At 45.5% G+C, this 84660-nt stretch carries 76 protein-coding genes and 2 pseudogenes; 38 read left to right on the forward strand and 40 right to left on the reverse strand.

Annotation, left to right across the window (positions count from 1 at the left end; translation table 11 throughout):
• The coding region (locus DSM107010_RS40915) for a hypothetical protein (protein WP_206751829.1) at positions 1 to 276 on the forward strand (276 nt) is incomplete at its 5' end.
• A 122-nt stretch (positions 277 to 398) separates the two neighbouring features.
• Here DSM107010_RS40915 and dacB read toward each other — a convergent pair.
• A complete protein-coding gene (gene dacB, locus DSM107010_RS16545; RefSeq protein WP_106169075.1) occupies positions 399 to 1949 on the reverse strand; it encodes a D-alanyl-D-alanine carboxypeptidase/D-alanyl-D-alanine endopeptidase in 1551 nt (516 codons plus the stop codon).
• A 102-nt stretch (positions 1950 to 2051) separates the two neighbouring features.
• Here dacB and DSM107010_RS16550 point away from each other — a divergent pair, with 102 nt between their 5' ends.
• Both DSM107010_RS16550 and DSM107010_RS16555 read left to right on the forward strand, forming a co-directional pair.
• Positions 2052 to 3131, forward strand: coding sequence for a hypothetical protein (locus tag DSM107010_RS16550; protein ID WP_015156701.1), 1080 nt, complete (start codon positions 2052 to 2054; stop codon positions 3129 to 3131).
• Between the two features lie 176 nt (positions 3132 to 3307).
• Positions 3308 to 3910: a hypothetical protein gene (locus tag DSM107010_RS16555; protein WP_015156700.1), complete on the forward strand. Its 603-nt coding sequence runs from the start codon at positions 3308 to 3310 to the stop codon at positions 3908 to 3910.
• Between the two features lie 64 nt (positions 3911 to 3974).
• Here the strand turns inward: DSM107010_RS16555 and ilvB are convergent, their stop codons facing one another.
• The 5 genes and pseudogenes from ilvB to DSM107010_RS16580 form a co-directional block, all read right to left on the reverse strand.
• On the reverse strand, positions 3975 to 5813 hold the full coding sequence (ilvB, locus tag DSM107010_RS16560) for a biosynthetic-type acetolactate synthase large subunit (RefSeq protein WP_041463457.1): 1839 nt from the start codon (positions 5811 to 5813) through the stop codon (positions 3975 to 3977).
• A 328-nt stretch (positions 5814 to 6141) separates the two neighbouring features.
• Positions 6142 to 6368 (reverse strand): annotated as a pseudogene (locus tag DSM107010_RS42970) (type II toxin-antitoxin system HicA family toxin).
• 4 nt (positions 6369 to 6372) lie between these two features.
• Positions 6373 to 6582: a type II toxin-antitoxin system HicB family antitoxin gene (locus DSM107010_RS16570; protein ID WP_106169073.1), complete on the reverse strand. Its 210-nt coding sequence runs from the start codon at positions 6580 to 6582 to the stop codon at positions 6373 to 6375.
• 61 nt (positions 6583 to 6643) lie between these two features.
• Positions 6644 to 7901, reverse strand: a pseudogene (locus DSM107010_RS42975) (MFS transporter).
• Between the two features lie 160 nt (positions 7902 to 8061).
• Complete coding sequence (locus DSM107010_RS16580) at positions 8062 to 8655, reverse strand: hypothetical protein (RefSeq protein WP_106169312.1); 594 nt, start codon at positions 8653 to 8655, stop codon at positions 8062 to 8064.
• A 117-nt stretch (positions 8656 to 8772) separates the two neighbouring features.
• On the opposite strand from DSM107010_RS16580, the gene DSM107010_RS16585 reads away from it, so the two are divergent.
• A complete protein-coding gene (locus DSM107010_RS16585) occupies positions 8773 to 11814 on the forward strand; it encodes a diguanylate cyclase (RefSeq protein WP_106169311.1) in 3042 nt (1013 codons plus the stop codon).
• 381 nt (positions 11815 to 12195) lie between these two features.
• Positions 12196 to 13365: a ferrochelatase gene (locus DSM107010_RS16590; RefSeq protein ID WP_041463455.1), complete on the forward strand. Its 1170-nt coding sequence runs from the start codon at positions 12196 to 12198 to the stop codon at positions 13363 to 13365.
• A gap of 34 nt (positions 13366 to 13399) precedes the next feature.
• Here DSM107010_RS16590 and DSM107010_RS16595 read toward each other — a convergent pair whose 3' ends face one another.
• Positions 13400 to 13945 carry an NADPH-dependent FMN reductase gene (locus tag DSM107010_RS16595; RefSeq protein ID WP_015156693.1) on the reverse strand — a complete coding sequence of 182 codons (546 nt, stop codon included), beginning with the start codon at positions 13943 to 13945 and terminating at the stop codon, positions 13400 to 13402.
• Positions 13946 to 14408: 463 nt separating this feature from the next.
• Between DSM107010_RS16595 and ftsH the strand changes: the two genes are divergently transcribed.
• The 13 genes from ftsH to DSM107010_RS16660 all read left to right on the forward strand — a co-directional run bounded on the left by ftsH (position 14409) and on the right by DSM107010_RS16660 (position 30193).
• On the forward strand, positions 14409 to 16328 hold the full coding sequence (gene ftsH, locus DSM107010_RS16600) for an ATP-dependent zinc metalloprotease FtsH (RefSeq protein WP_181245490.1): 1920 nt from the start codon (positions 14409 to 14411) through the stop codon (positions 16326 to 16328).
• A 164-nt stretch (positions 16329 to 16492) separates the two neighbouring features.
• The gene (locus DSM107010_RS16605; RefSeq protein WP_015156691.1) at positions 16493 to 16750 is read left to right on the forward strand and encodes a BrnA antitoxin family protein; all 258 of its coding nucleotides are present in this window, start codon (positions 16493 to 16495) and stop codon (positions 16748 to 16750) included.
• Positions 16751 to 16796: 46 nt separating this feature from the next.
• Entirely contained in the window at positions 16797 to 17777 is a 981-nt protein-coding gene (locus DSM107010_RS16610; protein WP_127023397.1) for an NAD(P)-dependent alcohol dehydrogenase, read from the forward strand.
• 12 nt (positions 17778 to 17789) lie between these two features.
• Entirely contained in the window at positions 17790 to 18281 is a 492-nt protein-coding gene (locus DSM107010_RS16615) for a P-loop nucleotide/nucleoside kinase family protein (protein WP_106168218.1), read from the forward strand.
• Positions 18282 to 18364: 83 nt separating this feature from the next.
• A complete protein-coding gene (locus DSM107010_RS16620; protein WP_106168219.1) occupies positions 18365 to 19537 on the forward strand; it encodes a n-acyl-d-glucosamine 2-epimerase in 1173 nt (390 codons plus the stop codon).
• Positions 19538 to 19820: 283 nt separating this feature from the next.
• A complete protein-coding gene (locus DSM107010_RS16625; RefSeq protein ID WP_106168220.1) occupies positions 19821 to 20168 on the forward strand; it encodes a hypothetical protein in 348 nt (115 codons plus the stop codon).
• A 322-nt stretch (positions 20169 to 20490) separates the two neighbouring features.
• Complete coding sequence (locus DSM107010_RS16630) at positions 20491 to 20856, forward strand: response regulator transcription factor (RefSeq protein WP_015156687.1); 366 nt, start codon at positions 20491 to 20493, stop codon at positions 20854 to 20856.
• 30 nt (positions 20857 to 20886) lie between these two features.
• Positions 20887 to 21381, forward strand: a complete 495-nt coding sequence (locus DSM107010_RS16635; RefSeq protein WP_106168221.1) for a chemotaxis protein CheW — start codon at positions 20887 to 20889, stop codon at positions 21379 to 21381.
• Positions 21378 to 24119, forward strand: coding sequence for a methyl-accepting chemotaxis protein (locus tag DSM107010_RS16640; protein WP_127023400.1), 2742 nt, complete (start codon positions 21378 to 21380; stop codon positions 24117 to 24119). Before DSM107010_RS16635 ends, DSM107010_RS16640 begins: the two co-directional genes overlap by 4 nt.
• Positions 24120 to 24121: 2 nt before the next feature.
• Positions 24122 to 26668, forward strand: coding sequence for a hybrid sensor histidine kinase/response regulator (locus DSM107010_RS16645; RefSeq protein WP_106168223.1), 2547 nt, complete (start codon positions 24122 to 24124; stop codon positions 26666 to 26668).
• A gap of 18 nt (positions 26669 to 26686) precedes the next feature.
• Positions 26687 to 27721: a response regulator gene (locus DSM107010_RS16650; RefSeq protein ID WP_106168224.1), complete on the forward strand. Its 1035-nt coding sequence runs from the start codon at positions 26687 to 26689 to the stop codon at positions 27719 to 27721.
• Positions 27722 to 27763: 42 nt separating this feature from the next.
• A complete protein-coding gene (locus DSM107010_RS16655; protein ID WP_015156682.1) occupies positions 27764 to 28444 on the forward strand; it encodes a hypothetical protein in 681 nt (226 codons plus the stop codon).
• Positions 28445 to 28642: 198 nt separating this feature from the next.
• The gene (locus DSM107010_RS16660) at positions 28643 to 30193 is read left to right on the forward strand and encodes an alkaline phosphatase D family protein (protein ID WP_127023403.1); all 1551 of its coding nucleotides are present in this window, start codon (positions 28643 to 28645) and stop codon (positions 30191 to 30193) included.
• Between the two features lie 38 nt (positions 30194 to 30231).
• Here DSM107010_RS16660 and DSM107010_RS38485 read toward each other — a convergent pair whose 3' ends face one another.
• The 4 genes from DSM107010_RS38485 to DSM107010_RS16675 form a co-directional block, all read right to left on the reverse strand.
• Complete coding sequence (locus DSM107010_RS38485) at positions 30232 to 30405, reverse strand: hypothetical protein (protein ID WP_158265857.1); 174 nt, start codon at positions 30403 to 30405, stop codon at positions 30232 to 30234.
• 8 nt (positions 30406 to 30413) lie between these two features.
• Positions 30414 to 30506 carry a cytochrome b6-f complex subunit PetN gene (gene petN, locus DSM107010_RS16665; protein WP_015156680.1) on the reverse strand — a complete coding sequence of 31 codons (93 nt, stop codon included), beginning with the start codon at positions 30504 to 30506 and terminating at the stop codon, positions 30414 to 30416.
• Positions 30507 to 30656: 150 nt separating this feature from the next.
• The gene (locus DSM107010_RS16670; protein ID WP_015156679.1) at positions 30657 to 32972 is read right to left on the reverse strand and encodes an amylo-alpha-1,6-glucosidase; all 2316 of its coding nucleotides are present in this window, start codon (positions 32970 to 32972) and stop codon (positions 30657 to 30659) included.
• A 447-nt stretch (positions 32973 to 33419) separates the two neighbouring features.
• The gene (locus DSM107010_RS16675; RefSeq protein WP_106169756.1) at positions 33420 to 34445 is read right to left on the reverse strand and encodes a glycosyltransferase family 4 protein; all 1026 of its coding nucleotides are present in this window, start codon (positions 34443 to 34445) and stop codon (positions 33420 to 33422) included.
• Between the two features lie 481 nt (positions 34446 to 34926).
• Here DSM107010_RS16675 and DSM107010_RS16680 point away from each other — a divergent pair, with 481 nt between their 5' ends.
• The 4 genes from DSM107010_RS16680 to DSM107010_RS16695 all read left to right on the forward strand — a co-directional run bounded on the left by DSM107010_RS16680 (position 34927) and on the right by DSM107010_RS16695 (position 40386).
• On the forward strand, positions 34927 to 36933 hold the full coding sequence (locus tag DSM107010_RS16680) for a DICT sensory domain-containing protein (protein ID WP_106544357.1): 2007 nt from the start codon (positions 34927 to 34929) through the stop codon (positions 36931 to 36933).
• A gap of 206 nt (positions 36934 to 37139) precedes the next feature.
• Entirely contained in the window at positions 37140 to 37568 is a 429-nt protein-coding gene (psaD, locus tag DSM107010_RS16685; protein ID WP_015156676.1) for a photosystem I reaction center subunit II, read from the forward strand.
• Between the two features lie 239 nt (positions 37569 to 37807).
• Positions 37808 to 39346, forward strand: a complete 1539-nt coding sequence (trpE, locus tag DSM107010_RS16690) for an anthranilate synthase component I (RefSeq protein WP_106168892.1) — start codon at positions 37808 to 37810, stop codon at positions 39344 to 39346.
• A gap of 167 nt (positions 39347 to 39513) precedes the next feature.
• The gene (locus DSM107010_RS16695; RefSeq protein WP_106168893.1) at positions 39514 to 40386 is read left to right on the forward strand and encodes an inositol monophosphatase family protein; all 873 of its coding nucleotides are present in this window, start codon (positions 39514 to 39516) and stop codon (positions 40384 to 40386) included.
• An 18-nt stretch (positions 40387 to 40404) separates the two neighbouring features.
• Here the strand turns inward: DSM107010_RS16695 and DSM107010_RS16700 are convergent, their stop codons facing one another.
• Together DSM107010_RS16700 and DSM107010_RS16705 are read right to left on the reverse strand one after the other, a co-directional pair.
• Entirely contained in the window at positions 40405 to 41409 is a 1005-nt protein-coding gene (locus DSM107010_RS16700) for a glycosyltransferase (protein WP_106168894.1), read from the reverse strand.
• A 344-nt stretch (positions 41410 to 41753) separates the two neighbouring features.
• Positions 41754 to 43106, reverse strand: coding sequence for a deoxyguanosinetriphosphate triphosphohydrolase (locus DSM107010_RS16705; RefSeq protein WP_181246448.1), 1353 nt, complete (start codon positions 43104 to 43106; stop codon positions 41754 to 41756).
• A 184-nt stretch (positions 43107 to 43290) separates the two neighbouring features.
• On the opposite strand from DSM107010_RS16705, the gene DSM107010_RS16710 reads away from it, so the two are divergent.
• A complete protein-coding gene (locus tag DSM107010_RS16710; RefSeq protein ID WP_127023406.1) occupies positions 43291 to 44721 on the forward strand; it encodes a S41 family peptidase in 1431 nt (476 codons plus the stop codon).
• Positions 44711 to 45130 (forward strand): hypothetical protein, encoded by a 420-nt coding sequence (locus DSM107010_RS16715; protein ID WP_127023409.1) that lies wholly within the window; start codon positions 44711 to 44713, stop codon positions 45128 to 45130. Before DSM107010_RS16710 ends, DSM107010_RS16715 begins: the two co-directional genes overlap by 11 nt.
• Here DSM107010_RS16715 and DSM107010_RS16720 read toward each other — a convergent pair.
• Positions 45117 to 45791, reverse strand: a complete 675-nt coding sequence (locus DSM107010_RS16720) for an SDR family oxidoreductase (RefSeq protein ID WP_106168591.1) — start codon at positions 45789 to 45791, stop codon at positions 45117 to 45119. The two genes, DSM107010_RS16715 and DSM107010_RS16720, sit on opposite strands and share 14 nt — an antisense overlap.
• A 330-nt stretch (positions 45792 to 46121) precedes the next feature.
• Between DSM107010_RS16720 and gntT the strand changes: the two genes are divergently transcribed.
• The gene (gene gntT / locus DSM107010_RS16725) at positions 46122 to 47486 is read left to right on the forward strand and encodes a guanitoxin biosynthesis MATE family efflux transporter GntT (protein WP_106168593.1); all 1365 of its coding nucleotides are present in this window, start codon (positions 46122 to 46124) and stop codon (positions 47484 to 47486) included.
• A 288-nt stretch (positions 47487 to 47774) separates the two neighbouring features.
• Here the strand turns inward: gntT and DSM107010_RS16735 are convergent, their stop codons facing one another.
• Positions 47775 to 48374, reverse strand: coding sequence for a cysteine hydrolase family protein (locus DSM107010_RS16735; protein WP_015156666.1), 600 nt, complete (start codon positions 48372 to 48374; stop codon positions 47775 to 47777).
• Positions 48375 to 48496: 122 nt separating this feature from the next.
• A complete protein-coding gene (locus DSM107010_RS16740; RefSeq protein WP_106168590.1) occupies positions 48497 to 49351 on the reverse strand; it encodes an ABC transporter permease in 855 nt (284 codons plus the stop codon).
• Positions 49352 to 49941: 590 nt separating this feature from the next.
• On the opposite strand from DSM107010_RS16740, the gene DSM107010_RS16745 reads away from it, so the two are divergent.
• The 3 genes from DSM107010_RS16745 (at position 49942) to DSM107010_RS16755 (ending at position 52699) form a co-directional block, all read left to right on the forward strand.
• Positions 49942 to 50769: an ABC transporter ATP-binding protein gene (locus DSM107010_RS16745; RefSeq protein WP_015156664.1), complete on the forward strand. Its 828-nt coding sequence runs from the start codon at positions 49942 to 49944 to the stop codon at positions 50767 to 50769.
• Positions 50770 to 50861: 92 nt separating this feature from the next.
• Positions 50862 to 51878, forward strand: a complete 1017-nt coding sequence (locus tag DSM107010_RS16750; protein ID WP_106168589.1) for an ABC transporter substrate-binding protein — start codon at positions 50862 to 50864, stop codon at positions 51876 to 51878.
• Positions 51879 to 51934: 56 nt separating this feature from the next.
• Positions 51935 to 52699 (forward strand): MBL fold metallo-hydrolase, encoded by a 765-nt coding sequence (locus DSM107010_RS16755; protein ID WP_106168592.1) that lies wholly within the window; start codon positions 51935 to 51937, stop codon positions 52697 to 52699.
• A 46-nt stretch (positions 52700 to 52745) separates the two neighbouring features.
• On the opposite strand, the gene DSM107010_RS16760 is transcribed toward DSM107010_RS16755, so the two are convergent.
• From DSM107010_RS16760 to DSM107010_RS16800, 11 genes are all read right to left on the reverse strand, one after another.
• Entirely contained in the window at positions 52746 to 53966 is a 1221-nt protein-coding gene (locus DSM107010_RS16760; protein WP_106168588.1) for a DNA adenine methylase, read from the reverse strand.
• On the reverse strand, positions 53963 to 54787 hold the full coding sequence (locus tag DSM107010_RS16765) for a hypothetical protein (RefSeq protein ID WP_199755579.1): 825 nt from the start codon (positions 54785 to 54787) through the stop codon (positions 53963 to 53965). The genes DSM107010_RS16760 and DSM107010_RS16765 overlap by 4 nt, the downstream gene beginning before the upstream one ends.
• Positions 54788 to 54808: 21 nt before the next feature.
• Positions 54809 to 54952: a hypothetical protein gene (locus tag DSM107010_RS38490; RefSeq protein WP_158631799.1), complete on the reverse strand. Its 144-nt coding sequence runs from the start codon at positions 54950 to 54952 to the stop codon at positions 54809 to 54811.
• Positions 54936 to 55079 (reverse strand): hypothetical protein, encoded by a 144-nt coding sequence (locus tag DSM107010_RS38495; RefSeq protein ID WP_158631800.1) that lies wholly within the window; start codon positions 55077 to 55079, stop codon positions 54936 to 54938. The genes DSM107010_RS38490 and DSM107010_RS38495 overlap by 17 nt, the downstream gene beginning before the upstream one ends.
• Before the next feature lie 12 nt (positions 55080 to 55091).
• Positions 55092 to 56168, reverse strand: coding sequence for a fatty acid desaturase family protein (locus DSM107010_RS16770; RefSeq protein WP_241994238.1), 1077 nt, complete (start codon positions 56166 to 56168; stop codon positions 55092 to 55094).
• Between the two features lie 114 nt (positions 56169 to 56282).
• Positions 56283 to 57767 carry a mannitol dehydrogenase family protein gene (locus tag DSM107010_RS16775; RefSeq protein WP_106169973.1) on the reverse strand — a complete coding sequence of 495 codons (1485 nt, stop codon included), beginning with the start codon at positions 57765 to 57767 and terminating at the stop codon, positions 56283 to 56285.
• Complete coding sequence (locus tag DSM107010_RS16780) at positions 57733 to 58878, reverse strand: ABC transporter ATP-binding protein (protein ID WP_015156659.1); 1146 nt, start codon at positions 58876 to 58878, stop codon at positions 57733 to 57735. The genes DSM107010_RS16775 and DSM107010_RS16780 overlap by 35 nt, the downstream gene beginning before the upstream one ends.
• A 45-nt stretch (positions 58879 to 58923) precedes the next feature.
• Positions 58924 to 59142 (reverse strand): hypothetical protein, encoded by a 219-nt coding sequence (locus DSM107010_RS16785; protein WP_127023412.1) that lies wholly within the window; start codon positions 59140 to 59142, stop codon positions 58924 to 58926.
• Entirely contained in the window at positions 59088 to 59909 is an 822-nt protein-coding gene (locus DSM107010_RS16790; RefSeq protein ID WP_015156658.1) for a carbohydrate ABC transporter permease, read from the reverse strand. Before DSM107010_RS16790 ends, DSM107010_RS16785 begins: the two co-directional genes overlap by 55 nt.
• Before the next feature lie 2 nt (positions 59910 to 59911).
• Positions 59912 to 60832 (reverse strand): carbohydrate ABC transporter permease, encoded by a 921-nt coding sequence (locus tag DSM107010_RS16795; protein ID WP_106170385.1) that lies wholly within the window; start codon positions 60830 to 60832, stop codon positions 59912 to 59914.
• A gap of 226 nt (positions 60833 to 61058) precedes the next feature.
• A complete protein-coding gene (locus DSM107010_RS16800; protein ID WP_084739185.1) occupies positions 61059 to 62357 on the reverse strand; it encodes an ABC transporter substrate-binding protein in 1299 nt (432 codons plus the stop codon).
• Positions 62358 to 62564: 207 nt separating this feature from the next.
• Here DSM107010_RS16800 and DSM107010_RS16805 point away from each other — a divergent pair, with 207 nt between their 5' ends.
• From DSM107010_RS16805 to DSM107010_RS16810, 3 genes are read left to right on the forward strand one after another with little or no spacing between them, the layout of a single operon-like run.
• A complete protein-coding gene (locus DSM107010_RS16805; RefSeq protein WP_015156655.1) occupies positions 62565 to 63368 on the forward strand; it encodes an SDR family NAD(P)-dependent oxidoreductase in 804 nt (267 codons plus the stop codon).
• Complete coding sequence (locus tag DSM107010_RS41320) at positions 63358 to 63804, forward strand: hypothetical protein (RefSeq protein ID WP_241994240.1); 447 nt, start codon at positions 63358 to 63360, stop codon at positions 63802 to 63804. The genes DSM107010_RS16805 and DSM107010_RS41320 overlap by 11 nt, the downstream gene beginning before the upstream one ends.
• A complete protein-coding gene (locus DSM107010_RS16810) occupies positions 63686 to 64606 on the forward strand; it encodes a sugar-binding transcriptional regulator (RefSeq protein WP_342669351.1) in 921 nt (306 codons plus the stop codon). Before DSM107010_RS41320 ends, DSM107010_RS16810 begins: the two co-directional genes overlap by 119 nt.
• 91 nt (positions 64607 to 64697) lie before the next feature.
• Here DSM107010_RS16810 and apcB read toward each other — a convergent pair whose 3' ends face one another.
• Positions 64698 to 65207, reverse strand: coding sequence for an allophycocyanin subunit beta (gene apcB, locus DSM107010_RS16815; RefSeq protein ID WP_015156653.1), 510 nt, complete (start codon positions 65205 to 65207; stop codon positions 64698 to 64700).
• Positions 65208 to 65576: 369 nt separating this feature from the next.
• On the opposite strand from apcB, the gene glnA reads away from it, so the two are divergent.
• From glnA to thiL, 5 genes are all read left to right on the forward strand, one after another.
• Positions 65577 to 66998, forward strand: a complete 1422-nt coding sequence (gene glnA, locus DSM107010_RS16820) for a type I glutamate--ammonia ligase (RefSeq protein WP_015156652.1) — start codon at positions 65577 to 65579, stop codon at positions 66996 to 66998.
• Positions 66999 to 67282: 284 nt separating this feature from the next.
• Positions 67283 to 68338, forward strand: a complete 1056-nt coding sequence (locus DSM107010_RS16825) for a class I SAM-dependent methyltransferase (protein ID WP_106169521.1) — start codon at positions 67283 to 67285, stop codon at positions 68336 to 68338.
• A 159-nt stretch (positions 68339 to 68497) separates the two neighbouring features.
• Positions 68498 to 68992, forward strand: coding sequence for a YbjN domain-containing protein (locus tag DSM107010_RS16830; protein ID WP_015156650.1), 495 nt, complete (start codon positions 68498 to 68500; stop codon positions 68990 to 68992).
• A 267-nt stretch (positions 68993 to 69259) separates the two neighbouring features.
• Positions 69260 to 69937, forward strand: coding sequence for a lipoate--protein ligase family protein (locus tag DSM107010_RS16840; protein ID WP_373425474.1), 678 nt, complete (start codon positions 69260 to 69262; stop codon positions 69935 to 69937).
• A 63-nt stretch (positions 69938 to 70000) separates the two neighbouring features.
• Entirely contained in the window at positions 70001 to 71044 is a 1044-nt protein-coding gene (gene thiL, locus DSM107010_RS16845; protein WP_127023415.1) for a thiamine-phosphate kinase, read from the forward strand.
• A gap of 66 nt (positions 71045 to 71110) precedes the next feature.
• On the opposite strand, the gene DSM107010_RS16850 is transcribed toward thiL, so the two are convergent.
• The 8 genes from DSM107010_RS16850 to DSM107010_RS16885 form a co-directional block, all read right to left on the reverse strand.
• Positions 71111 to 72124, reverse strand: coding sequence for a type I glyceraldehyde-3-phosphate dehydrogenase (locus DSM107010_RS16850; RefSeq protein ID WP_015156647.1), 1014 nt, complete (start codon positions 72122 to 72124; stop codon positions 71111 to 71113).
• A gap of 128 nt (positions 72125 to 72252) precedes the next feature.
• A complete protein-coding gene (nadD, locus tag DSM107010_RS16855) occupies positions 72253 to 72873 on the reverse strand; it encodes a nicotinate (nicotinamide) nucleotide adenylyltransferase (RefSeq protein WP_015156646.1) in 621 nt (206 codons plus the stop codon).
• A 73-nt stretch (positions 72874 to 72946) separates the two neighbouring features.
• Complete coding sequence (locus DSM107010_RS16860; protein WP_106167677.1) at positions 72947 to 73549, reverse strand: methyltransferase domain-containing protein; 603 nt, start codon at positions 73547 to 73549, stop codon at positions 72947 to 72949.
• Positions 73550 to 73625: 76 nt separating this feature from the next.
• Positions 73626 to 74348 carry a rhomboid family intramembrane serine protease gene (locus DSM107010_RS16865; protein WP_015156644.1) on the reverse strand — a complete coding sequence of 241 codons (723 nt, stop codon included), beginning with the start codon at positions 74346 to 74348 and terminating at the stop codon, positions 73626 to 73628.
• 221 nt (positions 74349 to 74569) lie between these two features.
• Complete coding sequence (locus tag DSM107010_RS16870; RefSeq protein ID WP_015156643.1) at positions 74570 to 76138, reverse strand: B12-binding domain-containing radical SAM protein; 1569 nt, start codon at positions 76136 to 76138, stop codon at positions 74570 to 74572.
• A gap of 329 nt (positions 76139 to 76467) precedes the next feature.
• Positions 76468 to 77868, reverse strand: coding sequence for an amidohydrolase family protein (locus tag DSM107010_RS16875; RefSeq protein WP_106167676.1), 1401 nt, complete (start codon positions 77866 to 77868; stop codon positions 76468 to 76470).
• Between the two features lie 35 nt (positions 77869 to 77903).
• Positions 77904 to 78245, reverse strand: a complete 342-nt coding sequence (locus DSM107010_RS16880) for a DUF962 domain-containing protein (RefSeq protein WP_041463443.1) — start codon at positions 78243 to 78245, stop codon at positions 77904 to 77906.
• Positions 78246 to 78719: 474 nt separating this feature from the next.
• Complete coding sequence (locus tag DSM107010_RS16885) at positions 78720 to 79202, reverse strand: adenosine-specific kinase (protein ID WP_106167675.1); 483 nt, start codon at positions 79200 to 79202, stop codon at positions 78720 to 78722.
• A 179-nt stretch (positions 79203 to 79381) separates the two neighbouring features.
• Between DSM107010_RS16885 and DSM107010_RS16890 the strand changes: the two genes are divergently transcribed.
• Both DSM107010_RS16890 and DSM107010_RS16895 read left to right on the forward strand, forming a co-directional pair.
• Positions 79382 to 80461, forward strand: coding sequence for an AAA family ATPase (locus DSM107010_RS16890; RefSeq protein ID WP_015156640.1), 1080 nt, complete (start codon positions 79382 to 79384; stop codon positions 80459 to 80461).
• Positions 80461 to 81072 carry a DUF3226 domain-containing protein gene (locus tag DSM107010_RS16895; RefSeq protein ID WP_106167674.1) on the forward strand — a complete coding sequence of 204 codons (612 nt, stop codon included), beginning with the start codon at positions 80461 to 80463 and terminating at the stop codon, positions 81070 to 81072. Before DSM107010_RS16890 ends, DSM107010_RS16895 begins: the two co-directional genes overlap by 1 nt.
• Positions 81073 to 81126: 54 nt before the next feature.
• On the opposite strand, the gene DSM107010_RS16900 is transcribed toward DSM107010_RS16895, so the two are convergent.
• The 4 genes from DSM107010_RS16900 to dxr form a co-directional block, all read right to left on the reverse strand.
• Positions 81127 to 81660, reverse strand: a complete 534-nt coding sequence (locus tag DSM107010_RS16900; protein ID WP_015156639.1) for a hypothetical protein — start codon at positions 81658 to 81660, stop codon at positions 81127 to 81129.
• Positions 81650 to 82924 carry an RNA-guided endonuclease IscB gene (gene iscB, locus DSM107010_RS16905; RefSeq protein WP_127023418.1) on the reverse strand — a complete coding sequence of 425 codons (1275 nt, stop codon included), beginning with the start codon at positions 82922 to 82924 and terminating at the stop codon, positions 81650 to 81652. The genes DSM107010_RS16900 and iscB overlap by 11 nt, the downstream gene beginning before the upstream one ends.
• A gap of 211 nt (positions 82925 to 83135) precedes the next feature.
• The gene (locus DSM107010_RS16910) at positions 83136 to 83363 is read right to left on the reverse strand and encodes a hypothetical protein (RefSeq protein WP_015156638.1); all 228 of its coding nucleotides are present in this window, start codon (positions 83361 to 83363) and stop codon (positions 83136 to 83138) included.
• 86 nt (positions 83364 to 83449) lie between these two features.
• Positions 83450 to 84646 carry a 1-deoxy-D-xylulose-5-phosphate reductoisomerase gene (gene dxr, locus DSM107010_RS16915; protein WP_015156637.1) on the reverse strand — a complete coding sequence of 399 codons (1197 nt, stop codon included), beginning with the start codon at positions 84644 to 84646 and terminating at the stop codon, positions 83450 to 83452.
• Between the last annotated feature and the right edge of the window lie 14 nt (positions 84647 to 84660).

The raw sequence follows: 84660 nt of genomic DNA on the forward strand, positions 1-84660 counted from the left end.
CCACATCAACGTATTTGCCGCTCACAAAGCCAAGTCAGGCTATCTTTGGGCTTAGAAAGTTTTAAAGTCCCACTAATTCCTATCCAAAGCCAAATTGGAGGAACTGGTGCGGCTGTCACTTTTGCTAAAAATGGCAATGGTATGGTGAGGGCTATGTATAGACTCAGCAGTGTAATCCGAATTAAAGGTGAGAGACGGAAAAGAGAAGTTGAGTTATTGACTAATGCGGTCACGATTCTACTACAATTAGTTTTTGCTCTTACTTATTATGAGTGAATTTTAAGATGTCGTGCGATCGCACGGGTATCAATCGATTAGTAATAAACTGAGCGAATATGAAAACGGTTCTCTCAGTCAAGGTAGAATTATCGAGTTTTGAATTAGGGTTTAAATTTAAACTAACAGCGCTGCAAACGAGTTAAAAACAACACGATGCGATCGATTGTCTGTCGCAAAACTGATGCAGGCTGGTCAGATTGATTGACAATAATACTAAAAACTAAAGGTTCGTAATTGGGAGGATTGATATATCCAGACAAGGCAACAACACCACTCATCGTCCCTGTTTTTGCTAAGACAATTCCTTGCGCAGTTGTACCCTGAAAGCGACTTTTCAGAGTGCCGCTCACGCCAGCTATCGGTAAAGAGGTACGATATACAGTAGCAAGGGGTGAATTTGCCATCACTCTGAGAGTTTGGGCGATCGCAACTGGACTAGCTAAATTTTGCCGCGATAACCCCGAGCCATCTGCCAGCACGTAACCAGTAGGATCGACACCCAAGGTAGTCAAAGTCTCTTTGACATTCTGCAAGCCAATTTCAGCCGTCGATCGTGTCGTAGGCGTTAGCTGTACCCTCACTCCCAGTATTCTCAATAAAGCTTCAGCATAGAGATTGTTACTCTGTTGATTTGTCTCCACTAATAACTCTGATAGCGGTGGCGAGACGACAAATGCTATCTCCCGCAGTCCGAGGGTAGACTGCCGCTCTTGTTGTTGCACTAGCTCGTTCCCAGGTGATAACGTAATTCCTGCTTGGGCAAGACTGCGCTGAAAGTGACGTAAAAAATGCGCTTTTGGATCGACCACCGCTAAATTTATTGATTCAGATGGTGCATCAATTCCCATCTGTCCGGTGACTTTGAGTATTGCTGCACCTGAGTCGCGGCTGACGTTAAGGGAAGATTTAGACGCGGGAACGGCGATCGCTTCATTTTCGATCTGCCATTGCATACCCTCTCTCAAGTCAGACCAATTGAGGCGTAGGGGTTGACCGACTTGTTGTGGTATCGCAGTTAACTTGACAGTATTTTGATTCAAAATCAAACTATTGACAGGTGCGCCATAGTCTGCTTGTATATCTTCCCATTGCCAGCTGGGGTTAACGATCGCACCTTGAAAATAATCATCTTCTGCCACTAACTGGCTGATGCGATGAAATTGCTGCTGTTTTACCTGTTTTGCTAATGCTTGCAACTGGATGTCGGTTAAGCTAGGGTCGCCGCGACCGATAACTCGTAAACCACCTGCGATCGTGGGATAAACAGAAGTGCGAATTTGAAATTGCGAACCCAGTCTTTGCAAAGCGGCAGCGGTTGTGAATAATTTGACGTTAGATGCTGGAATGAAATAGTTTTGAGCGTCCCGGCTGTATAGCAGATCGCCGCGATTCACGGTTTGGACTAGAATTCCCCAACGGGCGCGATTGAGTTGGGGGCGATCGATCGCCGTGGCGATCGCTGTTTCTAATTGAGCTGGACAAATGGCATTTGTTGCGTTACGTAAAGGCTGCTGGACAATTTTGAAGGATGCATTTAAAGATGCATGTGGTAAAGATGCGTGTGGAATCTTATTGGCTATGGCTGGCAACATCAAGTAGATCTGAGCGTTGGCAATTGTTAGCAGTAGGCTAACTGGTTTGACAATATCTCTAAGAGCAGATTTCATCATGTTTTTGCTGATACATATTGTACGATTTACTTAATCTCCGACCCGTATAATTACTGCCGACTGCGTGTAGACGATGAAATGCGTACAGACGATTAAAACTATATGACTAAAGTACAAATCGCTAAACAATCGCCTGACAAAAAGACTCTTAGCATACCAAATTTGGCTCAAAGCAGCGATCGCGAGAGTAAAACGTACTTTTTATTGGCGATCGCCCTGGTTATTGGAATTTGTAGCGCCATTATTGGCGGATTATTATTTGCCCAATATTTAAAATTATTCTCCACCACTCAAATTGACAAAGGCAGCCATCGCGATCTATTCTCCGTACCACCTGCAACAAAAGTTCCAGCAGCCAATTTAGTCCAAACCGCTTTTGGCAATCAAGTCCAAGTCACGATTATTGCCGTCAAAAGAATCCCTGGCAAGCCAGATGAAGTTAATGTGGAAATGCAGATTGAAAAACTCACAGATACGCCACTTATAGAAGGTACGATTAGCGTTGGTTCGACTATGGCAAGCAATTCTGAAACCAGCGAATTCTATCGAGCCACTGATTTCATGCGGCGATCTTCAGGTAGAATTTCACTCAGTAAACTGCGTCAGGATAAACCCATAGATGCTTATGTCGTCCTCGACGTACCGCAGGGAGTCACGACAATCGATCTGTTTGTCGATCAAACTACGCCGTTTAAAAATGTGCCGATCGCGACTGCAAATCAATTTACTAGAGTAGTTTCTCGCCCTGCAACTCCAAATACAACAGCAATGCAGGCGACTGGTAGCTTGATAATGCAACCAAACGGCTTGATTCGTAAAGCTTTGGATAATAAAGCGCAAGTTCAAGTCATTTCAGCACAACGCTTGAATAATCCCGAATTGGCAACTCGCAATGTTGTGAATGTCAAAATGCGGATTTGGCGGCTGGGTACAAAACAGCCAAATTTTCAGGACGTAATTACCGTCAGCGCCACTACAGCCCGTAACCCCGAAACTAGCGAGACTTACAGAGCCTTTGACTTTCTAAATCGAGCCACTAATCCAGTATTCTTATTTTATCTGCGTCCGCAAACTTATTCGGATGCTTATGTTTGGCTACAAGTACCAGAGGGGGTTAATACTCTCGATCTTTTTATCCCAGAGACGGGAACGTTTAGAAATGTGCCGATTAGTCAGAATTAGCGGGAGTCAGTAGGGGGGCACTGCTGTGCGCCCGTTACTAGGGAGTTGTGAGGCATAAACTAGGTTTTTACTATATCTATTAGCTGCGATCGCAGTACCAACAACTCTACTTGTGGGACATAATAGGCGATCGCATTTTAATTCAGCACTAGCACAAAGATTGACAACGATAGACTATGAGTAATTTTTTATCTGGTATAGCTGTTATACTCTCAATTTTGGCATTGGGTTTTAGTGGCTTCACTGCCTATCAAGTGTTTACGCTGCAAGAAAAAATCGCTGCTATTAGCAGTAACGCTAGCACTGGCACATCAGGAACTTCTCAACCAGAGACAACAACGCCAGTGTCGTCTGCTGCATCTGACACTACAGCAACTGCACCCGCCGCTACAAGTGGGATTCAACCGGGACAATTCGTCCAATCTGCTATTGGCAATAAAGCGAAATTAGAGTTATTAGCTGTCAAGCGAATCACAGATCCAGAGGCAAAAACTCGCGATGTAGTCAACGTACAAATGCGAATCCGTCGCCTTACTTCTGAAGTCAGCCCTAGCGACGCAATTAATGTAGCAGGCACGAAAGCCCGTAATCCCGATACTAGTGAAACTTACGAACCAGTAGACTATAAGCGATCGTCAGGCAGCGTTAATTTGTACTTTGTGCGGAAAAATGCCTCATCAGACGCTTACGTGTGGTTGAGAATACCGGAAGGTGTGACGGCGATCGATCTTTTTATTCCAGATACAGGTGCATTTAAAAACGTGCCAATTTCAAGCTGAAACTACTTTTTGATAATGGGCAATTGCAACTACCAACTACCCATTACCCATTCCCCTTACCAACTTAAATCTTCGTGCCACACTCAGGACAGAAGTTATTGCGCGAGAGATTTTGTGCGCCGCAATTGCTGCAATGGACGACCTCTACAGCTTTTTCAGCTTTAGGTTGTTTTGGTAAACCTACCATTTGAGCGTTGCTCTTACCAGGAGGAACCATTGGGTAGCAGTTCTCTTCGCGATTGACATGCACGTCCATCAAGACGGGACCATCGTGAGCTAGCATTTGGGCGATCGCCGTAGCTAATTCCTCTCGCGTAGAAACTACCATTCCTTTGATGCCGTAGGCTTTAGCCAGCAGCTCGAAATCTGGCATTGAAGGTTCCATATTCGAGGAAGAATAACGCTCTCCGTAGAATGCTTGTTGCCACTGACGTACCATTCCTTGCCAACCGTTATTGATAATTACGGTCTTGACATTAATGCCAAACTGTGCCAAAGTTCCCAGTTCTTGTAAATTCATTTGGAAACTCGCATCGCCACTAATGCAAATCACCTCTTCATCGGGCAATGCCACCTTCGCGCCCATAGCCGCCGGCATTCCAAAACCCATTGTTCCCAAACCTGCACTGGAGATCCAGCGACGGGGACCATTTTTCAAAAATTGCGCCGACCACATTTGATGCTGTCCGACATCGGTAGTATAGTAAGCATTCGGTGCTTGCTGGCTCAGTTCTACAATCACCTCTTGGGGTGAGAGGCGATCGGCGTGACGCGGCACGATTAGAGGATAATCTTCTTTCCAACTCTCGATTCGCTTGAGCCATGCTTGAGTTTGGTTAGGATTTTGACATCCCCCTGTTTCCTGACATCGCCGCAGCAACTCGACTAAAACTGTCCGCACGTCGCCGACAATTGGCACTTCTGGGGCGCGGTTTTTGCCAACTTCCGCTGGATCGATATCGATGTGGATGACTTTAGCGCGGGAAGCAAACTCATCTAATTTACCAGTCACGCGATCGTCAAATCTTGCCCCAACAGCAATTAATAAATCGCACTCACTCACGGCAAAATTGGCGTATGCCGTACCGTGCATTCCCAACATTCCCACAGCCAAGGAATTGTGTTCGTCAAAAATCCCTTTGCCCATCAAAGTTGTGGTGACGGGAATTTGGAACATTTCTGCCAGTTGTCGAATTTCTGCATGTGCGCCAGAGGCGATCGCGCCTCCTCCCACATATAGTAATGGGCGCTGGCTCTCCCGGATCAACTGCACTGCTTGCACGATTTGGCGGGGATTTCCCTTGACAGTAGGGCGATACCCAGTCAACCTCACCGTTCCTGGTTCTACAGGTACGTAGTCAAATTCTTCTAGCCCCACATCTTTCGGCACGTCAACCAAAACTGGTCCTGGTCTACCCGTACTAGCTATGTAGAAAGCTTCCGCCACAATCCTCGCCATATCAGCGGGATCGCGCACCACGTAGGAATGTTTGACGATTGGCAGGGTAATGCCATAAATATCAGTTTCCTGAAACCCATCCGTGCCAATTGCGGCGCGGGAGACTTGTCCCGTTATAATCACCATCGGAATCGAGTCCATATGGGCTGTAGCAATTCCTGTCACTAGGTTAGTTGCCCCAGGTCCAGAAGTGCCAAAACACACGCCTACTTTACCAGTAGCACGGGCATAGCCATCAGCTGCATGAGCTGCGCCTTGTTCGTGTCTGACCAAAATATGTTGAATCCCACCAGCAGCCTCCGCCCGATATAGCTCATCGTAAATTGGTAAAATTGCTCCGCCAGGATAGCCAAAAATATGTTCGACTCCGTGACGCTTGAGACTGTCAATTAGAGCATAAGCCCCAGTCGCCCGTTTGGGCGTAACTAGAGGCGTAGTAGAAATTGCCGATGAATTCAGATGACCGTTTTTGATGGAAACACTGTGGGTACGAGATGCTCGCACGGGAAACCTCACGCAGTACTTAGTTAACTAGGGGGATACCTGTATTTATATTTTGTATTTTAAATTGCCGATTAATTATTAAATTTACTCTAATGTCTAATATTGAGGATCTCATGACATAGATAAAAAGCGCTGAATCATAGGATAAGTTTTATCTATGCGGGAGTCGAGAGCCGGGGGAAAAGAGCTGGGGGAGCGAGGGGAGAGTCGCCTACTGGGGGAAAAATCACTAGTCACTTGTAACAAAGCATTAGCTATTGCTTCTACGCTATCGAAACTTTAATAATTCTTCAATAGTTAAATCAATATCGCTGGCAATCTGCCTTAGTAGCCTGAGTGATATATCGCGTCCTTGGTGAAACGGAACTGTTGTTCCTCGACCATCGTTAGTGTCTAAATTGCTTATGCGATCCTTATCTAGCGGATTTCAACAAATCCAAGGTTTTCCAGTGTCCGAATGACCTCTTGTGGTTTTAAAACGGGAACGTTGCTCATAAATCTACCGAACTGCAATTTGTTGAATTCCAACAAACTCGGTTTGGAAAATATGTTTTTCATCTTCCAGAAGCATTTCAATGACCTCACGTAGATTCTCTTGTAACTCATCGAGAGTTTCGCCTTGGGAATGCGCTCCAGGAAAACCAGGAACATATCCTACATAAAGTTGAGTATCCCTATCTCTCTCGACGATCGCAGTAAAGGTTGTCATAACCTATGTTCCCTATCTAAGCAGTAAAAGTTGTCATCTATCTATGCTCTCTACACCCCAATTAAATTGCATCTTTCAAAACTCTACGAGTATTTTGCCACGCCCAGATCCCGATCGCGGTGACGGCGACACTCATCCCGATCAGAACGCTGCGTAAGCCAAAGGCAATGGTTAGCCTTTCGGTAATCAGCAAAGGTGCGGATAAAGCAATATTGATCGCGTGGTTTTGAAAGCCGAATACCTTCCCGTGCATTTCCGGTGGAGTTTGCTGTTGAATTAGGGTTTGCATCGGTACGCCGATAAAACCAGCCCCAACACCCAGCAACACAGACAATCCCAAGGCAAGGAATAGACTGTGGGTAAATGTAAATATGCCCAAGACAAACGCCATCATCAAAAATCCGTACAAAGGTAGAGGCTTGTGATGCAAGCGATCGCCCCAATGACCCAAAATCGCTGCAGCGAATACCATACCTACCCCAGCCGCTGCCAGAAAAAAGCCGAATTGCTTTTCTTTCAAACCAAACTCTGCTGCTAGGCGAATTGCTAGCACGGTTAAAGCAGCAAATACGCAATACAAAGTTGTCATTTGCAACATGGCATTCAACACGAGCCGATTTCGCCGCAAATAGCTCAAACTCTCTTTAAACTCAGTCCAAGCATTTTTTTTCTGTCGTTCTTCTCTGGGGGACTGGCGTTCTTGAAAGCTTATCGACTGCATGATCCCCGCCGATAGTAGATATAATCCACCCACGACTAATTCTTGTCCTGAATTACCCAAAGAAGATTTCGCCCAGCTTAACAGCGGTTCCCCCACAGCAAAACCAACAATTAACGCGCCCATCATCGTGCTGCTGAAAAGAGCATTAGCAGACATGAGTTGTTCTCGCTTTAACTAGCAAGGGGATCGCTGTTTGTTCGGCGGGGGCAAAAAATTGCGTCACTGTAGAAATCGCAAAAGTCAGCAATAGCAAAATCAGAAATTGCCGTGGTAGAAGCGGGATCATCAGCGTCAATAGCCCTCGTACCACATCAGAACCAACCATGATCGGCTTTTTTGGCACGCGATCGACCAAGATACCCCCAGCAGAACCAAACAGAATCGCTGGTAGGGTAAACGCCATAAATAGGTCAGAACGCCTGGTATCCTCTATACCTGCGGCAAGGGGATAGTTTTCCAACAGGGCGATCGTCAGGACGAGAAAAACTTTATCTGCTAGCTGGGACAGTAGTTGCCCGATCCACAGCAGCATAAAATTTCGGTTGTGCAACAGGGCGCGAAACCCATTTGTGTTAGCAGGCGGTTCGGTGGGAAACATTTAGATTATGGAGCAGGGAGCGATCGAGCAGGGAGCAGGGAATTGTAGGGGGCGGGTTTACCCAAAGTCTGTAGTTAGTATCAGAGTTCGTTTGGAAAACCAGCCCGTACGGGAGTCGGGTAATAGGGAGACAAGGGATCGATTCTGGTTCCACCAGCCACTAGCCACTAGCCACTCCCTCGTTCTCATGTCGTTTTAAAAGCATAGACAAAAATTCAGCTGCCGTCAGGTAAGTGCGGTGTTGTGCGTGACTCTCATCTGAGTGTACCCACCAACCTGTAATTGTTGGCAGCGATCGCCATAGTACCAAATGCTCTACTGGCGGATCGGCATAAAAGCTATCGTTGCTCTCACCTAAGAGGGCGGAACTCCAGTGGGTAAAGTAATCGTGGCTGAGGCGATAGCAGGGAAAGTTGGTAAATAAAGGCACTCCCCATCCGTCTACCGCGATCGCCGCTCGTACATTGCCTCCCATGAGCTGCCATCCCCAGGCTGCACCAAGTGCGCCTACGACTCCAGCGCTAAAACCGAGGAAAATCAACGGCGGCGCTGTTTTTGAACTGCCGAGGCGATCGTGAAGAAACTGTAAAATGCCTACAGCAGATAGGGATAAATACGGATATGGCGGAGAATAAACCAGTAAATTTCCCGTTTCTTTTAGCTGCGATAGAGGGGTAAAACTTGACTCGAAGGCTGTGATTAACGCTTGAGTCAGATGCAAATCGTGGATTCCCGCACAAATAACGACTTTCATGACTTGAATTTAGAAAGTTTTAAGAAGTCTTTCAGTGTTCTTACTGTAGTTACTCCTGGCTTCTCGAAACGAAACTTTGAAGAATACAAACCTTGTTTTTAAGTATCTAGAGTTTAGATGATTACCGCCGCCCACCAACGGCTGAATGCCTCAGCAGAAAAGTTATCAAAAACAAAATCTTTTATTGGAAATTCAACGCTGCTAGAAGATGAAGCCGCCAGACTAGCAGCTCTCCATCGGTGTCAAATTCTCGATACACCGCCAGAACCAGAATTTGATGAAGTTGTGCAATTGGCAGCGTTAATTTGTGGTGTTCCCATTGCTAGCATTAGTTTTATCGATCTCGATCGCCAGTGGTTTAAGGCGTGTTTTGGTTGGCAGATCGAGTCCCTCTCGCGCGATCTGGCGTTGTGCGGACGAGCGCTACAACAAAAAGAAGTTTTCGTTGTCAGCGATGCTTCAACAGACTCTCAGTTTGCTACTCATCCCTTAGTTTGTTCTCAGCCCTACATTCGCTTTCATGCTAGCGTTCCCCTGATTGTTGCGGAAGGATACGCAATTGGGAGTTTGTGCGCGATCGACCGCACGGCGCGAGAACTTGATGTGCAGCAGATAGAAGCATTGCAGTCTTTAGGTCGTCAAGTTGTGAAGTTGTTGGCACAGAGAAGCGATCGCCTTGCATCGACACCGGCAGTCAATCGCCAACATTCAAGTAACAAGCGCTTTTTTACCCGCATGGCGCTTGGCTTGGGTTTAGCTTCAGCAACGTTAGTTGGAGTAGGAGCAGTTTCTCATCACACTCTGACGAGTCTAGGACGCAATCACGACAAGCAAATCCAGCACTATCGCGTCCTCGAAGACTTGAAAGAGATCCATGCCTCCATGCAGAAGGCAACGATCGCCAAACATCGCTATATCGCTACTGGACAACCTAGCTATTTAGAACCGTACTACGACGCGGCAAGAGATATTCAAACCAAAGTCATCCATCTTCAGCAGGAAACTGGCAACAATCCTCACCAACAGCGCCGTTTGTCAACTCTGCAACCTTTAATCGAGCAAAAAATTACGGAAATCGAACAAGCAACTTTTTTAAGAAAAACCAAAGGAGCCACAGCTGCTTCCCAAACTACCCTGTTAGAGAAATCGAAGCAGATCGCAGATAAAATTGAAGCGATCGTCCAAGACATGGAAAGCACGGAGTACACTCTGTTACAGAAGCAGTCGCAAGCAGAATTTACGCGCACTCGTCAATCCATGTTTGCCTTTGCTGCTGCTATTTGTTTGAATATGTTGCTCTTAACTGGAGTCTACGGTTTTACAGATCGCGAAATCAGAGAGCGCCAGCAGATGACCGAAGCGATCGCCCAGGAACGAGATTTTTCGGAAGCAATCCTCAATACCTCTGGCGCTTTAATTTTGGTTCTCGACCCGCAAGGGAAAATTCTTCGCTGTAACCGCACCTGCGAAGAAATGACCGCTCGCACGGCAACAGAAGTTAAAGGAAAGTTTTTTTGGGAATTATTTTCGCTCCCTGGTGAAGCTGAATCGCCCAAAACTCACTGGGAAAATTTACTTACCAGTCAATCGGCAAGCCAATATGAAGGTTACTGTCTCAACCGTGATGGTCACACTCGCCGCATTGCTTGGACAAATACGATCCTGCGCGATCGCCAAGGGTTAGTAGAGTACGCGATCGCCTGTGGGATGGACGTTACGACTCATGCCACTGCTGAAGAAAGCCTGCGTCACAGCGAACAGCATTTACGTAACATTATCAATAGCTTATTCTCCTTTGTTGCCGTTCTCTCGGCTGATGGCACGCTGATCGAAGCCAATCAAGCTTTATTAGATGCAGCCGATCTTCAGCCCAAAGATGTTTTGGGTAAATCCCTGATTCAAACTTACTGGTGGTCTTACTCTCCTACCGTACAAGCTCAGTTGCGATCGGCAATCGATCGCGTCAGTCAGGGTGAAAAAGTGCGTTATGAAGGCGAAGCAAAAGTAGGCGACGATCGCTTCATCACGATTGACTTTGCTTTCACACCGATGTACGATGCCAGCGGTAAAATTAGTTACATTATTGCCTCTGGTACTGATGTAACAGAACGCAAGCAAGCGGAAGCAGAAAGAGTGCAAGCTAACGAGCAACTGAGTAATTGGGTCAACGAACTCAAACAGCGCAACCACGAAATTACCTACCTCAGCTATACCGTTGATGTACTCCAAGCTTGTCTGACGCTGGAAGAAGCTTGCACTACCCTAGCTCAACTCGTGCAATCTCTATTCCCGCAAGCATCGGGGGGAATTTTTCTCAACCGCAACACGAAAAGTTTACTAGAACCAGTTGCTACCTGGGGAGTCCCCCTCTTAGCAAATCAGCAAGCTTTTAATCCCGATGATTGTTGGGCGCTCCGCTTGGGTAAACCTCATTGGGTTGATGATGCCGACGATGGTTTGCTCTGCAAACACGTACACCACAGCTTACCAGCTGAGTCCTTGTGCGTGCCTTTGATGGCACATCGAGAAACCTTCGGCGTGCTTTATCTCGGTTCGCTAGAGAAGGGCGTTCTTTCCCCTGCCAAAAGGCAATTGGCGATTGGAGTCGCAGAACATATCGCTCCGACTTTAGCTAATTTAAAACTCCGCGAGACTTTAAAAAACCAGAGCATTCGCGACTCGCTGACTGGTTTATTCAATCGACGTTATATGGAAGAAGCTTTAGAGCGGGAAATGCTACGTTGCGATCGCAAGCAACAGCCACTTTCCATCATCATGCTCGATGTCGATTACTTCAAGCGGATCAACGACACTCTCGGACACGATGCTGGCGATGCCGTGTTACGGGAATTAGGACGCTGCTTGCAAAGTTACGTCCGAGGTTCGGATATTGCTTGTCGTTACGGTGGAGAGGAATTTCTGCTCATTCTTCCCGAAGCCTCCCTTGGAGTAACGCAATTACGTGCCGAACAAATTCGCGCCGCTGTCAAACAACTGCATGTCGAATCTTCCGGTCAACCAGTTGGAGCAATAACTCTATCTTTAGGAGTCGCTAGCTTTCCCAAACACGGATTAGAGGGAGAAGCCATTCTCAAAGCTGCCGATACCGCTCTCTATCGCGCTAAACAGGAAGGACGCGATCGGGCGATCGTTGCTTGAATGAGGAGCGAGGAGTGAGGAGCGAGGAGTGAGGGAAAGAGAGTGGTGAGTGGTGCGCGATGAAAGGGTGTGGGGTGTGGGGAAATTTTGAATTTTGAATGCGTGAATTTTGAATGCGTGAATTTTGAATTTGTAGTTGCTCCCTCAGCTCTCTTCTCCCCCTTATCCCCCTTGTCCTCTCCCTTGTCCTCTCGCTCCTCGCTCCTCGCTCCTCACCCCTTCATAAAGATTTCCTCCATAGATAGACCAATCCCCCCATAGGGGATGCTAACCTAGTGTGAGTAAGAGTAGTACCAGCGATCGCGGGGTATGAGAATTTGTACTCTCCCTGCTACAAGCATCAAAGACTGGCAGAACATTTATTCAGGCGAGGCAAGGAAATTGGTAGCAACTCCAGAGAAACAACAACCTCAAGCGCCAGCTCCAAATTCTAACCAAGACAGAGTTGCCGTTTTACTAATGGGTTATGGTGAAGTTGAAAGCTATGCAGATTTCGCCAACTATAACGAACAAGCTTTAAATCTACTTACAGCTAAGTTTGCCCCCGTGCCAACGTGGATCTACCCGCCTTTAGCAAAGCTATTGGCAATGTTTGACTTGCACGAGTGGCAGCATCAACACAATCACTTTGTTTCGCCCCATAATGCGATTTTCGAGCAGCAACGGGCGGGGATCGAGCAAGAGCTACAAGCTAAATGGGGCGATCGCGTTCAAGTTTTTAAAGCCTTTAACTTTTGCGCTCCCTACCTTCCAGAGCAAGTTCTCACAGAAATCAAGGCACAAGGATTTGACAAACTACTGATTTATCCTCTACTGGTTGTCGATTCTATTTTTACTAGCGGTATTGCTGTCGAACAAGTCAATAATGCCTTAGCAAAGTTAGCTGATGGTGAAGAACACTGGCTGAAGGGACAACGCTATATTCCTTCTTTCTACAACGAACCTGCCTACATCAATTTGATGGCGCAGTTGGTAGAAGAAAAAATCGCCGCCGAGCTTGCGTCTGCTTACTTACCTTCCCAGATCGGCATCGTGTTAATGAATCATGGTTGTCCCCACAAAGCCAAGGGTTTCACGTCGGGGATTGCAGAAAGTGAAGCTCTATACGAACTAGTTAGAGAACAACTCATCCACCGCTATCCACTGATCTCTGTAGGCTGGCTCAACCACGATACTCCTCTCATTGAATGGACGCAGCCAAATGCATTTCAAGCAGCAAAAAATCTGATCGATTTGGGCGCAACGGCGATCGTCTTCATGCCAATTGGTTTTGCCACAGAAAATCATGAAACTCTACTAGACGTGGATCACATCATTCACAACTTGCGTCGCAAGCATTCCACAATTAGCTACGTGCAAATGCCTTGTGTAAATGCTCATTCTCGTTTTCTACAAATGGCAGCAGAATGGGCGAATCCTCAAATCGCAGCACTGTTATCAGAGCAGGCACTCTCAGTTAATCCTCAGTTAGCGGTTGTGTCCGCTCACCACCATCACCACGACCATCACGACGGACATCATCACCACGACGGACATCATCACCATCATTAATGTGTTAAGGGCGCACGGCTGTGCGCCCCTACTTTTAGGAAACACCACGCAATTTGCGCGTATTCTCAACTAAACTTTGGGCGAATTGGTCGAAGCGTTGCGACAATTTTTCATCCAATAGCTTGCCATCAGCACCAAAAGCTTTCCACGCTTGTCCGATCGCAATTTGTTCCGGTATTACCCAAGCGTGAACCCATCTCATAATTAACCGTAGATCGTTGAGAGCATTGCTATTTGGTTGACCGCCTAACACGCTGATTAGTCCTGCAACTTTACTATCTAGCTGGTCGAAACTCATCAAATCTAAAGCATTCTTCAGCACGCCGCTAATGCTACCGTGGTATTCCGGTGTAGCCAAAATTAAGCCATCAGCCTGCTGGACGGTATTCTGCAACCTCTCTACATCTGGGTAGCCTGGATACTCGTCGCCCCCATGACAAAAGGGTAACTGCATCTGCCTTAAATCTAAAATTTCTACCTCTGCTCCTAATGCTTCGACTCGCCTTGCTGCAATTTCTAATGCGAGTTGGCTGTAGGAATCTTTCCGCAAGCTGCCACCGATACCCACAATCTTAACCATATCTCAATCCTTGTTGACGATATTTTTTGACTATTGCGAAACAAAACTAGATAATCCTTTGTATCACTAGTTTGATGGCTTTACCAAATTTCCTACTTATTGATACTCATAATCATTACGAGTATGCTTAAATTAAATATAGCGGCTTTTACCAGGGGATGTCAAATTTGAGGAAATAGTAGTAAGTCATCGGTCATTGGTCATCAGTCATTGGCAAGAGGTTACCGATCGCTGACAACTTTGTACAGACGTTATTTGTACAGACGTTGCATGTAACGTCTCCACACTGATAACTGACAACTGATTCAGGAAGTTACACTAGAGATTGGAAGAATTGAGTTTATAGCTGGAGCTAAGGCAAAATCTCTTCAATCTGTTAAGTATGAAATAGAACGGTGGATCGTACCTACCGTCCTTTGCAAAACAGTTTATGGGTCAAGGCAGCGACAGAGGACATTTTAATATGAGAGGTTCGCGCAAACAGTCATTAGATCGGCGATCGCCAGCAGGTAGTAAAGCTATGAATATGGCGAAGCGAAGTCTATGGCATTTGGCAGCAAGCGGAATGATATTGCAGTCAATGCTTGTAGGTACTCCGGTACTGGCGCAAAGAGAAAATTCCAATACGCTGAATTACGGCGAATTGTTACGCAGCATCGATCGCGGAGATGTTACCAGAATAGAGCTTGACCCAGCGCAGAATATTGCTAAAGTTCAGCTCAAGGGACAAAAGGCGGACGAACCACCTAAAGAAGTATTGTTATTACAACAAAATCCAGAATTAATTAATAGAGCTAGAGATAGACAAGTCCCATTGGAAGTCAATTCTTCTGCTGATAGTAGGGCTGCAGTGGGTCTGCTAGCAAATTTACTCTGGATCGTGCCTCTGATGGCGTTGATGTTGCTATTGTTACGTCGTTCAGCTAATTCTTCTAACCAAGCCCTAAGTTTTGGCAAGTCTCGCGCTAGATTCCAGATGGAAGCTAAAACGGGCGTGAAATTTGACGATGTTGCAGGGATTGACGAAGCCAAAGAAGAGTTGCAAGAAGTCGTCACCTTCCTCAAACAGCCGGAGAAATTTACCGCAGTTGGGGCAAAAATTCCTAAAGGAGTTTTGTTAATTGGACCTCCAGGAACGGGGAAAACATTACTAGCAAAAGCGATCGCTGGGGAAGCAGCAGTCCCATTTTTCAGCATCTCCGGTAGCGAATTCGTCGAAATGTTTGTCGGTGTGGGCGCGTCGCGGGTGCGAGATTTATTTAAAAAAGCGAAAGAAAATGCCCCCTGCTTAATATTTATCGATGAAATTGACGCGGTAGGCAGACAAAGAGGTGCGGGAATTGGTGGTGGAAATGACGAGAGAGAGCAAACTCTTAACCAATTGCTAACAGAAATGGATGGGTTTGAAGGCAATACGGGAATTATCATCATTGCTGCGACGAACCGTCCTGACGTACTCGATGCAGCATTATTACGTCCCGGTCGCTTCGATCGCCAAGTTACGGTGGATCTGCCAGCATATAAAGGACGACTGGGAATTTTACAAGTCCACGCTCGTAATAAGAAAGTCGATGATTCCGTCTCTTTAGAAGCGATCGCCCAACGCACGCCTGGTTTTTCTGGTGCAGATTTAGCGAATTTACTCAACGAAGCGGCGATTCTGACGGCAAGGCGGCGCAAAGAGGCGATTACACCGTTGGAAATTATGGATGCGATCGACCGAATTACGATTGGGTTGTCGCTGACACCATTATTAGATAGTAAGAAAAAGCGGTTGTTGGCTTATCATGAAATCGGACACGCCTTATTAATTACGCTGCTGAAAAATTCCGATCCTTTAAATAAGGTGACAATTATTCCCCGTTCGGGTGGAATTGGTGGTTTTGCCCAAAGCGTACCCGACGAGGAAAATGTAGACAGTAGCTACTTGCGGAGTCGCGCTTGGATTTTAGACCGAATTGCGATCGCCCTGGGAGGATTAGCCGCTGAAGCCGAAGTATTTGGCGATTCAGAAGTCACTACGGGCGCTTCTGGAGACTTAAAAATGGTTGCTAACCTAGCGCGAGAAATGGTGACATTATACGGAATGTCAAATTTGGGTCCAGTCGCTTTAGAAAGCCCCGATAACGAAGTATTTTTAGGGGGAGGGTGGATGGAGCGATCGGAATATTCTGAAGAAATGGCAAGAAAAATCGACAATCAAGTTAGGGCGATCGCGACTGAAGCATTTACAAAAGCGCGGACGATTATTCGCGAAAATCGCGATTTAGTCGATCGCTTAGTGGATTTGTTAGTCGATAACGAGACAATTGAAGGCGAACAATTCCGGCAAATTGTCACCGAATACATGCAAGAAAAAGAGCAAAAATTATCCGTTGTTTAATGTTTACTTGTTAGTAGGGTGGGCAATGCCCACCCTACTTTTTTATGACTGAATAATGATGCTTTATTTAAAAAGTATGATGAATGCGATCGAATAACTGCTTGGGGCGCTGTTCCATTGGTAGTATGTACAGTTGTGCATACTATAGTTGAGGTGGCTTACCAATGGAAACAGAATATGATTTTAGTCGGGGTAAACGAGGGGCGATTGACCCAACACCACCTGGAAAAACTCGGATCACAATTCGGCTAGATGACGAGGTTTTAGCATGGTTTCGCGAACAAGCTCACAGTGCAGGCGGAGGAAATTATCAAACTATGATTAACGAAGCTTTGCGCCAGCATATTCAGCAGAGTCGCGAACCTTTAGAGGAAACCTTACGCAGAGTTGTTCGTGAAGAACTTGAACGTATTGAGCGTTAAGGTGCTTGTTGAGGGCTAACACTAAAGCTATCTTAGAGGAGCATTCATGAAAGCGATTGTCTGCACGGAATACGGATCGCCGGAGGTTATGCAGCTAAAGGAAGTAGAAAAACCTACTCCCAAGGACAATGAAGTATTGATAAGAATACATGCGACAACAGTAACCTCGGCGGATTTGCGCCTACGCAAGGCTGACCCATTCGCCGTACGATTTTTCTATGGTTTCATAAAACCTAAAAAGAACGCGATCCTGGGGAGCGAGCTAGCTGGAGAAATTGAAGCGGTTGGCAAAAATGTAACGCAATTCCAAGCAGGCGATCGCGTATTTGCTGGAGCGGGAATCAGTCTTGGCGCTAATGCCGAGTACATATGCTTACCTGAAGCAGGAGCGATCGCCATCAAGCCTACTAACATGACCTATGAGGAAGCCGCCGCCATTCCTTTTGGGGCAACAACCTCACTGATTTTTCTGAGAGATAAAGGGAAGATTCAGAGCGGACAAAAAGTTCTGATCTATGGGGCTTCTGGAGCGTTAGGTACGGCTGCCGTGCAGCTTGCCAAGTACTTTGGCACAGAAGTGACTGGGGTATGTAGTACGGCAAATTTAGAATTAGTGAAATCTTTGGGAGCCGATCGAGTTATCGATTATACTCAAGAAGATTTTACGAAAAGCGGTAAGACCTACGATATTATTTTTGACACGGTAGGCAAGAGTTCGTTTTCAGGTTGTCTGCGATCGCTCAAGAAAAAAGGCATTTATCTCAGAGCTGTCCACATAAATCTGTCCCCAATACTTCGAGGACTATGGACTTCAATAACAAGCAGCAAGAAAGTTATAGGTGGGATAGCAATTGAGCGTAAAGAAGATCTAATTTTCCTCAAAGAGCTGATTGAGGCGGGGAAGATAAAATCAGTTATCGATCGGCGTTATCCATTGGAACAAACTGCCGAGGCTCACGGGTATGTCGAACAAGGACGCAAGAAGGGGAATGTAGTCATAACTGTGAAGCACGATCGCCAAACCTAAGCAAGACTTAAAGTGAGTACCAAATCAACTCTATTTTTCTTCTGTGGAAAAATGGCTGCGGGAAAATCTACGTTAGCAAGGCAGATAGCCAAAGAATACAACGCAATTCTTTTCGTTGAAGATGAGCTACTTGCTCAACTTTATCCTGATGAAATTGTCGATATTCCCAGCTATATTAAATACTCGCCACGCCTTCGGACTGCGATTGCATCCCATATCAGCGATCTTCTCTCTAGAGAAATATCGGTCGTTCTAGATTTTTCAGCCAACACAATCAACCAACGCAAGTGGTTTCGCGGATTGTTTGAGAAAGCTAATGCAGCCCACAAGCTATACTTCATTAACGCAACTGATGACCTTTGCAAACGTCAATTAAAAGAGCGAAGTAAAAATCAATCGGAATCAGCTTTTGTCAGCGATACAGTTTTTGAGGAAATAACCAAATACTTTCAGCCTCCTTCTGAGGATGAGCAATTTAATATTGTCATCTACGATCGCTCTTGAAGATACGCGATCCAGCTCTTGTGAATTATCTATAGCAAGGTGATAATTAGTGGCGATCGCTCCCTCGTGCTATCCGAAGATTTATGCAGCAAGATTTTCAAGCATTAGCTGAACTGTACAAAAACGCTCTGCTCAACGACGTAATTCCTTTTTGGGAACGGCATTCAATCGACTGGGAGCAAGGCGGCTACTTTACCTGTCTCGATCGCGCGGGGAATGTTTACGATACCGACAAGTTTATTTGGTTGCAAAATCGCCAAGTCTGGATCTTTTCCATGTTGTATAACCAACTAGAAAAACGTCCAGAGTGGCTCAAAATTGCCGCAAACGGTGCAAATTTTCTAGCAAAACACGGACGAGATCCTGAAGGTAATTGGTACTTTGCTCTCGATCGCGCTGGTAATCCTCTGGTACAGCCATACAATATCTTTTCTGATTGCTTCGCGGCAATGGCATTTAGTAAATATGCCTTAGCTTCAGGAGAGGATTGGGCAAAAGATGTCGCCTTGCAAGCTTACAACAACGTTTTACGCCGCCAGAATAACCCCAAAGGCAAATATAACAAAGCTTATCCTGGGACGCGATTGCTCAAATCGCTAGCAGTACCGATGATCTTAGCCAACTTGTCCCTAGAAATGGACTGGCTGCTACCCAGCGATCGCCTAGAGGAAATTTTAGCTGTCACCGTGCGCGAAGTCATGACCGATTTTTTAGATCGCGATCGCGGCTTAATGTATGAAAACGTGACTCCAGATGGTTCCCATATTGACTGTTTTGATGGCAGACTCATTAACCCCGGTCATGGGATTGAAGCCATGTGGTTCATCATGGATATTGCACGCCGCCACAACGATCCGAAAACGATTAACCAAGCAGTTGACGTAATCCTCAACATTCTCAATTTTGCCTGGGATAACGAATACTGTGGCTTATACTATTTTATGGATGCTAACGGACATCCACCTCAGCAACTGGAATGGAATCAAAAACTGTGGTGGGTGCATTTAGAATCATTGGTAGCACTGGTAATGGGATATCGCCTGACGGGACGCGAAGCGTGTTGGGAGTGGTATCAAAAAATGCACGATTACACTTGGTCGCATTTTGCCGATCCTGAATATGGCGAATGGTTCGGTTACTTAGATCGCCAGGGACAAGTCTTATTAAACCTTAAAGGTGGCAAATGGAAAGGTTGTTTCCACGTTCCCAGAGCGCTCTATCTTTGTTGGCAGCAGTTTTCAGTTATCAGTGACTAGTGACTAGTGACTCCTGACCAGTGACCAGTTAATTCCGACTCTCGACTCTCGACTCTCCTCACAAATAACAGAGAAACTTAGTGAGTCTGGATACAGATTTTTATAGAGCGGTTTTAGTACCATAAGAAAAATTATAAGTTTAATCTAAAAAGCACAACTAAAATTGAAATGAGAGGTGGTGCGAATTAGGTTAGTGCGTGTCTGCAATATACGTACTTATTTGCCGACCTATGGAGTGTAGAAGTTTACTCAAACCTCGCGCTTGTTTTGACAAGCTAAAGCTATGCTCTACCTACGATTTTCTCTTATTGCAACTGCTATATTGCTAGTAACAGCCGCCTTGGGTCAACCAGTTTTAGCTCAAACAGAGGTCAACTCTGGTATCAATAACATCTCAACAGTTGAAAGTTTACAGAAACGAACGATCGCCCGAGGAAATGCAGAAATTTTAGGCACGATAGAACTAGAAACCACAACAAGGCGATCGCCTGCTCCCGCCAAACTGCCAGCCCCTAGAGCAATCCAAATCAAGCCAGTACAAAGAGATTTATTTACCCCTAGACCAGTTACACCAGCAGAAGCAGATGCAACAATTGACCGAGGGATTCAAGTCATTATCGATAACCCGTAAATGAGCGAGTCGGTAGTTTAGCGAGTAGTCAGTGACGGTTAGGGAGGGGTGAGTAATTAGTATAAATTCTTTCCTGCCCCCTACCCGAAACCTACCTATTCGCTACTTGCCTGTATACAATTTTACGGTTAAGATCTGCTGCTATCTCTAGACAAATTTACAAAATTTTGATAATTTCCTGTTTTAGGAGTGTAAGTTAACACCTGAACAAATATAAGCTAGTAAGTACAAAACCCAATTTTACTTCCACGGTGGAAAACTAGAAAAAGTCAACTATCAACAACTACAACCAGATATTTTTTACTTTAGCTGAAATTTATAGATGAAAACCGTTTTAGTTGTTGAAGACAGCCCGACCGATCGACGGTTGATAGTGGCTTTATTGCAACAAGTTGGCTTAAATGTGGTTTGTGTTGACTCGGCAGAATCTGCTTTGCACTGGTTGTCAGCCAACCACCGACCAGATCTGATCGTATTAGATATTGTTATGCCTGGGATCAGCGGACTCGATTTATGTCGCCAACTGCGTGCTAGTCCGACATTTGAAGATATATCAATTATTTTTTGTTCCTCGAAAGATCAGGAATTCGATCGGTTTTGGGCTTTACGTCAAGGAGGAGATGCTTATATTGCTAAACCTTTTGCACCACTCGATCTAGTCCAGACAGTTTGTAGTCATCTCAGTTAGTCACCGCATTCCACTGCCTAGTTGGCTCTAATGCTCACCGAATACTTTCACATTCAGCTATCGCCGGGAATCGAACTGTTATTACCGTTGGAACAGACGGTAGGTGTAGTAACCTTAACGCTAGAGCAAATTTGCCCCATCCCTGGCGTAGCATCAACATTGTTAGGGGTAGCAAACCAGCGCGGTAAGTTGTTGTGGATACTAGATTTAAGCGGGTTGTTGGGGCTAGTTAGTTCGGTCAGAAATGCTCATGCCAAGACCAACTTAACTCTTGTCGTGCTGAACGGGAGCGCTCATGTGTCAAGAGAGCAAGATTCGCGGCAAGTCGGCTGCGTGGTGTCGCTGCTCAAGGGAATTGTCTCGCTCGATCCGCAGCAGTTTCAACCCGTACCGGCAGAATTTCCGCCAGCTTTAAAGCTCTATGGCATTGGTGTTGCCCAGATCGAACGCCCCGTAACTGCCCTGAATGTGAATGCTATTTTTACGGCTCTATCCACCTGCGATCGCACCTCAGTACATCCATGACAGCATCTAGCAAAAGTTATCCAAATCTGCCCACGCCACAGCACATTGCGGCGCTAGCAGCAGAAGTCGAACGCGAACCAAAAGATTTGGTGAATAAAATTACGCTCGCGAATGCCTTAGAGCAGACGGGAGATGTTATCAAAGCTGCCGCATTTTACCGAGAAGCGATCGCGCAAGATCCCGATGGGATTTACGGCTCTGTGGCGCGAAAGGCGCTGGAAACTCTAGAAAGATCTGATGGGTGGCGAGAGGCGAATAGCTCGGAAACGGGCAAACCACTGTCAGAATCCAAATTAAGTTTGGGAGAGGGGCTGGAAAGCACTGTTAGCCCACAGCCACTCATGCTGAGAATGAGAGTAGCTGGCAGTAGAGTTACCAACGCCTGGCAACACTTCAACTTCCGCACCAAACTCGCCATTGTTTTAATAATTAGCACTGCTCTCCCAATTGTCGTCATCACCCAAGGAATTGTCACAGTCACCCGAGACACCTTACTGCAAAAAGCCAAGCAGTCATTACAAAGGGACGGGTCGTACTTCACTGAAGACTACGTGATGTGGAGTGTGGACGAGGCACAGACAGAGGCAGATACGATCGCTCGGCTCGTCGAAACTTTGAAGATCGATTTGAACAGTCAAAGCCAAGTCAGTGCGTATCGACAGCAATTGCAAACCTACATGGAGAGTTTGAAAGTTTCTGATGAAAGCGACTCGGTAGAAAAAAACTTGAGAATTGTCACCGATGCTCGGGGTAGAACGGTAGCCCAATACATTCAAACCTTATCCCCAGTATCGTTCAACCCCTCCGCCGAACAACTTCAACTCTCACCACAATATCAGCCCGTGTCCTTGCCCTTGGGGATAAATGTGGCAGATATTCCCATCGTTCAAAATGCCTTGCGCACGGGCAAAACGCTGCAAGGCATGGAGTTATGGAAGGGAGATTTTCTCAAACGTTTGGGGCAAGACAAACAAGCAAATATCAGGTTACAGTCGCCAGCTCAAGCAGCACAGCCTTCAACTGCGAGTCAATCCAGCATTGATGGTGGGAAAGCTGCTTTAGTGGGTGTCGTCGTCCACCCGATCGAAATCGACAATCGAGTCGTGGGTACTGTCATTGTCGCCTCAGTGGAAAACCGGAACTTTTTAAATAACGATAGTCTAAAACAACGGGTGGGCATTCCCATCTCAGCAGTCTATGCTCAAGACTGGCGAATTTCCTCTAACATTCCGGCTAGCGACGGCAAAACCCGAGATATCGGCACGCGATCTCCTCAAGCTATAGCCGCCACCGTTCTCGGTAAAGGACAAGAAGTTATTGCTAAAACAACAATTGCTGGTGCAGAATATCTGGGCATATACCTACCATTGTACGACCACCAGCAAGAACTCAATCCGACCAAAGCCAAGCCTGTAGGCATGACCTTTGTAGCTCGCCCAATGTCAGAATTAGACGAGCTGCTTGCCCAACAGCAAAAAACAGCTTATGGAATTGGAGCGGGAATGCTATTAATAGCAGCATTGATGGCAATTCCAATTGCTAGTACCTTTGCCCGCCCGCTCAGACGACTAGCAGAATTCGCTCAGGCAGTAGGTGAGGGCAAGCAGGGAGAGAGATTAGAAAATTCTCAGCGCGGCGACGAAATAGGCATTCTAGCGCGGCAATTAAATGCGATGACGGCAAACATTGAAGCGAACCTAGAGGCAATGCGCACCTCAGAAACCCGCCAGCGTCAGGAAAAAGAAAGGTTACAGCGGGGCATGATAAACTTGCTGTTAGAGACGGAAACAGTCAAACACGGCGACTTAACTGTCAGAGCTAAAGTCTCGCAGGGGGAAACAGGCGCAATTTCTGATGCATTTAATACAGTTATTGCCAGCTTGCGCGAGATAGTCTTGCAAGTTAAATCAGCCGCCGAACAGGTGCAAATTTCAGCCGTAGACAGCGAAGCTTCTGTAGAAAAACTTGCCTGTGAAGCCAACACCCAAGCCGAAACAGTGGCAGAAGCATTGACTTCGGTAGAAGAAATGGAACAGTCGATTCAAGCGATCGCCAGTTCCGCCCAAACCGCCGCCACCATCGCTCGTCAGGCACTAGATGCAGCCCAAGATAGCGATCGAACGATGGACGAGACTGTCAATAGCATGGAAACACTCCGCGCCAATGTTTGGGAGACAACTGTAAAAGCCAAACGGCTAGCGGAATCTTCTCAAGAAATTTCTAAAATCGTCAGCATTATCTCGACAATCTCTGAAAAAACCAACGTCCTCGCCTTCAACGCCGCAATCGAAGCAACGAGAGCTGGAGAAAATGGTAAAGGGTTTCGCCTCGTGGCTAATGAAGTCAGACGCTTAGCAGAAAGAGTCACAGACGCAACTAAAGAAATTGACCGATTGGTGCGAACTATCCAGCAAGGAACCAGCGATGTGTTAAAAACGATGGAAGTTAGCAACGCCTCTGTAGCAATAGGAACCCAACTGGTGACAAGAACGAAAACCAACTTGCAGGATATGGCACAGATCGGTCAAGAAATCGACCAATTGCTGCAATCAATTTCCGTGCGGACAGTTTCTCAAGCAGATAACTCCTGTATGGTCAATCAAACCATGCAAACAGTAGCAGCGATCGCCCAAACAACTTCGACCGAATCTGCTGCCGTGCTATCTACGCTACAGGAACTCCTTGAGGTCGCCCGCGAACTCCAACTTTCCGTGTCCCGATTTCGAGTAGAAGATTAACTATGGTGCTGGATGCTGCAAGCTTAGAGGCAATTACTCAAGAAATACGCACTTGTTTCCTGTACGAAGATGCCCCAGACCAATTGTCAGTCTTGGAACAGGGAATTCGCCAGTTGCAAGCAACAGATCCCGAGGTGAATTTGAGCGGGTTATACTCTACCATGCTGCGGGCAGCTCATTCCCTTAAAGGTGGAGCGGGAATCGCTCAATTTACCACCCTGAGCCGCCTATCCCATCACCTAGAAGACCTATTACAAGCCTTACAGCACGAACGGGTAGAGCAGCAGGAGTTAGCCTATGAGTTGATCTCCCTGAGCATCGAACAGATCGGTAGCTTGATTGTCACGGCGATCGGCAATCCCGAAGGAGTCGATCGCTTAGAAGCAACGACCTTACTACCTACAACAACAGCAATTGAAAATTTTTTGCAATCGCTGCCACCGAGTCCTAGAGCTGAGGCAACTGGAGACGAATTTTTGCTGCTCAACTCCCAAACCTTCAATCCGAGCGCACCGCATCCTCCTACTGATTCCCAACTCCTGAACGATTCCCTGGCGATCGCCTCCGGCATCCGCAGTTTAAATTTAAAAATACCCGTATCGCGACTAGAGCGGATCGATAACACCATCGGCGAGTTGTTTATCAGTTACGAACGGTTGTCTTTGTACCAAGAACAGCTGCATCAGGTCGATCTAACTTTAAAACAGCGGGCTGCCCAGCTCAACCCTCTTAGCGAAGACATGCAAGCTTTGTACAACCAACTTGCTGTACTTGGCAGGAAAAGCAGGGGAAAGAGAGCTGAGGGAGCCCAGGGAGCTGAGGGAGCAATTCAAAATTCAAAATTCAAAATTCAAAATTCAAAATTAATTCCAAATTCCGACTTTCGAGTTCCGAATTCTGCCCACGCACCACTCAATTACCAACTACTGACGACCGACTACCAAATACCCACATCTAATTCTTTACAAGAATTGCAAGAGCTGATCGTCCAGGTGCAAGAAGCTAGGGCGGATGTGGAATTTATTTCTCTAGAAATGCGGGAAGCTTTGGTAGAGTTACGCCAGCAACTCGACGACTTACGCGGAGATTTAACCGAGTCGCGCCTAGTCAAGTTTGGCAGCTTAGCAAACCAGTTTGCCGCTGCCCAACAATCATTTAGCCAACGCTACGGCAAATCCGTTCAGTTAGCGATCGAAGGACGGGAAACCACGATCGATCGGGCGATCCTCGAACAGTTGAAAATTCCCCTGTTGCATCTATTTCGCAATGCTTTCGACCACGGGATCGAATCTGCTTCAGAGCGGCAGGCAAGTGGTAAATCTCCCATAGCGCGGATGAGTCTGATTGCTGTAACTGAAGGTAATCAACTGATTATTACTCTTGCTGATGACGGGCGCGGGATTGACTTGACCGCAGTGCGACAACGAGCTGAAGCACTCGGACTGTGCGACTCAACTGCTGTACTCTCTTCAGAGCAAATTTTGGAATTTTTGTTTCGTTCTGGTTTTTCCACCTCCACCACAGTTACGACTTTATCAGGGCGCGGTTTAGGACTAGATATCGTTCGCCTGCAAGTCGAGCGCTTGCGTGGGACGATTGGCGTGGAAACTACAGCAGGGCAAGGAACTAAGTTTACCATTAGCATTCCCATGTCCTTAAATATTTTGCCGCTGCTATTGTGTAAATGCCAGCAGCAAACCTTGGCGTTTCCCGCTTCTCAGGTTAAAGAGGTTGTCGTCTTGTCGGAATACGGGACGGGATTGCAGCACGGCAGCACGATCGCTTGGCGCAATCTCCCAGCTCGACTGTACTATCTGCCACAGTTTTTACCTTACCAATGGCGGCGCGGGGCGATAACTTCGTTAAGCTTCGCTAACGCTACCGAACTAGACCAACGTTTGGGACTCGTGTTGGAGATTGAGGCAGAGACAGTCGTGCTGGCTGTAGATCAGATGTTGGGAGAGCGAGAATTAGTTCTCAAGCCTTTTGACGCTACAGTGAAAGTTCCGAATTACCTGCTCGGTTGTACGGTGCTGGGTACGGGGGAAATCGTTCCCGTTCTCTCACCCGATCGGTTTCAAGAACTGCTATCTCAGTTTTCGGTCGCACCAGCAACAATTCGTCAAGAAAGCAGCCGACAGGAGACATTTTCAGCTACAACTGAAGAGATTCCCAAAATTTTGATCGTAGATGACGCGATCGCATTTCGGCGAATTTTAGAGCGGATTCTCACGGCAGCAGGGTATAAAGTAGTACAGTGCCGTGATGGGCAAGAGGCTCTAGAAAAGCTCTCTTCCTCAGAGGAACGCTTCGACCTAGCCATTTCCGATCTGGAGATGCCCCGCGTAGATGGGTTATCCTTACTACGGGAAATCCGTGCTTCCTCCCAATGGCAAAAACTCCCAGTCATCGTATTGACCTCGCGGGAAAATCAGTGGCATCGGCAAACAGCGTTCGGTCTGGGTGCGACGGAGTATTTTACCAAGCCCTTTTGCACGGACGACTTACTGCAAGCGATCGCCAACCTCTTGCCAGTCACCACCCTTTAACTTGTCAATGTTTGCTGCATGATTCGGATTTTGCTGGTAGACGATCAAAAACTGATTCGCCAAGGGCTGAAAGCATTGCTAGAACTCGATCCTGAGATGGATATTATCGGCAGTGCTAGCGACGGTCAAGCGGCGATCGAACAAGTAGACATGCTCAACCCCGATATCGCGCTGATCGATATTCGGATGCCAGGAATGGACGGAGTGACAGCAACGCGCATCATTTCCGAACGCTTTCCAGCTACAAAAACGATCGTTCTTAGCGGCTACGACGACGAGGAATACTTAGCTGAAGCGTTGCGTTCTGGAGCCAAGGGTTATCTGTTGAAAGACACTCCTGCCGAAGAACTGGTCAACGTGATTCGTGCCGTACACAAAGGATACACTCAAATTGGTCCTGGGTTACTGGAGAAAATTAGCGGCAAAATTACAGGACGGAATATCGAGCGCATCCAAGCGATGCCAATTGCCAAAACGACTGTAGCTGCGGAGACTAAGGTGCTGTCGCTATGGCAGCGTCAGGTAGAACAACAATTAGATCGTTTCGATCCTGAGTCTTTATCAGAAACGATTCACCTTGCCATCAGTCAAAATTGGGTAGAAGAATTGCTAGCTTACGTTAAGCAACAGCTGTGGGAAAAACCACTCAATTTATCTGCCCTTTACCTAGCTGGCGTTTTATCGTCTCAGAGCCACTCACCAGACCGCAATGCAGCCCTAAGACATCTCGGTGTCGGCTTTCAAGCAGGAATTGACCAGAAATTGTCGTCTGATGATTTACTATTATTTTACCAAGCAGGCGTAGATGTCGATCCAGCTACTGCCTTTAACTGGTTGACCCATATCAATGCTCCTTGGAACCAGAACCAAGATTTATCTTTTTTACTTACAGAAGCTTTGCGCTTATTTGGCAATAGCTCCCAACCTTATCGCACTTTATTAGTCCTAAAACAAATCAGGGATCTTCGTGCCGTCAGTGAAAACTGCAATGCTTTGAACGAGAAAATCATTGCTCTTCGTCAAAGTTTGGCGCAACTGAAGAATTTTGGATAATTTATTTAAAGTCCAAATTAAAGCCTGAGTCAAAAAAATCTTATGAAAAATAATCTGACCGAACTATTGTCTGTGGAACAAGAACTAACAGAGCTGCGCGATCGCCTCAAACAATCATTTGCTGTCTTAGATTCACTCACACAAATTCCAGCTCAATTTGCCGCTCTAGGGCAATCATACCAACAATTACAAGCAAATCTAGAACAGGTCAAAGCAAATAAAGCAGACCTCATCAACTTAGAAACAGATGTTAACTTACGTCTAGCGGCGATCGAAACTGCAATTGATGTCCGTTGGCGAGAATTTAAAGGAGAATTAACACATTTACAAGACGAACTCGGTAGCGCGGATATTCATTTAAGTAACTATAATGCCGAACTCGCCAAGCAAGTCAGCGAATTACGGGAAGAGGTATCGAAGCGACTGAAGCATTTTTGGCAAGAATGGACGGCTGACGAGGCAACGCACGCGGCGATTAGCGAAATTGTCGATACTAAATTAAATGCAGAATTAGAAGATTTTATTCAAAAATTAGAGCAAGCTGGCTTTAGTCCCCAATATTTTGAAAAACAACAAAACCTTGAAACAGAATTGCGTCTGACGCAATCCTCTTTGCGCGACACCGAACGCCAGTTACAAATGATCCGCAACTTTACCACGATCACTGGCTTGACAGTAGCGATCGCCCTTGGCTTAACAATCGTACAATTACTGTCGCGCTGAATAGGGAGTAGGGAGTAGGGAGTAGGGAGCAGGGAAAGATAAGGGGGACAAGGGGGACAAGGGGGAACTCGGGGACCCCACGACCGAAGGGAGTGGGGATTAGGGGGCGAAGGGGGACAAGGGAGAATAACTATACATGACCAATGACCAGTGACCAGTTATCAGTGACCAGTGACCAGTGACCAGTGACCATAACCAATGACAAATAACAAATTGCAGCGGCGGGAGTTGCTGCTTGGTGCAGCGGCTTTGGCGGCTGGAACGATCGCGAGTCAGTGGCAGACAAAAACGGCGATCGCGAAACCGAAATTCTCCCAGTATCCGTTTAAGTTGGGCGTAGCTTCCGGCGATCCACTGCCAGAGAGTGTCGTCATTTGGACGCGCCTCGCACCCGATCCGCTTGAAGGTGGCGGGATGCCTGCCGAATCGGTTGTCGTCCAGTGGCAAGTGGCAACTGATGAAAATATGCGGCAAATCCTCCAGCAGGGAGAAGCGATCGCCACTCCAGAATTCGCCCATGCCGTCCACATTGAGGTAGAAGGGTTGCAACCCGGACGTTGGTATTGGTATCGATTTCAAGCAGGGGATGCCGAAAGTCCAATTGGACGCACGCGCACCACTGCCGCGCTGAATGAGGCACTCGGACAACTAACTTTTGCTTTTGCTTCCTGTCAAGATTGGCAGAACGGTTATTATACGGCGCATCAAAACTTAGCCAAGGAAGATGTGGAGCTAGTCGTCTTTCTAGGGGACTACATTTATGATGGCGGCTCCCGCACCGATAGCGTGCGATCGCACCGTACTCCCGCCGCTGTTAGTCTTGCCGATTACCGCAACCGCTACGCTTTATATAAAACCGACCCCAACCTCCAAGCGGCTCATGCTGCCTTTCCGTGGATCGTGACTTGGGACGATCATGAGGTACAAAATAACTATGCAGGCGATCGCTCTAGCTTCGGTGACTCGCCATCTGCTTTTGGGCGACGGCGGGCGGCTGCTTACCAAGCGTATTACGAGCATATGCCCTTACGACGCGATCGCGCACCCCAAGGCTCTCGGTTGCAGCTCTATCGGCGCTTTACGTTTGGTGACTTAGCTCAATTCAATATTTTAGATACGCGCCAGTACCGGACTCAGCAGCCCTGCGGCGGCGGATTTAAATCTCGCTGTCAGGAAGCTTTCGCTGCTAATGCAACGATGATGGGACACCAGCAAGAACAATGGTTATTTCGAGGCTTAACTCGCTCCGCAGCACGGTGGAATATTCTTGCTCAACAAACCGTACTCGCTCAATTCGATGTCGATCCGCGCTCTCGTTCGGAGTTATTCAACCTCGATCAGTGGGACGGCTATGTCGAAGCGCGTCAGCGATTGCTGAAATTTCTAGCGCAACGCCAACCTGCTAACCCCATCGTGATTACAGGCGACGTGCATTCCAGTTGGGTACACGACCTCAAACTTGACTTTAAAAATCCTAATTCCCCCACCGTTGGCACTGAGTTTGTCGGCACTTCTATCTCTTCCAATTTTCCCAAGCAGTTTATTCCGACGGCGACGATCGCGATGAGCAGAAACCCCCACACCAAATTTTTTAACGGAACTTATCGGGGGTACGTTCGATGCCACTTGACACGCGATCGCCTCGTCACCAACTATCGGATCGTTTCAACCATCCGCCAACCCGAAGCCAGTGTGAGAACGCTCGCTTCATTCGTCGTGGAGAATGGGAAATTAGGGGTGAGGAGCTAGGAGTAAGTGGTACGTGAGGAGAATTCGGAATTCAGAATTCACTTTCGTTGTTTCTTTGCCTTGCTAGAACGACGAAGTTCTTTGTTTTCCCGATCGCGACGACGGCGATCGCGCCATTCTACCAGTGTCAGGTAGCCGATACCACCAGTGACCGCCAGTAAAAGACCAAACGCCGCGATCGCCAGAATGTTGAAAACTGGTATTGTATCCACGGGATTTATTACAGTCCGTTACGACCCCAAACGACCATAGCAATAGACCAAGTAAAAGTTACCAGCAATCCAACCCAACCCAGTGTCAAAATAGCGTCCATAACAATCTGTTACAACAAATTCACAAAACAACTCTAGTGTTCATCATACTAGGAATCAGTTATCAGTTATCAGTGAATAGTGGCTAGTGGCTAGTGACTAGAAAAGATTCTAGTCACTAGCCACTAGCCACTCATCAACAACCAATTCTCTTACGCTTCGATCACCACACGCAGGTTACCGCGTTTTTTGACCACGCGACAGGCAGTCGTATTGCCAGCACGCTCGAATTCTAGGTCGAGTAAGGTAGGACCGACACGTAGATTGTGTATGGATAGGCGATTGATGGAGTCTGGTAAAGCCGGATCGATGATTCGCAAGCAATTATTTGGGGCATCAGGTACGAGATTAATAATTGTTTGCAATAACTGAAAAATGGTTCCCGTTGCCCAAGCTTGGGGAGAACAAGCCACGGGATACTGGACGGGAGCCCGATCGCCATTGCGTTCGTAGCCGCAGAATAGTTCTGGTGGACGCTGGTAGGGTTGCTGAAGTGTCATGTCGAATAACCCCTGAAATACGTCCAAGGCTTGATCCACTAGCCCGAGCGATCGCAGTCCCAGTACGATTAGAGAATTATCGTGAGGCCAAACCGAACCGAGATGGTAGCCCATCGGATTATAGGCGGGGGATAAACTGCTTAAAGTGCGAATTCCCCAACCGTTAAACATATCAGGCGCTCGGAGCCGTTCGGCAACGCTGTAGGCTTTTTCAGGTGTAAAAATGCCTAGATGCAGACAATGCCCGGGATTAGAGGTAATACTATCGACTGGTTTGCCTTCCCCATCCAACGCCAATGCGCAAAAATCCTGGTCGGACAGCCAAAAATCGCGATTAAATCGAACTTTCAGCTCTCTGGCTTCATCCTGCCACTTTTCGGCAAGATCGAGCCGCTTCTTCATCCGAGCAATTTCTGCCAGTCGCACTTTTGCGGCATAGACATAAGCCTGCACTTCGCATAGAGCGATCGCCCCTGTGGCTAGTTCTCCTTGACGATTAACTATACAATCGCCAGAATCCTTCCAACCTTGATTGGCTAAACCTCCGCGTGACTTGCGGAAGTAGGATAAATATCCTGTTGGTTTGAGGCGGCGATCGATCCAATCCATTGCTGCTAAAGCATTTGACCACAAACGATCTAGGGTTTCTAAGTCGTGAGTCCAGGCAAAGTATTCCGCATAGAGCATTAACCACAAAGGAGTAGCATCGATCGTACCGTAATAAGGCGTATGGGGGATTTCCTGGCAACGTGCCATTTCTCCCATGCGGATTTCATGTAGAATTTTGCCTGGTTCCTCTTCCCGCCATTCGTCTTCAATTTTGCCTTGATAAGCTGCGAGTAAAATCAAAGTTTCGCGGGCGATCGACGGATTTAACATTAAAGTTTGAGCCGCCGCGATCAGCGAATCTCGTCCGAATAGAGTAGAAAACCAAGGTACGCCAGCAGAAACAGTTTTATACTTGCCAAAAGATTGCCGTAGCAAATACATGTCTTGCTCAGCTCGCTCGACGACATGATTGAAATCAGCTTTGTCAGAGCGAATTTGCGTGCTTTGCTGACACCAGTGCAGTTCCTCTGAGTCTTCCGCTGCTCTGGCTTGGACTAATGTATTGGGAGCGTGAACGGTAGAAGCTGAGCGATCGTTAATTGCCATTGACAATCGATAACCGAGCTTTTTGGTTTCGTGGGAAGCCAAGTCTAGCTGCCAAATTGCCGTATAGCCTTTGAATAAATCTGGCTGAGTGTGTTGAAACTGCAACCGCGATTCCATGATGGAATTATCTAAACCCTGATAAGCAAGGGTGAGCGTTTCTGGAGGTTGGTAATCGGTAATTGGTAATTGGTAATTGGTAATTGCTCCCTTATCTCCCTTGTCCTCCTTGTCTCCTTTCTCTTTCTGTCTTCCATCTACTGCGGCAAGCCGTAGCAATTTACCGCGCTTTTCTCGATTGAAGCCGCGAATTTCAAATAAATCGACAAAATCGGCATCAAAACTCAGGCTAATAGAAACGCTGACGGCACTCGTGCTGTAGTTGGAAATTTCTATTTCTTCAAATAGTGCTCCATTCAAAACCAGTTCGCGACGAATGCCAAGGGTGTCAGCTTTCAATCGATTGTCTACTGTAGGATTAGTACATAAGACAGAAAGGGAAAACCCTTTATCGGCGGTACTGCTGAGTAAAACAGGCGATCGCCCCTCAATCTGTAATTCTAAGCGACTTAGAAATCGGCTATCGCAGCAAAATAACCCCATGCTAGCTGCACTATCATCGCTATAACAGCCGCCAGCAATATTTCCTAGCGTATCTGTCACCAAAAATAGATCGTCGTCTTTAATCGTCAAAGTCGGTTGTGGTCTTTCGCTCAACACGCAGGGCCATTCTGGAATTGGCAATTGTTCTGCGGGAACGAATACTCTACCACTTATTTCTACTCTGTCTTGCGTTGCTATCGTATCCAGTGTCATACCAAAGGCTTTTTGCTGTTATAGGTGTGCGACCCAGTTTTATTATTATCAAACTTCTTAGTAGACCGTGCGATCGCAATTTTTTTATTGGCTTTACCACCTTCAGCAACAACTTTTTCTCTACGACTTTTGCGCTTAAAGTTGCAGCTTATATCTGTAATTTCTATAAGCGTCAGCAATAATTAATTACACTAATTTGAACAATGTAAATTATTGTAAGCAGATCTTAAATAGAAATACAACTCATTAAAGATGTTTGCGATAAAGTTAAAAAATCTTAGCTTTCAATCCAGGGGTCAACTCATAAAGTAACAAAGGCAAACAGTTATCAGTGACTAGTGACTAGTGGCTGGTGGCTAGAATCGTTTCTAGTCACTAGTCGCCAGCCACCAGCCACTCATCATCAACTGTCAACCGTCCATCGTCTGCTCAATTTTGACTTTTCCCCTACCCCTTCCAAGTTTGATACGCCTTTTCATATGCGCTCGTCATCGCTTGGACGCTAAAGCGATCGATCGCATAGTCGCGACATGTTTGGCAATCTATTTTCATCGCATCGGGAATCACATCCACCATTTGTTCTAGAGAATGACAAACAAAGCCTGTTTTACCATGAGCAATCACTTCTGGTACGGAACCCAAACCCATGCCAATTACAGGCGTGCCTGTTGCCATTGACTCAATCATGACTAGACCAAACGGTTCTCGCCAGGTAATCGGAAACAAAGTTACTGTAGCTCCACCCAAAAGCTGAGCCTTCTCTTCATGAGATATTTCCCCAAGGTACTGAATTTGCTCACCGTCAATTAATGGCTCAACGCGATCGCGAAAATATTCTCGATCCACCGGATCGACTTTGCCAGCCATTTTTAATGGTAAACCAGCAGCGCGGGCTATTTTCATCGCTTCAATCGGACCTTTTTCAGGAGATATGCGACCGACGAAAGCCAGATAAGCTGGTTGACTAGGTTGAGCCTGAAACGGATAGATAGAGGTATCAATACCGTTATAGATAGTTTGAATGTAATTTAACCCTAGACGAGGTTCTCGTTGCGCTTCGCTAATACTGATGTATGGTTGCCAAGCAAAACGCCGAAACATCTTTTCATTATCAGGCGTAAAAATACCGTGAGTTGTATGTACCGTAGGCGTTTTAGCAAAACCAGTGTAAGGCAAGGCAGCGCAGCCAACATGAGAATGAATAATGTCAAAATGATGGGCGTTGCTAAAAACCTCAAACAGCATCATTTGCTCGTAAAGCCCTGGTTCCTTGACACTGGGATCGAGACGTAATGCTTTATTGTGGACTGACTTGAGCTGAGCTGTAGTAATCGAGTCACCAGAGGCAAACAGCGTGACTTCATGACCGCGCCGGACTAATTCGTCAGTTAGTAAACTAACGATTAATTCAATACCACCGTAGCGAAAGGGTGGGACTCGTTCCCACAGAGGAGCAATCTGAGCGATTTTCATTATTTTCTGGTAATTGAGCAGTAACTACAAATCGATCTGAAGAATGCTGCCAATTTCCTTTGGCAGCCTTCTGACTCGCAAACGACAGAAGATTTCTCTCGTCGCTTAATAAGTTTTAATAAAAGGCACAAACTCGCCTAGATGCAACCCTCTATAGGTTTATATACTTAGAATTTTTAGTTCTAAAGATTAACTTATACTATTTTTACTTGACTTTTACAACATCTATCTATCTAAGGATATTGTTGGTATTTGGTATTTGGTATTTGGTATTTTCTCCCCCATGCTCCTCAGCTCCCTCAGCTCCCGATCGCTCCCTCAGCTCTCTTCCCCCTGCTCCCTGATAACTGACTACTAGCTCCTAGTCCCCAGTATCGGTAGGATGGTTGATAGAGAACCCTCGATGCAAGCAAGCAGCGATCGCGCTTCCTAGTTCTCCTGGCAGGGTGGTACGCAGGTAACGCGATCGACAAACACAGTCATGAGCAATTTGACTTCTGTGCTAAGCGATCTGCTAGTAGCAGTACCCCAACTGCGACCCCAAGTTTATTTCAAAGCTTCTTTAACGGCTTTGTCCCATGCGATGGAAGACCAAGTGCTTGCTTCGACTTCAGACCAACCGTTGCTGATTGCTAGCTTTCAGCGGGAACGCTTCTATCGTCAAGAAGCCCACCGCTACAAACGCCTTGCTCGGCAAACGAATCAAGTCTACGTACTAGCAGCACCGGAGACAGATTTTACGAATGCTTCCGAATACTACGAAACGATCGCCTTCGATCCAACAGAATCATTAAGTCAAGAATGGCATCTCGTCGCGATCGGGCAAAATTATAGCACTTGCCTGATTTGTCGCGAACGCCCCAGCATAGTCCAGATTAAACCCTCACCTCATTTACCAGCGGTGGATATGGATCCCACCCGCCAGTTTGAAGGTATCTGGACTTCCGAGCGACAAATTAGCTGTATCGCAGCCGAGCTGTTACTTCAACGCATTTTACATTACAGACCAGAATTAGCCCCTAAAATCGAACTCGCGCGCGATCGCTTCGGTATATTTCCACAAAGGCGATCGTCAGCGAAAAAGTCTAAAACTGCTGCCCCCATTACTTTACCCTCGCTAGATCCTGCGGCGATCGATACCAATCCTTTCGTCCAGAGATTAGTAACGTACCTGCAAGCCGGACAGTACAAATTACTCAAAGCCTACCGCTCGATTGCTGCCCAAGAACGGAAAGAACGCCTCATCAACTCGATTACCGCTGCGATTCGCAAAGGTAGCGCCACCGGACTACCGTTACATCCCCAAGAAATCTTGAAAGTCGCAGTTCGCGAATTGGGAATTGCCCTGGCTGCCTGCCGTTGCTTGATTTATCGCGCCCAAGCTAACGATGATAGGGTGGCGATCGCCCACGAATATTTACAACCTGGCGTTTCCTCAGTAGTAGGAAAAGTCATGCCTTTACAAAAAAATCCCTTATTTCAAGAAATGACCTGTCAGCAAGGATCGATCTGTATTGTCGATACTCAAACTGACACCCGCGTGACTGATTCACCCCTGCTACAACAGCTCGTAAAACAGCTGGATATTCGTTCTTGGTTGTTAATGCCAGTGTTGTACCAAGGTAAGTTATTGGGAATAGTCGAATCTCATTATTGTGGTTCTCAACCACACCAGTGGACGGCAGATGAAACTTCTTTAGTCGAAGCAATCGCCACTCAGGTAGGCGCAGCATTGATTCAAGCCGAAGCTTACGCAAATCTAGAAGACCTCAACCAGCAATTAGAGGCGCTCGATCGCACCCGCAGCAACCTCATCGCGATTACTGGACACGAACTTCGTACCCCCCTCTCGACGATCCAAGTTTGTTTGGAAAGCCTTGCCACCGAGCCAGATATGCCCTTAGAATTGCGGCAAGTCATGCTCAGCACTGCTCTTACCGACTCCGAGCGGATGCGCAAATTAGTCCAAGATTTTCTTACCCTCTCCAACTTAGAAAGCGGACGGGTAGAATGGCATCCTGAAACTTTACCCTTAGATGAGTGCGTCGAGCTTGCCCTCAGCCGCGTCCGCACCCGTTCTAACCCAGAAGATTTACCGCAGATCGTCAGCACAATTCCAGTCCAACTTCCTCTGATTAGGGTTGATGGAGACTGGTTGGTAGAGTTAATCGCTAAACTGTTGGATAACGCCTGCAAGTTTACGCCTCCCACAGGACAGATCGCGATCGCAGCGCGTACCAATGGTGGCACAACGCTAGAAGTTACCGTTTCCGATACCGGACGCGGTATTGAACCCAATCGGCTCGAAATTGTTTTCGATCGCTTCTACCAAGAAGAAGGCGCGCTCCGTCGCACCGCAGGAGGTACGGGTTTAGGCTTAGCAATTTGTCGTCAAATTGTCAATAGCTGGAACGGGAAAATCTGGGCAGAATCAGCAGGAAAAGACAAAGGTAGTACGTTTCACTTCACTATTCCGACTGTGGAATAGTCATTGGTCATTGGTCATTGGTCTCTCCCTTGTCCCCCTTGTCCCCCTTGTCCCCCTTGTCCCCCTTGTCCCCCTTGTCCCCCTTGTCCCCCTGCTCCCTGCTCCCTGCTCCCTGCTCCCTGATAACTGTTACAGTTCCTTACATAGTGGCTAAATAGACGCTATCTCAGTGATAGGATGCCCTAAAAACCTTGAGAGAGAAATCTATGGCAGAAACACTTGAGGGACAAACACCTATATTTGGCGGCGGCACTGGTGGCTTGCTGACCAAAGCAGAAAGAGAAGAAAAATACGTTATCACTTGGACTAGCCCCAAGGAGCAAGTTTTTGAAATGCCTACAGGTGGTTCAGCCATCATGAGGCAGGGCAAAAATAAGCTAGAAATTGCTCGCAAAGAGTATGGTATCGCTTTGGGCGGGCAACAACTGCGGGCGAAATTCAAAATTAACGACTACAAAATCTATCGAGTTTATCCTAATGGGGAAACTCAGATGATCCATCCCGCTGATGGTGTCTTCCCAGAAAAAGTCAACCAAGGTCGTCCAAAAGTACGTTACGTCGATCGCAACATTGGCAGCAACCCCAGCCCAGCCAAGTTGAAGTTCAGTGGCGTACAGCCATACGACGCACCCTAATCGGGGCTAGGGACTGGAGACTAGGGGCTAGGGATATTACGATTTCTAGTTTTTAGTTTCTAGTCTCTGTTTTTTGTTGATAAAAAAGGCAATAATATAAAACTTTCTGAGTGGGGTGGGCATTGCCCACCCTACATTTACTTTTTTCAGTTTTCCGTGCAGAAGGTAGGCGATACTCGCCATACATTCTGGTTATCTAGTGTTTTGACTTCTAACTTTTGACTTTTGACTTGTTCATCATGATTTTTCCCAATTTTGCTCAATTTCAGCAGTTAGCGACACAAGGTAATTTCATTCCGGTTTACCAAGAATGGGTAGCGGATTTAGATACACCTGTATCTGCTTGGTATAAGGTGTGTGCGGGACAGCCTTATAGCTTCTTGTTGGAATCGGTCGAAGGAGGCGAAAATATTGGGCGCTATAGCTTCTTGGGGTGCGATCCGCTATGGACTTTAGCGGCAAAAGGCGATCGCACGATTCAAACTTATCGCGATGGTACGCAAGTCACGATTGAGGGCGATCCGTTTGCTGCCCTAGCATCGTGTTTAGAACCCTATCATCCGGTGAAGTTACCTCAACTTCCCCCTGGTATCGGTGGTTTGTTTGGGTTTTGGGGATATGAATTGATCCGTTGGATCGAACCCAGGGTTCCAGTTTATCCAGCAACAGAAAGCGACCTGCCGGATGGCTTGTGGATGCAGATAGACCAATTACTCATTTTCGATCAAGTCAAGCGCAAAATCTGGGCGATCGCCTATGCCGACGTGCGCGACAATGCCAATCCCCAGCAAGCATATCAACAAGCGGGCGATCGCGTGCGTCAAATGGTTGAGAAACTCCAACTGCCCCTATCGCATCGGGATACGGTTTTAGAATGGCAACCCCCAGAAAGAGACAAGGGAGACAAGGAGGACAAGGGGGACAAGGGGGAAAAAGAATATACAAGTAATGTAACGAGGGAACAGTTCTGTGCCAATGTCAATCGGGCAAAAGCATACATTAAAGCTGGCGATATTTTTCAAGTCGTCCTCTCCCAACGCCTCACGACAACCTATGAGGGCGATCCGTTTGCTTTATATCGTTCTCTGCGCCTGATTAACCCCTCGCCTTATATGGCTTATTTCCACTTCCAAGACTGGCAAATCATTGGGTCTAGTCCTGAAGTGATGGTGAAAGCAGAACGAGATCCAAATGGAACTATGGTGGCAACTTTGCGCCCGATTGCGGGGACTCGTCCGAGGGGAAAAACACCCCAGGAAGATGCAGCCTATGCAGAAGATCTGTTGAAAGATCCGAAAGAAATTGCCGAACACGTCATGTTAGTTGACTTGGGACGTAACGATTTGGGACGGGCGTGTAAAAGCGGTACGGTGAAAGTTGATGAATTAATGGCGATCGAGCGCTATTCTCATGTCATGCACATTGTTAGCAATGTCGTGGGAGAACTCGCACCAGATAAGATAGCATGGGATTTGCTTAAAGCTTGTTTTCCGGCTGGTACGGTCAGTGGTGCGCCAAAAATTCGGGCAATGGAAATTATTCACGAATTAGAAACGTGCCGTCGTGGGGTTTATTCTGGAGTTTACGGTTATTATGACTTTGAAGGGCAGTTGAATAGCGCGATCGCCATCCGTACTATGGTTGTGCGTGATGGTGCTGCTAGCGTCCAAGCTGGTGCTGGTATAGTAGCTGACTCTGACCCAGAAAAAGAGTACGAAGAAACTCTCAATAAAGCTAGGGGTCTTTTAGTCGCTATTCGTTGTTTGGAAAAAAATTAAATTTGTAGCAATTTGTGTTGACAGTCATTGGTAGGGGCGCACAGATGTGCGCCCCTACAACATATGTATTGTACCCAATTGAAAACGGTTGTGAAATTTGTGTTCTAGAGACGCTGCCAAGAGATTGAGGATTTGCTACTATTGCTCAGTCCTCTAGCAGTTGAATTATGTCAGAGTCACCGAGTCCGCGCGCGATCGTCGCAAGTTTATTTCCCCATCTTCAAGTAGCAGCAGCCTATGCAGATCGGATTCAATCTAAAATTACCGCACTTCCGGCGAAAGGAGAAGGAGATAATTTCTTTGCTGCGGCTTTGACCGATGCAGATTTGGCGATTCAGAATCTAGTGGAAGTGGCACTTCTGGCAAACTTTCCCCACATCCGATTTTACGGGGAAGAATACGAACAATCGCGCAATACAAAATATTTTCGCGCGATCGATCTGGGTGGTGAAGGCGATTATCTCGTGACGCTAGACCCTATAGACGGGACTCAGTTCTACCTTGACGGACATGCAAATTATCAAATTATTCTCAGCATTCTCAATTGCGACGACTTTGAAGCAGTCATAGCCATCTCTCCCGCCCAAAATACTTACTACTACGCGCTACGTGGCGAAGGCGCTTTCCAAGGAACTTTGACACAGGATTTAGCAGCCTGTAAACCATTACGAGTCGGACAGCCAAAACCAACTATTCTCTTAGGATGGGGGATGAGTGCGCTTCAATCGAGATTGAAACAACAGGACTACGAAGTCATAGATATAGCCACTGCCTACTCGCGGGAAATTCAAGTTTCCAACCTCAACGGTATTCTAACTGGTGAAATAGCTGGAGCAGCGATCGCCTCTGGTAAATTTATTGATGGTGCTGCACTCGCTTTTCTTGCCAGAGAAACTGGCTGTATTGTCACCACTCATGATGGTTCCGTTCCTCCTCCCTTGCACACCTGTAAGGACTACAGCCTACCTGGACTTATAGTCGCTACATCAGAATCGGTACACCAGCACTTATTAACAGCAGTGCAAAGTTTGGCAGCGTAAGCATGTAATGGCATTTTCCTATCGTGCTTGAAAATATTTTTTGCTCAACTTACTCATGAATCTTTTTAAGTTTAACTGAGCAATTCTTGTCGGGGTTAAATCTCGAATTGGATGAGCATAAGACGATCGCTTGTCGAAAAAGATATTAACATCCTGTAAAATGACCTGTAAACGTTTCAAAATATTCTCAGTCCTGTACTCAGTCAAAATAGCCTCAGAGAGAAAAGGTAATTGAGGACGATTTATAACTTCTAGAATTCGCTGCACGTCAAATTCTCGGGCATATCCAGCAATTTTATAACAGTTAAAACCAGGATCTAAGTAATCGGATAAACCACCATTGACACTGGAAAAAACTTGACAACCACATGCCATTGCTTCTAGAGGTTGCAGTCCAAACCCTTCAGTTACTCCCTGTTGCGCCCAATATTCTGCTGAATCATATAGGTAAACTTTAGCCCGATTAAATAGTTCTGCTAAATCTTCAACATAAGAATTCACGACGACTACGCGACAGCTTTGTTCTAAAGCAGGAATTAATTCTTGGATGAGATATTGAGAAGATTTTCGTGCTTGAACTAAAACGTCTATATCCCGCTGGCGATTAAAATTGTGAAATTCATCGCTAATTTGGTTGGGCAAATAATAAATTAGAGAATGTGGCGATCGCTGTCCCCAATACCCCATCGTATGACGACTGACAGTAATAATTGGAATATTGGCTGAAAGCCTAAATCCATAATTCGTACTATGGGCATGATAGATCGCATGATATTGTTTGAGCTGATGAGCGAGTTTGGCGACATCAAATCCCCAACTCAATACAAATACGATCTCGTCTGGATTCAGATCGCTTTGCAGCAAATCATCTAAAAACGGCGTATCCTTTTCTCGCTGACGATATGTTACCGCTTCTGCATCACAAATCTGTTTTGCCAGATTTAGAGTTTTTAACTCCGCCCACAGCCCACCACAGGCAAACTTCCCACCCGTTCCCGGTACTAAGAAATACAATTTTCTCATGCGATCGCCTCATCTGCTGCCTGTAAGTTAGCTCATCCAAACCAAATTCAACCTCATTCATACTCATCTGAGGCAAGCTATGTTTACATTTCTCAACTTAAAAGGGCTTTAACTGGTAGACAACAATCTTTTATCCTGAAGTAGTATGAGTGTTTGCTTGTAGGTGCAAAATGCCCGAACCCGATAAAAACGAAATCAAAATTGAACCTGGGACTTTGCTGTTGATTATCTCTGCTTTGCTGCTTATACCTTTACTTTTGGCTGGCTTTTTCTTTCAATAGTATGCGCGACTTATGCTAAGCAAGGATAAGTCAAGTCTGCTGACAAAGAGTCAAAATTGCAGCTTACTTCCCGCCCCGAGGCAGAGAAATGCCTTTGATTTTTTTATAAACTGATACGGCATAAGAATCAGTCATGCCAGAAATATAATCTGTGACTTTCAAAATTTTATTGTATAAATCTAAGTTTTCATCATCTGCTTTAAAATTAGGCAGTAATTTTTTAATTAAATAGCTCTTAGAAAGATCCTCTTGACTAATAGCAGTAATAAACTCTTCTAACAAACCTCCTAAAACTTCATAGCCTGCTACTTTAACTTCAATCACTTCGCAAGATTCGTAGACTTTTCTACGGGTAATATCGACAATTTCTTTAAGACTATCTGCCGAAGGAATGACTGATGTTAAAGGTGCGTCAAATTCTCCAGATAATATTTCAGACTCGAAGTCTAGAAAAATATGCTTAGCTTCAAGGATTAATTGGTGAATTGCTTTGGAGCGCAAATATTTAATATTATCTAATAAATCGCTACCTAAATATTCTAAATTGTCTTCTTTAAGTAGAGTTTTTAATAAGCTTTCTGCTTCTTCATAGGTGATATAACCCATACGAAAGCCATCTTCTAAATCAACAATATGATAACAAATATCGTCAGCCGCTTCTATCAAAAATACGAGTGGATGCCTGCACCACCAAGCAGACTTTGCATCGCGACGAATCAAGCCAACTTCAGTGGCAATTTGTTCGACTAAATTTTTTTCTGCCTGAAAAAAGCCGTGCTTAGCTGTACTTTTACCTTGATATTGTGGAAAAACCTCACCAGAGATCGAAGATTCTCTAGGATATTTCATAAAAGTTCCTAACGTTGCATAGGTAAGTTGCAAACCAATGCGATCGGCTTGTTTCTCTTTTTGAGTTATAATTCTGAATCCTTGGGCATTGCCTTCAAAGCAGGTGAGATCGGCTTGTTGTAGTAGATTTAACTGTTGTAATACTGACTGAGCGCGAACTGATTTAAACCACTCTTGAATCGCATCTTCACCAGTATGACCAAATGGCGGATTGCCAATATCGTGTGATAGACAAGCAGCAGCAATAATATCGCCAAAATCAGAGGCAATATAATCATGTAAATTTTTACTATGTCTTTTAATAATTTCTTCCCCGACAATTGTGCCGAGGGAACGTCCCACACAAGATGCTTCTAAACTATGAATGAGACGGTTGCGAACGTAATCGTTATTAAATAGAGGAAAGACTTGTGTTTTATCCTTTAATCTTCTAAAAGAAGAAGAGAAAACAATGCGATCGAAGTCTCTTTGAAATGATGTCCGATTTTGTGCTGGAATCTCTGCCTCGTAAGTTTCTAAAAAAGTTTCTCCCAGCCGTTTACGAGATAGTAATCTAGACCATGCCATTAAGGTAGCCATTCTATACCCCTTATCAGTGGATAAACCTACAATAAGTCTATTCCTCACTTATTGCTTGTGCTATCCCAGATAAGGAGCGATCGCGCTTAATTCACCTAACACAACGTGACAGTCGTAAGAGTGGCGATCGCACTAGACTAGAGATCCTGCTCGAAATTCTCAACCTTCCATAATGCAGAGATTCAAACTGTCTCAGTCAAATCGTTGGGCGATCGCCTGTTTAATTAGTATTTCTACTCTGTTTCTAGTCTGGTTTGTCTCACCAATACCATCGCTGCTAGCAAAACCGCAAGCACAGGTATTCGATCGCGTCTGGCAAACGGTTAATGAAAACTTTTTCGACCCTAAATTCAACGGCGTAGACTGGAAAGCAATGCGAGAGCAATATAAGTCTCAAGCAGTTCGAGCGAAATCGACACCAGAATTTGCTACCGTTGTCAATCAAATGCTGTCCCAGTTACGGACATCTCACACGCGCTATTACACCGCAGATGAGCCTGCATATTATCAACTTTTGGGTATTTTTGCCAAACGCAATCCTGACTTGCAGAAACAGTTAAAAAAATTCTTGCCGCAAGGTAAGATTGAATATCCTGGAATTGGCATTTTTACCAAAGAAATTCAAGGCAAAACTTTTATTAGTGGCATTTTAGAAGGAAGTCCGGCGGCGAAAGCCAAATTAAAAGTCGGCGATCGCATTATTAGCATAGATGGCAAACCTTTCCAACCAATTCAATCTTTTGCAAATGTTGGTAAGCCAGTTGCGATCGCAATTCAGCGAAATGCTGATACTCAAACTCAGCAAGAAATTGAGGTTACGCCGCAGATATATGATGCTACGACGATGTTTCTCAAGGCACAGCAAGCCAGTACCCAAATTATTCAAAAAGAAGGTAAAAAAATTGGGTACGTACATATTTGGTCGTATGCAGGTGACAAATACCAGCAGCAACTTGAAGAAGATTTAATGTACGGTCGCCTCAAAGATGCCGATGGATTAGTTTTAGACTTACGGGATGGATGGGGTGGCGCATCGCCCAATTATCTTAATATATATACTGCCAATGGTCCCAGCGTTACCATGACAGGACGCGATCGCCAATCGTCTACAGCAAACTACCAATGGAAAAAACCAGTCGTGATGCTTGTCAATGAAGGTAGTAGAAGCGGTAAAGAAATTCTAGCGTTTGGCTTCCAGCGCTATAAAATTGGCTCTGTCGTTGGTTCTCCTACAGCAGGCGCAGTAGTAGGAGGTCGTCCTTTTATCATGCCAAATGGCAGCGTTCTTTATTTAGCCGTCGCTGATGTGATAATTGATGGCAAATATAGACTAGAAGGCAAGCCCATCACTCCAGATATTACCGTTCCCTTTACTTTAGAATACGCCCAAAGCGCAGACCCGCAAAAAGAAAGGGCGATCGAAACAGTGACTAGTTATCAGGCACAGGGAGCAGGGACGAGCTGGGAGCAGGGAGACAAGGGAGACAAGGGGGACAAGGGGTACAAGGGGGAACTCGCTCTTCCCCACTCCCTTCGGTCGTGGGGATTAGGGGGCGAAGGGAGACAAGGGGGACAAGGGAGAATAACTATAAATGACCAATGACCAATTAGAAAGATTAGAATCGCTCAAGGCTGGAACCATAGCAGCTGTAACTTTAGCTTTAGCGTTCGTCGTTACTACCTTTGTAAATAACTTCTTGCTTACCCCCAGCGTTTTCAGTTTCTCCAGCCTTTTTGCAGGAGCGATCGCAGTCGTTTGTGGCTTTCTATTTGGCGTGACATATCGCTATATCATTCGAGAGGATAGCAATATTCAGTTAAAAACTGGAGCTGTTATGGCTTTTGGTTGCGTGCGCGGCTTAACTCAAATCGAAATGGCGCTGCAATCCTCCCAGACAGTCTTACCCGCGATCGCGACTGCTGGAGAAAGTATAGTCTGGTTTGCCCTTGCCGCGATCGCCCTGTCGTTGTCTATTCGCCTCGGCTGGGTGAAAGCTTTTAGTTCAAACTAAACTCCTCAAATTGAGTTGGAGTATAAAGCATTTCCCGATCTACGGCGGAAAGAATTTGATTATTCGCTTTTTCTGAATTTAAACAACGACAAATCAGTTGAGCTACATCAGCGCGATGAATCGTTCCCGCAATACGCGGATCTGCTGTTAGCAAACCATTACCCGTCGCTGGTTCCGATTTCAATCCCCCAGGACGAATGACTGTATAAGTCAAACCACTTGCTGCAAGATAGTTTTCTGCTTGTTCCTTCTCGACTAAAACATCTTTCAAAGTCGCTAAAGCTTGCGGAGGTATAGCTGCTACACTATTGCCGCTACCGATAGAAGATACCAAAATAAACTTTTGTGCGCCTGCTTGCACCGCTCCATCAATGAGATTCTTATTGCCTAAATAGTCGGCTCTGACTCCATCTTTAGGTAAACCGCCAATCGTGCTAATAACTGTAGAGATGGAATCTCCCAGCATTGCCCGTTCTACGTCTTCAACATTCAACGCATCGCCAAAAACTACCGAAATTCCCATCGCTTCTAATTCCGCTTGCGCCGCCGCTGTCCGCAACAATGCTTTTACCTGCAAACCTTGTTGTACCAGGCATTTAGCAATTTCCCGCCCCACACCGCGACTCGCACCAGCCAGAAAAATGTAAGAACTATCCGTCATGTTTCTAATTTCAATCTAGTATGCAAGCTACACAATTCATTGTGGACGATCGATTACACCTTTTGACGTATGATGTCTCAAATCTCTCCCGGCAAAGTCTTTGACTGATATAGCAATCCAATTTGATTGGTGAACGTTTCTCGTGTAGAGACGTTACATGTAACGTCTCTACACGGGCTGGCTAGTAATAGCGATGTAGAAATTGATTGAATCGTCTACTGTGGTATTTAGTTATAGAGACACTATAGTGAGTTTCACAATTTTGACTTTTAACTTTTAACTTGTGACTTGCTAAGCAGTAGGGGAAAGTATGCAGGGGGTTTAAAAGCATTGCCATCTCGTTCTAGCTTTCTGCGTCACTTTTTCCAACTGGCGATCGTCAACATTCTCTCAAACCTCATGGTTCCCTTAGCTGGGTTAGTGGATGTCGCCTTTTTGGGACATTTACCGGAAATTCGTTACCTAGCAGGAGTCGCTTTAGCAACTGTTCTATTTAATTACATCTACTGGACATTTGGCTTTTTACGGATGGGGACAACGGGAATGACTGCTCAAGCGATCGGGCGGGAAGATCGAGAAGGAGTCATACTTATAGGCTTACGTAACGGCTTAATAGCACTCTCGTTGGGATTATTGATTTTAGTTTTGCAACAGCCTTTGAGAATGCTAGGCTTTACCCTCCTGAGTGCAACACCAGAAGTCAAAGCATCCGGTCAAGCATATTACGATGCTCTCATTTGGGGCGCACCAGCGACCTTGCTCAACTTTGTACTCATTGGTTGGTTCTTGGGGCGATCGCAAAGTGGCAAGGTATTTTTGCTCTCGGCTGTCGGTAATCTATCTAATGTGGTGCTAAATTACTTATTTATTGTGCGCTGGGGATGGCAAAGTACTGGAGCAGGACTAGGAACGGCGATCGCTCAGTACCTCATGTTGCTAGTAGGGCTGATTTTAATCAATCGAGAAATCCCACTTGTAAAAATACATCAGCATCCAGCAAAAGCATCATTCGTCAGACAAATTCTCAATTCCAGCGATCTACGGGCAGCATTCGCGCTCAATGGCGAAATTCTAGTCCGCACCTTTGCTTTAGTTTCCACATTTGCCGTATTTACCAATCTTAGTTCGACCTTGGGAACGGAGATTTTATCTACCAATGCGGTATTGTTACAAGTGGTGACGCTGACAGCATACTTTATTGATGGACTTGCCTTCGCCACCGAAACCCTAGCCGGAGTTTTTCTAGGCAGAGGAGCGATCGCCCAATTAACCCAACTCATATGGGTATCTGGAACAGCAAGTTTGAGCGTAGGAATACTGTTTGCGATCGCCTTCATTCTCATCCCCACACCCTTATTCGGGTTATTGACTAACCATAGTGCAATTTTGGGACGAATTGGCAGTTATGTAGGCTGGTTGCTACCAGTTTTGGGGTTTGGGGCGATCGCCTACATGTTAGATGGTTACTTTCTCGGCTTAACGGCAGGTCGGATTTTGAGAATTTCGGTGCTTGCGGCTGCTTCGTTGGGATTTGCACCAATGGCTATCGCTGCGTGGTATTTCCGTAACACTCATCTACTCTGGTTGTCTCTGGCTTTATTTATGGTTGTCAGAGCTTTGAGTTTGGCAATATTTGTGCCGAGAACCCTCAAGACTAATTCTATCGATCGTTGCCAGAGATCCGATCCCCCCTAGCCCCCCTTAAAAAGGGGGGAACAAAGTCTCTTTTTACGGCGTTGTTTTTCTAACTCCTCGTACCAATTCTATTTATTCTTGCACTAAATCGGTCGCTCATAGCCCCCCTTGTTAAGGGGGGTTGGGGGGATCTTCCGTGGCGCAGTCAGATCAAAATGGTATCGCCTGCTTCTTGCCATCAAACAGAGAGAACAAAGCCCCCTTAAAAAGGGAGTTGGGGGAGCTTCAAAATCTTGGCATCACAACAGAGATGTATTGACGCAATCCCTGCATCCAAAAATACTCGTCTCAAGCTGCTGGAACTTTACCTGATATCGCTTCAACAAATGCAGCGTGTGAAATTCTCGCGCCTGTTTGCAAATATTCCATCGCCGTTAGCGCTGCCCAATGTGCGTCCCAATCGGAACCAGAACAGCAATCTTCAATAACGTGGAAGTGGTAATCGTGCTGATGAGCATCCGCTGCCGTGTAATGCACGCAAACGTTCGTCATCATACCAATTAATACTAAAGTATCTACCTTCAACCCCCGCAGCAGGATCTCTAAATCCGTACCAAAAAAACAGCTGTAGCGACGTTTGCTAATTGTAAATTCTCCGTCAATTGGAGCTAATTCACAATAATAATCAGTACTAGCCCAAGTTTCCAAACAGTGAATCGGTTCTGCACCATCTAACTCCCGTCCAAAATCCACCATTTCTTTACGATGGACTTCTTTACAGTGAATAATTGGTAGTTTTGCTTGACGCGCTGCTGCTAAAACTCGCTTTGCCTTGGGCAACAATTGAGCAATACCAACATAGGAAAGCGTGCAATCTCCTGTGAACGCTCCAGTTTGCAGATCGACACAAATTAAGGCAGTTTTATTTGGCTCTAGCTTGAGGTTCATCACTGATTGGTAATTGGTAATTTGTAGTTGGTAGTTGGTAGTTGGTAATTGGTCTTTTGTTACTGATAACTTTGTAAAGACTTTACATGTAACGTCTCTACATTGATAACTGATAACTGATTCTATCGGGTTTGATCTGCCCAAGGGGTAAGCTGTCTGGAGAGCCACTTCAAACTGTAGTCAATTAGCAGACCGATCGCGCCAATTAAAGCAATACAAAATAATACTTTCTCTGTTTGCAGAAATCGTTGAGCTTGAATAATTTTGAAACCTAAACCGCTTTGAGCTGCTACCAATTCGGCAATGACTAAAAAGTTCCAAGCTACAGAAATATTAACTCGTAGAGTATCTAGAACGCTAGGAAATGTTGCTGGCACAATCACTTTGAACAAGACATCGCGACGATTTGCCCCTAAAGTATAGGCAACATTAATCATCTCGTTGGGAATGAATTTGACCGCATCTGCTACCATGATGGCGTTGTACAGTACGACACCCAAGAAGACAATTAGTATCTTGGCTTCTTCACCTAAACCAACCCAAATCACAATTAGCGGTACAAATGCGGTGACAGGCATATATCTCACCGTACCGACAATGGGAGCGAATAGGCTTTCCATGCTGTAGAAAGTTCCCATTGCGATTCCCATTGGTACTCCAATAATTGCGGCAAATAGAAAACCGCCGAGAACCCGACCGCAGCTCACGAGGACATCCATAATGAGATTGTCCTGAGTCAACATATCTATACCAGCTTGGAGAACCGCTGTTGGTGTGGGGAGAAACATTGGCGGAACCCAACCCGCGTAACTCGCGATCGCCCATAATATTAACGGTACTGCGAGAGATGTTGCGGCGATCGCCATTGCCAGCCAACGGGGGAAACCTTGGCGGATGCTCCAAAACACGGAAGGTTCGAGATAGCGGTTTTGACGAGGCGAAGCTAGATCTGAATTACTGAAACTAGATTGAGCCACCAGTGGTATTACCTCCATCTATTAGCAAATACTTTAGAAACTTTCAGTAACTGGAGCAGCAGAGGATGTGAGTCGATCGCTGTGAAGAATTCCGTTATTTTGCTGAATTGTTGATCGGTTGTCTCAGTCTTCTGCTACTAAAAAGCATAGTGTAGAGAAAAGCAAGATTTGGGCAGCTTATTTTAATACTATTACAGTTGCTGAATTTATATGTTTGTATCTATTTATACTCAAATCAAGTATCATAATTGAAAGAAATTGGTGTAAACTAGTTTACTTCCATTTAGGTAATACTTTGTACCCTATTGACAACAATTTGCGCGGCGATCGCTCCTTTGTTTTTTTCTCTTGCAACTGCGATCGTACTGATAAAAATAGTTGATTGGCGATCGCGCTTTAAAGCTATATTGAGAAGTCGGAAGTCGTGAATCGTATGTTAGCAAACTATTACCTTTAAAGAGGCATCATTCATAGCCAAAAATCTGTATCTCAATTAACAATTTTACTGAATGGCTTGAGATTAACTGAATTAGAGCAACTTGACAAAAGTATAGATCGCGATAATTTTTAGATGTAGGAATGCGTAGCTTATGCTTGATACCCGCTTCAACGGTCAATTGCGGGAACAATCAACCCAATCGGGACGAGCCGATCTAAATCAACCTAAGTTGGAAGTCCGAGAAATCTGCAAATCCTATTCCAATCGTGGTAAGGAATTGGTAGTACTAGAAAAGATTAACTTCCAACTGGACCCTAGAGAATTTGTTTGTTTAGTTGGTGTATCTGGGTGTGGTAAATCTACTCTACTTAATATCGTAGCTGGACTCACAACTCCTTCCGCAGGTCAAGTATTAGTTGACGGTCAGGCTGTGACTGGTCGTCCTGGGAGCGATCGCGGTATGGTGTTTCAAGGCTACACGCTTTATCCTTGGCTAACAGTCTCGCAAAATATTGCATTTGGTTTGCAGTTGCGTAAAATGTCCAAAGCGGAGCAGCGAGAGCGGGTAGCATACTACTTGAACGTAGTTGGCTTAACTCAGTTTGCTAAAGCTTACCCAAAACAATTATCAGGTGGAATGAAACAACGAGTTGCGATCGCTCGTGCTTTAGCCAACGAACCAGAAGTACTATTGATGGATGAACCTTTCGGCGCTTTGGACGCTCAAACCAAAGAACAAATGCAGCAATTTTTGTTAGAACTTTGGGAGCAAACTCATACGACTGTATTGATGATTACTCACGATGTCGAAGAAGCAATCTTTCTTTCCCAGCGCATTTATGTCATGAGCAGTCATCCCGGTCGGCTGCAACTAGAAATACCTGTCAATTTGCCAGCCAATCGTCATTTAGAAATTAAACTCTCATCAGAATTTGTTGAGATAAAACGTCAAATTCTGCACGCTTTGCGCGGTGAGTAGGGGAGTCGGTAGGGGCGGGTTTCCAAACCCGCCCGTATGGGAGTCGGAAAGAAAGACTTATTCGTGTAACTTTCAGAAATAGAGTGTAAGTGATGGTTAAATTTCCTGCAAGACGTTTGATTGTGCTGGCTTTGATATCTTTGTTATGGGCTGTTGCTTGTTCTCCTCAAACTTCAACAACTTCATCTTCTTCCCCTTCATCTCCTACGCCTCAACCTCAAGTATTGATTTCTGGTATTAATCCTTGGCCTGGATATTCAGGTCACTATGTCGCACTCCAAAAAGACTTTTTTAGTCAAGAAGGCATCAAGGTGCAAGAAACTTTCTTTCAGAGTGCAACAGAAGGTATTACTGCATTTCTAGCTGGAAAAGTTGACGTAGGCTGGGTAACATCAGGAGATGCAGTACAAATGATTAGCAAAGATCCGTCAATTCGGATGTTCTATGTTGTCGATTATTCAAATGGATCGGATGGTATTTTAGGTCATAACATCAACAGTCCCAAAGACATGAAAGGAAAAACCGTTGCTAGAGAAAATATATTATTTGAGAAGGTTTTATTACGTAGCTACTTAGAGAAAGGCGGATTGACCGAACAAGATGCGATCGTAAGAGATTTAACTGCCGCAGATGCAGCAGCGGCATTTGCTGCCAAACGTGTCGATGCTGCCGTATCTTACGAACCCTGGTTGACTAAAGCAGCCAAGGAAAGTGGAGGAAAAATTATTTTTACCACTAAAGATACGAATTTAATTGCTGATGTATTAGTCGTAAGACAAAAACTGATTGAAAGCCGCAAAGCGGATCTTCAGGCTTATGTGCGGGTGATCGATAAGGGAGTTAAGTTAGTGAATTCTGGTGATGAAGAAGCAATCAAAATTGCTGCTCAAAAGTTAGGAGTCACCCCAGAGGAAGCAAAAGAACAAATTGCGGGGGTCAAGATTTTTGATTTGGACAGTAACAAGTCAATTGCATTTAATTTAAATCATCCCAATAATGCAATGAAAAATTTCGAGCTGACGGCAAGAGCTGCTTATGACTTTAAAATAGTTCCTAAACCTCTTGAGCTGAAATCTTTGTACGATGATTCTATAGTCAAATCAACTTAAACTTTATCATCCAAATTGTAAGGTGGGCATTGCCCACCTTACTACCACTCACCATGATGCACTCTAAAGCTGTCTGTCAAAGCTGGTTTTCGACGCAAAAAATTAGTGACAACCTCTACCTAATTAGCGAACCGCATTACTATTGGTGGAATCGGGCAAATCTCTGGTTAATTAAAGGTCGCGATCGCGATCTTTTAATCGATACTGGGTTAGGGGTAGCAAGTTTGCGGCAATATATTGCTAGTTTAATTGATAAACCATTACTGGCGATCGCCTCTCACATTCACTTCGATCATGCGGGTGGGATGCACGAATTCGACGAACGCGCCATTCATGCGGCGGAAGCCGAAGCACTGCAAAAAGGAGATGATTATGAGGCGTTGTGTACGCCAGCACAAGGCTGGGTATTAGAAGAACATTTCGACTTGCTACCTTACCCTGGATTTACAGTCGAAACATATACCTTAAATGCAGCAGAACCTACACAAATTCTCCAAGAAGGAGACGTATTAGATTTAGGCGATCGCGCTTTTGAGGTGTTGCATCTCCCTGGACATTCCCCTGGCTGTATTGCTTTATATGAACCCAAATCTCAAGATTTGTTCTCTGGAGATGTGATTTATGATGGCGAGTTGTTAGACGAACTTCATTGCAGTGATATCCCTACTTATATTGCTACCTACGAACGGTTAGAAAAACTGCCAATAGAGACAGTTTATCCCGGTCACTACACGTTTTTTGGCAAAGAGAGATATCAACAAATCATCGCCGAGTATTTAGCAGCAAGGCGCAAACCAGGTTGTCCTTCAGAAAAATTGTAGGTATCCGTATATTAAAAATATGCGATTCTCAACCATTTTAGTCTAATTACCAAGTTGCGGAGATGCAATATTCATACAGTGCCTTATTACAGTTTCGTTTCCTAAGAATTTCAGAGTGAATTTTCTGATAGCCAAGCATATGCATGGATTTAGAAATTAAAGCTGCTGTATCAACTGTATTGCCGAAGAAAGTAGAATTTCCAACAATATAATTTAACTCAGCTCCATCTTTGAGAACCTGCCTAATTGAAGCCAAATGTAGATGCATATCGTGAAAGTATTTTAATACATAAGTTGCTAAAAGATTTGCGTTTTTCCCATTAGAAAATTTGATTTTTTCTACAGTTGCAAAAAGTTCTTCTGGTAGGATATTTTCTTCCATTTTCCATAGGAGAAGACGACTAGTAGCAACCCCCCACGTTCCGCCAATTGTAGCCCAATCTATTTCACCTGCTTCTTTAGCTTCTGTAATAAACTTAGTCCAGTACATATATGGACGCAGTTCGCGAATATAACTAATTCGATTAGGATAAGGTGGCGAAGTTATCACCTTGTCTATTTGTACATTACTGAAACTATTTATCTTGCAAGCATCTATTTTAAATACCTTTGCATTACCTTGAATAGCTGTCTCTGCCGATTCTAATATGCAATCTAGAATTGTCAAAAAGAGTTTCTCAATGGATTCAATTGCAAAGTGATTTACTGTATCTTTAAATGACATCGAAACATGGTTGAAAGCTGCGGAAGAAGTTTCAATTACTAAGCGACAAAATACAATCCAAATAATCCCATTATTTTTATCTTCTTCAGGTTCGCCAAAATAGTTGACCAAAGCGGTTCTAAGAGCTGAAAGAAGTTTGAGTGTATAACCAGACCACCAACGTTCAATATTGAATATTTTGGGCAACCAATTATCTTCTTTTACAAGGTTTTTGTACTTTTGCAATGCTTTTTTTGCTAAGCTACGAACGCTATTTATGTACTCCTGAGAATAGTTTTGACACTTCACATTTCCTAACCAAACAAGAAATGGGTTGATGTCGAAGGCAAATGCTTGGTTTCCATACTCAGCGCTAACAAGTGCTGTCGTAGCTGTTCCAGAAAAAGGATCGAGAATACAAGCATCTTTTTCTACAGAAATTAAAAGCTTCTCAACAAGTTTTACTCCATACGCTGGAGTAAGTCGTAACCATCCATGCCGTCCAAGAATACGATTGTATTTGAAAGTATAATCAGATTTTTGACTAATAGTAGTTAACTTCATTTTGGACTTAGTAAAGCTTCTAACGTAATGTATATTTCCTGTTTTATTTCCTGGGAGTTTAGACGAAAGAAATCTGCTAGATCGTAGCCTAAAACTTCTCTACAGAAAACAAATAGTGATATTTGACTACTACCTACTGTAGTTCCAATAATTATTCCGCCTCGACTATTTCGATAACGTAATACTAAATCGGCATCAATTTGTGATGAGAAAATTGCAAAGATTGGCAGGTAGCCATTAGCCCAAGCAACAGCGATATTATCTAGATCGGCATTCTGCCTCTTACTATCTTTACTTTTATATCCTTGCCGCACTTCAAACACGACTCCCCTTGTTGGTGCGGGAACGCTAAGGAAGCTACTGTAATCTGCAATCCACTGAACAACTCTCGCTTTCACATCGGAATTTTGAATTTCGGCAAGTTCTAGTCGAGCGTCCAATGACAGTGTTTTATCTCTATCATTTTTTGTCTTAGCTGTGTAAGACCATAAAGCATATCTTGGATCTTCGTACCCTGTCCGATCGATTACTATCTGTCTAAATAGATTTTCACAACCCCTACCGATTTGCCGATAAACAGAAGTCATTCCACCAGCAGCTTTATGGGCAGCGTACATCAAATCTGAGTTAAGACCAATCCACGAGTAAAATGGATCTGCTCCATAAAGCGATAAAAACCTTGTCAAGTCTAGCCCTTCTTCCTTATTTCCTAGTCCTAACTTGGGCTTGTATCGCCTACATAGTTTTATCGGATCTAGAAATCTTTTGAGATAAAGGCTTTCGTCGGTCACGATCGCTTCAGAATTTTCTAATTGGGTCAATTAAGTATACAGCAAGTGAGCCTAACTGATATCTAGACTTTGCAAAACCAAAAATTCCTGCTTTACCGCCTCTGCAATACTTTCCGTAACCTGGGTTACCATCAAAGCACATTTTTCTACACTGGCGGCTTTGGCTGAAGACAGCACTTCAGGGGCGGAACCCACTCAGGATGGTGGGGGGGTAAACGTCATAGGGTGGAAAATCAGCAGGCGGATCGTTTGGAATTGACTCCAATCGCACTAAATGCTGATATTCCATCCAACTCAGAGTAGCGATCGCCACTGCATCCATGCTACTACTCCCTTAAACTGAGGCAATCGCACTTTCATCGCTACTAGCAGGAAGCTTTAACCAGTCTATCGGCTCCCGCGAAAATAGAAAAGATACTCCAACCGCCCCGACAAAGTTATCTAAATTCAGTCCCGTTTCCGTATCCACAACCGTTCCCTGACCGTGAAACAAGCGATGAATCCGAAAACGATGGTAGTTAGCGATGAGTTGAGGTAGCGTCACGTACTGACGGTAGTTGCGGGGGTATAATTCGGCATCTAATTTAGGCAAAAGATACCAAGGACAGCGAATAACTCGATGATGGGCGTTGTGATAGCCAAAGTTTAGCAGCAATACATTTAGCCAAGACCAACGCAGAGAAATGAGGTTAGAGAAAGTATTTGCTTCCTCATGTTCCAAACTGTATTGCGGTAAGGATTGACCTAGCTGAAACACAGTGTATGTGTGCTGAAAGCAATCAATAAATCTCAGGATGTTGATAAAGCAAATATAAGCGAAAAAGTAAAGAACAATAGCACGGGGAGAATAGATTGCTAAGGCTGTGAATAGACTACCTCGGAGTAATAGTAACAAACCGTTACGCACTCGTTCATCTCGGCGCTGTTGTCCCAAAAATGGAGAAAGGGCATTAAACCACCGCAACAAAAAGTTAATAGCGGGAAAATAAAGCCATTCCAGCGCCACAATTAGGCGTACTATCGGCTTTGGTGCAGTTTGGAGGAAATCTGGTAGGGAAAAAGCAGAAAAGTCAGCCCTGTTTTTATGATGGGCTAAATGGTTGCTGGCAACATCGCGATAACGACTGTAGCAAGAACCTGTCAGAAATAACATTACCTGCGCAAATGCGACATTCCAGCGCGGGTTACGAAAAATGTTGCCATGAATAAATTCATGGACGAAGTATGCTGCCCAAATTAGCGTATGGGTTAATAACACCGTACCCAAGAGGTTTAACCACCACAAATGCTGCACGATGCAGAAGATGGCAAAGCTGTATCCTACCAAGACGTAGGCTAACGCCGCACCGTTAATCCAGTAGTTGCGATCGTTGATATAGAAACTTGCATCTGGGGTAGCTGCCGTAGTCATATCACTAAATGGATTTCCGAATCTAGCCTCGGATTCAGCATACGGGTGTCCATGCATGAAATATGTTTTGAAAAATACAGTTAGTTGGAGAAAGAGAACAGTAGGAAACGATCGCTATCGAGCTAGCGTTCCTTTGGCTCCAAATTCATCCAAACTGTGTAAGTAATTTCCAACTGTCTCCACAAAACGCGGCGATCGCGATAAGTCGCCAAAAATCTCAGATATACCGAGTAAAGGTCGAGGATCGGAGCCGCCGGAACGAGCGCGTTGTGTCAAAATATCTGCCATAGGATCGTCGATCTCGATCGCGTTGCCTTGGTCATCCTGTCCCTTCAGGTAACGGAACCAAGCAGCAATCGTCAGACTCATATATTCGATCGCCCCATCCTGTTGTAGAGCGTCACGCAACGAACCCAGAATAAATTTTGGCATCTTAGCAGCACTATTGAGACACAAACGCGGTAGCCGATCCTGTATTTTAGGATTGGCAAATCGTTGAATTAACGTCTGTTTGTAAGCGTCTAGATCGATTCCCGGTACGGGTTGAAGCGTGGGTGTAACTTCTGCCATCAGGCGATCGACGGCTTGCCGAATTGCCGGATCTGCCATTACCTCATGCACGTAGGTATATCCTGCCAGAGTGCCGAGATAACCAATGAGTAAGTGACTGGCGTTGAGTAACCGAATTTTCATCATCTCATAAGGATGAACGTCATCGGTCATTTGTACGCCTACAGATTCTAAATCCGGTCTACCCGCACAAAAGTTATCCTCAACGACCCACTGAAGAAATGGTTCTGCCACAACTGGAAAGGCATCATCAATCTGAAATTGCTCCGCCACCATTTTGAGATCGGCTGCTGTTGTCGCGGGAGTAATGCGATCGACCATGCAGTTAGGAAAGGTGACGCGATCGCTAATCCAATTTCCTAACTCTGGATTTTGCATTTGAGCAAAGGCAGTTAACATTTTACGGGCAATATTGCCATTACCCTGTAGGTTGTCACATGATAACACCGTAAACGGTGGCAATCCTTGTTGGCGACGCTTATTCAGTGCTGCTGTCAAAAAGCCATAGACCCCAATTGGTTCGTGTGGATGTTGTAAATCGTGCTGAATTGTCGGATGGTGAGCATCAAATTCGCCGCTACCTTCAATGTAGTAATAGCCTGCTTCTGTAATCGTCAGCGTCACAATTCGACAGTGGGGATCTGCCAGTGCGTCAATAACGCGGGCGCGGTTATCTGGGGCAAAGAGATAGCGTGTAATCGAGCCAATAACACGCGCCCAATCGCCTTCAGTCGAGCGTTCCACCAAAGTATACAAACAATCCTGAGAATGCAAAGCATCGCGCATCCGGCGATCGAATTCCAGCAGTCCCACCCCGCAGATACCCCATTCGCGATCGCGAGATTGCTGCAAATAGTTATCAAGATATAGTGCTTGGTGCGCTCGATGGAATCCACCCACACCAATGTGGACGATGCCATTAACTAAGGAGTGGCGATCGTAATTGGGAACGCGGATGTTGTTCGGCAAACGAGATAAGGAAGCTTCATTCAGCTTAATTGTTGAGCCTGTGCTGATATTGCTGTTCATGGAATTCATCAGTAGTTAAATGGTGACGACGAACTTTAGGAATAGCTTCACCTTGCTGGTTAAATAAATGACAGAGATCGCCGTTAATCTGGAGCGGTGCGAGATCGTGCATCCGGCTGGGATTATCTCCGTCTGTTTGCACAATTAACGTGTCGCCACCCGCAATCTTGACGTAGAGAAAAGTTTCTCCACCCAACCGTTCTACAACAAGTACTTCGCCATTGAGCGTGGCGTTATGGCGATCGAGTCGCAAATGTTCGGGACGAATCCCCAGCGTGGCTCTATCTCCTACCGACAATCCAGGCTGGACGGGAATTGTTACTGTTGCCTCACCAGGCAGTGCAACTGTTGTCCCAGAATTATTTACAGCTGTCACCGTCACTGAGAGAAAATTCATTTTAGGCGAACCGATAAACCCAGCCACGAATAAATTGCGGGGATGGTGGTACAGTTCCAACGGCGATCCGACTTGCTCGACAATACCACCCTGCAACACCACAATTTTGTCAGCTAGTGTCATCGCCTCCACTTGATCGTGCGTCACGTATATCATCGTGGCTTGCAAAGTATCATGAAGGCTAGCAAGTTCGATCCGCATCTGTACGCGCAAGGCTGCATCCAAGTTTGACAGCGGCTCGTCGAACAAAAAGACTTTAGGTTTGCGCACCAAAGCCCGACCGATCGCTACCCGTTGGCGTTGTCCTCCCGATAGTTCTCTAGGCTTCCGATTTAATAGCGGTTCTAATTGAAGGATACGGGCAACTTCTTTCGCTCTTTCAAGACGCTGAGCCTTAGGAACACCCGCTAGGCGCAGACTAAACGCCATATTCTCTGCTACCGTCATGTGGGGATACAAGGCATAGGTTTGAAACACCATTGCCAACCCGCGTTTATCTGGTGGCACGTCATTTACTCTCACGCCATCAATGAGTAAATCGCCAGATGTGATTTCTTCCAGTCCAGCGATCGCCCGTAACAAAGTTGATTTGCCACAACCAGAAGGACCGACAAAGACAACAAATTCGCGATCGCCGATATCAAGATCGATACCTTTAATCACCTCAGTATCGGCATACCGTTTATGGATATTTCTTAAAGTAACTGTTGACATAATTTTGGGAATTGGTGATTGTTATGAGTGGCTAGTGGCTGGTGGCTAGTAGAACCAGCAGTAAATAGGGTGTGGGGGAGCCAGTGCGGTGCGGGGGGTTCCCCCGTTGTAGCAACTGGCGTTGTGGGGTGTGGGGTGTAGGAAATTTTGAATGCGTGAATTTTGAATTGCTCCCTTGTCCCCCTTGTCCCCCTTGTCCCCCTTGTCCCCTACTTCACTGCTCCAAACGTCAACCCCCGTACCAGTTGCCGTTGACTGAGCCAACCGAAGATCAGGATGGGGGCGATCGCCAGTGTTGATGCGGCGGAGAGTTTTGCCCAGAATAGCCCTTGGGGGCTGGAAAATGAGGCAATAAATGCTGTGAGTGGGGCTGCATCTGCTGTCGTCAGGTTTAAGCTCCAGAAGGCTTCGTTCCATGACAAAATAATTGAAAGCAGCGCGGTGGAGGCAATTCCAGGTAATGCTAGGGGTAGCAAGACATGGAGCAGTTCTTGGCGCGTGTTTGCCCCATCCATGCGATCGGCTTCGAGAATATCTTTGGGAACTTCTTTGAAGAAGCTGTAGATCATCCAGACAACGATCGGCAAGTTAATCAGGGTATAAATGATAATCAAACCGATGCGGGTATCTAGCAATCCCAAGTTGCGACACAGAATGTAGATCGGCACTAATACGCCTACGGGTGGCAGCATTTTGGTAGATAGCATCCACAGTAAGGTTCCTTTGGTGCGCTTAGTAGGGAAGAATGCCATTGCATAGGCAGCAGGTACGGCAAGCAGTAGCGCGAGTATTGTCGAACCGAGTGAGACGGCTATGCTGTTAAACGCATAGTTGAAATAATCTGCCCGATCTTGGATGGCAACATAGTTTTCCAATGTAGGCTGGAAAAACAATTGCGGTGGAGTTGAAACTGCTGCTACTTCAGTTTTGAAGCTGGTAATAAACATCCAGAAGATCGGGAAAAACAAGATGGCAGCAGCTAGCCATCCTAGAATTGTCCAGAGCCAGAGGCGAGAATTTTTACGTGCCATGATTATGTATCCAGATTACGAGCAACGCTACGCATCAAAAAGATTGCGACGATGTTGGCAAGGAGGACGGCAATTAATCCACCCGCTGAAGCACCACCGACATCAAATTCTAGTAAGGCTTTGAGGAAAATATAATAGGCAAGGTTAGTAGTTGCCAGTCCGGGTCCACCACCAGTAGTCACGAAGATTTCGGCAAAGATCGTCAGGAAGAAAATCGTCTCGATCGCAGCGACTACAGCAATAGCGCGACTCAAATGCGGTAGCATAACGAAACGAAATAAGGCGATCGCATTTGCCCCATCCATCCGCGCCGCCTCTAGTTGTTCGCGGTCTAAAGATTGAATGGCTGTGAGTAAAATTAGCAGTGCAAAGGGCAGCCACTCCCACGAAACAATGATGATAATCGCCAGCAAGGGAAAATCGGCAAACCAATCGATCGCCCCTAAGCCCAATCCTCTTGTGATTTGAGCAAACAGTCCGTTGACTGGATGCATCAACATATTCTTCCAGATCAAGGCGCTGACTGTAGGCATGACGAAGAATGGCGAGATCGCCAGTACCCGCGCAATCCCGCGACCGGGAAAGTCTTGGTCAAATAAGACCGCGAGTAACGTGCCTAGCGCGATCGTAATTGCTAACACCGAGGCGACCAGAATTAAAGTGGTGGCGATCGCCGTCCACAATGCCGGATCGGTGAGGATGAAGGTGAAATTTTCAATTCCGATGAATCGGCGGGCATCTGGATTCAGCAGGTTGTATCGCTGAAAGGAAAACCATAAGGTCATCGCCAGAGGCACAATCATCCACAGCAGCAGCACAATGACCGAAGGCGCAACTAAAGGTAAGGTCGATGTCTGTCGCCTAGAACGTTTGGCAGGTGGTGGCGTTGCCTGTTGAGGCTTTACAGCTAATGAGGAAGACATAAGTAAGTCAAAAGTTAAAAGTCAAAAGTCAAAAATTGTAGGGGCGGGTTCACCCGAAATACTGGTCAGAATCAAATACGATCGGTAAACCCGCCCGTACAAAAGTCAAAAATTGTAGGGGCGGGTTCACCCGAAATCTGTAGTTAGCATCAGAGTCTATTTGGGAAACCCGCCCGTACAGGAGTCGGGAGTCGTAGGGGCGGGTTTGGAAACCCGTCCCTACGACTCACTGGTCAATATATCCGGTGTGTTTCATAAACCGTTCGGTTGCACTCTGCGATTGTTGCAATGCTCGATCTACCGAAATGTTGTTGGTCAGTGCGGCGGCGATGGTCTGCCCGACAGAAGCGCCGATCGCTTGAAATTCTGGAATGTCTACATATTGAACTCCCTTATAAGGAGTTGGTTCGGCGGCGGGATGGGTAATATCGGCAGATTGGATTGAGTTCAAGACAATCTGAGCAAACGGTGCGGCTTTTTGATAATTGGGATTGTTGTAGGTGGAAGTCCTCGTCCCTGGTGGAACGGCAACCCAGCCATTTTTGTTCGCAACCAATTGGATGTATTCCTTGGATGTTGCCCAGGCGATGAACTTTTGCGCCTCTGCGGGAGATTTTGAGGTTTGAGGAATTGCTAACGCCCAAGCCCATAGCCAGTTCGATCCATTAGGATACTCTTCAATTGGCGCACGGGCAAAGCCAACGCGATCGGCGACTTGGGATTCTTTCGGATTAGATAACAGTCCCGCTGCAACGGTTGCATCTACCCACATGCCGCATTTACCCGTCGAGAACAACGCGAGATTCTCGTTGAATCCATTAGAACTGGCTCCTGGGGGTCCATATTTTTGTAGCAGTTGGACGTAAAATCCTACTGCCTCTTTCCAGGCTGGAGTATCGAGCTGAGGTTGCCACTTCATGTCAAACCAGCGCCCGCCGGAGGTGTTGACCAAGGTAGACAGAAATGCCATGTTTTCGCCCCAGCCAGGTTTTCCTCGCAGACAAACGCCATATACCCCGTTTGCCGGATCGTGAACTTTACTCGCCCACTGTGCGATCTGAGCGTATGTTGGTTGTTCGGGAACGCTAATTCCTGCTTTGGCAAACAAATCTTTGCGGTAGTACAGCATTGAACTTTCTCCATAGAACGGCAGCGCGTAGAGCGTGCCGTCGTTGGAAAGTCCTTCTCTGATGGGTTTTAGCAGATCGTTTACGTCATAGCTAGCAGGTAGGTTGTTCAATGGTGTTAGCCAACCTCGTCTCGCCCATATTGGGGTTTCATAAGAACCGATTGTCAAGACATCAAATTGTCCTCCCTGGCTGGCAACATCCGTAGTCGTGCGTTGGCGCAACACGTTTTCTTCCAGCACCACCCACCTGAGTTCGATATTGGGGTTTTCTTGTTCAAACTGGCGAGAAAGCCCCTGCATGACAACCATGTCGCCGTTGTTAACGGTGGCGATCGTCAGTCTAGTTTTCTCGGCGGCTGATGAAGACGAACAAGCGTGTAGCAGTTGCACCAGCATCAACCCAGTCAGGAATGCAACCAGTACTTTAGCGAAGCGGGGGATACGCACCGCATAACTCCTTTGATGTTAAAAAATTAAATGAAATTTTGATTTTATGCTCTAGACTTGGGCAAAAGCTCAATAATAGAGATCGTACTCGGCTCGATTTAAAAAATGAGAAGTCAATGAGTATTTGCAATAATTCTTCAACAATAGGTAGAACCAATGACAGCAAGAGCCACCTATGACTTTGCGGGTAAGACCATCCTGATTACAGGCGGTGCAGGAGACATTGGCAAAGCGACCGCACATCGTTTTGCTGCTAATGGTGCAGGTGTGGCACTCTGGGATTTAAACGAAACCAAAATGGTAGATGTAGCGCGAGAACTAGCAGAGTACAACGTTCCAGTCGCCACATTTGGCTGTGATGTCACAACCTCTGAAGATGTCGCCAAAGCTTTTGCTGGGGCTGTAGAGCAATTGGGACGGATCGACTATGTTTTTAATAATGCAGGCTATCAAGGTTTGTTTGCCAAGACTGACGAGTACCCAGAAGATGACTTTCAAAAAGTCATTGACATCAATGTTGTCGGTGTTTTTCACGTTCTCAAGGCTGCCGCACAACATATGCGCGAATCTGGCGGCGGGGCAATTGTCAATACGGCAAGTTATGCGGGGGTAGTAGGTCCACCGAACATGGTGGCTTACGCTGCTTCTAAGTTTGCGGTTGTCGGCATGACTCAGACAGCAGCAAAGGATCTCGCTCCTTATGGTATTAGAGTCAATGCACTCTCTCCAGCGTTAATCGGTCCTGGCATGATGTGGACGCGACAGACAGAATTACAGGCATCTGTAGGATCTCAATACTTTGATTCCAATCCCAAAGTCGTCGAGCAGCAGATGATCGATTCAGTCCCAATGCGCCGTTTGGGAAGCTTAGAAGAAGTTGCTAACGGTGTAGCGTTTCTCATGAGTGAAGAAGCCAGCTATATTACTGGGTTTAACTTGGAGATTACGGGTGGACAGTAGGGGGACAAGGGGGACAAGGGGGACAAGGGGGACAAGGGGGACAAGGGGACAAGGGGGACAAGGGGACAAGGGGGACAAGGGGGACAAGGGAGACAAGGGAGACAAGGGGGACAAGGGGGACAAGGAGGTGACTATCAATGACCCACTACCAATTACCAATTACCCATTACCACTTTTAATAATTTGTAAAGAACTGAGCAAAATGCCTTGCTTTGAGCATATGCTCGAAGATTCAATCTTCCTTTTGAGAGATATACAAATCCTGAAGGTAGGATATGGGAGAAACTGGTTCGGAGCGACGCGATCGCAAGTTAGATCTGGCAGCTCATGCTGCATGGCTCTATTACATAGCCGGAAATACGCAAGAAGAAATTGCAGCAAAGCTCAGCGTGTCTCGGCAAGCGGCACAACGCCTAATTGCGCTGGCTGTGAGTGAAAAGCTGATCAAATTTCGGCTCGATCATCCCTTGAGTGAATGCATTGCTCTAGCTGAAGCGCTACGCGACAAATTCGATTTATCGCTTTGTGAAGTCGTACCGAGTGACGCGGGAAGTGGCGACACATTCAACGGTATTGGCGTGCGTGCTGCTAGCTGTTTAGAAACGTATCTTATTGCAAAAACGCCTACAGTATTGGCATTTACTTCAGGGCGAACATTGCGATCGATGGTGGAGCAGATCCCGTCAATGGAGCGACCGCAGCATAAAATTGTTTCTACTATTGGTAATATGTCTCATTACGGGCGGGCAGGTCATCATGAAGTCGTGATGCATTTATCAGAGCGGGTTGGTTCGCAAGCGTATCCCGTACCGACTCCGGTTGTAGCGACTAGTGTTGAAGAACGGGAACTGTTGCAGACGCAGCGATCGTTCATCGCCGTCAAAACCCTTGCCGAGCAAGCCAAGGCAACATTTGTCGGTATCGGTCAGATTGATTGGAATGCCCCATTACATCAAAATGGCTTTATTAACGATGACGAGGTAGCTGAATTAGTCGAACTGGGTGCAGTGGGGGAGATTGCAGGCTGGGCGTACGATCGCCACGGAGTTTTGCTGCAACAGGGAACGAATAGCCGTGTCGCCAGCGTACCGCTCGAACAACCCGCGCAGCGGCTCGTTATTGGTGTAGCAGGTGGCGTAAAAAAGGTAGAAGCCATTTTAGCTGCTTTAAGCGGCAAGCTAATTACAGGGTTAATTATCGATGAAGCAGCTGCTCAAACAATTCTTGCCAAAATCTGAATTAGCCAGTAAAAAAGCGATCGCCTTCATAATTTAAACAGAACGCGATCGCCCAACCACCAATTACCAACCACCAACTACCAACTACCAATTAAATATCCCGTTCGCTCAATTCGCGAGTCATGTGATCGAACGGTTCATCGATAAAAGCTGTATTTTCTACGCCAGCTGCTACTGCTTGTGCCTTCACAATATCCTTCATCATTTGGATACCGCGCACGGTAGGACCAATTGGTACGCCCAGAGAATTATAAGTCTCCCGCAAGCCTTGTAGCACGCGCTCGTCTAGCACATCCATATTGCCAGCTACCAGCGCGTAAGTCGCATAACGGAGGTAATAATCCATATCTCTCAAACAAGCAGCATAGCGCCGCGTTGTATAGGCATTACCACCAGGACGAATCAATTCTGGTTGTTCGGCAAATAATTGCGAACCAGCCTGCTTGACAATTGATGCAGCATTTGAGTTAACTGTTGCAGCTGCTTGAACCCGTGCCGTTCCGGTGTCAAAGTAGGACTTGAGCCGTTCTAAGGCAGTGCGATCGAAGTACCGTCCTGCCACGTCGTAAGTCCCAATTAAGCTTGTTATTGCATCCCGCATTTGATTGCTCTCCGAATTTTTCCTATCTGTGGTTTGATATTGTTGAGCTAAGGAATTGCACTTGTTAACAACTGACCGTGCCACCTCAAGCCTGAAAGCCTACAAGCAAACCATTGCTCTTTAAGGATTTTAAGCTAAATTTGACCCCGATGAGAAACCATCCATGCGTCCCAATTAATACAGCTTGTTAAGGAATAACTAATATAAGCCTCCAGGCAGACGTTTTGTCATTTAAACTACAAAATTGCCTTCACTCTCTTTCTAGGATGATTCAAATGTGGCAAGATCTGGCTTCCAGCAAACCACATCGTGGCAGCAAGCTGAGAGTGCAATAGTTCCATTCAGTCATTGGCAGATTAAGGAGTCACCATGCCCGAAACCGCACAAGAAGTCTTGAAGATGATTCAAGATCAGAACATTCAAGTCATCGATCTAAAATTCATTGACACGCCTGGAATTTGGCAGCATTTGACGGTATACCAAAACCAAATTGAAGAAAGTAGCTTCACCGACGGCGTAGCCTTCGATGGTTCTAGTATTCGCGGTTGGAAAGCCATTAATGAATCAGATATGGCAATGGTTCCCGATCCAAAAACCGCTTGGATCGATCCATTTATGGCAGAACCGACTCTAAGCCTAATCTGTAGCATTATTGAACCTCGTACAGGAGAGCCTTACGCCCGCGATCCTCGCTCTATTGCTCAAAAAGCCCTAGACTACCTAATCTCCACAGGCATCGGTGACACAGCCTTTTTTGGTCCAGAAGCCGAATTTTTCATTTTTGATGATGTCCGCTTCGACCAAAATCAGCACGAAGGATACTACCACGTAGATTCCATTGAAGGGCGTTGGAATACAGGTAGAAAAGAAGAGGGTGGCAACCTGGGCTACAAACCCCGCTACAAAGAGGGATATTTCCCAGTTGCGCCAACAGATACATCTCAGGATATGCGGACTGAGATGTTGCTGACGATGGCTAAGTGTGGCGTGCCAATCGAAAAGCATCACCACGAAGTTGCTTCAGGCGGACAGTGCGAACTTGGTATTCGCTTCGATACCATGATTAGGTCGGCTGACAATTTGATGATTTATAAGTACGTCATCAAAAATGTTGCCAGAAAGTATGGCAAAACTATCACCTTTATGCCTAAGCCAGTGTTCAACGACAACGGCTCTGGGATGCACACCCATCAATCAATTTGGAAAGATGGGCAGCCTTTGTTTGCAGGTGATAAGTATGCTGGCTTGAGCGAAATGGGGCTGCATTACATTGGTGGTATCCTCAAGCACGCTCCTGCACTTTTAGCTTTAACCAATCCCACGACTAACTCTTACAAGCGTTTAGTCCCTGGGTTTGAAGCGCCTGTAAACCTTGCCTATTCTCAAGGTAACCGCTCTGCTTCCATCCGCATTCCGCTATCTGGACCCAATCCCAAAGCTAAGCGGTTAGAGTTTCGTTGTCCAGATGCAACGGCTAACCCTTATCTAGCCTTTGCTGCTATGCTTTGCGCTGGACTAGACGGAATTAAGAATCAGATCGACCCTGGCGAACCCTTAGACGTGGATATCTACGACTTGTCGCCAGAAGAGTTAAGCAAAATTCCTTCGACTCCAGGCTCGTTAGAAGACGCTCTAGAAGCATTGGAAAAAGACCATGAATTCTTAACGTCAACTGGAGTATTCACGGAAGATTTCCTTCAAACTTGGATTGCTTACAAGCTTGACAACGAAGTTAACCCGATGCGGTTACGCCCCCATCCTTATGAATTTGCCCTCTACTACGATTGCTAGAACGTTACATGTAACGCCTCTACATCGCTAAATGAGTTTTCAGCCACCAAATTGCAGGTGGCTTTTTTCATGCGGTAAACATGTTAGGGCGGGTTTGCAGGGATATTTGGTTGGATCTCAGAGATTGCTGGTGAACCCGCCCCTACATTGTCTCCCTTGTCCAAAAATTTTTCACCAAAAATCTCCAGACCTATCGAAAGATTTAGGAATTTTTCGTAACACTTATTTACAATAAATTAAAGATTAGGTAAAGACCGACTCAAAACTGATTCCAGCAACTACCTATGGCTGACACTTTAACAAAACTGACATATCAAACTTTTCAGCAGAGCAAAAATTACTTCGGACTCGCTCACAAGATACTCAGCACGCGGGTAATGAGCCTAGTTTCGCCGAGCGATCGCAAGTCTAAACCCTTACCGCTCGATTTGCTACAGAAAATCAACCAGCGTTACGAACGACTGTTAGAAGTAGACTGGCAAGATGCCGAGGCAGGAGTCTATCCCCACAATATCCTGTTCGATAATCCTTGGGATGAGTTCTTCCTCTACTATCCGGCTGTATGGTTCGATTTGCCGCAAATTTGGGAAAGAGCCAAACAAAAAAACTACCAAGATTTTGACTCGAATTTAGATATTGCCGGCTATCCCAGCTACTACCTGCAAAATTTCCATCATCAAACGGGTGGTTATTTGAGCGACCTGTCAGCCAATCTCTACGATTTACAAGTAGAGATTCTATTTGGTGGCTCGGCTGATGCCATGCGGCGGCGGATTCTTGCATCCTTGAAGCAAGGATTGAGTGCTTTTGACGATGTACCCGCTAGCCAAATTAAGATTCTCGATATTGCTTGCGGTACTGGTCGCACTCTAAAAATGATTCGCGCTGCTTTACCCAAAGCGGCGTTGTTCGGTACGGATTTATCCCCAGCCTATTTGCGCAAAGCCAATCAAATGTTGTCTCAAATTCCTGGGGAACTACCGCAATTGCTGCAAGCTAATGCCGAAGAATTGCCATACATGGATAACTACTTCCACGCTACGACCAGCGTATTCTTATTCCACGAACTGCCAGCAGTCGCACGGCAGCGAGTTATCGAAGAAGCTTTCCGAGTCACCAAGCCAGGTGGTAGGTTTATCATCTGCGACTCGATTCAGATGAGCGATTCTCCAGAAATGGAGCCAGCCATGACAGGCTTCTACGAAACCTTCCACGAGCCCTACTACAGACATTACATGACAGATGACTTAGTAGAGCGTCTGGAAAAGGCAGGTTTTGAGAATGTCACTGCTGAAGTCCAATACATGAGTAAGGTATTGGTAGCATGTAAGCCAGTGTAGCAACTGCGAGTGGAAAAATTGCGATCGAAGGCGGTGACGATGCCACCGCCTTTGAATGACGGGAGAAAGTTAAGATTTATTGCTAAAGACAGGCAATTGCTATACCTAAAAGCGATAAATTGGGTCTAGAAGACCTCATAGCTGTTAGAAGGCATTTCTATGACGAGCGATCGACCAGATCCGGCAACGGTAGTAAGTGACTCTATGTCTAGCGAAGAAATCCTCGAAGAGTTAGTTGAAGGTACTGGCATTAACCATGTAGAGGTGATCGAAACTGTCATTGCAAGCTTGCAGCAAGATGAAAGTGCAATGGTCAGTCATACTCAGAATAGCTATTTATGGAAGTTTAAGTATGGTAGCGTTGAAGTCTTCGTGCAACTAACCGGACAAACCGATGAAGACACGTTCAAAGTTTGGTCTGCGGTATTAAAATTACCCACCAAAAACGATGCTGGTTTAATGCGACGGTTACTAGAAATGAACTGGTCTGATACCTTTGAAGCCAGTTTCGGTATCTTTGACGAGCAAATTGTGGTTTTGTCTACCCGCACTGTAGCAGAACTTTCTGCTGGCGAGGTATCCCGCCTGATTACAGTCGTAGCTACGATCGCCGATGATAATGACGAGGCTCTACAACAAGAATTTGCTAATTAGTGGTAGTTGTTAGTTGGTAGTTGGTAGTTGGTAGTTAATTCCGCCTTCCCCCTTGTCCCCCTTCGCCCCCTAATCCCCACTCCCTTCGGTCGTGGGGTCCCCGAGTTCCCCCTTGTCCCCCTTTCCCCCGGCTCCCCTGTACGGGCGGGCTTTGACCGAAGATTAATTGACGTGAGCCATGAAGCTTTTACTAAACCCGCCCCTACAACTCCCGACTCCCGCATTTGGCGGTTAATTCCTCACCTAGAAGCGCCAGGAACAGTCCAAATGGCGATCGATCGCTATTTAGTAGAGCAGCATCAATTAGGTCTAATGCCTGCTACATTGAGGTTTTACACTTGGTCGCCGCCAGCAATTTCTCTTGGCTACCATCAACATCAGTATCCCGATCGCTGGCAAAATTTAATTTGGAATGGTAGGGCGCTCGATTTGGTACGCCGTCCAACGGGAGGTAGGGCAGTTTTACATCAAGGCGATTTAACCTATGCCGTGGTGATGTCAGGATTATCTGGAAGTTGCACTCAGGCATACCAACAAATTTGTGAATTTCTGATTCAGGGGTGGCGATCGCTCGGCATCCAGCTACACTATGGTACGGCTGGACGAGGGTACATTCACAACCCTAACTGCTTTGGTACGGCAACGGGAGCGGATCTCGTCTTGGAGGATGGGACAAAATTAATTGGTAGCGCTCAACTAAGGCGGGGTGGTGTTATCCTTCAACATGGTTCGATGCGGCTGGAACCAGATGAGGATTTGTTTGCTCAAGTGTTTGGCACAGAGGCGTTTGCTGCGATAAAGTTACCTCTGCGACGAGGGGAAGATTTAATTCAATTAGTTATAAATGCTTTAGTTGCATCTGCCAAAAATTGTTTTCATGTTGACTTCGCCGTACAACCATTATCCGAGCAAGAATGGGAAAAAGTATATTTGGATTGTGATTAAAGCTACCACAAAACGCCTTTTCTTCTCTGCTCCCTGCTCCCTGCTCTCTACTCCCGACTTCTTGTGAAAGTTAAAGATATTGGCGAACAAGGTTTATTAGAGCGGTTACAGCGTTTTTGTCCGGCAGAAATTATCGGTGACGATGCAGCTGTAATATCATCATCGCCAGAACAATCTCTGGTGGTAACCACAGATATGCTAGTGGATGGGGTACATTTTAGCGATGCTACCACTAGTCCAGAAGATGTGGGGTGGCGATCGACTGCGGCTAACCTTTCTGACTTAGCTGCAATGGGGGCTAGACCGCTCGGAATTACTGTCGCCTTGGGATTACCTGGTGAGGTTCCTGTTGAGTGGGTAGAACGCCTCTACAAAGGCATGGATGAATGTTTGAAACTACATCAAACTCCGATTGTAGGGGGAGATGTCTGTCGTTCTCCAGTTATTACAGTTTCGATTACAGCTTTTGGCGAAGTGGAGCCAAACCAGACGATTTATCGCAATACAGCGCAAGTTGGAGATGCGATCGCCATCACAGGCTTTCATGGTGCTTCTCGTGCTGGTTTAGAATTGCTCATACATCCAGAAATCGGGCAAAATCTGAGCGATCGCGATCGCTCCTTTCTCATCCAGGCGCACCAACGCCCCAAACCCCGCTTAGATGTCTTACCTATTTTGCAAGAAATTTTAGCAGGAGATGTAGGGAAGGCAAAGAGAGCATTTAATTCCGAATTCCGAATTCCGAATTCCGAATTCCCCATTTCTGGCATGGACAGCAGCGATGGTTTAGCCGATGCGATCGTCCAAATTTGCCAAATGAGCGGTGTTGGTGCGAGGATCGATCGCGATCGAATTCCGATTCCTCCAGCTTTGTCTGATTTAGTTACCGCAGAACAGGCTGTAGAATGGGCTTTGTATGGCGGCGAAGATTTTGAGTTAGTTCTGTGTCTACCTCAACAACCAGCTGAAGCCCGGATCGAACATTTGGGTGAAGGAGCGGCAATTATTGGCGAAATCACCGCAGAATTGGAAATAATACTATGCGATCGCACTAACAAAAACCCCGACCGGATTCTCAGCCGCGATCGGGGGTTTCAACATTTTTAATCGTCATTGGTCAATTGTCATCTGTCATTTGCTTTTAACTAATGACCAATGACTAATGACAAATTCCTATTTCCAATCTCTAGCAACTAACTCAGCTAGATCTAACACCCGTTGGCTGTAGCCCCATTCGTTGTCATACCAAGCCATGACTTTAACTAGGTCGTTGCCCATAACAAGCGTCAAGCTAGCATCAACGATGGAAGAAGCATCGTGACCTTGGTAATCCGAGGATACTAGCGGTAGATCGCTATATTCTAGAATACCCTTGAGGGAGCCTTCAGCAGCTTCCTTCAACGTGGAATTGACTTCTTCAGCAAAGGTTGGCTTTTCAACCTGAGCAACCAAGTCTACCATTGAGACGTTAGGAGTAGGAACGCGCAAAGCAACACCGTTCAGCTTACCTTTCAAGTCTGGTAGTACCAAAGCCACTGCTTTAGCAGCACCAGTAGATGTAGGAACGATGTTCATAGCCGCGGCTCTTGCCCGTCTGACATCGCGGTGGCTGGCATCGAGTAATCTTTGATCCCCAGTGTAGCTGTGGGTGGTGGTCATCGTGCCTTTGATGATGCCGAATTTTTCGTGCAGCACTTTGACGATGGGCGCTAAGCAGTTCGTGGTACAGCTAGCATTACTTATGATTGTGTGCGTTTCATGCGCGTATTCGTGATGGTTTACGCCATAGACAAACGTACCATCATCATTTTTACCTGGAGCCGTGATCAGCACCTTCTTTGCACCAGCGTTCAAGTGTTTGGTTGCCCCTTCCCGACTGGTGAATACACCTGTCGATTCGATAATGAGATCGATATCCCAGTCTTTCCAAGGCAAGTTCTCTGGATTGCGATCGGAGGTGCATTTAACCGTCTTACCCTTGACGATAATCGAATTTTCATCTGCGCTGATGTCGATGCCTTTTAAAGTCCCCAACATGGTGTCATACTTCAGCAGATGAGCGTTGGTCTTCGGATCGGAAGTATCGTTGATCGCGACTATTTCGATATCGCTGCTGTCTCTCAGAAGCCAGCAACGCATGAAGTTACGTCCGATCCGCCCAAAACCATTGATTGCAACTCTAATCACAGCGTCTTGCCCTCTGGTGTAGTGAATTAAATACCTATTATTGACAATCGATCATATCGCAAAGGGCGCTCTATTCTAAACTAGCTTCAGTGACATTGACAGAAAAAGCACACAAATCATTGGGATCGTTATGTATATAACTGCCGATCGCCAATATAGATTCTCACTGCTTCAGGGACAAAGTAGCGAATCGAACGGCGATCGCGGCAGTATTGCCTGACTAAGCTTGCCGAAATTCCTACTAAAGGTAGATCGATAATTTGCCAGCGAATGTATGTTGATTCAGTGGCTAACTGTTGTGCTACCCGATCGCATAATACCTGAATTGGGGGACTTTCTGACTCATATAATGGACGCGGAGCGACTAACCACTCGCAAGCAGGGGCAATTTCCTGGCGATGATACCAACGGGGTAAGGTGAGAAACGTGTCTAACCCTAAAATCCAGTGCCAACGACTATCAGGGTAATTTGCTTGCAGTGCCTGCAAAGTTTGGCTGGCATAGGTGGTTTTCATAAAAGTATCCGATGGGGGTGCGATTTCCCAATCACGACGATCTGCGATCGCCTGTCGTACCATTTCCCACCGATGCTGAAATGGTGTCGATTGCTTGTAGTGTGGGCGAGAATTGACTACCCAAATCACCTGTTCTAATCCAACTTGACTGCAAGCACTCTCAGCAACCAACAAGTGTCCCCAATGCACCGGATCGAAAGTACCGCCGAAAATGCCTATTTTGTCATTTGTCATTTGTCATTCGTCATTTGTGAGTAGCTAGTAGCTAGTGGAACCAGTGGCTAGACTCTTTTCTAGACACCAGCCACTAGTCACTAGTCACTGTTACCTGAAACACTCCTAAATGTTCTTCTCCTTGGCGTTCGGGAACTGAATTTGTGACGGGTTCGAGAGAGAGAATTTCAAAGTCTGGAGTAAAGTGGTTGCGGATCTCGGTTGGAGTGCTGCCGAAGGGTGGTCCACCTGAGCGAGAATGGGTGAAGAATAAACCGATGAGTCGTCCTTGAGGTTGTAATATTTCTCGGACTAATTTGACATAGGCTAGGCGCTGAGATGGGGCGATCGCGCAGAAGCAAGTATGTTCTAATACATAGTCAAAATAATGGGGAAACTCTGCTGATAATTCAAAGATATCGCGCTCTAAGAATTTTGCCGAACTACCCGTTGCTTGAGCTAATTCCGTTGCTGAGGCGATTGCACTAGGAGCAAAGTCAATTCCAATGACATCAAATCCATACTGTGCAAATAGTAAGGCATCATAACCGCGACCGCAACCCAAAACTGCAACTTTACCAGGTTTTGGGGCTTGAGGAGAATTTAATAAACTGACAAATGGTGGTGCGGCTTGTCCAATATCCCAGCGTGCCGTTCCTACTTGGTAGCGGTTTTCCCAATATTCTGAATTTGTCATTGATGAGTGGTTGGTGGCTGATGACTAGTGGAACCAGATTCAATTCTAGTCACCAGCCACTAGTCACTAATAACTGTCAACTGTATTGTGAATATTGGTCTTGCGGTTCCGTTTTTAGCATTCCAAACAGGAAGCCGAGAACAGCACCAAACAGAAAACCGCCTGCGTGCGCCCAATAAGCAATACCGCCGCTTTCCATGCCAATATTAGTTCGAGCTTCTAAACTGGCAACACCGTAAGCAGCTTGTTGCAAAAACCAGAATCCCAGGAAATAAAACGCAGGAATGCGGACGGCGGGAAAGAAAAATCCCAGTGGGATTAAAGTCAGAACTTCAGCTGTGGGATAGCGGAGAATGTACGCACCCATCACTCCGGCGATCGCCCCACTTGCACCCAAGGAAGGAATACCAGAAGATTGAGAAAAGAACCATTGTGCCAGTGCTGCCAATACGCCGCAGGCAAGATAAAAAATTAGATATTTGACGTGTCCTAAACGATCCTCAACGTTGTTGCCAAAAATCCAGAGAAACAACATATTGCCTCCCAAATGCAACAATCCTCCGTGGAGGAATTGGGAGGTGATGAGGGTAATCCACTCTGGTACGGGTTGATTTACAGTAATTCCGGCAAAACTAGCTGTTAACTCTCTAGGAACGACAGCAAATAGATGAAAAAAACCATCTAATTGTTGCGGTGGCAAATCTGCCTCGTAAATAAAGGCGAGAATATTAGCTGCAACCAGTCCATAAGTGACGTAGGGAACGATCTTCGTCGGGACGTTATCGCGGATGGGAACCATGACGCTTTTTAGCCAAAATTGATGAAACTAGCCACACAGTAGCGGATTTCACCAAAAATTGCTTCTAGCCTACAGGTAGATTATCAGTGACCAGTGACCAGTGAGAGTAGGTAATGGGTAATGGGTAATTGGTAGTTTTCTCCCTTGTCCCCCTTGTCTTCCTTGTCTCTTTCTTCCCCGACTCCTCAGTTTTGACTTTTGACTTTTAACTCTTGACTTTTCTAAGCGACTTGCTGCGGTTGCATGGTAGCTTCTAAGGCTGCGAGTTCTGCTAGTTGTGACTCAATTTGATCGCGGACGATTTGGCGATAATCGACGAAGTGTTCTAAGTGGGCGCAGTTGATGATATATGATTCAAACACGCTAGGATTATGCCGCAACATCGAAAATAATTGCCGCCAAAATTGCCAGCGCGTATTTCGCTTAATTCCCTGTCGCCAACAGATAGTTAATATGGCGCGTATTTCAATCAAACCTGGCATCCGCAGCTTTTTCTTCAGAGATTTCGGTTTCATGAGCCGGAAGTGGCGGTAAACTCTAGCTAAGTAGCGACTGGGTTCGTACAGTTCCCAGAAACATCTAACATACTCTTGGGCAATGTCTTCTACAGGACGGGTAGGAATAAAATTGATCAGGGTTGTTTGGTGAATATTTGCTACTCCCCTACCTTCGAGTAAACGTCCTTCTTTTTGAAGGCGATGCCACAAAGCAGTATTTGGCAGGGCTTGCAGCATACTGAATAAAGCTTGAGGAATTGCAGTTGCTTCCACAAAATCGATAATGCGATCGCCTGCTCCAGGTTTTTCGCCATCAAAGCCCATAATAAAACCAGCCATGACTCTCAGCCCCACCCGATTGATTTTTTGTACTGATTCAATCAGGGAGTTACGAGTGTTTTGGAATTTCTGTGTTAGTTCTAAGCTATCAGTATCTGGCGTTTCAATTCCTAGAAATACGGCGTTAAAGTTAGCCGCAATCATCAAATCTAAAAGTTCTTCGTCTTGGGCTAAATCTACCGATGCTTCGGTAGAAAAGCTAAAAGGATATCCTTTTTCTGCCATCCAAGGACCGAGTTCTTTTAATAACAGCTTGACGTTGCGTTTGTTGCCGATGAAATTGTCATCCACCATAAAAATCGATCGCCGCCAGCCTAAATCGTACAGAGTTTGCAATTCTGCCAATAATTGTTGCGGAGATTTAGTACGTGGTTTACGTCCGTACAACACGATAATGTCGCAGAATTCGCACTGGAAGGGACAGCCTCGCGAAAATTGCACTGACATATCAGCGTAGGCACTTAAATCTAGCAAGTCGTATCTGGGAACCGGTGTGGTCGTGACATCGGGCTTTTCACCGTTAGAGCGGATAATACCAGAAGTCTCGCCTCTTGCCAACGCTTCTACTAGCATCGGTAAGGTAATTTCACCCTCATCTAATACTAAAAAGTCTGCCCCAGCTGCCTTGGCTGCTTCCGGTACGGAGGTGACGTAGGGACCACCAACGGCGACTAATTTTCCATGTCGCTTTGCTTCTCTAATTAGATGCAGCATATCTGGTTTCTGGACGATCATCCCTGAGATGATGACCAAATCTGCCCATTCCCAATCTGCTTTTGTTTCAGATCTCACGCTACGGTCTACGAGGCGAAATTCCCACTCTTGAGGCAAAATTGCTGCCACTGTAATTAGTCCCAGTGGAGGCATTGCCACTTTACGACCAATTAGTTCGATCGCTTTATCAAAAGACCAAAATGATTTGGGAAAAAGAGGATATAGGAGTAAAACTCGCATTTAACACCACCCCTTGCAACATCAAATGGTTGCATTATTGTTCCAATTGTCTTTAAGTTGTTCTGTTGTAAAACTGCAAATAACTGGTTTTATTTTATTTACAGGCAGGTTCTAGTTGAGATCACTTTAGCAGCCTGTGTTACTTTGTTGAACCCAGTGATACTAAAAATTACGCAAATGTAAGGTGGGGTAGTCTCCGCACCGATCTGAGATCCTCCTAAATCCCCCTTAGCAAGGGGGACTGAGATTTAGATCCCCCTAAATCCCCCTTAGCAAAGGGGACTGAGATTTAAACTCCCCCCTTTTTAAGAGGGGTAGGGGAGGATCGGTTAGCTGACGCTAGCAGCCGTCTGTTCTGTCAGGTAGCTAGGGAGAGAACGACGCAGACGATCGCCATATAACTCTAAGGCATTACCTCCTAGTAATAACCCTAAGTGTTCGCGATCGTAATCAGCGACTCCCGCTGCATCTTTGACGCAGTTTTCCAATACACCATCCCAGTGTCCGTAGTCTCCAGAGAAGCAAGTTAGGTGCTTGCCAATCTCACCCATTGCTACGGGTAAGTAGGCGGGTGCGGGGTCGTCGGATTCAAAGGAAGTAAAGATTTGTCCCCGTTCAAAATATTCCATCGGGTCGCGATGGCGCAGGTCATAATGCTCGTACAGGCTAGAATCATCGATCTTGGCGGGGTCGTGTTCGGCATTCCACAATAGATCGAAGAGATTCTTGGTCATGTTGATGATGTTAGCGCGATCGCGTCCTTTGCGTTCTTGCAACATCAATTTCGTAACATCCATCATCGAAGGACGATAAGGATTTTTGGGATCGAAATCGCGGATGCGTTTTTCCCAATGTTCGTGGAAAGAATGGGCGAGATCCGGTAGCCAGCCACAACCGCCTTCTAAAAAGCCAACCCGCAAGGTGGGAAACTGTTCAAATGCCCCATCAAATACCATCCGCGCCAAAGCGTGCTGCTGTTGGTTGCGTTGGACGAAGATGTGAGTCAGGACAAAAGTTTCCATGTAGTCAGAAATTCCGCCCATCATGTAAGAACCTGGACCACCGTGGATTCCCAGTGCAATATCTAAATCTACTGCTGCTTGTAGAATTGGTCTGAAGTCAGGATGGCTAATTGGCTTACAACTGCGGATATCGGGGAAAGCCTGGGGTGCTTTTGGGTGGGGAATCGGCATATTTGGGGCGACACCGACACCAATCATTCCTAGTTCGTTGACGCAGCGACGCATTTCGGCGACAGCCGCATCGACATCTTGTAGAGGTATGACACCAATTGGTTTGAGGCGATCGCCATATGGACGACAATCTTCGGCAATATAGTCGTTATAAGCCCGACATAGGGCGATCGCTAAGTCTTTATCTAAGATGCTAGAAAATGTCAGGTTGAACGTACCGAAAATTACGTGTACGTCTACCCCTTCCCGATCCATATCTTCAATCCGCAGGCGGTTGAATGTTGCGCCCAAAGTAGTTGTCGGGTGTAAGTTACGAAATCCACCTTTCCCCATGCCTTGAGGCTGGGGAAACATCCGCGTTAGATCGTTTTTGCCTGTAGCGGGGTTAAAATCGACTACCCGCGCCCGCTGATCGCCCAGACTATCGATTACCATCCCCACGCGATCGCGATACTTTGGCTCTAGATAATCCCGCATGACTAAGGGATTTTCAAGCTTGTGGGCATCTGCATCAATAACTGGTAAACCTTGATACATGAATTTTCCTCAAATGTCTTAAGAGTGAGTAGCTATCAATTACTTCTGACTTCTGACTTCTGGCTTCTGACTTGATTGAAATAGCGCCAAAGTTGACGCAAGCCAAATAAATTCTCGAACGACCAAGAAATCGAAACGGGAATCATAATTCCGCTGCGGTACTTGACAAATGCAGGTTTGTTCTTCTCAAAAAATGCATGTCCGCCGATCGCGAATACTTGTGTCAGTACCAGACAAACTAGCGTCCATCGCCAATCGTAGAACAGCAATACAACCGCCGATATCGCCAGTAAGACTGTTAAATGATGTAAAAATATGTTGATCGGGTTCTGATGACTCGCTATGAAATATGCTTTAGCTTCTTGGAAGTAACTCAACTTAACATTCCTCCAGGTACGCCGCACGCCAACTTTAAGCTGTATTGTAAAGATATTAACGATGCTATTGCCAAAAATTTCTACTACTGTAATATTCTTCTAAGATTTTGTGTTTGACCGAGTCAATAGCATAAGTCTTTAGACTCCTGCTTGCCTTACAGTTCGTTGTGTTCGGGCTGTTGCTTCATTATTTTTGCAGTTTAAATATAATGCATATAAGATATTTGCATCATTATATTTTGCCTCGCTTAAGTATTACACAGAAGCGTTTTTCTAGCAGCGATCGCCACTCGAAAGCAGCAGACACAAACTGACCCTTGTATTAAACCTAATTTACCTAGCTTTACCAAAGCGGTATTATGACACTTCAGGGATTGGCATTGGTGAGTGGTGCGTGGTGAGTGGTGCGTGAAACAGATTGTACTTACTCCTGACTCCTCAGTTTTGACTTTTAACTTTTGACTTTTGACTTTTTCAAAGCTTATATCCAATTTGGCGTAAAAACTTTTGTCGTGCTTGTATGTCCTCAGCGTTCTCTACACCTTTGGGGGAAAATCCGTCTACAACACCCAAGATTCCTCGTCCTTGTTGAGTTTCCGCTAGGATGACTTCTACTGGATTTGCTGTCGCGCAATGGATATTGCAGACTTCCTGGCATTGTTTGATTGCATTGAGGAAGTTAATCGGGTAGGCTTGTTTCATCAGAATCACGAAACTGTGTCCTGCCGCGATCGCCTGAGCGTTCTTAGTAGCTATATCTTGTAGTTCTTTATCATTTCCGGCAGTGCGGATCAAACAGGGACCAGAAGCCTCACAGAAAGCGATCCCAAATTTTGCTTGGGCAGAGATCCCGACGACAATCTCGTATAAGTCTTCCACAGTTTTAATAAAGTGACTGTGACCGATGATAATATTGCTACCTTCAGGAATTTCCATCGCCACAGATTTGAGTTCCATTTTTCCCTCCTCAAGATTCCTCTGCTACAAACCTCAACAATATCATCGCGCTTTCTATGGATGCGATCGCGTTTTAGAAATTTACTAGGACAATTGCCTTCTCTGACGGTATTAAAGCATAACAAGATAAGCTGATAGTGGTAGAAGATTTTTATGGTGCATAATCTGTAGGTTAAGTTATGTTGCGATCGTTGACGCTCAAAAACTTTCGTTGCTTCCAAAGTTTCACTATTGAGCCACTGGAAAGAATAAACTTGATCTCTGGTAAAAATAATGTTGGTAAAACATCTTTATTAGAAGCTATTTTTATTTCTATTAATCCAATTGGTTACGATGCAGTTCTTAGAATTGAGCAGATTCGTAGTCTCGCGTCTCGCGATCGCTTCAAGACGCTTGAAGAGTGGAGAAATATCTTTTACGAGCAAGAGCTTGAAAGAACTATTAATATTAATACGATAGAACAAAGTAATATACAGCGTTCATTAAAAATTTTTATGGCAAATGAAATGAGTCAAATGTCAGTACCGCTTTTTCAAGAAGACGAAACAATTCCTTTTAGAACAAATGAATCACTCATGACAGGTTTTAGGAAGTATGACGGATTAGTATTTGAGTATGAATATCCCAATGGAGTTACTCGAAACTTTTTAAGAGCTGATGGTCGAGCGCAAAAGTCATATCCTAGATTTCCTGAAGGATTTCCCTTTGTAGGTATATATATTACTACTAACACACGCTCTCATAGAGAAGATGCTGAACGTTTCAGCAATTTGGAGCGTGTAGGCAAGCAAGATGAGATCGTAAAAGCCTTACGTCTGCTAGAACCACGATTGCAGCGGCTTACCTTACTACTTGTAGGTAGAGGACTAATTGTTCACGGCGATATTGGTATGCGAGAACTTGTACCGCTAACGCTTATGGGTGAAGGGATGGGACGATTACTTTCTATTATATTAGCTATTGCAACCGCTAGAGGTGGTATTGTTTTAATTGATGAAATTGAAAATGGCTTACATTACTCAGTTTTAGTAGATGTTTGGAGAGCCATAGCTGATGCTGCTAGAAGGTCGGACGTACAAATATTTGCAACAACCCATAGTTATGAATGTATATTAGCTGCTCATAAAGCATTTGAGACTAGCGAGAAATATGATTTTCGTTACCATCGACTTGAGCAGGTTAACAATGATATTCAAGCAATAACTTATGACAGAGAAACTTTAGCAACCTCTGATGAAATGAATTTGGAGATGCGTTAATGCCTGCTAGACCAACGCAAATCTCTAAACCTAAACTTTTAATTGGAGAAGGTTCGGAAGAAATATTATTTTTTAATGCCTTGTTATCCCAGCTTAATATTACTGATGTACAGGTACTAGAGTATGGAGGTAAACCAGGATTAGGGAGATTTTTAAAAACTCTACCACAGATTTCTGGTTATAGAGAAATTACCTCTTTAGGAATTACACGCGATGCAGATGATTCCGCTAGAAGTGCATTTCAGAGTATTTGTAGTGGGTTAAGAAATGCCAGATTACCTGTTCCAAATAAACTAGGAGAGATAACTACCACTACTCCTCAAATTAGCATACTAATTCTTCCTGATAATCAAAATAATGGAATGCTAGAAGATGTTTGTTTAGCCGCATTGCGTTCGGAACCAATTCTTTCTTGTATAGACGATTATTTTAACTGCATATATCAAAAAATAGGACAAAATCCTAAAAGTCTTGCAAAAGCACGAATACATGCATGGTTATCGGCACAAATTGAACCAGACAAACGTTTAGAACAAGCAGCACAAGCTGGTTATTTACCTTGGAATAGTCCAGAATTCGATCGCTTAAAGCAGTTTTTCTTGTCTCTTTGAAAAATCTAATTAGTTTGAAACTGTTAATTGCAATAAATACCTGGATTTCAAACCTCACTCCTGGTGTATGGTTCGTGTTTCTTCTTTTATCTCCCAGATGACTTCATCTTTTGATGGTAATTTTGACATATTTTGCTGGCGCTCTATTCTATATGTTCGAGAAATTTTACATACTCTATTAGCTCCAAATACGTTAGATGTATAAGCTACCTTGAGATGGATATAATAGACATCCGAATGAGCAATTTGGCGAACGATTTCTTGCAGTTGCGCAGATTCGGCTGGAATAAATAACCTTTGTTTATAACCTCTGGTTTGACACCATTGAACCAAATCATCTTCTGGAGGAGGGGGAAAACCTTCTAACGGTTTGAGTCTAGCTAATTCTGCGTATTCGTAAGTAAACCATCTTTCGCGATCGAAATACCAGCGATCGCTCCGAGCCACACTCACGGTAATATGAACGTCGTTAGCAGAAATTTTATCACCGAAAGTAACAAGTCGTGCGGAAGCCCTGCCGTCTTTAGACCAGGGAGGAAGCACGACGGTAGGCAGTTTTAACTGCCGTCCGCAGTTCTCAAAATCCATACGAATAACCATCCTTTTTGTGAATTGGAGTACAAAATCTATGGCTGATTCCAGCTACTCTGCTTGATGTAGTGGTAATATCAAAGCTGCCACTTTTACGACATGAAAGCCGACCAACATATTCTCCTGCTTTCTTTCCAGAAGTAACGATAGCTTTAACAATGTCGCCTGTTCTACAGCCAAAATGGACTTGTTTTCGCTCTCTGTGACGAATCGGAAATCCATATTTGTCAGTTCCGCACATTTGACGAGTTCCCCAACCAGTACATTTAATTCGTAATGATTGTTCGGTGAGTAAGCGAATTGTTTCGACATCGCCAACACAAGCAGCATCAATCCAATGTTGCTTGTTTAACTCAAGACGAGTCCTATTGTACTTCGTCTGTCCGCCCGAACAATACGTCGTTGGTAGGAGGTTTTTCAAAGTATGAAACAAGCTCCATCGAGTTGCACTAACAGCTGCGGCATCTTTTAGAGGCTTCCTGGCTAGTTGCTTGATTTTTTCTAGTCTAGAGTTATCCTTTTTCAGAAATTCTTCAATCAATTTGACTCCTTTTTTGATATTGCACCGTTGGCAACTCAAACATAAGTTTGAAACTCGATTACTGCCGCCTTTGGCGCGTGGGTGAATATGCTCAATTTGGAGTGGCACGCCTGATGTATCGCAATAAGCGCATTTGCGTCCCCATTTTTCGAGCAAGTATTCGCGTACCTCATACCCTACTAATTCCCCTTGCTGGTATTCAACACCATCTATTTCGGGATTTTGCATTTTTTGAGTGTCAAATTTAACCAACTCCATGACAACTTGAGCAATTGGTGCGTAGCGGCAAAGCCGTTTAACCCAAGTCTCAGTAGTCAAAACCCGATGCATCAATGATGGAGGTAGCCATCCTTCTTTACGTTTTCTGTTATCAAAACGTGCTGGACGATAGCGAGTTTTACGATTCCTGCGACTGCGGCGTAAAGAACGCCTAGCAGAGAGAGCGTTTTTGATTATTCCTCCTCTCTGCTCAAGTTCGGCAACCCAAATAACATTTTCTCCTTCTAAAATCGCCAGTCCCGTAACTTTGCTGCCTGGGTCTAGCTTAATAGTTAATGGCTTTGGTGCAGGGTTTAAAACAGCGTGTTTCAGAATAATTGTAAAGGGATACATTCTAAATACAGCGGCTTTTTGTTTAGTCAACAATTCTCTAGCTCTTGCTGGAGAAATTGGGTTGAGAGGCTGTTTATTTGTGTCAACAACAAAAACGTAATTTTGCATTGCTGCATCCTTTTTACAGGTAATGTTTGCTTCGACATTGTTTGAGGTCGGTAACTATCCAAACGACACTGACTTAACCCAATAAGTCTGTTTAATCGTCTGGTTCTAGGGTTCAGGACTAGCAAGCATCCTAAAGTAGGTCTTTAACACTTGCCTCAAACGATAGTCTGGTCAACTAGGGCTTCAGGTTATCTGCCTGAAGCCCCCGACTTCAAGTCGGGGGTTGCTGACTTTCATTGAACAGACTACAGCTAGGAAAGATTCGGTTTGGCAACCAGTTGAGTTCTGCTCTTAATTTAGGATAGTTAGCAGCCGCAAACGTTCTTCTTGAGTTCCAAAAATTGCCCCAAGTGGCGACGACTGCCAAAATAGAGATACATAGAGCAATATATTCAGTAGGAAATGTCTTCGTACCCCACTTGATAGCAAACTCAATCATGGAAAAGTCAAAAGTTAAAAGTTAAAAGTCAAAACAATTGAACCTATAGTTGAGCAGGTTAGATGGACAAAAGTTTGACGATCGATCTATCGTAAGGAAATTAAACGATCGCCTCTACTAAGATCTTCGCTTGCTGTTAATACTTCTTGTCTTGCCCAACGGTCTGCTGCTACGATGTCAGCTAAAGATGGAGTCGAACAATTATCAGATGCATGGCGATCGCAAACTAGTTCGATACAACGAGGAATATCTAAAAAGCGGATTTTTTCTTCTAAAAATAAAGCTACAGCTTGCTCGTTAGCTGCATTTAAAACTGCTGGCATCGATCCACCCGCACGACCCGCGCTATATGCTAATTGCATACAAGGATATTTCTCGTGATCTGGGGCTTTAAAAGTTAAACTACCAATTTCTACCAAATCTAATTGCTTCCAATTAGTATAAATTCTCTCTGGGTATGACATGGCATATAGCAACGGTAAACGCATATCTGCCCAGCCTAACTGTGCTAATACAGAAGTATCTTGTAGTTCGATCAGAGAATGGATAATACTTTGGGGATGAATCACGATATCGATGCGATCGTAATCTAATCCAAATAAGTAATGAGCTTCAATGACTTCCAATCCCTTATTCATCAACGTCGCTGAATCGATCGTAATTTTTCGTCCCATCGTCCAGTTAGGATGTTTTAAAGCATCAGCAACGGTGACATTTGCTAACTTGTCTACAGGTAAATCGCGGAAAGAACCCCCAGAAGCCGTGAGTAAAATTCGCCGCAAGCCACGTCCCGGTACGCCTTGAAGACACTGAAAAATCGCCGAGTGTTCTGAATCTGCGGGTAACAGTTTAATCCCGTATTTTTCTACCAATGGTAAGACAACAGGACCACCCGCAATCAGAGTTTCCTTATTTGCCAAAGCAATATCTTTACCCGCCTCAATTGCAGCAATTGTCGGTAACAATCCCGCACAACCGACAATTCCCGTCACCACACTTTCGGCATCGCCATAACGGGCAACTTCTACAATACCCTCTTCCCCTGCTAGTAAAATCGGTGGCGAGTCGAGATCTGCGATCGCTTCTTTCAATTCTGGTAACTTATCTACATCGCAAATAGCAGCAATACTCGGCTTAAACTGTCGAATTTGCGCCGCCAGCATCTCTACATTGCGTCCAGCCGCCAACCCGACAATCCGAAATTGGTCGGGGTGCTGTGCCACAATATCCAGAGTTTGAGTACCAATAGAGCCAGTCGATCCCAGGAGAGTAATTGCTTTCACGATTGTTTCAGAAT

This window comes from Chroococcidiopsis cubana SAG 39.79, from assembly GCF_003991895.1.
In the GTDB taxonomy this organism is placed as follows: domain Bacteria; phylum Cyanobacteriota; class Cyanobacteriia; order Cyanobacteriales; family Chroococcidiopsidaceae; genus Chroococcidiopsis; species Chroococcidiopsis thermalis.

Coding starts and splice junctions, on each gene's coding strand:
- DSM107010_RS16715 (WP_127023409.1), top strand. CDS start 44,711: ATGACCAATGACCAATTAGAAAGATTAGAATCGCTCAAGGCTGGAACC.
- DSM107010_RS16750 (WP_106168589.1), top strand. CDS start 50,862: ATGGTTAAATTTCCTGCAAGACGTTTGATTGTGCTGGCTTTGATATCT.
- DSM107010_RS16710 (WP_127023406.1), top strand. CDS start 43,291: ATGCAGAGATTCAAACTGTCTCAGTCAAATCGTTGGGCGATCGCCTGT.
- DSM107010_RS16585 (WP_106169311.1), top strand. CDS start 8,773: ATGATTACCGCCGCCCACCAACGGCTGAATGCCTCAGCAGAAAAGTTA.
- DSM107010_RS38495 (WP_158631800.1), bottom strand. CDS start 55,079: ATGGATGCAGTGGCGATCGCTACTCTGAGTTGGATGGAATATCAGCAT.
- DSM107010_RS16870 (WP_015156643.1), bottom strand. CDS start 76,138: ATGCGAGTTTTACTCCTATATCCTCTTTTTCCCAAATCATTTTGGTCT.
- DSM107010_RS16550 (WP_015156701.1), top strand. CDS start 2,052: ATGACTAAAGTACAAATCGCTAAACAATCGCCTGACAAAAAGACTCTT.
- DSM107010_RS16630 (WP_015156687.1), top strand. CDS start 20,491: ATGAAAACCGTTTTAGTTGTTGAAGACAGCCCGACCGATCGACGGTTG.
- DSM107010_RS16660 (WP_127023403.1), top strand. CDS start 28,643: ATGACAAATAACAAATTGCAGCGGCGGGAGTTGCTGCTTGGTGCAGCG.
- DSM107010_RS16885 (WP_106167675.1), bottom strand. CDS start 79,202: ATGGAACTCAAATCTGTGGCGATGGAAATTCCTGAAGGTAGCAATATT.
- DSM107010_RS16595 (WP_015156693.1), bottom strand. CDS start 13,945: ATGGTTAAGATTGTGGGTATCGGTGGCAGCTTGCGGAAAGATTCCTAC.
- DSM107010_RS16620 (WP_106168219.1), top strand. CDS start 18,365: ATGCAGCAAGATTTTCAAGCATTAGCTGAACTGTACAAAAACGCTCTG.
- DSM107010_RS16640 (WP_127023400.1), top strand. CDS start 21,378: ATGACAGCATCTAGCAAAAGTTATCCAAATCTGCCCACGCCACAGCAC.
- DSM107010_RS16745 (WP_015156664.1), top strand. CDS start 49,942: ATGCTTGATACCCGCTTCAACGGTCAATTGCGGGAACAATCAACCCAA.
- DSM107010_RS16675 (WP_106169756.1), bottom strand. CDS start 34,445: ATGAAAATCGCTCAGATTGCTCCTCTGTGGGAACGAGTCCCACCCTTT.
- DSM107010_RS16830 (WP_015156650.1), top strand. CDS start 68,498: ATGACGAGCGATCGACCAGATCCGGCAACGGTAGTAAGTGACTCTATG.
- dacB (WP_106169075.1), bottom strand. CDS start 1,949: ATGATGAAATCTGCTCTTAGAGATATTGTCAAACCAGTTAGCCTACTG.
- DSM107010_RS16780 (WP_015156659.1), bottom strand. CDS start 58,878: ATGTCAACAGTTACTTTAAGAAATATCCATAAACGGTATGCCGATACT.
- DSM107010_RS16800 (WP_084739185.1), bottom strand. CDS start 62,357: ATGCTGGTGCAACTGCTACACGCTTGTTCGTCTTCATCAGCCGCCGAG.
- DSM107010_RS16865 (WP_015156644.1), bottom strand. CDS start 74,348: ATGGTTCCCATCCGCGATAACGTCCCGACGAAGATCGTTCCCTACGTC.
- DSM107010_RS16790 (WP_015156658.1), bottom strand. CDS start 59,909: ATGGCACGTAAAAATTCTCGCCTCTGGCTCTGGACAATTCTAGGATGG.
- DSM107010_RS16875 (WP_106167676.1), bottom strand. CDS start 77,868: ATGTATCAAGGTTTACCAGTTATTGATGCAGATGCCCACAAGCTTGAA.
- psaD (WP_015156676.1), top strand. CDS start 37,140: ATGGCAGAAACACTTGAGGGACAAACACCTATATTTGGCGGCGGCACT.
- DSM107010_RS16705 (WP_181246448.1), bottom strand. CDS start 43,106: ATGGCATGGTCTAGATTACTATCTCGTAAACGGCTGGGAGAAACTTTT.
- ftsH (WP_181245490.1), top strand. CDS start 14,409: ATGAGAGGTTCGCGCAAACAGTCATTAGATCGGCGATCGCCAGCAGGT.
- DSM107010_RS16605 (WP_015156691.1), top strand. CDS start 16,493: ATGGAAACAGAATATGATTTTAGTCGGGGTAAACGAGGGGCGATTGAC.
- DSM107010_RS16625 (WP_106168220.1), top strand. CDS start 19,821: ATGCTCTACCTACGATTTTCTCTTATTGCAACTGCTATATTGCTAGTA.
- apcB (WP_015156653.1), bottom strand. CDS start 65,207: ATGCGGGATGCAATAACAAGCTTAATTGGGACTTACGACGTGGCAGGA.
- DSM107010_RS16570 (WP_106169073.1), bottom strand. CDS start 6,582: ATGACAACCTTTACTGCGATCGTCGAGAGAGATAGGGATACTCAACTT.
- DSM107010_RS16860 (WP_106167677.1), bottom strand. CDS start 73,549: ATGACAAATTCAGAATATTGGGAAAACCGCTACCAAGTAGGAACGGCA.
- DSM107010_RS16655 (WP_015156682.1), top strand. CDS start 27,764: ATGAAAAATAATCTGACCGAACTATTGTCTGTGGAACAAGAACTAACA.
- DSM107010_RS16760 (WP_106168588.1), bottom strand. CDS start 53,966: ATGAAGTTAACTACTATTAGTCAAAAATCTGATTATACTTTCAAATAC.
- DSM107010_RS16735 (WP_015156666.1), bottom strand. CDS start 48,374: ATGAACCTCAAGCTAGAGCCAAATAAAACTGCCTTAATTTGTGTCGAT.
- DSM107010_RS16795 (WP_106170385.1), bottom strand. CDS start 60,832: ATGTCTTCCTCATTAGCTGTAAAGCCTCAACAGGCAACGCCACCACCT.
- DSM107010_RS16720 (WP_106168591.1), bottom strand. CDS start 45,791: ATGACGGATAGTTCTTACATTTTTCTGGCTGGTGCGAGTCGCGGTGTG.
- DSM107010_RS16650 (WP_106168224.1), top strand. CDS start 26,687: ATGATTCGGATTTTGCTGGTAGACGATCAAAAACTGATTCGCCAAGGG.
- DSM107010_RS16610 (WP_127023397.1), top strand. CDS start 16,797: ATGAAAGCGATTGTCTGCACGGAATACGGATCGCCGGAGGTTATGCAG.
- iscB (WP_127023418.1), bottom strand. CDS start 82,924: ATGCAAAATTACGTTTTTGTTGTTGACACAAATAAACAGCCTCTCAAC.
- DSM107010_RS16580 (WP_106169312.1), bottom strand. CDS start 8,655: ATGAAAGTCGTTATTTGTGCGGGAATCCACGATTTGCATCTGACTCAA.
- DSM107010_RS16680 (WP_106544357.1), top strand. CDS start 34,927: ATGAGCAATTTGACTTCTGTGCTAAGCGATCTGCTAGTAGCAGTACCC.
- DSM107010_RS16895 (WP_106167674.1), top strand. CDS start 80,461: ATGCCTGCTAGACCAACGCAAATCTCTAAACCTAAACTTTTAATTGGA.
- petN (WP_015156680.1), bottom strand. CDS start 30,506: ATGGACGCTATTTTGACACTGGGTTGGGTTGGATTGCTGGTAACTTTT.
- DSM107010_RS16770 (WP_241994238.1), bottom strand. CDS start 56,168: ATGACTACGGCAGCTACCCCAGATGCAAGTTTCTATATCAACGATCGC.
- DSM107010_RS16825 (WP_106169521.1), top strand. CDS start 67,283: ATGGCTGACACTTTAACAAAACTGACATATCAAACTTTTCAGCAGAGC.
- glnA (WP_015156652.1), top strand. CDS start 65,577: ATGCCCGAAACCGCACAAGAAGTCTTGAAGATGATTCAAGATCAGAAC.
- DSM107010_RS16670 (WP_015156679.1), bottom strand. CDS start 32,972: ATGACACTGGATACGATAGCAACGCAAGACAGAGTAGAAATAAGTGGT.
- DSM107010_RS16900 (WP_015156639.1), bottom strand. CDS start 81,660: ATGGATTTTGAGAACTGCGGACGGCAGTTAAAACTGCCTACCGTCGTG.
- DSM107010_RS16805 (WP_015156655.1), top strand. CDS start 62,565: ATGACAGCAAGAGCCACCTATGACTTTGCGGGTAAGACCATCCTGATT.
- DSM107010_RS16910 (WP_015156638.1), bottom strand. CDS start 83,363: ATGATTGAGTTTGCTATCAAGTGGGGTACGAAGACATTTCCTACTGAA.
- DSM107010_RS16890 (WP_015156640.1), top strand. CDS start 79,382: ATGTTGCGATCGTTGACGCTCAAAAACTTTCGTTGCTTCCAAAGTTTC.
- trpE (WP_106168892.1), top strand. CDS start 37,808: ATGATTTTTCCCAATTTTGCTCAATTTCAGCAGTTAGCGACACAAGGT.
- DSM107010_RS16755 (WP_106168592.1), top strand. CDS start 51,935: ATGCACTCTAAAGCTGTCTGTCAAAGCTGGTTTTCGACGCAAAAAATT.
- DSM107010_RS16840 (WP_373425474.1), top strand. CDS start 69,260: ATGGCGATCGATCGCTATTTAGTAGAGCAGCATCAATTAGGTCTAATG.
- DSM107010_RS16695 (WP_106168893.1), top strand. CDS start 39,514: ATGTCAGAGTCACCGAGTCCGCGCGCGATCGTCGCAAGTTTATTTCCC.
- DSM107010_RS16775 (WP_106169973.1), bottom strand. CDS start 57,767: ATGAACAGCAATATCAGCACAGGCTCAACAATTAAGCTGAATGAAGCT.
- DSM107010_RS16645 (WP_106168223.1), top strand. CDS start 24,122: ATGGTGCTGGATGCTGCAAGCTTAGAGGCAATTACTCAAGAAATACGC.
- nadD (WP_015156646.1), bottom strand. CDS start 72,873: ATGACAAATGACAAAATAGGCATTTTCGGCGGTACTTTCGATCCGGTG.
- DSM107010_RS16555 (WP_015156700.1), top strand. CDS start 3,308: ATGAGTAATTTTTTATCTGGTATAGCTGTTATACTCTCAATTTTGGCA.
- DSM107010_RS16635 (WP_106168221.1), top strand. CDS start 20,887: ATGCTCACCGAATACTTTCACATTCAGCTATCGCCGGGAATCGAACTG.
- DSM107010_RS16700 (WP_106168894.1), bottom strand. CDS start 41,409: ATGAGAAAATTGTATTTCTTAGTACCGGGAACGGGTGGGAAGTTTGCC.